At 63.8% G+C, this 113,942-nt stretch carries 106 protein-coding genes and 3 tRNA genes (2 of these 109 running past the window's edge); 37 read left to right on the top strand and 72 right to left on the bottom strand.

Annotated features, from left to right (window positions below; genetic code table 11):
- On the top strand, positions 1-433 hold the 3' portion of the coding sequence (locus tag LDJ84_RS12035) for an SDR family oxidoreductase (RefSeq protein ID WP_024763300.1). The gene continues 335 nt to the left of window position 1, outside the view; 433 of the gene's 768 nt are visible here — the last part of the coding sequence; its start codon lies off the left edge, out of view; the stop codon is at positions 431-433.
- Positions 434-522: 89 nt separating this feature from the next.
- On the opposite strand, the gene LDJ84_RS12030 is transcribed toward LDJ84_RS12035, so the two are convergent.
- Entirely contained in the window at positions 523-1,167 is a 645-nt protein-coding gene (locus tag LDJ84_RS12030) for a hypothetical protein (protein WP_024763299.1), read from the bottom strand.
- A 158-nt stretch (positions 1,168-1,325) separates the two neighbouring features.
- Here LDJ84_RS12030 and LDJ84_RS12025 point away from each other — a divergent pair, with 158 nt between their 5' ends.
- The gene (locus LDJ84_RS12025) at positions 1,326-2,108 is read left to right on the top strand and encodes a TSUP family transporter (protein WP_024763298.1); all 783 of its coding nucleotides are present in this window, start codon (positions 1,326-1,328) and stop codon (positions 2,106-2,108) included.
- A 24-nt stretch (positions 2,109-2,132) separates the two neighbouring features.
- Here LDJ84_RS12025 and nudC read toward each other — a convergent pair whose 3' ends face one another.
- From nudC to LDJ84_RS11980, 9 genes are all read right to left on the bottom strand, one after another.
- Positions 2,133-2,972, bottom strand: coding sequence for an NAD(+) diphosphatase (gene nudC, locus LDJ84_RS12020; protein WP_037011888.1), 840 nt, complete (start codon positions 2,970-2,972; stop codon positions 2,133-2,135).
- Positions 2,972-4,645 (bottom strand): hypothetical protein, encoded by a 1,674-nt coding sequence (locus LDJ84_RS12015; RefSeq protein WP_024763296.1) that lies wholly within the window; start codon positions 4,643-4,645, stop codon positions 2,972-2,974. The genes nudC and LDJ84_RS12015 overlap by 1 nt, the downstream gene beginning before the upstream one ends.
- A gap of 42 nt (positions 4,646-4,687) precedes the next feature.
- A complete protein-coding gene (locus LDJ84_RS12010) occupies positions 4,688-5,500 on the bottom strand; it encodes a crotonase/enoyl-CoA hydratase family protein (RefSeq protein ID WP_024763295.1) in 813 nt (270 codons plus the stop codon).
- Between the two features lie 238 nt (positions 5,501-5,738).
- Positions 5,739-7,082: an amino acid permease gene (locus tag LDJ84_RS12005; protein WP_024763294.1), complete on the bottom strand. Its 1,344-nt coding sequence runs from the start codon at positions 7,080-7,082 to the stop codon at positions 5,739-5,741.
- A 192-nt stretch (positions 7,083-7,274) separates the two neighbouring features.
- Positions 7,275-9,449, bottom strand: a complete 2,175-nt coding sequence (locus tag LDJ84_RS12000) for a putative bifunctional diguanylate cyclase/phosphodiesterase (RefSeq protein WP_226046380.1) — start codon at positions 9,447-9,449, stop codon at positions 7,275-7,277.
- A gap of 118 nt (positions 9,450-9,567) precedes the next feature.
- Positions 9,568-11,820, bottom strand: a complete 2,253-nt coding sequence (locus tag LDJ84_RS11995) for an Orn/Lys/Arg decarboxylase N-terminal domain-containing protein (protein WP_084359086.1) — start codon at positions 11,818-11,820, stop codon at positions 9,568-9,570.
- Between the two features lie 207 nt (positions 11,821-12,027).
- Positions 12,028-12,765, bottom strand: coding sequence for a DNA polymerase III subunit epsilon (gene dnaQ / locus LDJ84_RS11990; RefSeq protein ID WP_037011876.1), 738 nt, complete (start codon positions 12,763-12,765; stop codon positions 12,028-12,030).
- A 72-nt stretch (positions 12,766-12,837) separates the two neighbouring features.
- The gene (gene rnhA, locus LDJ84_RS11985; protein WP_024763291.1) at positions 12,838-13,281 is read right to left on the bottom strand and encodes a ribonuclease HI; all 444 of its coding nucleotides are present in this window, start codon (positions 13,279-13,281) and stop codon (positions 12,838-12,840) included.
- A gap of 11 nt (positions 13,282-13,292) precedes the next feature.
- Complete coding sequence (locus LDJ84_RS11980) at positions 13,293-14,048, bottom strand: class I SAM-dependent methyltransferase (RefSeq protein WP_024763290.1); 756 nt, start codon at positions 14,046-14,048, stop codon at positions 13,293-13,295.
- Between the two features lie 89 nt (positions 14,049-14,137).
- Between LDJ84_RS11980 and gloB the strand changes: the two genes are divergently transcribed.
- The 8 genes from gloB to fabI all read left to right on the top strand — a co-directional run bounded on the left by gloB (position 14,138) and on the right by fabI (position 24,988).
- On the top strand, positions 14,138-14,932 hold the full coding sequence (gene gloB / locus LDJ84_RS11975) for a hydroxyacylglutathione hydrolase (protein ID WP_084359088.1): 795 nt from the start codon (positions 14,138-14,140) through the stop codon (positions 14,930-14,932).
- 79 nt (positions 14,933-15,011) lie between these two features.
- The gene (locus LDJ84_RS11970; RefSeq protein WP_084359090.1) at positions 15,012-16,640 is read left to right on the top strand and encodes a LysM peptidoglycan-binding domain-containing protein; all 1,629 of its coding nucleotides are present in this window, start codon (positions 15,012-15,014) and stop codon (positions 16,638-16,640) included.
- A 117-nt stretch (positions 16,641-16,757) separates the two neighbouring features.
- Positions 16,758-18,587, top strand: coding sequence for an extracellular solute-binding protein (locus tag LDJ84_RS11965; RefSeq protein ID WP_084359092.1), 1,830 nt, complete (start codon positions 16,758-16,760; stop codon positions 18,585-18,587).
- Positions 18,584-20,449 (top strand): extracellular solute-binding protein, encoded by a 1,866-nt coding sequence (locus LDJ84_RS11960; protein WP_065084161.1) that lies wholly within the window; start codon positions 18,584-18,586, stop codon positions 20,447-20,449. The genes LDJ84_RS11965 and LDJ84_RS11960 overlap by 4 nt, the downstream gene beginning before the upstream one ends.
- Entirely contained in the window at positions 20,449-21,531 is a 1,083-nt protein-coding gene (locus LDJ84_RS11955) for a microcin C ABC transporter permease YejB (RefSeq protein ID WP_024763285.1), read from the top strand. Before LDJ84_RS11960 ends, LDJ84_RS11955 begins: the two co-directional genes overlap by 1 nt.
- A 4-nt stretch (positions 21,532-21,535) precedes the next feature.
- Positions 21,536-22,555: an ABC transporter permease gene (locus tag LDJ84_RS11950; RefSeq protein WP_038803141.1), complete on the top strand. Its 1,020-nt coding sequence runs from the start codon at positions 21,536-21,538 to the stop codon at positions 22,553-22,555.
- A gap of 1 nt (position 22,556) precedes the next feature.
- On the top strand, positions 22,557-24,167 hold the full coding sequence (locus LDJ84_RS11945; protein WP_024763284.1) for an ABC transporter ATP-binding protein: 1,611 nt from the start codon (positions 22,557-22,559) through the stop codon (positions 24,165-24,167).
- Between the two features lie 23 nt (positions 24,168-24,190).
- Positions 24,191-24,988, top strand: coding sequence for an enoyl-ACP reductase FabI (gene fabI, locus LDJ84_RS11940; protein ID WP_038803140.1), 798 nt, complete (start codon positions 24,191-24,193; stop codon positions 24,986-24,988).
- 89 nt (positions 24,989-25,077) lie between these two features.
- Here fabI and LDJ84_RS11935 read toward each other — a convergent pair whose 3' ends face one another.
- The 9 genes from LDJ84_RS11935 to LDJ84_RS11895 form a co-directional block, all read right to left on the bottom strand.
- A complete protein-coding gene (locus LDJ84_RS11935; protein ID WP_169887852.1) occupies positions 25,078-26,967 on the bottom strand; it encodes a SurA N-terminal domain-containing protein in 1,890 nt (629 codons plus the stop codon).
- Positions 26,968-27,195: 228 nt separating this feature from the next.
- Positions 27,196-27,468, bottom strand: a complete 273-nt coding sequence (gene hupB, locus LDJ84_RS11930; RefSeq protein WP_003087931.1) for a nucleoid-associated protein HU-beta — start codon at positions 27,466-27,468, stop codon at positions 27,196-27,198.
- Between the two features lie 136 nt (positions 27,469-27,604).
- A complete protein-coding gene (gene lon, locus LDJ84_RS11925; protein ID WP_024763282.1) occupies positions 27,605-30,001 on the bottom strand; it encodes an endopeptidase La in 2,397 nt (798 codons plus the stop codon).
- A 133-nt stretch (positions 30,002-30,134) separates the two neighbouring features.
- Positions 30,135-31,415: an ATP-dependent Clp protease ATP-binding subunit ClpX gene (clpX, locus tag LDJ84_RS11920; RefSeq protein ID WP_226046379.1), complete on the bottom strand. Its 1,281-nt coding sequence runs from the start codon at positions 31,413-31,415 to the stop codon at positions 30,135-30,137.
- Between the two features lie 107 nt (positions 31,416-31,522).
- On the bottom strand, positions 31,523-32,161 hold the full coding sequence (gene clpP / locus LDJ84_RS11915; RefSeq protein WP_024763281.1) for an ATP-dependent Clp endopeptidase proteolytic subunit ClpP: 639 nt from the start codon (positions 32,159-32,161) through the stop codon (positions 31,523-31,525).
- 93 nt (positions 32,162-32,254) lie between these two features.
- Complete coding sequence (gene tig / locus LDJ84_RS11910; RefSeq protein WP_037010414.1) at positions 32,255-33,565, bottom strand: trigger factor; 1,311 nt, start codon at positions 33,563-33,565, stop codon at positions 32,255-32,257.
- 142 nt (positions 33,566-33,707) lie between these two features.
- Positions 33,708-33,792, bottom strand: a tRNA-Leu gene (locus LDJ84_RS11905).
- A 52-nt stretch (positions 33,793-33,844) separates the two neighbouring features.
- Positions 33,845-33,920: transfer RNA gene (locus LDJ84_RS11900), tRNA-His, on the bottom strand.
- 31 nt (positions 33,921-33,951) lie between these two features.
- Positions 33,952-34,028 (bottom strand) — tRNA-Arg (locus tag LDJ84_RS11895).
- Between the two features lie 262 nt (positions 34,029-34,290).
- Between LDJ84_RS11895 and folD the strand changes: the two genes are divergently transcribed.
- On the top strand, positions 34,291-35,145 hold the full coding sequence (folD, locus tag LDJ84_RS11890; RefSeq protein WP_038803695.1) for a bifunctional methylenetetrahydrofolate dehydrogenase/methenyltetrahydrofolate cyclohydrolase FolD: 855 nt from the start codon (positions 34,291-34,293) through the stop codon (positions 35,143-35,145).
- A 64-nt stretch (positions 35,146-35,209) separates the two neighbouring features.
- Here folD and cysS read toward each other — a convergent pair whose 3' ends face one another.
- The gene (gene cysS, locus LDJ84_RS11885; RefSeq protein ID WP_024765729.1) at positions 35,210-36,598 is read right to left on the bottom strand and encodes a cysteine--tRNA ligase; all 1,389 of its coding nucleotides are present in this window, start codon (positions 36,596-36,598) and stop codon (positions 35,210-35,212) included.
- A gap of 3 nt (positions 36,599-36,601) precedes the next feature.
- A complete protein-coding gene (locus tag LDJ84_RS11880) occupies positions 36,602-38,284 on the bottom strand; it encodes a glutamine--tRNA ligase/YqeY domain fusion protein (RefSeq protein WP_196912470.1) in 1,683 nt (560 codons plus the stop codon).
- Positions 38,285-38,405: 121 nt separating this feature from the next.
- On the opposite strand from LDJ84_RS11880, the gene LDJ84_RS11875 reads away from it, so the two are divergent.
- From LDJ84_RS11875 to LDJ84_RS11865, 3 genes are all read left to right on the top strand, one after another.
- Positions 38,406-38,912, top strand: a complete 507-nt coding sequence (locus LDJ84_RS11875) for a peptidylprolyl isomerase (RefSeq protein ID WP_024765728.1) — start codon at positions 38,406-38,408, stop codon at positions 38,910-38,912.
- 4 nt (positions 38,913-38,916) lie between these two features.
- Positions 38,917-39,639 carry a UDP-2,3-diacylglucosamine diphosphatase gene (gene lpxH / locus LDJ84_RS11870; RefSeq protein ID WP_226046378.1) on the top strand — a complete coding sequence of 241 codons (723 nt, stop codon included), beginning with the start codon at positions 38,917-38,919 and terminating at the stop codon, positions 39,637-39,639.
- Positions 39,640-39,763: 124 nt separating this feature from the next.
- Positions 39,764-41,092 carry an SPFH domain-containing protein gene (locus LDJ84_RS11865; protein WP_024765726.1) on the top strand — a complete coding sequence of 443 codons (1,329 nt, stop codon included), beginning with the start codon at positions 39,764-39,766 and terminating at the stop codon, positions 41,090-41,092.
- 157 nt (positions 41,093-41,249) lie between these two features.
- Here LDJ84_RS11865 and LDJ84_RS11860 read toward each other — a convergent pair whose 3' ends face one another.
- On the bottom strand, positions 41,250-41,861 hold the full coding sequence (locus LDJ84_RS11860; RefSeq protein WP_226046377.1) for a tRNA-(ms[2]io[6]A)-hydroxylase: 612 nt from the start codon (positions 41,859-41,861) through the stop codon (positions 41,250-41,252).
- A gap of 180 nt (positions 41,862-42,041) precedes the next feature.
- On the opposite strand from LDJ84_RS11860, the gene LDJ84_RS11855 reads away from it, so the two are divergent.
- Positions 42,042-42,905: a universal stress protein gene (locus LDJ84_RS11855; RefSeq protein ID WP_226046376.1), complete on the top strand. Its 864-nt coding sequence runs from the start codon at positions 42,042-42,044 to the stop codon at positions 42,903-42,905.
- Positions 42,906-43,051: 146 nt separating this feature from the next.
- Here LDJ84_RS11855 and LDJ84_RS11850 read toward each other — a convergent pair whose 3' ends face one another.
- Positions 43,052-43,528, bottom strand: coding sequence for a DUF1289 domain-containing protein (locus LDJ84_RS11850; protein WP_065084156.1), 477 nt, complete (start codon positions 43,526-43,528; stop codon positions 43,052-43,054).
- Positions 43,529-43,910: 382 nt separating this feature from the next.
- Between LDJ84_RS11850 and acnB the strand changes: the two genes are divergently transcribed.
- From acnB to LDJ84_RS11835, 3 genes are all read left to right on the top strand, one after another.
- Positions 43,911-46,520 (top strand): bifunctional aconitate hydratase 2/2-methylisocitrate dehydratase, encoded by a 2,610-nt coding sequence (acnB, locus tag LDJ84_RS11845; protein ID WP_038803692.1) that lies wholly within the window; start codon positions 43,911-43,913, stop codon positions 46,518-46,520.
- A gap of 407 nt (positions 46,521-46,927) precedes the next feature.
- Positions 46,928-48,130, top strand: a complete 1,203-nt coding sequence (locus LDJ84_RS11840) for a CmpA/NrtA family ABC transporter substrate-binding protein (protein ID WP_226046580.1) — start codon at positions 46,928-46,930, stop codon at positions 48,128-48,130.
- Between the two features lie 2 nt (positions 48,131-48,132).
- Complete coding sequence (locus LDJ84_RS11835; RefSeq protein ID WP_226046375.1) at positions 48,133-48,711, top strand: ANTAR domain-containing response regulator; 579 nt, start codon at positions 48,133-48,135, stop codon at positions 48,709-48,711.
- 163 nt (positions 48,712-48,874) lie between these two features.
- Here LDJ84_RS11835 and LDJ84_RS11830 read toward each other — a convergent pair whose 3' ends face one another.
- Genes LDJ84_RS11830 through LDJ84_RS11795 form a run of 8 tightly spaced genes read right to left on the bottom strand, consistent with a single transcriptional unit; the run spans position 48,875 to position 55,002 of the window.
- Positions 48,875-49,384 carry a DUF2514 family protein gene (locus LDJ84_RS11830; protein WP_226046374.1) on the bottom strand — a complete coding sequence of 170 codons (510 nt, stop codon included), beginning with the start codon at positions 49,382-49,384 and terminating at the stop codon, positions 48,875-48,877.
- A complete protein-coding gene (locus LDJ84_RS11825; RefSeq protein WP_226046579.1) occupies positions 49,381-49,914 on the bottom strand; it encodes a glycoside hydrolase family 19 protein in 534 nt (177 codons plus the stop codon). Before LDJ84_RS11825 ends, LDJ84_RS11830 begins: the two co-directional genes overlap by 4 nt.
- Positions 49,914-50,078, bottom strand: a complete 165-nt coding sequence (locus LDJ84_RS11820; protein ID WP_226044995.1) for a hypothetical protein — start codon at positions 50,076-50,078, stop codon at positions 49,914-49,916. The genes LDJ84_RS11825 and LDJ84_RS11820 overlap by 1 nt, the downstream gene beginning before the upstream one ends.
- Complete coding sequence (locus LDJ84_RS11815; protein ID WP_226046373.1) at positions 50,075-50,983, bottom strand: hypothetical protein; 909 nt, start codon at positions 50,981-50,983, stop codon at positions 50,075-50,077. The genes LDJ84_RS11820 and LDJ84_RS11815 overlap by 4 nt, the downstream gene beginning before the upstream one ends.
- Positions 50,984-50,995: 12 nt before the next feature.
- Positions 50,996-52,807 (bottom strand): DUF2612 domain-containing protein, encoded by a 1,812-nt coding sequence (locus LDJ84_RS11810; RefSeq protein WP_226046372.1) that lies wholly within the window; start codon positions 52,805-52,807, stop codon positions 50,996-50,998.
- Between the two features lie 3 nt (positions 52,808-52,810).
- On the bottom strand, positions 52,811-53,989 hold the full coding sequence (locus LDJ84_RS11805; protein ID WP_226046371.1) for a baseplate J/gp47 family protein: 1,179 nt from the start codon (positions 53,987-53,989) through the stop codon (positions 52,811-52,813).
- Positions 53,990-54,343, bottom strand: a complete 354-nt coding sequence (locus LDJ84_RS11800) for a hypothetical protein (protein WP_226046370.1) — start codon at positions 54,341-54,343, stop codon at positions 53,990-53,992.
- On the bottom strand, positions 54,340-55,002 hold the full coding sequence (locus LDJ84_RS11795) for a Gp138 family membrane-puncturing spike protein (protein WP_226046369.1): 663 nt from the start codon (positions 55,000-55,002) through the stop codon (positions 54,340-54,342). Before LDJ84_RS11795 ends, LDJ84_RS11800 begins: the two co-directional genes overlap by 4 nt.
- 28 nt (positions 55,003-55,030) lie before the next feature.
- On the opposite strand from LDJ84_RS11795, the gene LDJ84_RS11790 reads away from it, so the two are divergent.
- The gene (locus LDJ84_RS11790; RefSeq protein WP_226046368.1) at positions 55,031-55,459 is read left to right on the top strand and encodes a hypothetical protein; all 429 of its coding nucleotides are present in this window, start codon (positions 55,031-55,033) and stop codon (positions 55,457-55,459) included.
- Here the strand turns inward: LDJ84_RS11790 and LDJ84_RS11785 are convergent.
- The 24 genes from LDJ84_RS11785 to LDJ84_RS11675 form a co-directional block, all read right to left on the bottom strand.
- Positions 55,456-56,430 (bottom strand): phage protein, encoded by a 975-nt coding sequence (locus LDJ84_RS11785; RefSeq protein WP_226046367.1) that lies wholly within the window; start codon positions 56,428-56,430, stop codon positions 55,456-55,458. The genes LDJ84_RS11790 and LDJ84_RS11785 overlap by 4 nt on opposite strands.
- On the bottom strand, positions 56,427-56,741 hold the full coding sequence (locus LDJ84_RS11780; protein WP_226046366.1) for a phage baseplate plug protein: 315 nt from the start codon (positions 56,739-56,741) through the stop codon (positions 56,427-56,429). The genes LDJ84_RS11785 and LDJ84_RS11780 overlap by 4 nt, the downstream gene beginning before the upstream one ends.
- A 3-nt stretch (positions 56,742-56,744) precedes the next feature.
- A complete protein-coding gene (locus tag LDJ84_RS11775) occupies positions 56,745-57,341 on the bottom strand; it encodes a phage baseplate protein (protein WP_226046365.1) in 597 nt (198 codons plus the stop codon).
- A gap of 1 nt (position 57,342) precedes the next feature.
- Positions 57,343-59,262, bottom strand: a complete 1,920-nt coding sequence (locus LDJ84_RS11770; RefSeq protein WP_226046364.1) for a phage tail tip lysozyme — start codon at positions 59,260-59,262, stop codon at positions 57,343-57,345.
- Positions 59,263-59,388, bottom strand: a complete 126-nt coding sequence (locus LDJ84_RS30700; protein ID WP_263987028.1) for a DUF6889 family protein — start codon at positions 59,386-59,388, stop codon at positions 59,263-59,265. It lies immediately after the preceding gene.
- A gap of 56 nt (positions 59,389-59,444) precedes the next feature.
- A complete protein-coding gene (locus LDJ84_RS11765; RefSeq protein WP_226046363.1) occupies positions 59,445-59,897 on the bottom strand; it encodes a phage tail assembly chaperone in 453 nt (150 codons plus the stop codon).
- Entirely contained in the window at positions 59,897-60,337 is a 441-nt protein-coding gene (locus tag LDJ84_RS11760; RefSeq protein WP_226046362.1) for a phage structural protein, read from the bottom strand. The genes LDJ84_RS11765 and LDJ84_RS11760 overlap by 1 nt, the downstream gene beginning before the upstream one ends.
- Before the next feature lie 14 nt (positions 60,338-60,351).
- On the bottom strand, positions 60,352-61,833 hold the full coding sequence (locus LDJ84_RS11755) for a DUF3383 domain-containing protein (protein ID WP_226046361.1): 1,482 nt from the start codon (positions 61,831-61,833) through the stop codon (positions 60,352-60,354).
- Positions 61,834-61,850: 17 nt separating this feature from the next.
- Positions 61,851-62,402: an LIC_12616 family protein gene (locus LDJ84_RS11750; RefSeq protein WP_226046360.1), complete on the bottom strand. Its 552-nt coding sequence runs from the start codon at positions 62,400-62,402 to the stop codon at positions 61,851-61,853.
- A gap of 3 nt (positions 62,403-62,405) precedes the next feature.
- Positions 62,406-62,780, bottom strand: coding sequence for a hypothetical protein (locus tag LDJ84_RS11745; RefSeq protein WP_226046359.1), 375 nt, complete (start codon positions 62,778-62,780; stop codon positions 62,406-62,408).
- A 4-nt stretch (positions 62,781-62,784) separates the two neighbouring features.
- On the bottom strand, positions 62,785-63,348 hold the full coding sequence (locus tag LDJ84_RS11740) for a hypothetical protein (RefSeq protein WP_226046358.1): 564 nt from the start codon (positions 63,346-63,348) through the stop codon (positions 62,785-62,787).
- Complete coding sequence (locus LDJ84_RS11735) at positions 63,348-63,731, bottom strand: DUF4054 domain-containing protein (RefSeq protein ID WP_057380682.1); 384 nt, start codon at positions 63,729-63,731, stop codon at positions 63,348-63,350. The genes LDJ84_RS11740 and LDJ84_RS11735 overlap by 1 nt, the downstream gene beginning before the upstream one ends.
- Before the next feature lie 3 nt (positions 63,732-63,734).
- Positions 63,735-63,911, bottom strand: a complete 177-nt coding sequence (locus LDJ84_RS11730; RefSeq protein WP_226046357.1) for an STY1053 family phage-associated protein — start codon at positions 63,909-63,911, stop codon at positions 63,735-63,737.
- A gap of 10 nt (positions 63,912-63,921) precedes the next feature.
- A complete protein-coding gene (locus LDJ84_RS11725) occupies positions 63,922-64,920 on the bottom strand; it encodes a DUF2184 domain-containing protein (protein ID WP_226046356.1) in 999 nt (332 codons plus the stop codon).
- Between the two features lie 13 nt (positions 64,921-64,933).
- The gene (locus LDJ84_RS11720; RefSeq protein WP_226046355.1) at positions 64,934-65,428 is read right to left on the bottom strand and encodes a hypothetical protein; all 495 of its coding nucleotides are present in this window, start codon (positions 65,426-65,428) and stop codon (positions 64,934-64,936) included.
- A gap of 10 nt (positions 65,429-65,438) precedes the next feature.
- Positions 65,439-66,740, bottom strand: coding sequence for a DUF2213 domain-containing protein (locus LDJ84_RS11715; protein ID WP_226046354.1), 1,302 nt, complete (start codon positions 66,738-66,740; stop codon positions 65,439-65,441).
- Positions 66,741-66,777: 37 nt separating this feature from the next.
- Positions 66,778-67,512, bottom strand: a complete 735-nt coding sequence (locus LDJ84_RS11710) for a phage minor head protein (protein WP_226046353.1) — start codon at positions 67,510-67,512, stop codon at positions 66,778-66,780.
- Positions 67,451-68,593, bottom strand: a complete 1,143-nt coding sequence (locus LDJ84_RS11705; protein WP_226046352.1) for a DUF1073 domain-containing protein — start codon at positions 68,591-68,593, stop codon at positions 67,451-67,453. Before LDJ84_RS11705 ends, LDJ84_RS11710 begins: the two co-directional genes overlap by 62 nt.
- Positions 68,594-68,705: 112 nt before the next feature.
- Complete coding sequence (locus LDJ84_RS11700; RefSeq protein ID WP_226046351.1) at positions 68,706-68,978, bottom strand: hypothetical protein; 273 nt, start codon at positions 68,976-68,978, stop codon at positions 68,706-68,708.
- Positions 68,971-70,626 carry a DUF4942 domain-containing protein gene (locus LDJ84_RS11695; RefSeq protein WP_226046350.1) on the bottom strand — a complete coding sequence of 552 codons (1,656 nt, stop codon included), beginning with the start codon at positions 70,624-70,626 and terminating at the stop codon, positions 68,971-68,973. Before LDJ84_RS11695 ends, LDJ84_RS11700 begins: the two co-directional genes overlap by 8 nt.
- Positions 70,619-70,954, bottom strand: a complete 336-nt coding sequence (locus LDJ84_RS11690) for a hypothetical protein (RefSeq protein ID WP_226046349.1) — start codon at positions 70,952-70,954, stop codon at positions 70,619-70,621. The genes LDJ84_RS11695 and LDJ84_RS11690 overlap by 8 nt, the downstream gene beginning before the upstream one ends.
- Positions 70,951-71,148 carry a TraR/DksA family transcriptional regulator gene (locus tag LDJ84_RS11685; protein WP_017521974.1) on the bottom strand — a complete coding sequence of 66 codons (198 nt, stop codon included), beginning with the start codon at positions 71,146-71,148 and terminating at the stop codon, positions 70,951-70,953. Before LDJ84_RS11685 ends, LDJ84_RS11690 begins: the two co-directional genes overlap by 4 nt.
- 119 nt (positions 71,149-71,267) lie before the next feature.
- A complete protein-coding gene (locus LDJ84_RS11680) occupies positions 71,268-71,684 on the bottom strand; it encodes a hypothetical protein (RefSeq protein WP_226046348.1) in 417 nt (138 codons plus the stop codon).
- 220 nt (positions 71,685-71,904) lie between these two features.
- The gene (locus tag LDJ84_RS11675) at positions 71,905-72,270 is read right to left on the bottom strand and encodes a DnaB-like helicase C-terminal domain-containing protein (protein WP_318784721.1); all 366 of its coding nucleotides are present in this window, start codon (positions 72,268-72,270) and stop codon (positions 71,905-71,907) included.
- Positions 72,271-72,582: 312 nt separating this feature from the next.
- On the opposite strand from LDJ84_RS11675, the gene LDJ84_RS11670 reads away from it, so the two are divergent.
- Both LDJ84_RS11670 and LDJ84_RS11665 read left to right on the top strand, forming a co-directional pair.
- Entirely contained in the window at positions 72,583-72,777 is a 195-nt protein-coding gene (locus LDJ84_RS11670) for a hypothetical protein (RefSeq protein ID WP_226046347.1), read from the top strand.
- Positions 72,774-72,983, top strand: a complete 210-nt coding sequence (locus LDJ84_RS11665; protein ID WP_226046346.1) for a hypothetical protein — start codon at positions 72,774-72,776, stop codon at positions 72,981-72,983. The genes LDJ84_RS11670 and LDJ84_RS11665 overlap by 4 nt, the downstream gene beginning before the upstream one ends.
- A 215-nt stretch (positions 72,984-73,198) precedes the next feature.
- Here LDJ84_RS11665 and LDJ84_RS11660 read toward each other — a convergent pair whose 3' ends face one another.
- Both LDJ84_RS11660 and LDJ84_RS11655 read right to left on the bottom strand, forming a co-directional pair.
- The gene (locus LDJ84_RS11660; RefSeq protein ID WP_226046345.1) at positions 73,199-73,369 is read right to left on the bottom strand and encodes a hypothetical protein; all 171 of its coding nucleotides are present in this window, start codon (positions 73,367-73,369) and stop codon (positions 73,199-73,201) included.
- 73 nt (positions 73,370-73,442) lie between these two features.
- Positions 73,443-74,033: a hypothetical protein gene (locus LDJ84_RS11655; RefSeq protein WP_226046344.1), complete on the bottom strand. Its 591-nt coding sequence runs from the start codon at positions 74,031-74,033 to the stop codon at positions 73,443-73,445.
- An 18-nt stretch (positions 74,034-74,051) separates the two neighbouring features.
- Between LDJ84_RS11655 and LDJ84_RS11650 the strand changes: the two genes are divergently transcribed.
- From LDJ84_RS11650 to cobA, 10 genes are all read left to right on the top strand, one after another.
- The gene (locus LDJ84_RS11650) at positions 74,052-74,990 is read left to right on the top strand and encodes a hypothetical protein (protein ID WP_226046343.1); all 939 of its coding nucleotides are present in this window, start codon (positions 74,052-74,054) and stop codon (positions 74,988-74,990) included.
- Positions 74,991-75,321: 331 nt separating this feature from the next.
- Entirely contained in the window at positions 75,322-76,476 is a 1,155-nt protein-coding gene (locus LDJ84_RS11640) for a tyrosine-type recombinase/integrase (protein WP_318784720.1), read from the top strand.
- Between the two features lie 361 nt (positions 76,477-76,837).
- The gene (locus LDJ84_RS11635) at positions 76,838-77,530 is read left to right on the top strand and encodes a polysaccharide lyase family 7 protein (protein WP_065084155.1); all 693 of its coding nucleotides are present in this window, start codon (positions 76,838-76,840) and stop codon (positions 77,528-77,530) included.
- A 98-nt stretch (positions 77,531-77,628) separates the two neighbouring features.
- Positions 77,629-78,057: a thioesterase family protein gene (locus LDJ84_RS11630; RefSeq protein ID WP_024765720.1), complete on the top strand. Its 429-nt coding sequence runs from the start codon at positions 77,629-77,631 to the stop codon at positions 78,055-78,057.
- A gap of 319 nt (positions 78,058-78,376) precedes the next feature.
- Positions 78,377-79,588 carry a nitrate/nitrite transporter gene (locus LDJ84_RS11625; RefSeq protein ID WP_038803691.1) on the top strand — a complete coding sequence of 404 codons (1,212 nt, stop codon included), beginning with the start codon at positions 78,377-78,379 and terminating at the stop codon, positions 79,586-79,588.
- Between the two features lie 3 nt (positions 79,589-79,591).
- Positions 79,592-81,400 (top strand): bifunctional protein-serine/threonine kinase/phosphatase, encoded by a 1,809-nt coding sequence (locus LDJ84_RS11620; RefSeq protein ID WP_226046342.1) that lies wholly within the window; start codon positions 79,592-79,594, stop codon positions 81,398-81,400.
- Between the two features lie 272 nt (positions 81,401-81,672).
- Positions 81,673-84,123, top strand: a complete 2,451-nt coding sequence (nirB, locus tag LDJ84_RS11615; RefSeq protein WP_226046341.1) for a nitrite reductase large subunit NirB — start codon at positions 81,673-81,675, stop codon at positions 84,121-84,123.
- 56 nt (positions 84,124-84,179) lie between these two features.
- Positions 84,180-84,509, top strand: a complete 330-nt coding sequence (nirD, locus tag LDJ84_RS11610) for a nitrite reductase small subunit NirD (protein WP_084359110.1) — start codon at positions 84,180-84,182, stop codon at positions 84,507-84,509.
- Positions 84,510-84,544: 35 nt separating this feature from the next.
- Complete coding sequence (locus LDJ84_RS11605) at positions 84,545-87,259, top strand: nitrate reductase (protein WP_226046340.1); 2,715 nt, start codon at positions 84,545-84,547, stop codon at positions 87,257-87,259.
- A 36-nt stretch (positions 87,260-87,295) separates the two neighbouring features.
- Positions 87,296-88,033, top strand: a complete 738-nt coding sequence (gene cobA, locus LDJ84_RS11600; RefSeq protein WP_024765717.1) for a uroporphyrinogen-III C-methyltransferase — start codon at positions 87,296-87,298, stop codon at positions 88,031-88,033.
- A gap of 67 nt (positions 88,034-88,100) precedes the next feature.
- On the opposite strand, the gene LDJ84_RS11595 is transcribed toward cobA, so the two are convergent.
- The 8 genes from LDJ84_RS11595 to ppsA form a co-directional block, all read right to left on the bottom strand.
- Entirely contained in the window at positions 88,101-89,162 is a 1,062-nt protein-coding gene (locus LDJ84_RS11595; RefSeq protein ID WP_024765716.1) for an OmpA family protein, read from the bottom strand.
- Positions 89,163-89,270: 108 nt separating this feature from the next.
- Entirely contained in the window at positions 89,271-89,861 is a 591-nt protein-coding gene (sigX, locus tag LDJ84_RS11590) for an RNA polymerase sigma factor SigX (RefSeq protein ID WP_037010424.1), read from the bottom strand.
- Positions 89,862-89,934: 73 nt separating this feature from the next.
- Positions 89,935-90,759, bottom strand: coding sequence for a mechanosensitive ion channel family protein (locus LDJ84_RS11585; protein WP_024765714.1), 825 nt, complete (start codon positions 90,757-90,759; stop codon positions 89,935-89,937).
- 2 nt (positions 90,760-90,761) lie between these two features.
- On the bottom strand, positions 90,762-91,010 hold the full coding sequence (locus LDJ84_RS11580) for a hypothetical protein (RefSeq protein WP_037010426.1): 249 nt from the start codon (positions 91,008-91,010) through the stop codon (positions 90,762-90,764).
- Between the two features lie 54 nt (positions 91,011-91,064).
- Positions 91,065-92,063 carry a zinc transporter ZntB gene (locus tag LDJ84_RS11575; RefSeq protein WP_024765712.1) on the bottom strand — a complete coding sequence of 333 codons (999 nt, stop codon included), beginning with the start codon at positions 92,061-92,063 and terminating at the stop codon, positions 91,065-91,067.
- 101 nt (positions 92,064-92,164) lie between these two features.
- A complete protein-coding gene (rraA, locus tag LDJ84_RS11570) occupies positions 92,165-92,653 on the bottom strand; it encodes a ribonuclease E activity regulator RraA (RefSeq protein WP_024765711.1) in 489 nt (162 codons plus the stop codon).
- A gap of 96 nt (positions 92,654-92,749) precedes the next feature.
- Positions 92,750-93,724 (bottom strand): alpha/beta fold hydrolase, encoded by a 975-nt coding sequence (locus LDJ84_RS11565; RefSeq protein ID WP_226046339.1) that lies wholly within the window; start codon positions 93,722-93,724, stop codon positions 92,750-92,752.
- A gap of 65 nt (positions 93,725-93,789) precedes the next feature.
- A complete protein-coding gene (gene ppsA, locus LDJ84_RS11560) occupies positions 93,790-96,159 on the bottom strand; it encodes a phosphoenolpyruvate synthase (protein WP_226046338.1) in 2,370 nt (789 codons plus the stop codon).
- A gap of 166 nt (positions 96,160-96,325) precedes the next feature.
- Here ppsA and LDJ84_RS11555 point away from each other — a divergent pair, with 166 nt between their 5' ends.
- The 6 genes from LDJ84_RS11555 (at position 96,326) to LDJ84_RS11530 (ending at position 103,147) form a co-directional block, all read left to right on the top strand.
- Positions 96,326-97,144, top strand: a complete 819-nt coding sequence (locus tag LDJ84_RS11555; RefSeq protein WP_017516884.1) for a pyruvate, water dikinase regulatory protein — start codon at positions 96,326-96,328, stop codon at positions 97,142-97,144.
- Positions 97,145-97,306: 162 nt separating this feature from the next.
- Complete coding sequence (locus tag LDJ84_RS11550; protein WP_065084148.1) at positions 97,307-98,887, top strand: DUF3300 domain-containing protein; 1,581 nt, start codon at positions 97,307-97,309, stop codon at positions 98,885-98,887.
- A gap of 10 nt (positions 98,888-98,897) precedes the next feature.
- The gene (locus tag LDJ84_RS11545; protein ID WP_196912467.1) at positions 98,898-99,791 is read left to right on the top strand and encodes a DUF2950 domain-containing protein; all 894 of its coding nucleotides are present in this window, start codon (positions 98,898-98,900) and stop codon (positions 99,789-99,791) included.
- 283 nt (positions 99,792-100,074) lie between these two features.
- On the top strand, positions 100,075-100,617 hold the full coding sequence (locus LDJ84_RS11540) for an ATP-dependent zinc protease (protein WP_024765709.1): 543 nt from the start codon (positions 100,075-100,077) through the stop codon (positions 100,615-100,617).
- 4 nt (positions 100,618-100,621) lie between these two features.
- On the top strand, positions 100,622-102,157 hold the full coding sequence (locus LDJ84_RS11535; RefSeq protein ID WP_038803686.1) for an inactive transglutaminase family protein: 1,536 nt from the start codon (positions 100,622-100,624) through the stop codon (positions 102,155-102,157).
- A 3-nt stretch (positions 102,158-102,160) separates the two neighbouring features.
- Positions 102,161-103,147, top strand: a complete 987-nt coding sequence (locus LDJ84_RS11530) for an alpha-L-glutamate ligase-like protein (RefSeq protein WP_226046337.1) — start codon at positions 102,161-102,163, stop codon at positions 103,145-103,147.
- Between the two features lie 175 nt (positions 103,148-103,322).
- Here the strand turns inward: LDJ84_RS11530 and LDJ84_RS11525 are convergent, their stop codons facing one another.
- The 7 genes from LDJ84_RS11525 to LDJ84_RS11495 all read right to left on the bottom strand — a co-directional run.
- Positions 103,323-104,504, bottom strand: coding sequence for a MalM family protein (locus LDJ84_RS11525; RefSeq protein WP_170859578.1), 1,182 nt, complete (start codon positions 104,502-104,504; stop codon positions 103,323-103,325).
- A gap of 10 nt (positions 104,505-104,514) precedes the next feature.
- On the bottom strand, positions 104,515-106,113 hold the full coding sequence (locus LDJ84_RS11520; protein ID WP_024765706.1) for an outer membrane protein transport protein: 1,599 nt from the start codon (positions 106,111-106,113) through the stop codon (positions 104,515-104,517).
- 18 nt (positions 106,114-106,131) lie between these two features.
- Positions 106,132-107,142, bottom strand: a complete 1,011-nt coding sequence (locus LDJ84_RS11515; protein WP_226046336.1) for a transporter — start codon at positions 107,140-107,142, stop codon at positions 106,132-106,134.
- A gap of 48 nt (positions 107,143-107,190) precedes the next feature.
- Positions 107,191-107,952, bottom strand: coding sequence for a C39 family peptidase (locus tag LDJ84_RS11510; RefSeq protein WP_024765704.1), 762 nt, complete (start codon positions 107,950-107,952; stop codon positions 107,191-107,193).
- Between the two features lie 78 nt (positions 107,953-108,030).
- A complete protein-coding gene (locus tag LDJ84_RS11505) occupies positions 108,031-108,486 on the bottom strand; it encodes a DUF6160 family protein (RefSeq protein ID WP_024765703.1) in 456 nt (151 codons plus the stop codon).
- A gap of 230 nt (positions 108,487-108,716) precedes the next feature.
- Positions 108,717-111,440 (bottom strand): helix-turn-helix transcriptional regulator, encoded by a 2,724-nt coding sequence (locus tag LDJ84_RS11500; RefSeq protein WP_038803685.1) that lies wholly within the window; start codon positions 111,438-111,440, stop codon positions 108,717-108,719.
- Position 111,441: 1 nt separating this feature from the next.
- Positions 111,442-113,942, bottom strand: partial view of a helix-turn-helix transcriptional regulator gene (locus LDJ84_RS11495; RefSeq protein WP_024765702.1) — the 3' portion only. Its footprint extends 208 nt past the window's final position; only the last 2,501 of its 2,709 coding nucleotides appear in the window; its start codon lies beyond the right edge, outside the window; the stop codon is at positions 111,442-111,444.

The raw sequence follows: 113,942 nt of genomic DNA, 5'->3' as shown, positions 1-113,942 counted from the left end.
CTTCCAGAAGACCGTCGACGTGAACATCCGCGGCTACTACTTCATGTCCATCGAAGGCGGCAAGCTGATGAAGGCCAACGGTGGCGGCAGCATCATCAACGTTGCCTCGGTCAACGGCGTTACCCCGGGCGAGTTCCAGGGCATCTATTCGGTGACCAAGGCCGCCGTGATCAGCATGACCAAGGTCTTCGCCAAGGAATGCGCGCAGTTCAATATCCGCTGCAACGCCCTGCTGCCGGGCCTGACCGACACCAAGTTCGCTTCGGCCCTGGTGAGCAACGACGCCATCCGCAACGTTGCCCTGCAGCGCATCCCGCTCAAGCGCGTAGCCGACCCGAGCGAAATGGCCGGCGCCGTGCTGTACCTCGCCAGCGACGCCTCCAGCTACACCACCGGCGTGACGCTGAACGTGGACGGCGGCTTCCTCGCCTGAGCGCTTTCGCGGAAACGAGAAAGGGAGCCATTCGGCTCCCTTTTCTGCTTTTTGCAGGAGCGAGCAGGCTCGCTCCTGCAGACGGCGAATTACTGCCACTCCTTGAGTGCCTGATTGGCCGCCGCATTCATCGGCTCGGCGGTCAACCCGCCCGCCCCATAACGCACGGCGAATACCGCCTGGTCGGCCATTGGCAGATAATTCACCCGCCCGGCTTTCGGCACGAAGGTCAGCAGATCGTGCTGGCCATCGCGCAACCAGCGCCAGAGATCGATCCCCGGCGCTTCGGAAACCAGCGACACCTTGCGCCCGAGGGACTGCTGCTCAACCGCCAGGAAGCGGCCGGACAGATCCTGCAGGCGATAACCGGGCGCCATGCCGATCAGCCGTGCCAGGCCTTTCCACTCCAGTACCCGCGCATCCAATTGCCAGAGGTCGCCGGCCAGCTCCACGCGACGCTCCTCGTCGCCCTGCAGCAGCGTCACGTCATAGCGTTGCTCGCCGACCTTGTGGAAGCTCAGGGTCGCCAGCGGCCGCTCTGCCGGCAGCGCGTCATAGCTGCGCAGGTCCCAGGCCACCAGCGCCACCAACGCGGCCAAGGCCACGAACAGCATTCCCGCCGTACCGCGCAACCAGCCGAGGAACCAGTGACGGTCGAACAGGATTCGGGCGGCTACCGCCAGGGCCAACAGCGCCAGGATGGCAACGACCCAGGCCAGACCGTCGTACTGCATCGAATGATTTCCTTCCTCGTAGAATTGCCGGCATTATGCGCACCGCGTACCTGCGCGGCCAGCCAGACCGTCGCAGCTTTCGGGTCCGTTAACGTTTCCTATGCCACCCGCTCTTTACAAAAGAGTGGCTGGACGGGCCCCTGATCAAGGCGAACCCAATGCCCTTCGAACTCGTCGTAGACCCGACCACCCTCGTCATCCTCGCCGGCGTCGCCTTCCTCGCCGGTTTCATCGACGCCATTGCCGGCGGCGGTGGCCTGCTGACCATCCCTGCCCTGCTCACCGCCGGCGTCCCGCCGCACCTGGCGCTGGGCACCAACAAGCTCAGCTCGACCTTTGGCGCCGCCGTGGCCAGCTACACCTTCTACCGCCGCAAACTGTTCCAGCCGCGCCAGTGGCGCAAAGGGCTGATCGCCACCGCCATCGGTGCAGCGCTCGGTGCCTGGGCCGCGCACCTGATGCCGGCGGAATGGCTGAACCGCATGCTGCCGGTGGTGGTGTTCGGCTGTGGCCTGTACCTGCTGTTCGGCAAGACGCCCGAAGCGCCGCTGGACGCCAACCCGCAGATCGCCCAGGGCCGGCAGTGGCCGCAGGGCCTGGGCCTGGGCTTCTACGACGGCGTGGCCGGGCCCGGCACCGGCGCCTTCTGGACCGTCAGCACGCTGCTGATGTACCCGCTGGACCTGGTACGCGCCAGCGGCGTGGCGCGCAGCATGAACTTCGTCAGTAACATCGTTGCGCTGGCGGTATTCATCGCCTCGGGCCAGGTGGTCTGGCTGCTGGGGCTGTGCATGGGCAGCTCACTGATGGTCGGCGCCTACTTCGGCGCGCGCACGGCGATTGGCGGCGGCGCCAAGTTCATCCGCCCGGTGTTCATCCTGGTGGTATTGGCGCTGACCGTGCGCCTGGCCTGGCAGCACTGGTTCACTGCCGCGGCCTGAAGTCGGCCGATACGGCGCCTGGAGTCAGGCGCCGCCGGGCAGGACGGGATCGGGACGACCGGCGCGGCGTGCCAGGTAGACCTCGATCAGGTAGCGGGCGATGGAGCGCTCGGCCGGCAGGCGCGGCAGCTCGTCGACGTGGAACCAGCGGGCATCCTCGATCTCATCCGGCTGCATGACGATCTCGCCGCTGACGTACTCGGCGTGGTAGCCGAACATCAGCGAATGCGGGAACGGCCAGGGTTGGCTGCCCATGTAGCGGATATTGCCGATCTCGACGCCGACCTCTTCGCGCACTTCGCGCGCGACGCAGTGCTCCACCGACTCGCCCGGCTCGACGAAACCCGCCAGGGTGCTGTACATCCCCGGCACGAAGCGCGGCGAACGGGCCAGCAACACCTCATCGCCACGGGTCACCAGCACGATCATGCTCGGCGACAGCAGCGGGTAACGCTGGATGCCGCAGCTTTCACACTGCATGGCGCGGTCGCGGGGCATGCGCTGATTGGGCTGCCCGCAGCTGCCGCAGAAGCGGTTCTGCCGCCACCAGATGCCGATCTGGCTGGCGAAGCCGAGCATGGCGAAGATGTCTTCCTCGGCCTGCATCATGAATTGGCGCAGGCCGATCCAGCTGGCACCCTCCAGCGGGTCGGTACGATCGACTTCCAGCAGGTACACCGGCTCGCCATCGAACTGCCCGACGGCGTGCTCGGAAAGCACGGAAAGGTCCTGGCGCTTGAGCCAGTCACGGGGGAACAGCACGCCGTTGCTGTCGGCAAGGAACTGCTGCTGGCAATGGGCGAGCGCCCAGCCACCGTTCGGAGCCACCTCGAACATCGAGGATTCCCAACGCCCGGTACGCATCAGGCAGCCACCGTCAGGCCCAGGGCCTTGACGCTCTCGCTGGCGACGTCCAGGACGTCGGGTTGGCCTTCAGGCCGCATCATGGCTCCACCCTCCAGGTAATACTCCAGGCCGGTCAGAGCATCGGCCAGGGTTTCCAGCATCTGCTCGGACGGCATCTGGGTCGTCTCGATCATCTGCCCCTGAATGTAATCGGCACAGGCACCCACGAGCAATGCCGCACGCTCCTGGCCGAGGAACCACAGGCCGCCGCGCACTGCCTGCAGGCTGATCGGCACGTTGGCCAGGTGCAGCTTGTCGCCGTTGGATTCCAGGTACGCGGTGATCGCGCGCTTGGCCAGCGCCAGGCCCGACTGGGCTTCGTCGATCACCACAATGCGCGCTTCGGCAAGCTGATGCACGGCGAAGGAATCGTCCTCCCCCATCGGCGCCGGGCGCGCGCTCATGCGCTCGCCACGCTCCAGGTTGCCGACCATGCTTTCGACGTACAGCAACGCGTCGGCCAGTGCGTTGAGCGCAGCCGGATCGTCCACCGCGCCCTTGGCGACCCAGCCGGCGACCACGCCATGCTGGTGCTGCAGCGAAGTGGCGGCAGAGTTCAGGCCCACCATGCCCAGGGTCTTGGCCAGCTTGCCCAACTGGGTGTGCAGGATGCCCAGCGCATCGGCCTGGGAAACGCCGCGCTCGATCAGGTCGAGCTGGTCCTTCACCGCCGTTAGCTCCTCGCGGATCGCCACCGACAGCGAGCGCATCACCGACTGGCCGGGGCCGGACAGGCGTTGCGACTCGTCTTCGAGCAGGTGATCGGTGAACGGCAGCGGTGCCAGGCCGAACACCTGGCGCAGCTCGGTGGCGCGCACGCCGCCGGTGTCCGCCAGTGTGGTGAGATAGAGCAGTTCCTTGAGCAACTGCCGCGGCGCTTCGTATTGCGGGTTGGCGATCAGTTGCTTGAGCTCGCGATCCAGGCGCGAGAACACCAGCTTGCGCGTCTTGCGCGGCAGCATCTGCGCGTCGACCAGCGCTTCCAGCGCGCCGGCGCCGACCCAGCACAGGCGGGTGCGCGCGGCACTGCCCAGCAGCACGTCGAGCTTGCCCAGCGCGCGGCCCATGAGCTTGAGGCTCGGATAGAGATTCTGTTCGCGGATCAGCCCTACCAGGCCGACCTGGTACATCTGCCGCAGGCGGCGGACTTCACGCGCTGGGTCGTCCACTTGCGGCGCGGTAACGGCACGCAGCGGGCGCGGCAGGTCCAGGCGCGCACTGAAGAAGAAGCTCTCCGGCAGCGCGGGCTGGCCAGCGGCCTGGCGCACGTCGTTGATCGCCGGCAGCAGCAGCTCGGGGATTTCCTGGCGGTGCGCCTCGAGGTTTTCCAGGTAGCGGCGCAGCACATAGAGCGCATTGCCGAGCGCAGCCAGTTGGCCGTCGCGGTCTTCGCTGACCCCGGTGGGAATGTCGGTGGCCAGATCCAGCGCTTCCTGCGCCAGCAGCTCGGCACCCGCCAGCTCGATCAGGTTCAGCGTGCCGCGAATCTGTGTCAGGCAATCGACGGAATGTTGCAGCAGGCTGCCGTTCTGACGCTCGGCAATGAAGTGCTCGAGGTTCTGCTCGGCCTCCTCCATCGTGGCGAACAGCTCGTCGCGGACCAGACTGAGGGACGTGGCTCCAGTAACCATCGGCCTAGTGCGCCTCCTGCGCGCAAGAAGAGTGGACGGACATCAATCGGCGAACTCGGCGGTCTTCTTGCTCATGTGCGCCATCATGGCGGCCTGCAGGTCAGCGGACTGCAGCATCGCGGCGTTCCAGGTGGCGATGTATTCCAGGCCGTCCTCGACGCGGTGGTCGCGGGCGTAGCCGATCATTTCCTTGGTGCCGCGGATGGCGATCGGCGACTTCGCGGCGATCTGCCGGGCCAGCTCCATCACGCCGTCGAACAGCGAGGCGTGGTCGGCGTAGACGCTGTTGACCAGGCCGATGCGCTGGGCTTCCTCGGCATTGACGTTGCGCCCGGTATAGGCCAGTTCGCGCATGATGCCGTCGCCGATCAGGCGCGGCAGGCGCTGCAGGGTGCCGACGTCGGCAGCCATGCCCATGTCGATTTCCTTGATGGAGAACTGCGCGTCCGCGCTGCAGTAGCGCATGTCGCAGGCGGAGATCAGGTCGATGCCGCCGCCGATGCAGTAGCCCTGGATCGCCGCGAGGACCGGCTTGCTGCAGTTGTCCACGGCGTTGAAGGAGCCCTGCAGCTGGAGGATGGTCTTGCGCAGGGCGCGGGCATTGCGGCCGACGTCCTTGCCCAGCTGGCTGGCAGCCTGGGCCAGCAGCGCCAGGTCGATACCGGCGGAGAAGTGCTTGCCGGCGCCGCTGAGGACGACTACCCGGACTTCATCCGTTTCATCGGCCCACTGGAAGATATCGATGATTTCCTTCCAGAAATCGGCATTCATCGCGTTGAGTTTTTCCGGACGGTTGATCTGCACATGGGCGATCTTGTCCGCCAGCTCGATGCGGAAGGCTTTGTATTCTTTCACGGGGATGTCCTCGGGTATGCCCTGCTTCTCGTCTGGGTGCGGCGCAGTGCCGCTGGAGCCCGGGCCAACAGTTCTTATTCGTGCTGGGAATCAGATTTTGGAAATCGCGTCACTATAACAAGGCGAAACTAAAAGTCGATGCCGTGGTCTGTGACGCAGCCCACGGCATCGGGCGGGAACTGGCTCGCAGATCGGCCAGCAAGTGCTTGATCTGGCAGCAAGGCCCGGTACGCGACAATCAGTCGCCAGCCGCCACCGGTAAACCCTGGGCGCGATTGCGGTACTGCCGCCAGGTGTACATCGGGATGCCCGCCATGAACACCAGGAAGCCCCAGAAGATCGCCTGTTCGCCGGTGCCATAGAGCGCCCACAGCGAATAGAGGAAGCCCAGGCAACCGATGGCCAGCACCTGCGGGCGCGAGCGTGGAGAGAAGGATTCCGGCTTGGTCGCCAGCAGCTGCAGCAGCGCCGCGGTGCAGAAGGCGTAGGGCACGACACCGGTCATGGTGCCGAGCAGGATGATGACGTTGAACACCTCCACCAGCTCGCCGTGACCATCGACCATCACCAGTGCCGTCACCAGCAGCCCGGAAGAAAGCAGCCCATTGGCCGGCGCGCCGTTCTTGTTGAGTTTGCCCAGGGACTCGGGGAACAGCCCGTCACGGGCCGGCGCCACCGGAATCTGGCCCTGCAGCAGCACCCAGCCATTGAGCGCGCCCAGGCAGGCGATCACCGCACCGCCCGCGACCAGGTAGTAACCCCAGTTGCCCAGCAGGATGCGCGCGGCATCGGCGAACGGCGACGTGGACTTGGCCAGTACCTCCGGCGGCATCAGGCCCTGCACGGCGGTGATCGAGAGGATGTACACCGAGGCGGCCGCCAGGGTGCCGAACAGTGTGGCGCGGGGGATGGTCTTCTTCGGGTCCCGCACATCGTCCGCCGGCACGGTTGCCGACTCCAGGCCGATGAACGACCAGAGCGTCAGCGCCGCCGTGGTGGCGATGGCCTGGGCATACCCCATGTTCGGCAGTTCGCTCGGCGCCGGGATAGTCAGGTAATCCGGATTGAAGTGGAACCAGCCAAGAATGCCGACCAGCAGCAGCGGAATCAGCTTGAGCGCGGTCAGGCAGTTCTGCACCACGGCGAAGGCGGTGATGCCGCGCAGGTTGATCAGGGTGCACAGCCAGATCGCTCCAATGGCCGTGGCGACCATCAGCAGCGGATCGGCCAGCGCCGGAATGAACACCCGCAGGTAGCCCACCAGCGTGACGGCAATGGCGGCGTTGCCGATCCATGCGGCTTTCCAGTAGGTCCAGGCACACAGGTAGCCGGCAAAGCTGCCGAAGCCGTCACGGGTGTAGGCATAGGGGCCGCCCGCACCGGGGTTGAGCCGGGCGAGCCGGGCAAAGGTAAACGCCAGGATCACCGCCCCGGTGCTCGATACCAGCCAGCCGAACAGACTGAGCCCGCCGAACGCCGCCAGGCTCGACGGCAGCAGGAATACCCCAGACCCGACCATGTTGCCGACCACCAGCGCAGTGCAGCTCCAGAACCCCATGCTGCCCTTTTTCGCTTCCGCCATCTGCGCTCCTTAGAAGCCCGCGACCCGTACTTTTCATTTTGTTGCCCTGCCCCTTGCGAAGACGCAGAGCGGCGATCTGTCCTACAGGGTAGACAGCGCCGGGCAAAGGAGGAAACCGATTTGCGAGGCGACACCGCCCGTTTCGAACGGTTTCGCCCCGTAAGGTCAATGTCGCTGCAGAAAATCCGTCGCTCAGGCCCGGCCGACCTGGCGCCCGCCAAGGCCGTACAGCTGCTCGAACTGCAGCGCTGGCATCGGCTTGGCGAACAGGTAGCCCTGCCCTTCATTGCAGCGCTCGGCACGCAGGCGGTCGCGCTGCGCGGTGGTCTCGATGCCTTCGGCGATGGTTTCCAGGTCGAAACTGCGCGCCATGTCGAGGATGGCACGGATCACCGAAAAGTCCTGCTGGGTTTCCAGCATGCCGTTGACGAAGCTGCGGTCGATCTTGATCCGCGAGAGCGGATAGGTCTTGAGCAGGCTGAGCGATGCGTAGCCGGTGCCGAAATCGTCGAAGGCGATGCCGACCCCATAGGAGCGCAGGCTCTGCAGGGTGCTGAGCACGCTGTCGTCGTGGTTGAGCACGATGTTCTCGGTAATTTCCAGCTCCAGCGCCTCGGCCGGCAGGCCATGACGCTCCAGCGCCTCCAGCACCTGGGTGACCAGGTTGCCCATGCGAAACTGTGCGCCGAACAGGTTGACGCCCATGCGCAGGTCCGGCGCACCGTTGCGCCGCCAGTAGGCCGCCTGGGCGCAGGCCTCGTCCAGGATCCAGGCGCCGACGATGGCCGCCAGCGGCCCGCCTTCCAGCGACGGCAGGAAAGCCGCCGGCGACAGCAGGCCGCGCTGCGGATGCTGCCAGCGGATCAGCGCTTCGGCGCCGCGCAGCGAGCCGTCGCGCAGACTGACCTGGGGCTGGTAGAACAGCAGGAACTCCCCATTGGCCACCGCGCGGTGCAGCTCCATGCCGTAAAGGTGCCGCGCCGCTGCCTCCATCTTCAGCGCCGGGACGAACACGAAGGCATGGCTGCGCCCGCTGATCTTGGCCTTGAACAAGGCCAGGTCGGCGTCACCGACCAGCTCCAGCGCTTCCTGGGCATGCAGCGGCGCCAGCGCCACGCCACAACTGGCGGCAACATGGATTTCATGGGCATCGATGAGGATCGGCTCGGCGATGCTGGCGATCACGGCCTGGGCGAAACGCATGGCGTGTTCCGGCGAAAGCAGGTTGGGCTCGAGGATGGCGAACTCGTCGCCACCGATTCGCGCGACCGTGGCGCCGTCGGTTGCCAGACGCTCCAGCCGTTCGGCCACTTGCCGCAGGATGCCGTCACCGACCGCATGGCCAAGGGAGTCGTTGACGTCCTTGAAACCATCCAGATCGATCATCAGCACCGTCGCCGGCCGCGACTGCACCAGCAGTTCCTCGGTTCGGCGATAGAACTGGCCACGGTTGGCCAATCCGGTGAGCACGTCGACGCTGGCCAGTTGGCGCAGCGCTTCTTCCTCCTGATGGCGGGCGGTGAGATCCTTGAGTACGGCCTCGAACTTGAGCTTGCCCTTCTCCGACCAACTGAACAGCGTCAGGCCCAGGGACAGCTCGGAACCGTCCTTGCGCACACCGGTGATTTCCCCCGGCACGGCCACGCCATCCAGCGAAGTGGCATCGCTGGCCCCGCTGATCAGCGCGCGGAATGACGGACGCTCACGCTCAGGTAACAGCAGCTCGAAAGCCTGCCCGCTGCCTTCGACCAGGTCGTAACCGAACAGGTTGGCCGCCGCCTCGTTCCAGGCGCCGATCTCACCCCAGCAGTCGAACCACACCACGGGCGTGGGTGAGGTACCGGCGTATTCCTCGAACAATGGCCGGGTGCGCGACGAGGCGACTTCGATGCGCCGCAACTCGAGCCGGTCCGACGCCATGCGCGCCAGCTCGACCAGGCGTTCGCGGTCCTCACCGGAAAAGTCCTCGTGGGGCCTGCTGTCGATGATGCAGAGAGCCCCCAGCGCCTGCCCTTCCACTGAAAGCAGCGGCACGCCGGCATAGAAGCGCACGCCATTGGGCGCGGTCACCAGCGGATTGTCGTGGAAGCGCTCGTCGCGGCTGGCGTCGCCCACCACCATCACCCCGTCCTGGGCGATGGCATGAGCGCAGAAGGATACGTCGCGCCCCATGTCCACCTCGCCGATGCCTGTGGCGGCGGCGAAGAACACATGGTCACTGCCGATCATGTTCACCGCCGCAACGGGCATGCCGAACATGCGGACCGCAATCTGCACCACCGGGTCCAGGCTGGGCAGCAGGCTTTCGTCGTCGAATCCATAGTCGGCGAGTGCGCTCAGGCGCTCACTCTCATTCGGCAACGTCATGGGACAGCGCATAGGGGAAACCTCCCTTTTTCCTCAAGTTCTCCCTTTACCGGTGCGCACAAGAATAGTTCCACTTTTCATACAGTGATGTATGTCACTTCTATCAGAAGCCGGACGGTCATTTGCAGCACTCCACGGTGTAACGCTTCTGCCCGTCTACCTCGCGGACCTGCAGGCCATGGACGTCCGAATCGAAGCCGGGGAAGTTGCGCTCGAAACTCTGGGCGAAGGCCAGGTAATCGAGTATGGAACGGGTGGATTCGGTGAACCGTTCGCCCGGCATGATCAGCGGGATTCCTGGCGGATAAGGCACCAGCATCACCGCGGCAACGCGCCCCTCCAACCGATCGATAGGTACCGCCTCGACCTCGCCGCGCACCAGTTGCGCGTATGCGTCGGCCGGGCGTATGGCGATCTCCGGGAGCACCGTGTACATGCGCTTCATCGCCTTCGCCGTGGCGTGGTCGCGATAACAGCGGTGCAGTTCATCGCACAGGTCGCGCAGGCCCATACCTGCATACCGCGCGCCGCCGGCCTGGGCGACGCTGGGCAGGGCATCCGCCAGCGGCTGGTTGGCATCGTAGCTGCGCTTGAACTCCAGCAGCTCGGTGACCAGGGTGCTCCATTTGCCCTTGGTCACGCCCATGGAGAAGAGTACGAGGAAGGAATACAGCCCGGTCTTCTCCACCACCAGCCCACGCTCCCAGAGGAAGCGGCTGACTACCGCGGCGGGAATTCCCCGCGAATCCAGCCGGCCGCCAGCGGTCAGGCCCGGTGTGGCCAGGGTCACCTTGATCGGGTCGAGCAGGACGTAGTCTTCCACCGCGTCGCCGAAACCGTGCCAGTCGGCATTGGGCTCCAGCACCCAGTCGCGGGTCTTCACCTCGTCGGTCCCCTCGACACCCGGCGGCTGCCAGACGCAGAACCACCAGTCGTCCTCGGCGAGGTTCTGCTGCACGTTGGCCAGCGCCCGGCGGAAGCTCAGGGCCTCGTCGAAAGTCTCCTGGATCAGCGAACGCCCCGCCGGGCCCTCCATCATTGCCGAGGCCACATCCAGCGAGGCGATGATGCCGTACTGCGGCGAGGTGGAGATGTGCATCATGAAGGCTTCGTTGAAGCGCGCCTGTTCGAAGCGCCGGGAGCCTGCGTCCTGCACGTGGATCATCGAGGCCTGGCTGAACGCCGCGAGCATCTTGTGCGTGGAGTGAGTGGTGAACACCAGCGGGCCGCTGTCATCGCGGCGGGTGCCCATGCCGTAGCGGCCGCCGTAGAACTCATGGAACGCCGCGTAGGCGTACCAGGCTTCGTCGAAATGCAGTACTTCGACGCTGTCGCCCAGGGCCTGCTTGATCATCTGCGCGTTGTAGCAGAGGCCGTCATAGGTGGAATTGGTGACCACCGCCAACCGCACTTTCGGCTCGCGGCCACGCGCCAGCGGGCTGGCCTCTATCTTCGCGGCGATGGATTCGCGGCTGAACTCGGACAACGGGATCGGCCCGATGATGCCCAGCTCGTTGCGCTCCGGCGTCAGGTACAGCGGGATGGCGCCGGTCATGATGATCGAGTGGAGAATCGACTTGTGGCAGTTGCGGTCGACCAGCACCAGGTCATCGCGACAGACCATGGAATGCCAGACGATCTTGTTCGCCGTGGAGGTGCCGTTGATCACGAAGAAAGTGTGGTCGGCGCCGAAATTGCGCGCGGCGCGGGCCTCCGCCTCGGCGAGCGGGCCGGTGTGATCGAGCAGCGAGCCCAGTTCGGGCACTGAGACCGAGAGGTCCGACCGCAGGGTGTTCTCGCCGAAGAACTGGTGAAAGGCCTGCCCCACCGGGCTCTTGCGATAGGCCACGCCACCGCCATGGCCGGGCGTGTGCCAGGAATAGTTGGACTGCGCGGTGTGCTCCACCAGCGCGCGGAAGAACGGCGGCAACAGGCCTTCCAGGTATTTGCGCGCCGCACGGCTGACCTGGCGCGCGAGGAACGGCACGGTGTCTTCGAACAGATAAAGGATGCCGCGCAACTGGTGCAGGTCGGCCATGGACTCGGCCGGCGCATTCTCGATGGTCATCTGCTCGCCCAGGGCGAAGATCGGCAGCTGCGGCGCGCGCACCCGCGCCATGCGGATCAGCTCCACCACGTCCTGCAGCAACCGCTGGTTCTCCCCCGCCCCCTCGGCGGCAACCAGGATGCAGGCGAGACCATGGTGGGTGGAGGCGACGATGCGCCCCTCCGCGGAGCTCGCAGTGGAGAGGATGCTGAAGCCGTCCTGCTCCAGCTCCCGCGCGATATCCCTCACCCGGTCGCCGGCCACGGTATCGGCCTTGATGTCGCGGTGAACGATGAGGATGGGGAACTTCAGGTCTTTGTACATTGTGAACCCCTGAAAAGACGTACGACTGGCGTCGATCCTCTTCAGAGTATGGACTCACGGAATGTAGGGGAATGCGCTGGACTGACGGCTGTACGAAAACGTCGCGTGGCTGACAGGAACGCTCACCTCGAGCGATTTGCTCTGGCTAGCGCCCACAGAAATGAAAAGGCCCCTGTTCAGGGGCCTTTTCTCGGTCAACGCGGAGGATCACTCCTTCGGTGCTTCCATCTGCGCCCACAGCGACGGGCCGCCAGCGGACTTCTCGATCACCGCCAGGCGCGCGACATGCGCCTCGATTTCGGCATCGGTGGCGCGGATCACCCGGGTCAACCCACGTTCGGCCGCCAGGCGGCGAATCGCCGTGGCCGTGGCGCGCCCGCTGCCGTCACCTTCGGCGCCATTGCCCGCCAGCGACAGGCTGGTCTGGCCACCGGTCATTGCCAGGTAGACGTCGGCCAGAATCTCGGCATCGAGCAGCGCGCCGTGCAAATCACGGCCGGAGTTGTCGACGCCATAGCGCTTGCACAGCGCATCGAGGTTGTTGCGCTGGCCCGGATGGCGCTCGCGGGCCATCAGCAAGGTGTCGAGGATAGAGCAGTAGTCGGCGACTTCGGCGCGCTCGCTCTGACCGATCAGGGCAAACTCGTTGTTGATGAAGCCAACGTCGAACGCCGCATTGTGGATGATCAGCTGCGCGCCATTGATGAACTCGAAGAAGTCATTGGCCACCTCGCGGAAGCGCGGCATGTCCTTGACGTACTCGTTGGTGATGCCGTGGACGGCGATGGCGCCCTCGTCGATCTCGCGGTCGGGCTGCAGGTAGACGTGGAAGTGCCGGCCAGTCAGGCGGCGGCCTTCGAGTTCGACGCAACCGATCTCGATGATCCGGTGGCCGTCGGTGACCGGCATACCGGTCGTTTCAGTATCGAGTACGACGCTGCGCATTCTGTGAGAAACCTTCTTGCGGTTGATTCGCCCGGGCTGATCCGGGCGAGCTTGATGCTGATAGCGGGACGCTTAGCGCGGCAGTTCGCTCACGCCGCGGTTGGCGAGCATGTCGGCACGCTCGTTGCCGGGATGGCCGGTGTGGCCGCGCACCCAGCGCCATTCGACAGTATGCCGGTTCACCTGCTCGTCCAGCGCCTGCCACAGGTCGGCATTCTTCACCGGCTGCTTGGCGGCAGTCTTCCAGCCACGCTTCTTCCAGTTGACCATCCACTCGGTGATGCCCTGCATGACGTACTGCGAATCGGTGACGATGCGCACGTCGCAATGCCGCTTGAGCGCGGCGAGGGCCATGATGGCGGCCATCAGTTCCATGCGGTTGTTGGTGGTTTCGGCCTCGCCGCCCCACAACTCGCGCTCGGCACCCTTGTAGAACAGCACGGCGCCCCAGCCACCCGGCCCCGGGTTGCCCTTGCAGGCGCCGTCGGTGTAGATCTCGACTTTCTCTTCGCTCATTTGGCTCGCTTTCAGGACTCGGAATCGCGACGACTGACCTTGGCCACCGGCAGCGGCACCAGTTGGCCGCGCGGTTCACGACGGGGCTGACGCAGGGGCCGCAGACCGACCACCAGCTTGCGCGCCACCAATAGATAGAAGCCGGCGCCGGAGCCCTGCAGCACGGGGCCCCAGGTTTCCATGCGGGCCAGACGGCCCTGCCATTTCGCCGATGCAAGCGGCGGACGATAACACCCGAAGCGGCGTTTCTCCAGCGCGAAGCCCAGCAGGTTGAGCCAGTCGCAGACCCGACCGGGCGAGATGCAGCGGGCGCGGCGCAAGGCATCACGAGCGAAGTAGTGGCGAATACCCCAGGCGCTCCGGGGATTCACCCCGACCACCAGCAGGTGCCCTCCGGGACGCACGCTGCGCGCCGCTTCACGCAATAAACGGTGCGGCGACAGGCAGAAATCCAGGCCATGCTGCAGCAGCACCACGTCCGCGGCGTGCTCGCCCAGCGGCCAGGCCGCTTCGTCGCAGGCGATCTCCACGCCGGGCAGCGGCGGCCCGAGGCGCACGCCGCGCTGGATGTTGCCGACGCTGGCCGGCAACTCCGCATGCGGCCCGTAATGGACCAGGTAACCGCCGAAATAGCGCTCCAGTTCGTCGATCAGCAACTGCTGCTCTTCGGCGAGCATCATTCCGCCAATCGGCCCGGACAGCCAATGGCGAGCCTGGTCGATCAGCTCCAGCCAGTCGGCATCGGCCTGGGCGAAGGGTTCTTCGATCATCACGTCCCCCTGTGGCACAGCGCGACACAAAAGTGCGTATCCGCACTACTATGCGCCAATGCCCACCACTTGGCGACTTTCGACCCATGATACAGATAGATGCCCTGCCCGCCTTTTCCGACAACTACCTCTGGCTGTTGCAGGATGTGACCCGCCGCGAATGCGCCGTGGTCGATCCGGGTGATGCCGCACCGGTCGAGCAATGGCTGCTGGCCCATCCTGGCTGGAAGCTGACCGACATCGTGATTACCCATCACCATGCCGATCATGTCGGTGGCGTTGCCCGCCTGAAGTCCGAGACCGGCGCCCGCGTGCTGGGGCCTGCAGGGGAGAAGATTCCAGGGCGCGACGTGGCGCTGGTGGACGGCGACCATGTGGAGGTGCTCGGACTGGATTTCGAGGTCATCCACGTACCCGGCCATACCCTGGGCCACATCGCCTTTTTCCATGCAGCAGACAGCATCGAGGAAGAAGAGCAGCCGCTGCTGTTCTGCGGCGACACCCTGTTCGCGGCGGGCTGCGGCCGCCTGTTCGAAGGCACGCCGGCCCAGATGCATGCCTCGCTGAGCCGGCTGGCCGCCCTGCCCGGCCACACTGCTGTGTACTGCGCCCACGAATACACCTTGAGTAACCTGCGCTTCGCCTGTGCGGTGGAGCCGGAAAACCCGGTCGTCCTGGCGCGCTTCGAAGAAGTCAGCCGCTGGCGCGAACAGGGGAAGATCAGCCTGCCTTCTTCCATTGACCTGGAGAGGGCGACGAATCCTTTCCTTCGCGTGTCAGAAACATCCGTTAAGAAAATGGCCGACGAGCGGAATGGCCAGCAAATCCGCACGCCGGAAGAGGTCTTTGCGACCATTCGCCGCTGGAAGGACCAGTTCTGAGGCCTGGCGAAATCTTGACCAGGGCAGGCTCGGTTTCTAGAATCGCCGAAATTTTTGCCCCGGACAAAGTCATCAACCAATGCCGCCCAAGACCAGAAATACCTCCGATCTAGACGCATTGGCACGAGCCATCCGAGTCTCTATTGTCCTTCTCGCCGCGGGCCTGGCTGGGTGCCAGTCGACCAGCCAAGTAGCCAGCAACGGCCCGATCCGCAACGCATCCCGCGCCGTCGATGTGCAGTTCAATCCTGCCTGGACGGCGTCCCAGAACGATATCTGGGAACGCATGCGTGGCGGTTTCCAGCTGCAGGACCAGCTCAACACCAACCCGCGTATCGAGCGTCAGCGCCTGTGGTTCATGAGCAACCAGTCGTTCCTGGAGAACGCCAGCGAGCGCGGCGCACCGTATATGCACTACGTCGTCGAGCGCCTGGAAGAGCGCGACATGCCACTGGAGCTCGCGCTGCTGCCGATGATCGAGAGCTCGTACAACCCGATGGCCGTGTCGCGCGCCCAGGCCGTGGGCCTGTGGCAGTTCATCCCCAGTACCGGCACGCACTTCAACCTGCGCCAGACCAACTTCTACGACGGCCGCCGCGATATCACCGCGTCGACCAACGCCGCGCTCACCTACCTGAACCGTCTGCATGACATGTTCAATGGCGACTGGCTGCTCGCCCTGGCCGCCTACAACGCCGGCGAAGGTACCGTCAGCCGGGCGATCGAGCGCAACGAGCGCCTCGGCCTGCCCACCGACTACTGGAACCTGCCGTTGCCGCAGGAAACCCAGGACTACGTGCCCAAGCTGCTGGCCCTGTCGCAACTGGTGAATGCCCCGACCATCTACGGCATCAACCTCAGCCCCATCGCCAACCAGCCCTACTTCACCTCGATCCGCGTCAAGCCGGGCCTGGATCTCTCCCAGGTCGCCGCCGTCGCCGACCTGGACCAGGACGAACTGCAGCAGCTCAACCCAGCCTTCAAGCGCGGTGTGACTCTCGACGGCCCGCACCACCTACTGGTGCCGCTGAACAAGGCCGACTCGCTCAAGGCTGGCGTCGCCAACTTGCAGCCTGTCGAACTCAAGCCGCTGGCGGCAACCGTGGCAACCAGCTCCGGTAGCCGCTACCGGGTACGCAAGGGCGACAGCCTGCACAGCATCGCCCAGCGCTACCGCCTGAGCGTCGCCGAACTCAAGGCAGCCAACCGCCTGAGCGCCAACCGCCTGCGCAACGGCCAGACCCTGGTGATCCCCGGCCAGCCGGGCCGCCCGGTCATCGAGCCGGAAAGCCCGCGCCAGTTGGCTCAGGTGGAAAGCTCGAAGACCACCGCCAGCGCGCGTGTCGCCACCCGCAGCTACACCGTGAAGAATGGCGACACACTCTGGCAGATCGCCAAGAAAAACGGCGTCGACGTGGCCGACCTCAAGCGCTGGAACGGACTGGACAGCCACGGCGTAAAACCCGGCCAGACCCTCAAGCTGCAGAGCCCCGCCGCCACCCAACTGGCGGCTAACAGCAAAGCCAAGGCCAAGGCCAAGCAGGACACCGCGACCTACTACAAGGTCAAGCAAGGCGACTCGATGTACCTGATCGCCAAGCGCTTCAACGTCGAGATGCAGCACATCAAGCGCTGGAACCCACGCAGTGGCAAGGCTCTTAAGCCTGGCCAGACCATCACGCTGTACCTCGACACCGCGAGCCGCTGATCCCACTTCTGCGCCGGGGCCTGCATGCCCCGGCTGCATGACTTCTGGCGACAGGGACAAGCTGCTACTGTACGACGCAATTACCCCTCAGCCAGCCAGGATCGGATCCTACGCCTGATGCGTCGCTTGTCTCTCCTGCTCCTGGGACTCTTCCTGGGCGTCCCCGCCTCCGCCCAGATCACCGAAAGCCACGGGTACGCGCAATTCGGCGACCTCAAATACCCGGCCAGTTTCGACCACTTCGCCTGGGTCAATCCCAACGCCCCCAAGGGCGGCCTGCTGCGGCTGATGGGCCTGGGCACCTTCGACACACTCAACCCCTATACCTTCAAGGGCAGCCCGCCGGTGAGCACCGCGGACTTCCTGCAGTACGGCGTCAGCGAGCTGAACGAGCCGCTGATGGTCGGTACCGGCCTGTATGACCCCTCCGGTGACGAGCCCGCCTCCAGCTACGGCCTGATCGCCCGCAGCGTGGAATACGCCGAGGACCGCAGCTGGGTGGTGTTCAACCTGCGCCCGGAAGCACGCTTCCACGACGGCAAGCCGATCACTGCCTACGACGTTGCATTTTCCTACCGCACCCTGCTCAAACACGGCCACCCGATGTACCGCACCAACCTGCAGGAAGTGCAGCGGGTCGACATCCTTTCTGCTCGGAGCATCCGCTTCGTCTTCAAGCGCCACAACAACCCGTTGCTGATCCTGCGCCTGGGCGAGATGCCGGTGCTGCCGCAACACTACTGGAAAGGTCGCGACTTCCAGGCCACCACCTTCGAGCCACCGCTGGGCAGCGGCCCGTATCGGATCACCGAGGTGGTGCCGGGACGTCGCCTGGTGTTCGAGCGGGTCAAGGATTGGTGGGGGGCGAACCTGCCGGTGAACCGTGGCAAGTACAATTTCGACCGCGTCGAGGTGGACTTCTACCGCGACGCCGGTATCGCCTTCGAAGCCTTCAAGGCCGGTGAGTTCGACATCTACATCGAGCACCAGGCGAAGAACTGGCGCAGCAACTACCGCTTCCCGGCGGTGCGCCGGGGCGAGGTCGTAAAGGTGGAAATCCCCCACCAGATCCCCACCCAGACCCAGGCTCTGTTCCTCAACACCCGCCGGGCGACCTTCGCCGACCGCCGCCTGCGCGAAGCGCTGGGGATGATGTTCGACTTCGAGTGGACCAACCGCGCCCTGTTCAACGACGCCTACGTACGCGCCAGCAGCTACTACCCCAACAGCACCTTCGCCGCCACCGGGGCGCCCCAAGGCAAGGAGTGGCTGCTGCTTTCTCCGTATCGCCAGCAACTGCCTGAAGCTCTATTCAAGCGCCCCTTCAGCGTGCCGGTGACCAAGGGCGCCGGCATCCCGCGGGAAACCCTGCGCCACGCATTGGGTCTATTGGGCGAAGCCGGCTGGAAGCTCTCCGGCGATCGCCTGCTGGACGCCAACGGCAAACAGCTGCGCTTCGAAATCCTGCTGGTCAATCCCAGCCTGGAGCGGATACTCCAGCCCTATCGCGAGAATCTAGCCAGCATCGGTATCGATGCGAGCTTGCGCACCGTGGACCGCGCCCAGTACAAACAGCGTCTGGACCAGTTCGACTACGACATGATTCTGATGACCCTGCCCCAGACCCTCAGCCCCGGCCTCGAACAATGGCAGTACTTCCACTCCAGCCAGGTGGCGGTCAAGGGCAGCAAGAACTATGCGGGCATCGCCGATCCCGTGGTGGACGCGATGCTCGAAAAACTGCTGGGCGCCCCTGACCGCGACCAGCAGGAGGCCGCCGCCCGCGCGCTGGACAGGGTACTGCTGTGGCAGCACTACAGCATTCCCAACTGGTACCTGAACAAGCATCGACTGGCGTACCGCAACCGCTTCGCCTTCGTCACCACGCCGTCCTACACCTTGGGCTTGCGCGCGTGGTGGCAAAAAGACCAGGAGAACACCCTATGAAAAGCCCCCGCCGCGCCGCGCTCTGCGCCGGCCTGTTGCTGGGACTGCTGGGCAGCGCGCAGGCAGCGCCGCAGCACGCCATCACCCTGTATGACGAGGCACCGAAATACCCGGCGAACTTCAAGCATTTCGACTTCGTCAATGCCGATGCGCCCAAGGGCGGCACGCTGCGTCTCTCCGACTTCGGCGGCTTCGACAGCCTCAACCCCTTCATCGCCAAGGGCAACTCGGCGCCGCAGATCAACCTGATCTACGACACCCTCACCTTCCACTCACTCGACGAGCCCTTCACCGAGTACGGCCTGCTCGCCGAGAAGATCGAGAAGGACCCGGAGCATCGCTTCGTACGCTTCTACCTGCGTCCCCAGGCGCGCTTCCAGGATGGCACGCCGGTCACCGCCGAAGACGTGGTGTTCACCTTCGAGACGCTGATGAAGGACGGCGACCCGATGTACCGCAACTACTACGCGGACGTCGACAAGGTGGTGGCCGAGGACAAGCTGCGCGTGCGCTTCGACTTCAAGCACGGCGACAACCGCGAACTGCCGCTGATCCTTGGCCAGCTGTCGATCCTGCCCAAGCACTGGTGGGCCAGCCGCGACTTCAACAAGACCAACATGGAACCGCCGCTGGGCAGCGGACCGTACCGCATCGCCAAGGTCGAGGCCGGCCGTTCGATCCGCTACGAGCGGGTCAAGGACTGGTGGGGCGACAAGCTGCCGGTGAACCGCGGCTTCAACAACTTCGACGCCGTGGTGGTGGAGTCCTACCGCGATCTGACCGTCGCCCTGGAAGCCTTCAAGGCCGGGCAATTCGACTTCAACGACGAGCGCATCGCGAAGAACTGGGCGACCGCCTACGATTCGCCCGCCGTGCGTGACGGCCGCATCGTCCGCGAGGAGCCGGTGAACGGAAATCCGTGGGGCATGCAGGCCTACGCCTTCAACATCCGCCGCCCGGTGTTCCAGGACCCGCGCGTGCGCGAAGCGATCACCAACCTGTTCGACTTCGAGTGGACCAACAAGCAGCTGTTCTTCGGCTCCTACCTGCGCGACGGCAGCTACTTCGAGAACTCCGAGATGGCCGCCAAGGAGTTGCCTGACGCGGAAGAGCTGAAAATCCTCGAACCGCTGCGCGACAAGCTGCCACCGCAGGTCTTCACCCAGGTCTACGTGCCGCCCACCAGCGACGGCAGCGGCATCATCCGCGAGCAGAAGCGCAAGGCCTACCAGTTGCTGCTGGAGGCTGGCTACAAGATCGAGAACGACAAGATGGTCGGCCCGGACGGCAAGCAGCTGAGCTTCGAATTCATGCTCGCCCAGGCCGACTTCGAGCGCGTACTGCTGCCTTTCAAGCGCAACCTCGCGGAGCTGGGCATCGACATGCAACTGCGCCGGGTCGACGTCTCGCAATACATCAACCGCCTGCGCTCGCGGGACTACGACATGATCGTCAGCAGTTGGCCGCAATCCAGCTCGCCGGGCAATGAGCAGCGGGAGTTCTGGCACTCCAGCAGCGCCGACAAGCCGGGCAGCCGCAACTTCATCGGCCTGCGCGATCCGGGCATCGACGCGCTGGTGGAAGGCCTGATCAACGCCGGCTCCCGCGAAAGCCTGGTGCGCCACGCCCGCGCCCTCGATCGCGCGCTGCTCTGGGGCCACTACGTGGTGCCCAACTGGTACCTGGGCAACTGGCGCATCGCCTACTGGAACCGCATCGCCCACCCGGAGAAGCTGCCGCCCTACAGCTATGCGCTGCAAACCTGGTGGCAGGCCCGCGAGAAGGCCGAGCCGACCAAGACCGCCGCCAAGGCTGCAGCCGAAGCGCCGGCTGACGGCGCCGTCGCCCAAGGGGCCAACTGATGCTGGCCTACATCCTGCGGCGCCTGCTGCTGATCATTCCCACCCTGTTCGGCATCCTGTTGATCAACTTCATCATCATCCAGGCCGCCCCCGGCGGCCCGGTGGAGCAGATGATCGCCAAGCTGGAAGGTTTCGATGCCGCCAGCGGCGGCGCCACCGGACGCATCTCCGGTGGCGGCGGGGAAGTTGCTGCGGCAGGCACGCACTATCGCGGCGCCCAGGGCCTGGACCCGGAGCTGGTGAAGGAAATCGAGAAGATGTACGGCTTCGACAAGCCGGCACCCGAACGCTTCTGGATCATGCTCAAGAACTACGTGCACCTGGACTTCGGCCAGAGTTTCTTCCGCGATGCCAAGGTCACCGACCTGATCGTCGAGAAGCTGCCCGTCTCCATCTCCCTGGGGCTTTGGAGCACACTGATCATGTACCTGGTGTCGATCCCGCTGGGCATCGCCAAGGCGGTGCGCCACGGCAGCCATTTCGACGTCTGGACCAGCTCGGCGATCATCGTCGGCTACGCGATCCCCGCCTTCCTCTTCGCCATCCTGCTGGTAGTGCTGTTCGCCGGCGGCAGCTACTGGGACTGGTTCCCCTTGCGAGGGCTGACCTCCAACAACTTCGACGAGCTGACCTGGGCCGGCAAGGTCCGCGACTACTTCTGGCACCTGGCGCTGCCCATCACCGCGCTGGTGATCGGCAACTTCGCCACCATCACCCTGCTGACCAAGAACAGCTTCCTCGACGAGATCGGCAAGCAGTACGTGGTCACCGCCCGCGCCAAGGGCCTGACCGAGCGCCGCGTGCTCTACGGCCACGTGTTCCGCAACGCCATGCTGCTGATCATCGCCGGCCTGCCCTCGGCCCTGCTGGGCATCTTCTTCACCGGCTCGCTGCTGATCGAGGTGATCTTCTCCCTCGACGGCCTGGGCCTGCTCAGCTTCGAGGCGGCGCTGAACCGCGACTACCCGGTGGTGTTCGGTACGCTGTTCATCTTCACCCTGTTCGGCCTGATCATGAAGCTGGTCAGCGACGTCCTCTACACGCTGGTCGATCCGCGCATCGACTTCGAGAACCGGGAGTAATCCGATGCGCCTGTCTCCCATCAATCTGCGCCGCTGGGCGCGCTTCAAGGCCAACAAGCGTGGCTGGTGGTCGCTCTGGCTATTCCTCACGCTGTTCATCCTCAGCCTGGGCGCCGAGCTGATCGCCAACGACAAGCCCCTGGCGATCCACTACGACGGCCAGTGGTACTTCCCGGTGGTCAAGCGCTACCCGGAAACCGCCTTCGGCGGCGAGTTCCCCATGGAAGCCAACTACAAGAGCCCGTACATGCGCGAGCAGATCGCGCAGAAGGACGGCTGGATACTCTGGCCGCCGATCGCCTACAGCTACGACACTATCAACTACGACCTGCGCGTGCCGGCGCCTTCGTCTCCCAGTGCGGAGAACTGGCTGGGCACCGACGACCAGGCCCGCGATGTCATGGCGCGGGTAATCTACGGCTTCCGCGTATCGGTGCTATTCGCCCTGATTCTCACCGTGCTCAGTTCCATCGTCGGCGTCGTCGTGGGTGCGCTGCAGGGCTTCTATGGCGGCTGGATCGACCTTCTCGGCCAGCGCTTCCTGGAAATCTGGTCGGGTCTGCCGGTGCTCTACCTGCTGATTATCCTCGCCAGCTTCGTGCAGCCTGGGTTCTGGTGGCTGCTGGGAATCATGCTGCTGTTTTCCTGGATGAGCCTGGTGGACGTGGTCCGCGCCGAGTTTCTCCGTGGCCGCAACCTCGAGTACGTGCGCGCCGCGCGCGCCCTGGGCATGCGCAACGGGGCGATCATGTTCCGCCACATCCTGCCCAACGCGATGATCTCCACCCTGACCTTCATGCCCTTCATCCTCACTGGCGCGATCGGCACCCTGACCTCCCTGGACTTCCTCGGCTTCGGCCTGCCCGCCGGCGCGCCGTCGCTGGGCGAGCTGGTCGCCCAGGGCAAGTCCAACCTGCAGGCGCCCTGGCTGGGCATCACCGCCTTCGTGGTGCTGGCCGTGATGCTGAGCCTGCTGGTGTTCATCGGCGAAGCCGCCCGCGATGCCTTCGACCCGAGGAAGTGAGATGAACCAGAACGAGAACCTCATCGAAGTCCGCGACCTGTCCGTCGATTTCCTCTGCGGCGACGAGCAGGTGCGCGCGGTGGAACACATCAGCTTCGACATCCGCAAGGGCGAGACCCTGGCACTGGTGGGCGAAAGCGGCTCCGGCAAATCGGTGACCGCGCACTCGATCCTGCGCCTGCTGCCCTACCCCACCGCCAGCCATCCTTCGGGCAGCATCCATTACGCCGGCAAGGACCTGCTCAAGCTGCCCGAGCGCAAACTTCGGGGTATCCGCGGCAACCGCATCGCCATGGTGTTCCAGGAACCCATGACCTCGCTGAACCCGCTGCACAGCATCGAGAAGCAGATCGGTGAAGTCTTGGCGCTGCACAAGGGCATGAACGGCGTCCAGGCACGCGCGCGCACGCTGGAGCTGCTGGAGCTGGTGGGCATCCCCAACCCGGCCAGCCGCCTCAAGGCCTATCCGCACGAACTCTCCGGCGGCCAGCGCCAGCGGGTGATGATCGCCATGGCCCTGGCCTGCGAGCCGGAACTGCTGATCGCCGACGAACCGACCACGGCACTGGACGTCACCGTGCAGCTGAAGATCCTCGACCTGCTGCGCAACCTGCAGAAACGGCTGGGCATGGCCATGCTGCTGATCACCCACGATCTCAACCTGGTGCGGCGCATCGCCCACCGCGTCTGCGTGATGCAGCGCGGCTGCATTGTCGAGCAAGCGGATTGCGAAGCCCTCTTCGAGGCCCCCCAGCACCCCTACACGCGCGAATTGCTCGGAGCCGAGCCCAGTGGTACCCCCGCACAGAACGAGCCAGGAGCGCCCTTGCTGGAGGTCGACGACCTGCGCGTGTGGTTCCCGATCAAGAAAGGCGTGTTCCGCAAGACCGTCGATCACGTCAAGGCCGTGGACGGCATCGACTTCAGCCTGCCGCGTGGTCAGACCCTGGGCATCGTCGGCGAGAGCGGCTCAGGCAAGTCGACCCTCGGCCTGGCCATCCTGCGGCTGATCAACAGCCAGGGCGGCATCCGCTTCGAGGGTCAGGCCATCGAAGGCATGAACCAGGCGGAAGTCAGGCCCCTGCGTCGCGAGATGCAGGTAGTCTTCCAGGATCCGTTCGGCAGCCTCAGCCCGCGCATGTCGGTGGGCCAGATCGTCGGCGAAGGCCTGGAGATCCATGGCATGGGCACGGCCGAGGAACGCGAGCAGGCGATCATCGAAGCGCTCAGGGAGGTCGGGCTCGACCCGGACACCCGGCACCGTTACCCCCACGAGTTCTCCGGAGGCCAGCGGCAGCGCATCGCCATTGCCCGAGCGCTGGTGCTCAAGCCAGCGCTGATCCTGCTGGACGAACCGACCTCGGCACTGGACCGCACCGTGCAGCGCCAGGTTGTCGAGCTGCTGCGCGGCCTGCAGGCCAAGTACAACCTGACCTACCTGTTCATCAGCCACGACCTGGCTGTAGTGAAAGCCCTCAGCCACCAGTTGATGGTGATCCGCCATGGCAAGGTGGTCGAACAGGGCATGGCCGAGGAGGTCTTCGCCGCGCCGCAGCATGCGTACACACAGCAACTGCTGGAAGCAGCCTTCATGGTCCCGGCACCGACCTGACCTCACATGATCAAGGAGTGAATATGGGATTTCTCGCAGGCAAGCGCGTACTGATCGTCGGAGTCGCCAGCAAACTGTCCATCGCCTCCGGCATCGCCGCGGCGATGCACCGGGAAGGCGCCGAACTCGCCTTTACCTACCAGAACGACAAGCTCAAGGGCCGCGTGGAAGAGTTCGCTGCTGGCTGGGGCTCCAGCGCGGAGCTGTGCTTCCCCTGTGACGTCGCCAACGACGCGGACATCGCAGCCGTGTTCGCCGAACTGGGGAAGCAGTGGGATGGGCTTGACTGTATTGTCCACTCGGTGGGCTTCGCACCAGGCGACCAACTCGACGGCGACTTCACCGAGGTCACCACCCGCGAAGGCTTCCGGATCGCCCACGACATCAGCGCCTATAGCTTCATCGCCCTGGCCAAGGCCGGCCGCGAGCTGATGCAGGGCCGCAACGGCAGCCTGCTCACCCTCTCCTACCTGGGCGCCGAGCGCACGATGCCCAACTACAACGTCATGGGCATGGCCAAGGCCAGCCTGGAAGCCGGCGTGCGCTACCTGGCCGGCAGCCTCGGCCCGGAGGGCATTCGCGTCAACGCCATCTCCGCAGGCCCCATTCGCACGCTCGCCGCCTCGGGCATCAAGAGCTTCCGCAAGATGCTCGCCGCCAACGAACGCCAGACACCGCTGCGGCGCAATGTGACCATCGAGGAAGTCGGCAACGCCGGTGCATTTCTGTGCTCGGACCTGGCCAGTGGCATCAGTGGCGAAATCCTCTATGTCGATGGCGGCTTCAACACCACGGCGATGGGGCCGCTCAGCGACGACTGAGGCTTTGCTCCAGGCAAAGAAAAAGGCCGCGAATGCGGCCTTTTTCCTTTACCGGATAAAACGAGGGCCGCTTGCGCGGCCCCAGTTTCTTACTTCTTGGCTTCGTCGAATTTCTCGACTTTCGCCTGATCCTGCAGGTAACGGCGGAAGGCGGAGAAATCATCCTGGCCGCTGCGCGAGGCGAGGAAGCGCCGGTACATCGCCTTTTCCTCCTCGGTCGGCTTGGCCTCCGGCTCGCTCACACCGCTGAGCTTGACCAGCACGAAGTCGCCGTTCTGCAACGCGACACCGCCCAGGCTGGGCTTGTCGGCACCTTCCGGGCGAACCATGCGGAACACGCTCTGCAGCACGACCGGATCGACGCCTTCCTGACCACGGGCGGCCGCTTCCACGACCTTCCACTGCTGGCCTTCCTGGGCCTGGGTCAGCGGGATCTTGCCGTCGCGCAGGCCAGCCAGCAGTGTTTCACCGCGGGACTTGGCATCGACTGCAGCGTGCTCGACCTGCAGGCGCTTGAGGATATCGGCACTGACCTGCTCCAGGGTTTCCTGCTCAGGCTTGTGGTGCGCCTTCACGCGCAGCACGACCACGGTGTCCGGATCCAGTTCGATGGCGCCGCTGTTGGCCCCCTCTTCCAGCACTTCGGGGCTGAAAGCGGACTGGATGACCTGGCGGTTAGCCGTGACACCTTCGCCGCCTTCCTTGCCGAACGGCTTGCTGGTCTGCACCTTCAAGCCCATGTCCTGGGCCGGCTGGGCCAGATCTGAAGCCTCGTAGGCAGAGCTTTCCAGCTGCTTGGTGGCATCGACGAAACGCTGCTCGACCAGCTGGGTCTTGGCTTCGTGCTCCAGCTTGGCCTTCAGGCTGTCGAAGGTCGGAACCTCCGGCGCTTCGACGCCCAGCAGCTTGATCAGGTGCCAGCCGTAGGAAGTCTTCACCGGAGCGGAAACTTCGCCCTTCTTCAGCGAGTACAGCGACTCTTCGAAGGCCGGGTCATACACGCCACGGCCGGCGAAGCCGAGGTCACCGCCATTGGCGGCGGAGCCGGTGTCGTTGGACAGCTCCTTGGCCAGCTTGGCGAAGTCCTCGCCCTTGTCCAGGCGCGCCTTGATCTCGTCGATCTTGGCCTTGGCCTGCTGGTCGTTCTGCTTGTCGTTCACCTCGATCAGGATGTGCGCGGCGTCGCGCTGCTCGGCCAGGCCGGCGATCTCCTTCTGATAGAGGGCATCGAGGTCTTCCTTCTTCACCTCGACCTGGTCGAAGAAGGCGGACTTCTTCAGCTCGACATAGTCGATGGTGACCTGTTCAGGCGTCATGAACTCGGTGCTGTGGGCGTCGTAGTACGCCTTGATCTCGCTGTCCTCGACCTTGCTCTTGGCCGGGTCGGCCTTGAGGGTCAGGGTAGCGAAGTCACGGGTCTGCTTCTCCAGGCGAGCGAAGGCGTTCAGTTCGTCATCGGTGACGAAGCCGGTACCGGCGATGCCGGCGCGCAGCTGGCCGATCAGCATTTCCTCACCGAACATGCGACGGAACTGCATGCGGTCATAGCCCATCTGGCGGATGACCTGGTCGAAACGGTCGGCGTTGAACTTGCCGTCCACCTGGAACTCGGGAGTCGACAGGATCAGTTGGTCCAGCGCCTGCTGGGAAAACGCGAACTTGTCATTCTGGGCGGCCTGCAGGACCAGCTTGCGCTCGATGAGCGACTTCAGCGCGGAATCCTTGAGCAGCTTGTCGTCGAGCATGGACGAATCGAAGTCCTTGCCCAGGCGCTGCATCAGCTGGCGACGCTGCATGTCCGCAGCCTGCTGCAGTTCCGGCAGACTGATGTCCTCACCGTTGACCTGAGCAGCGACGTTCTCGTGGTGGGTTGCGCGAATGATCTGATCGAACCCGGTCAAAGCCATGAGGACAACGATCACGCCCAGGATGGTCTTGGTGATCCAGCCTTGGGAATTGTCCCTGATGTTTTGCAGCATGCGGCCCCCGACGCGGCCACGGCCCACCGTCAATGGCGGCGCGGCGTGGAAAAAAAAGCGGATATAAGAAAGGCGCATCCGAGGATGCGCCTTCTCGTAACTGGTGGAGCTTGCGGGCGTTGAGCCCGTGACCCCTGATGATTCCAACCGACCTACGCCAGCCGGGTCATCGCTCCGTGACCGGCCCAACCGAAGTTGAACCGGTCCAGGTCAAGTCCAAAAAGACGCTTAGTTGACAGCGTCCTTGAGGGCTTTACCGGCCTTGAAGCCCGGGATCTTAGCAGCAGCGATCTTGATCGGCTTGCCGGTTTGCGGGTTGCGACCGGTGCGAGCAGCACGCTCTTTGACAGCGAAGGTGCCGAAGCCGACCAGTACGACGGAGTCACCAGCCTTCAGGGCGCCAGTTACGGACTCGATCACCGCGTCCAGAGCGCGACCGGCAACAGCTTTCGGGATATCAGCAGATGCGGCGATAGCATCGATCAGTTCCGACTTGTTCACTCTAAGTCCCCTTATTTCTGTTGAGTATGTTTCTATGTGTTAGGTGTAAGCAAAAGCAGGTGCTGGTTTGCCAACTGACAAAGCAAGTGCCGCTTTATAACAAGGGCTCAAAAACAGTGTCAAGAAAGCCCCCCAACTAATGCGTGCTGATTCGCTCCTTGGAATCAGACTCGCGCTTCTCATCCTTTGCAACCATCTCGGGAGCCGCATCGGGCAAGGGCTCCGGGGCGTATTGCAGCGCAATTTGCAGGACCTCGTCAATCCATTTAACCGGTTTAATAACGAGATCGGCCTTAATATTATCCGGAATTTCCCTAAGGTCTCGCACGTTTTCCTCGGGAATGATCACAGTCTTGATTCCACCCCGGTGCGCAGCCAGAAGTTTTTCCTTCAGGCCACCAATGGCCAGCACCTGACCCCGCAGGGTGATTTCGCCGGTCATGGCAACGTCGGCGCGAACGGGAATCTGGGTGATCGCCGACACCAATGCAGTGCACATGCCGATGCCCGCGCTAGGGCCGTCCTTGGGCGTCGCGCCTTCGGGCACGTGGATGTGGATGTCGTGCTTCTCGTGGAAGTCCGGAGCGATGCCCAGGCTCTTCGAGCGACTGCGAACCACGGTTAGCGCGGCGGTAATGGACTCCGCCATGACGTCGCCCAGCGAGCCGGTCTTGGTCAATGCGCCCTTACCCGGAACCATGGCCGATTCGATGGTCAACAGTTCGCCGCCCACCTGAGTCCAGGCGAGGCCGGTCACCTGGCCGATCTGGTCCTGCTGCTCGGCCAGGCCGTAGCGGAACTTGCGCACACCCAGGTAGTTCTCCAGCGAGTCCGGCGTCACCACGGCGTCGATACGCTTGGCCTTGCCACCATCCTTGACCGCCTTGCGGCAGACCTTGGCAATCTGGCGCTCCAGGCTCCGCACACCGGCTTCGCGGGTGTAATAGCGGATGATGTCACGGGTAGCCGCCTCCTCGAAGACCAGCTCGCCCTTCTTGAGACCATTGGCCGCAGTCTGTTTCGGTACAAGATATTTCGAGGCGATGTTGATCTTCTCGTCCTCGGTGTAACCCGGCAGGCGGATGACCTCCATGCGGTCCAGCAGCGGCGCCGGAATATTCATGGAGTTCGCCGTGCAGAGGAACATCACGTCGGAAAGGTCGTAGTCGACTTCGAGGTAGTGGTCGTTGAAATTGTGGTTCTGCTCCGGATCGAGCACTTCCAGCAGCGCAGACGCGGGGTCGCCACGCATGTCGCTGCCCATCTTGTCGATCTCGTCCAGCAGGAACAGCGGGTTGCGCACGCCGACCTTGGTCATTTTCTGAATCAGACGACCGGGCATGGAACCGATGTAGGTACGGCGGTGACCGCGAATCTCGGCCTCGTCACGCACGCCCCCCAGCGCCATGCGCACGAACTTGCGATTGGTCGCACGGGCGATGGACTCGGCCAGCGAAGTCTTGCCGACGCCGGGTGGGCCGACCAGGCAGAGTACCGGGCCTTTCAGCTTCTTCACGCGCTTCTGCACGGCGAGGTACTCAAGGATGCGCTCCTTGACCTCTTCGAGGCCGTAGTGGTCCGCATCGAGGATATCCTCGGCCTTGTCCAGGTCGTGGCGCACCTTGCTCTCGGCCTTCCAAGGCACATTCACCAGCCAGTCGATGTAGGAACGCACCACGGTCGCTTCGGCGGACATCGGCGACATCTGCTTGAGCTTGTTCAGCTCGGCAGTGGCCTTGGCCAGGGCTTCCTTGGTCAGACCAGCGGCATCGATGCGCTTCTTCAGCTCCTCGACTTCGTTGTGGCCCTCGTCGATGTCACCCAGTTCTTTCTGGATGGCCTTCATCTGCTCGTTGAGGTAGTACTCGCGCTGGCTCCGCTCCATCTGCTTCTTCACGCGCCCACGGATGCGCTTCTCGACCTGCAGCAGGTCGATCTCGGCGTCCAGCATGGCCAGCACGTGTTCGACGCGGGCGGACAGCTCGGTGATCTCGAGGATTTCCTGCTTCTGCTCGATCTTCAGGGCCATATGTGCGGCCATGGTGTCCACCAGGCGGCCGGGCTCGTCGATGCTGTTGAGCGAGGACAGGACCTCGGCGGGCACTTTCTTGCCCAGCTGCACGTACTGTTCGAACTGACTGAGCAGGCTGCGGGTGAAGACTTCGGACTCACGCTCGCCGACGGAAACCTCGTCAATGATGGAAACTTCGGCGCGGCAGTAGGCGTCCTCATCGATGAAGCGCTCTACCTGGCCGCGCTGCTCGCCTTCGACCAGCACCTTGACGGTGCCATCGGGCAGCTTCAGCAGCTGCAGGACGGTGGCCACGGTGCCCATGCGGTACAGGCCGTCTGCACCCGGATCATCGTCAGCCGGGTTCTTCTGTGCCAGCAACAGGATCTGTTTGTCGCCGGTCATGGCGGCCTCGAGGGCCTCGATGGATTTCTCACGCCCGACGAACAGCGGGATGACCATGTGCGGATACACCACTACGTCACGCAGGGGCAGCAGGGGCAACTCGACGAGTGTTTTCATGATATTCGGCTCTACAACGGCACTTGGCCAAAACGATGGGATTGGACCCTTCGGCCTAAGATGGGGTTAGGACTAGGAAAAAACAAGCGCGGTAGATGGGAAGAAAAAAGGGGCCCTAGGGCCCCTTCTGGTTTCAGGCGTCAGGTGCAGCCTTGGCCGGCTGCTCGCTGTTCTCGTAGATCAGCAGCGGCTGGGAGGAGCCCTCGATGACGCTTTCGTCGATCACCACCTTGCTGACGTCGCTCTGCGAGGGGATCTCGTACATGGTGTCGAGCAGGATGCCTTCGAGGATCGAACGCAGGCCACGGGCACCGGTCTTGCGCTCCAGCGCGCGACGGGCGACAGCCTTGAGCGCGTCCGGACGGAACTCGAGGTCCACGCCTTCCATTTCGAAGAGCTTGGCGTACTGCTTGGTCAGCGCGTTCTTCGGCTCGGTCAGAATCTGCATCAGCGCAGGTTCGTCCAGCTCGTCGAGGGTCGCGATGATCGGCAGGCGGCCGACGAATTCGGGGATCAGACCGAATTTCACCAGATCTTCCGGCTCGACTTCGCGCAGCGCTTCGCCGACCTTCTTGCCCGCTTCCTGACTGCGAACCTCGGCATTGAAGCCGATGCCGCCCTTGGTGGAACGGTTCTGGATGACCTTTTCCAGGCCAGCGAACGCGCCACCGCAGATGAACAGGATGTTGCGGGTGTCGACCTGCAGGAACTCCTGCTGCGGGTGCTTGCGGCCGCCCTGGGGCGGTACGGAAGCCACGGTGCCTTCGATCAGCTTCAGCAGGGCCTGCTGAACGCCTTCGCCGGACACGTCGCGGGTGATCGACGGGTTGTCGGATTTGCGCGAGATCTTGTCGATTTCGTCGATGTAGACGATACCCATCTGGGCCTTCTCGACATCGTAATCGCACTTCTGCAGCAGCTTCTGGATGATGTTCTCGACATCTTCGCCCACATAGCCCGCCTCGGTGAGGGTGGTGGCATCGGCGATGGTGAAGGGAACATTGAGCAGACGCGCCAGGGTCTCGGCGAGCAGGGTCTTGCCCGAGCCCGTCGGACCGATGAGCAGGATGTTGCTCTTGCCCAGTTCGACGTCGTCCTTGCGCTCGCGCTGATTCAGGCGCTTGTAGTGGTTGTACACCGCTACTGCCAGGGTTTTCTTGGCACGTTCCTGGCCGATCACGTACTGATCGAGGATGGTGCGGATCTCTTTCGGCGCCGGAAGCTTGTGCGCACTGCTCTCTGCCTGTGCTTCCTGCACCTCCTCGCGGATGATGTCATTGCACAGGTCGACGCACTCGTCGCAGATAAAGACCGAGGGGCCGGCAATCAACTTGCGCACTTCGTGCTGGCTCTTGCCGCAGAAGGAGCAATACAGCAGCTTGCCGTTGTCCTCGCCGTTGCGGGTGTCAGTCATTCGATCGTTCCAATCGGGGATATACGTGAAGGACAAGATGAAGGCATTCGCAGGCATTTTCAAGCCCGCGAGCGGCCGGATTACCGGCCGCAGTACAGCGGAGAGACTCAGGCGGCAGAAGGACGCTGAGTGAAGACCTGATCGATCAGACCGTACTTGACAGCATCGTCACCACTCATGAAGCGGTCACGGTCGGTGTCGCGGGCGATGACATCCAGCGGCTGGCCGGTGTGATGCGCCAGCACTTGGTTCAGGCGCTCCTTGATGAAGAGGATTTCCTTGGCATGGATCTCGATGTCCGAGGCCTGGCCCTGGAAGCCGCCCAGCGGCTGGTGGATCATCATCCGCGAATGCGGCAGGCAGTAGCGCTTGCCAGCGGCGCCGCCAGCCAGCAACAGGGCGCCCATGCTGCACGCCTGGCCCACGCAGATGGTGGACACGTCGGGCTTGATGAACTGCATGGTGTCGTAGATCGACATGCCAGCAGTCACGGAGCCGCCCGGAGAGTTGATGTAGAGGTGGATGTCCTTGTCCGGGTTCTCGGCCTCGAGGAACAGCAACTGGGCCACCACGAGGTTGGCCATGTAGTCCTCGACCTGGCCGACCAGGAAGATGATCCGCTCCTTCAGCAGGCGCGAATAGATGTCGTAGGAACGCTCACCGCGGGCGGACTGCTCCACCACCATCGGCACCAGACCACCAGCGGCCTGAATGTTCGGAACTTGCGGCATATAAGGATTATGCATGTCCGACGATCACTCCCTAATAAAAAGTCATGTCTCTATAGACGCACAAGCCAGCCCGAAGGCTGGCTTGTGACAATCGAACGAAGCGCTGGATCAGGCCGCTTGCGGAGCTTCTGCAGGCTTGACCGCGTCTTCGTAGGATACCTGCTTGTCGGTCACATTGGCCTTCTGCAGGACAGTATCTACAACTTGTTCTTCCAGTACAACCGAACGGACTTCGTTCAGTTGTTGGTCGTTCTTGTAGTACCAGGCAACAACTTGTTCCGGCTCCTGGTAAGCCGAAGCCATTTCTTCGATCATTTCGCGAACGCGGGCTTCATCGGCCTTCAGCTCGTGCTGCTTGACCAGCTCGGCGACGATCAGGCCCAGCACGACGCGGCGCTTGGCTTGCTCTTCGAACAGCTCAGCCGGCAGTTGGTCAGGCTTGATGTTGCCACCGAACTGCTGGACAGCCTGCACGCGCAGACGGTTGACTTCGTTGCCGATCAGGGCCTTCGGAACTTCGATCGGGTTGGTCTCGACCAGACCTTCCATCACCTGGTTCTTCACCTTGGACTTGATGGCCTGACGCAGCTCACGCTCCATGTTCTTGCGAACTTCGGTGCGGAAGCCTTCCAGAGTGCTTTCCTTCACGCCGAACAGAGCGAAGAACTCTTCGTTCAGTTCCGGCAGTTTCGGCTCGGCAACGCTGTTGACGGTAGCGGTGAACTCGGCGGCTTTGCCGGCCAGGTCCAGGTTCTGGTAGTCCTCGGGGAAGGTCACGTTCAGCACGCGCTCTTCACCGGCCTTGGCGCCGACCAGGCCTTCTTCGAAGCCCGGGATCATGCGGCCGGAGCCCAGCACCAGCAGGGTGCCCTTGGCGGAACCGCCAGCGAAGGCTTCACCGTCAATCTTGCCGACGAAATCGATGTTCACCTGGTCGTCGTTCTGAGCGGCGCGATCAACGGCTTCGAAGCGGGTGTTCTGCTTGCGCAGGATTTCCAGCATGTTGTCGAGATCGGCATCAGCCACATCGGCCTGCAGACGCTCAACCTTGATGCCGTCGAAACCGGCAACCTGGAATTCGGGGAAGACTTCGAAGGTAGCGATGTACTCGAGGCCCTTCTCCTTCTCGAACACTTTCGGCTCGACGGACGGAGCGCCAGCCGGGTTCAGCTTCTGCTCGACCACGGCTTCGTAGAAGGTTTCCTGGATCAGGTCACCGAGGGCTTCCTGACGAGCGGCGGCTTCGTAGCGCTGACGGATCACGCTCATCGGCACCTTGCCGGGACGGAAGCCAGGAACCTTGGCGCGACGAGCGGTCTGCTGCAGACGCTTGTTGACTTCGGTCTCGATACGCTCGGCCGGCACGCCAACGGTCATGCGGCGCTCAAGAGCGGAGGTGCTTTCAACGGAAACTTGCATGGATATTCCTCGTGGCACAGACGTAAGCCGGTCCTTCCGGCTCCCAGAATCAAGGGCAAGCATTCTAGTAGCTAGAAATGCAGAAGTCACCCTGAGTGGAAGCTGCGGAAATTCACGGATGCGAGAGCTTATGGAAAGAAGATGGTGCGGACGGAGAGACTCGAACTCTCACAGCTTGCGCCACTGGAACCTAAATCCAGCGTGTCTACCAATTTCACCACGTCCGCAGGGTACCGCAGAAACGAAAACGCCAGGCTCTTGGCCTGGCGCTTCGGAATATGGGGTGGACGATGGGAATCGAACCCACGACACCAGGAGCCACAATCCTGTGCTCTACCAACTGAGCTACGCCCACCATATTACACTTGCTTGTACCGAACGCCACATGGCGCACCCGGCAGGACTCGAACCTGCGACCATCCGCTTAGAAGGCGGATGCTCTATCCAGCTGAGCTACGGGCGCTTGAAGTGGCGGCAACCCTTGCTAAGCAGACTCAGTGAAACCACTGAATCGGTTGGCACCGCCTCTTTCGTGTTTCAGGCTGTGCTCGGCAAGCGGGGCGCATGTTATCGATGAGCCCCTACCCCGTCAACAACTTTTTTAAAAAAAATTCAAAGAGATAAAGGAGTTACGGCAAATCAGGGGCATCCGCCTTTGCCTTATGGAGGCAGCGTGCGAAAATGCGCGCCTTCTTTTCACCCGCCTTAATGGTTATCCCCCCGACATGACTGCAAAACTGATCGACGGCAAAGCGATCGCCGCCAGCCTCCGCCAGCAGATTGCCCAACGCGTCAACGAACGCCGCCAGCAAGGACTGCGCATCCCCGGCCTGGCAGTGATCCTGGTCGGCAGCGACCCCGCCTCTCAGGTCTATGTCGCGCACAAGCGCAAGGACTGTGAAGAGGTCGGCTTCCTCTCCCAGGCGTACGACCTCCCCGCCAGCACCACCCAGGAAGAGCTGCTCGCGCTGATCGACCGCCTGAACGCCGACCCGGCCATCGACGGCATTCTGGTACAACTGCCCCTCCCCGCCCACCTCGATGCATCCCAGTTGCTGGAGCGCATCAACCCGGACAAGGACGTGGACGGCTTCCATCCCTTCAACGTTGGCCGACTGGCCCAGCGCATCCCACTGCTGCGCCCCTGCACGCCGAAGGGCATCATGACGCTGCTGCAGAGCACCGGTGTCGACCTGTACGGCCTGGACGCCGTCGTCGTGGGCGCTTCCAACATCGTCGGCCGCCCCATGGCGCTGGAACTGCTGCTGGCCGGCTGCACCGTCACCGTCACCCACCGCTTCACCCGCGACCTGGCCGACCACGTTGGCCGTGCCGATCTGGTCGTGGTTGCCGCCGGAAAACCCGGCCTGGTGAAGGGCGAATGGATCAAGGAAGGCGCCATCGTCATCGACGTGGGCATCAACCGCCAGGAAGACGGCAAGCTGGTGGGCGACGTGGAATACGATGTGGCTGCCGAGCGCGCCAGCTGGATCACCCCGGTTCCGGGCGGCGTCGGCCCGATGACCCGCGCCTGCCTGCTGGAAAACACCCTGTACGCCGCCGAACACCTGCACACCTGACAGGTTTTCGACGAACAAGAAAAAGGCCGCTGATCAGCGGCCTTTTTCATTTCCAGGGAAGCTACTACTCGGCAAGACGCCAGGTAGTGCCGCCCTTGCCGTCTTCCAGCACCACGCCCAGAGCGGTCAGCTCGTCGCGAATGCGGTCGGATTCGGCCCAGTTCTTCGCCGCGCGGGCATCCAGGCGCGCCTGGATCAGCGCCTCGACCTGTACCGCATCGACCTTGCCGGCCGCGCCAGCCTGGAGGAACTCGTCGGCATCCATCTGCAGCACGCCCAGCAGAGCGCCCAGTTCACGAACGCGCGCCGCCAGCGCAGCGGCCGCTGCCGGATCGCTGTCGCGCAGACGATTGACCTCGCGGACCATCTCGAACAGCACGGCCACCGCTTCCGGCGTACCGAAGTCGTCATCCATCGCCGCGCCGAAACGCTCGACGAATTCTTCGCCACCTGCGGCAGCCACCTGCGGCAAGCCACGCAGCGCAGTGTAGAAACGCTCCAGCGCGCCTTTGGCTTCCTTCAGGTTGTCTTCGGAATAGTTGATCGGGCTGCGGTAGTGGCTGGACACCAACAGGAAACGCACGACTTCCGGGTGATATTTCTCCAGCACTTCGCGGATGGTGAAGAAGTTGCCCAGGGACTTGGACATCTTCTCGCCGTCCACGCGCACCGCGCCGGCATGCATCCAGCTAGCGGCATAGAGCTTGCCGGTGGCTGCCTCGCTCTGGGCGATTTCGTTCTCGTGGTGCGGGAACACCAGGTCCGGGCCGCCGCCGTGGATGTCGAAGGTCTCGCCCAGGCAGCAGGTGGACATCACCGAGCACTCGATGTGCCAGCCCGGACGACCGGCACCCCAGGGCGACTCCCAGCTCGGCTCGCCCGGCTTGGCGCCTTTCCAGAGCACGAAGTCCAGCGGGTCTTCCTTGGATTCGTCGACCTCGATGCGCGCACCGATGCGCAGGTCTTCGATCTTCTTGCGCGACAGCTTGCCGTAGCCGGCGAACTTGCCGACCCGGTAGTAGACGTCGCCATTACCGGGCGCGTAGGCGTAGCCCTTGTCGATCAGGGTCTGGATCATCTCGTGCATGCCGGCGATGTGACCGGTGGCGCGCGGCTCGATGTCCGGACGCAGGACCGACAGGCGCGCCTCGTCCTCGTGCATCGCGGCGATCATGCGGGCGGTCAGTTCTTCGAACGATTCACCGTTCTCCTGGGCGCGACGGATGATCTTGTCGTCGATGTCGGTGATGTTGCGCACATAGGTCAGGTCATAGCCGCGATGGCGTAACCAACGGGCGATGACATCGAACGCCACCATCACGCGGGCATGGCCGATGTGGCAGAAGTCGTACACGGTCATGCCGCACACGTACATGCGCACCTGGTTGCCCACCAGTGGCTTGAAGCTGTCCTTGGTCTTGGACAGCGTGCTGTAGATCTGCAAGTCAGCCATCCCTTACTGCCCCCAGGAGTCGCGCAGGGTCACGGTGCGGTTGAAGACCAGAGCGCCAGCCTTGGAATCCTTGGCGTCGGCGCAGAAGTAGCCTTCGCGCTCGAACTGGAAGCGGTCCTCGGCGGTGGCGCTGGCCAGCGACGGCTCGGCGCGGCAACCCTTGAGCACCACCAGGGATTCGGGGTTGATGTTGTCGAGGAAGCTGCCGCCCTCTTCCGACTTCTCCGGGTTGGCGGAGCGGAACAGGCGGTCGTACAGGCGCACTTCGCACTCGACGCTCTCGGCGGCCGGCACCCAGTGGATCACGCCCTTGACCTTGCGGCCCTCGGGGTTCTTGCCCAGGGTGTTCTCGTCGTAGCTGCAGCGCAGTTCGACGATATTGCCGGCGGCATCCTTGATGGCTTCGTCGGCGCGAATCACATAGCTGCCGCGCAGGCGCACTTCGCCACCCGGGATCAGGCGCTTGTAGCCGGCCGGCGGCACTTCTTCGAAGTCGCTGGCGTCGATGTAGATCTCGCGGCTGAACGGCAGCACGCGCACGCCCATGTCCTGCTTCGGATGGCGCGGCAGTTCGAGGTTCTCGACCTGGCCTTGCGGGTAGTTGGTGATGACCACCTTCAGCGGCTTGAGCACACACATGGCGCGACCGGCATTGGCATCCAGGTCGTCACGGATGGCGAATTCCAGCATGCCGATGTCCACCAGGCCGCCGGCGCGGTTCACGCCGATCATGTCGCAGAAGGCACGGATCGACGCCGGGGTATAGCCGCGGCGACGGTAGCCGGACAGGGTCGACATACGCGGGTCGTCCCAGCCGTTCACATGCCCCTCGTCAACAAGCTGCTTGAGCTTGCGCTTGCTGGTGATGGTGTAGTTCAGGTTCAGGCGCGCGAATTCGTACTGGCGCGGCTGGGCCGGGACCGGCAGGTTGGCCAGGAACCACTCGTACAGCGGGCGGTGATCCTCGAACTCCAGGGTGCAGATGGAGTGGGTGATGCCCTCGATGGCGTCCGACTGACCATGGGTGAAGTCGTAGCTGGGATAGATGCACCACTTGTCGCCCGTCTGGTGGTGATGCGCATGACGGATGCGATAGAGGATCGGGTCGCGCAGGTTGATGTTCGGCGAGGCCATGTCGATCTTCGCGCGCAGCGAACGGGCGCCGTCCGGGAATTCGCCGGCCTTCATGCGGGCGAACAGGTCCAGGTTCTCCTCCACGGAGCGATCACGGAACGGGCTGTTCTTGCCCGGCTCGGTCAGCGAACCGCGATAGGCGCGCATTTCCTCGGCGTTGAGGTCGCAGACGAAGGCCTTGCCGGCCTTGATCAGGTCTACCGCCCAGTCGTGCAGCTGGTCGAAATAGTTGGACGCGTAGCGCACCTGCCCGGCCCACTCGAAGCCCAGCCACTTCACATCGGCCTCGATGGCGTCGATGTATTCCTGGTCTTCCTTCGCCGGGTTGGTGTCGTCGAAGCGCAGGTGGCAGTCACCGCCGAACTCCTTGGCCAGGCCGAAGTTCAGACAGATGGACTTGGCATGACCGATATGCAGGTAGCCATTGGGCTCCGGCGGGAAGCGGGTGACGATCTTCTGGTGCTTGCCACTGTCCAGGTCGGCCTGGACGATGGGGCGCAGGAAGTTGGCGGCAACAGTGGCTTCTTTCGTATCGGCGGTAGGCTTGCTCATGGTGTCCTTGATCATTCCGTCGTTCAGCCAGGGTAGGCCGGCCAAACCAAAGCGCTTATCATAGCCGAAGCTGTCAACCCCCTGACAGGCCTTCGATTTTTCCAAAGAGCGGAATTCCCTGATGACTACCACCGTCAAATTGCAGACCAACTTCGGCGACATCACCCTTGAACTGTTCGACGACAAGGCGCCGGAAACCGTGGCCAACTTCAAGGAGTACGTTAAGGCCGGCCACTACGACAACACCGTGTTCCACCGCGTGATCAACAACTTCATGATCCAGGGCGGCGGTTTCGAGCCGGGCATGAAACAGAAGAGCACCCGCAAGTCTATCAAGAACGAAGCCAACAACGGCGTCGGCAACAAGATCGGCACCGTCGCCATGGCCCGCACCATGGAGCCCCATTCGGCCAGCGCGCAGTTCTTCATCAACGTCGCCGACAACGACTTCCTCAACCACAGCGCGCCGACCGTGCAGGGCTGGGGCTACTGCGTGTTCGGTGAAGTGAAGGACGGCATGGACGTGGTCAACAAGATCAAGACCGTCGCCACCACCATGCGCTCCGGCCACCAGGACGTACCGGCCGACGACGTGATCATCGAGAAAGCCGAAATCATCGGCGAGTGAGTCGATGAGCGTCCTGTTCATCTCGGACCTGCATCTCGAAGCGGAACGCCCGGATATCACCCGGGCGTTCTTGCATTTCCTCTCCACCCGCGCCCGCGCAGCCGAAGCGCTATACATCCTCGGCGACTTCTTCGAAGCCTGGATCGGCGACGATGGCATGGACGAGTTCCAGCACGCCATCGCCCGTGCCCTGCGCGAACTGTCCGACAGCGGTACGCGCATCTACCTGATGCACGGCAACCGCGACTTCCTGATCGGCAAGACCTTCTGCCGCGAAGCCGGGTGCACCCTGCTGCGCGACCCGAGCCTGATCGACCTGGGCGGCGAGAAGATCCTGCTGATGCACGGCGACAGCCTGTGCACCCTCGACGTGGCCTACATGAAGCTGCGTCGCTGGCTGCGCAACCCGCTGACGCTGTTCATCCTGCGCAACCTGCCGCTGACCACCCGCCACAAGCTGGCGCGCAAGTTGCGCAAGGAAAGTCGCGCGCAGACGCGCATGAAGGCCAGCGAGATCGTCGACGTCACGCCGGCGGAAGTGGAGAAGATCATGCGCGACAAAGGCGTGCGCATCCTGATCCACGGGCACACCCACCGCCCCGCCGTCCACGAACTGGAGATCGACGGCCGCCCCGCACGGCGCATCGTCCTCGGCGACTGGGATCGCCAGGGGTGGGCGCTGGAGGCCGATGACCGCGGCATGCAACAGGCCCCCTTCCCCCTTTGACACGGCAAGGCCACTGCCGAAGTGGCCTTTTGATGCCAACCCGCCGACACTCTCAGACGTTTCCACTTGACCGGTAACTGCAACCTTACGCAGCATTCGCGGTTTGCTCACTCAAGGAAGAGACATGTTCAGCAAGGGAAACCTCATCAAGTTCGGCGCCCTGCCGTTGGCCCTGGTCGCCGCCGCCTTCATCCTGTTCAACGGCATCTTCTTCTATAACGAAGCCGGCTACATGACCCACGTGCGGACCATCTTCGGCGACGAGAAGATCGTCGACGACGTCGGTTACGCCACCAAGTGGTTCGGCCGTGCCACCACCTGGAAAAAAGCCATCAGCGTGCAGTCCGTGCTGGTCATGGACGAGAACGACAACAACCCGGACAACGACGCCCTGGGCGCCACCATCGAAGCCTTCCCCATCGTCTTCCTCGGCAACGTCGACGCCAAGGTCGAGTCCTCGGCACGCTTCCGCCTGCCTGGCGGCGATCAGTTCCTGAAAATGGCCCAGGAATACCGCAATCCGGACAACTTCATCCGCACCGCGCTGGTCCCGGCAATCAAGGAAACCCTGCAGGCCACCGCCTCACTGATGACCGCCGATGACTACTACGCCGGCGCCCGCAGCGAGTTCGCCGCGGAGTTCGAGAACCAGCTCAACGACGGCCTGTACCTGATCAAGCGCAAGGAAGTGCGCGGCCCGCGTGGCGCCGTGCCACACCAGACTGCGATCCTGCAGGCCGGTACCGAACAAGGCAGCTTCGGCGACAACAACGCCAGCCAGTTCGTCACCGAGAAAGTCACCGACGCCAAGGGCATCCCGGTGCGCAAGCAGCAGCAGTTCCGCAAGTTCGGCGTGGAAGTGGTTGAGGCACGCATCACTAACGTCGACCCGAACCCGCAGTACAAGCAGCGCATGGTCAAGGTGCAGCAGGCGCTGGCAGAGTTGGCCGTGGCCCGCCAGAACCGCCTGAAGGAAGAGGAAGAGAAACTGCTGGTCACCGCCCGCGGCGAGAAGGAAGTGGAAGCCAAGCGCCAGGAGACCCTGCGCGACCAGATCGAGCGCACTACCCAGGCGGAAACCGAGAAACAGCTGGCAGTCATCAACGCCGAGCGCGAGAAGCAGCGCGCTGAGATCGAGAAGCAGACTGCTGAATTGCTGCGCGACAAAGCTGCCGTGACGGCGCAGGCCACCAAGATCACCGCTGACGCCGATGCCTATGCCCGCGAAGCTGTGATCAAGGCGGACGGCGCACTGCAACCCAAGCTGGATGCGCTGATCGCCATCAACAAGGTCTGGGCTGAAGCCGCCGCCCAGGCGCCGGTGCCTAGCGTCATGATGGCGGGCGGACAGAACAGCGCCAGCAGCCGCCAGGACGAGATCGGCCAACTGATGGGCGTGCTCGCCACCAAAGCGGCGCGCGACCTGGCGCTGGACCTGAAGGTAAAAGACTGAGCCTGAACTTGTAGTAGCGAGCTTGCTCGCGAACGGATATCCCGGCAGCCCTGCTGCCGGACTGGTTCGCAAACAAGAACTGCGCGCACTCCTCGCTCCTATGAAGAGCCAGGAAAAAAGCGCCCGTCTGGGCGCTTTTTTTGTTGCGGGGCGCGAGTCAGGCCGCCAGCTCCACCGGCACGCCGCTGTGAAAACGGAATTCGCTGTCCGGCGACTGGATCAGGCCAGCCTCTACCTCGCGAATCTCCGCCACGCGGCGGTCGATATCGGCGTCATCGCCATAACGGCGCGCCAGGCTCAGATAGCCCTGGAAATGCCGCGCCTCGGATTTCAGCAGCGAGCCGTAGAACTTCGCCAGGTCGGCATCCAGGTGATCCACCAGCGCAGCGAAACGCTCGCAGCTACGGCATTCGATGAAAGCGCCAACGATCAGGGTGTCCACCAGCTTCTGCGGCTCGTGGTTGCGCACTACCGCGCGCAGGCCTGAGGCGTAGCGGCCGGCGGAAATCGGCCGCAGCGGGATGCCGCGCTTCTTCAGGATCGCCAGCACCTGCTCGTGGTGGCGCAGTTCCTCGCGGGCCAGGCGCGACATGAAGTTCACCAGCTCCTCGTGCGCGCTGTACTTGGCGATCAGGGCCAGGGCCGTGCTGGCGGCCTTGAATTCGTTGTTCTTGTGGTCGATCAGCATGACCGCCTGATCCCGCAGCGCGGCTTCCACCCACGCATCCGGCGTGGCACAACCGAGGAATTCCCTGATTTCGGACAGCATCTTCTTGCTCCAGACGACTCAGCGCACCGGCGCCTGGCTGGCCGGTGCAATAAAGGCGGAGCATTATACGGGGGCCGCCGCGCGGAACCAGCTTCCGGCGTTGATATGCCTCAACGTCATGAACGGGATATCCCGACTACAGTGGTTCTACATAAACAACGCGCACGAAGGGAGACGATCATGCAAGCCATCCGTAGCATCCTCGTAGTCGTGGACCCGGACCAGCCGGAAGGTCTCGCGCTGAAACGGGCCCGCCTGATCGCCAGCGTGACCCAGTCGCACCTGCACCTGCTGGCCTGCGAGCGGCGCGCCGACTACAGCGCCAAACTCGAAGAAGTGGCCGAGGTGCTGCGCCAGGAAGGTTTCAGCGCTTCCAGCCGCCAGGCCTGGAAGGACAATCTGCACCAGACCGTCATCGCCGAGCAGCAGGCCGAAGGGTGCGGGCTGGTGATCAAGCAGCACAGCCCGGACAACCCGCTGAAAAAGGCCCTGCTCACCCCGGACGACTGGAAGCTGCTGCGCTTCTGCCCTGCCCCCGTACTCCTGGTGAAGACCAGCCTGCCCTGGGCCGGCCGCAACATCCTCGCCGCCGTGGACGTAGGCAACAACGATATCGAGCACCGCACGTTGCATGCCGGGATCGTCAGCCACGCCTACGACATCGCCGGGCTCGCTCACGGCCAGTTGCACGTGATCAGCGCCCACCCGTCACCCATGCTCTCGGCCGCCGACCCGACCTTCCAGCTCAGCGAGACCATCGAGGCCAAGTACCGCGAGGCGTGCAAGGCGTTCCAGGCCGAATACGGCGTAGACGACCAGCACCTGCACATCGAGGAGGGCCCGGCGGACGTGCTGATTCCCCGCGCGTCCCACAACCTCGATGCGGCGGTGACGGTGATCGGCAGCGTGGCGCGCACCGGGTTGTCCGGCGCACTGATCGGCAACACCGCCGAAGTGGTGCTCGACTCCCTGGAAAGCGACATCCTGGTGCTCAAGCCGGACGACATCATCGCCAACCTGGAAGAAATCGCCGCCAAGCCTTGACCGACGTGAGGAGCAGGTTCATGTAGGAGCGAGCTTGCTCGCGAACCGCCCAACATCGCGGCTGGCGGGAAATGCTTCGCGAGCAAGCTCGCTCCTACAGAAATCAAAAGCGCCCATCCGGGCGCTTTCTTATTAGCCAGAAGAGATCAGACGCGCGACTCCAGCCCATCGGCGAGGAAGCTCGGCGCGATGTAGCGCTCGTAATGCGCCTCGGAGAGAATGAAGAACTCCTTGTCGATGGCGTCGCGCAGGTCCGGCAGTGTCCAGCCGCGGAACTCCGGCAGCAGCACCAGGCCGTAGGCTTCCACCTGGTTGATCATCCGTGAACCGCGGGCGATCAGTTGGTAGGCCCAGCAATACGGCGACTGCTCGGGCACGAAGCGTATCTGCCGCTGCTCCAACTGGCTGCGCAGGAGCGGCGCGTCGAAGACTTCCAGCTTGGCCATCATTACCTGCGCCAGCAGAATCTCCAGACGGCTCCAGACCGCCCGCTTTTCCTCGTCGCTGTAGCGGTTCCAGTTCACCACTTCATGGTGGAAACGCTTGCAGCCACGGCAGACCAGGTCGCCATAGACCGTCGAGCAGAGCCCGACACAGGGGGTTTTGATGCGCTGAGATGACATGGGGAAACGGGTAGCCGGCAAAGCGGGCATGTTAGCCCTTTGTCTAGGCAAGATCACCCTTCGAGCTGCCGCAAATCGGCTTACCAAGGCCCATTAATTCCATTAGAATGGCTGCGCCTTTTTGGCGTCATTGTCCGAAAGAAGCTGTTTTCAAAGCGTCACGAAGCACAGATTCCGGCAGCCGCGCGGTCTGGGCGCCTCCCTCAAGCGCCCAGCCCCATCAGTCCCTGGCCACCCCGGCGTAAAACTTTGAAAACAGCTTCTGCCCGGAGATCGCCGGTGCCGTCGTAGGTCAGTGGATTACCGTCCACCATGCCTGACGAATGGATCGGAGAGGTCTCCTGGATACGCGTCCTCCGGGACCACTGATGAGGGAAATACTGTGCTTGAAGCCTATCGCAAACACGTAGAAGAGCGTGCCGCCCAGGGCGTCGTGCCCCAGCCGCTGAACGCCGAACAGACCGCTGGTCTGGTCGAACTCCTGAAGAACCCGCCGGCCGGCGAAGAAGAATTTCTCCTCGACCTGATCACCAACCGCGTACCGCCGGGCGTGGACGAAGCTGCCTACGTCAAGGCCGGCTTCCTGTCCGCCGTTGCCAAGGGTGAAGCCACTTCCCCGCTGATCTCCAAGACCCGCGCCCTCGAGCTGCTGGGTACCATGCAGGGCGGCTACAACATCGCCACCATGGTGGAGCTGCTGGACAACGCCGAGCTGGCCGAAGTCGCCGCCGCGCAACTGAAGCACACCCTGCTGATGTTCGACGCCTTCCACGACGTCGCCGAGCGTGCCAAGAAAGGCAACGCTGCCGCCAAGGCCGTGCTGCAGTCCTGGGCCGATGGCGAGTGGTTCAAGGCCCGTCCGGCCGTCGCCGAGAAGCTGACCCTGACCGTGTTCAAGGTCCCCGGCGAAACCAACACCGACGACCTGTCCCCCGCTCCGGACGCCTGGTCGCGCCCCGATATCCCGCTTCACGCCCTGGCCATGCTGAAGATGGCCCGCGACGGCATCGAGCCGGTCCAGCCGGGCTCCGTCGGCCCGCTGAAGCAGATCGAAGCCGTGAAGGCCAAAGGCTTCCCGGTCGCCTACGTCGGTGACGTGGTCGGCACCGGTTCGTCCCGTAAATCCGCCACCAACTCGGTGCTGTGGTTCTTCGGCGACGACATCCCCTACGTTCCGAACAAGCGCGCAGGCGGCTTCTGCTTCGGCACCAAGATCGCCCCGATCTTCTACAACACCATGGAAGACGCCGGCGCCCTGCCGATCGAGTTCGACTGCACCAACCTGGCCATGGGCGACGTCATCGATGTGTACCCGTACGAAGGCAAGGTCGTGCGTCATGACAGCGGCGAAGTGGTCACCACCTTCGAGCTGAAGACCCCGGTTCTGCTCGACGAAGTCCGCGCCGGCGGCCGTATCCCGCTGATCGTTGGCCGTGGCCTGACCGAGAAGGCCCGTGCCGAGCTGGGCCTGGCTCCGTCCGACCTGTTCAAGAAGCCGGAAGCCCCGGCCGACAGCGGCAAGGGCTTCACCCTCGCCCAGAAGATGGTTGGCCGCGCCTGCGGTCTGGCCGAAGGCCAGGGCGTACGTCCGGGCACCTACTGCGAACCGAAGATGACCACCGTCGGTTCCCAGGACACCACCGGCCCGATGACCCGCGACGAGCTGAAAGACCTGGCTTGCCTGGGCTTCTCCGCCGACCTGGTGATGCAGTCCTTCTGCCACACCGCTGCCTATCCGAAGCCGATCGACGTCAAGACCCACCACACCCTGCCGGACTTCATCATGACCCGCGGCGGTGTCTCCCTGCGTCCGGGCGACGGCATCATCCACAGCTGGCTGAACCGCATGCTGCTGCCTGACACCGTCGGCACCGGCGGCGACTCGCACACCCGCTTCCCGATCGGCATCAGCTTCCCGGCCGGCTCCGGCCTGGTGGCCTTCGCCGCTGCCACCGGCGTCATGCCGCTGGACATGCCCGAATCGGTTCTGGTGCGCTTCAAGGGCAAGCTGCAACCGGGCATCACCCTGCGTGACCTGGTCCATGCGATCCCCTACTACGCGATCCAGGCTGGCCTGCTGACCGTCGAGAAGAAAGGCAAGAAGAACATCTTCTCCGGCCGCATCCTCGAAATCGAAGGTCTGAACGACCTGACCGTCGAACAAGCCTTCGAGCTGTCCGACGCCTCCGCCGAGCGTTCGGCTGCCGGTTGCACCATCAAGCTGCCGGAAGAAGCCATCGCCGAGTACCTGAAGTCCAACATCACCCTGCTGCGCTGGATGATCGGCGAAGGCTACGGCGACGCCCGCACCCTGGAGCGCCGCGCACAAGCGATGGAAGCCTGGCTGGCCAACCCGCAACTGCTGGAAGCCGACAAGGACGCCGAGTACGCCGCGGTCATCGAGATCGACCTGGCCGACGTCAAGGAGCCGGTACTCTGCGCTCCGAACGACCCGGACGACGCCCGCCTGCTGTCCAGCGTGCAAGGCCGCAAGATCGATGAAGTCTTCATCGGCTCCTGCATGACCAACATTGGTCACTTCCGTGCTGCCGGCAAACTGCTGGACAAGGTCAAGGGTGGCATTCCGACCCGTCTGTGGCTGGCTCCGCCGACCAAGATGGACGCCCATCAGCTGACCGAAGAAGGCTACTACGGCATCTACGGCAAGGCTGGCGCGCGCATGGAAATGCCGGGCTGCTCGCTGTGCATGGGTAACCAGGCTCGCGTACAGACCGGTTCGACCGTGGTCTCCACTTCGACCCGTAACTTCCCGAACCGCCTGGGCGACGCCACCGACGTGTTCCTGGCATCCGCCGAGCTGGCCGCCGTTTCCTCGATCATCGGCAAGCTGCCGACCGTCGAGGAGTACATGGCCTACGCGAAGGACATCGACAGCATGTCTGCCGATATCTACCGCTACCTGAGCTTCGACCAGATCGCCGAGTTCCGTGAAGCGGCAGCCAACGCGAAGATCCCGGCCCTTCAGGTCTGAGTGATCCCAGCGTGACGAAAAGCCCCGCCTGAGTGCGGGGCTTTTCTTTTGCAGATCCCGAAATAGACGCCTGCCGCCCGCCCCTAACGATGGGCCTAATACTTATTGACCGCTTGCGCCCCGGGCCTCGAGGTCTAAGGTGGACAACAGGCTCCTGCCGATTTCCGTGCCCAGGTGCCCTTGTGGAACCCTCCAGAGGTGCGCTCCCTTCCTCTGCGCCCCGCTCTCCATGGCGGGGCTTCTTTTTTCCGCCGCTTCCCTGGCACAGCCCTTGCTCCGCTTTCATAAACGGTGATCCAACGGCGGGTCGCCCTCTGACAATGGCGTCGCTGCCACCGCCCCTCGAAGGCCGGTGGAGCGGCGCCTTTTTGTATTGAGCGTGCATGAGCGCGCGTTCAGAGGTGGAGATGATCGACAGTACCAGCGCACTGCCGGGCAACCTGGCCTGGGTAGCCGGCTCCGATGCCCCGGAGAAGGCCGCGCTCAACCTGGGCTTCATGGCCCTCACCGATTCCGCCTCCCTGGTGGTGGCCGCAACCCAGGGCTTCGGCCAGCCCTACGGCCTGACCTTGAACCTGCAACGCCAAAGCTCCTGGGCCGGCCTGCGCGACCGCCTGCTGAACGGCGCGCTCGATGCGGCGCAAAGCCTCTACGGCCTGATCTACGACCTGCAACTGGGCCTGGGCGGCGCCCCCGCCACGGACATGGCCGTGCTCATGGGCCTGTGCCAGAACGGCCAGTCGATCAACCTTTCCGCCCCCTTGATGCGCGACGGCGTGACCTCTGCTGAAGCACTGCAAAGCCATGTGCGCCAGAACGGTGCGCAACTCACCCTCGCCCACACCTTCCCCACCGGCACGCACGCGATGTGGCTCTACTACTGGCTGGCCGCCCACGGCATTCATCCGCTGCAGGACGTGCGCAGCCTGGTGGTGCCGCCAGCGCAGATGGTCGAGCACCTCAGGGCCGGACGCATCGACGGCTTCTGCGCCGGTGGCCCCTGGGGCGCGCTGGCCGTGGACGAAGGCATGGGTTTCACCCTCGCCACCAGCCAGCAGATCTGGCCCGACCACCCGGAAAAGGTCCTGGGCACCACCCGCGCCTTCGTCGAGCAATACCCCAACACGGCTCGCGCGCTGGTGATGAGCCTTCTCGATGCCAGCCGCTTCATCGAAGCCAGCCAGGACAACCTGCGCAGCGCCGCCCGGCTGATCAGCAGCGAGGACTATGTCGACGCCCCGCTCGCCAGCATCGAACCGCGCCTGCTCGGCCGCTACCAGGACGGCCTCGGCCACGCCTGGCAGGACGCGCACCCGCTGCGCTTCTTCAACGACGGGCAGGCGAACGTCCCCTGGCTCTCCGACGGATTGTGGTTCATGACCCAGTTCCGCCGCTGGGGCCTGTTGCGCGAGGACGTCGACTACCTCGGCATCGCTCGTCAGGTCCAGCAGTTCGCGCTGTACCGCGAAGCCGCCAGCGCCCTGGGTGTCAGCGTGCCGGACAGCGAAATGCGCACCTCCACCCTGATCGACGGTCGCCTCTGGGACGGTAACGATCCGGCCGGCTATGCCCGCAGCTTCGAGCTGAATGCCCTGGCGGAACGAGGTTGAGCATGCTGCGCGTTCTGCTGATCAACGACACCCCGAAGAAGGTCGGGCGCCTCAGGGCTGCCCTGGTGGAGTGCGGCTTCGAAGTGATCGACGAATCCGGCCTCACGGTCGATCTCGCGCAGCGGGTGGAAGCCCTGCGCCCCGATGTGATCCTCATCGACACCGAATCCCCCGGCCGCGACGTGATGGAGCAGGTGGTGCTGGTCAGCCGCGACCAGCCACGCCCCATCGTCATGTTCACCGACGAGCACGACCCGCAGGTGATGCGCCAGGCCATCCGCTCCGGGGTCAGCGCCTACATAGTCGAGGGCATCCAGACCGAGCGCCTGCAACCAATCCTCGACGTCGCCATGGCCCGCTTCGAGAGCGACCAGGCCCTGCGCGCCCAACTACAGGCCCGCGAGCAGCAACTGGCGGAGCGCAAGCGCATCGAGCTGGCCAAGGGACTGCTGATGAAAATGAAGGGCTGCGCCGAGGCGGAGGCCTACACCCTGATGCGCCGTCAGGCCATGGGCCGACAGCAGAAGCTGTCGCAGGTGGCGGAACAGATCATCGCGATGCATGAAATGCTCGGAAAGTAGGCTGAACGGCCCGAAATACAAGGTCTAGAATGGGCGCTCGCTGCGCATGAATGCCCATCAGTGCCTATAGATGCGTGAGAGAGTCACGCAAAAGTCACGCAAGCGCGAGGATGAATCGCGCCCCTCTATGCCCGGTTCTGGGCAAATCCATTCCTTTATATAGCTACCCTCCCCTCAGGACATCATAAGCCGCCTCGCAGGCCAAACCCCTCACTCGGGATTCGTCAGCAGCTTCCGCGTAGATACCCGCCAGGCGGTCAATCTCTCCAAGCATGTCGGCAAGCACTCTGGCGTGCTGGACTGCTGCCTTGCTTGCGGCGGCAGTGCAGGAATCGCGGCCGGCTTCAGCTGCAGCAACTCGGCCGGCGTACTTGGCGGCTGCGTCCCGCACGCGCTGATCAGCAGCGGCAGAAGCGCTAGCGCGCACCTGGTCAATGTTCCTCTGGCCATCCTCGATCACCTTGTTGATGGATTGTTGGCGACGCTGCTCCTCGGCGCGCTCCCTGGCTTCGAAGGCAGTGGCGGCCTGCTGGTCCTGTTTCTCGTGTTGATCCCAGCGGGCCTTCCACTTCGCCTCCATGCGAACGCTGCCCTCATGCCAGCCACCTGCAGCGGCCAGGAACAGCATCAGAGCGCACAGCAGCGGCCGCCAGTTGCTGAGCAGCCAGGTCACGCCAGCACTTCCTTGGCGCGCGCCCAGAGCTCAAGGCGTTCCTCCTGCCCGTTCAGGCCGCCATTGATGCGGCGGGTGATCTGCTCGAACTCACCAAGGTCGGCCAGTTCGTTAAGGCCATGGTTCGCCCACCACCAGGCGGCAGAAGCCGAAGCCCACTCCGGCAGCTCCAGTAGCTCTGGTTTGTCCAGCAGCGGGATACCAAGAGCGGCGCCAGTCTTCCGGTAATTCTCCCGGCCAGTTACCTGCAACAAGCCCCTGCCCAAGAATCGACGGCCATCTCCAGGCTCCGAGTTTCCAAGCGCCTTGCGACCCTCGTACTTCTGCTGCGCCGGCGTCGGGCCCCAGATCTCCCGGACCCACTTCAACTGGCCTGACTCATGCCCAATCTGGGCGAGGAACGCCGCCGCGCGTACCGGGGAGTCGATCTTGTACCGCTGCATTGCCCGGTTGAGAGCAGGAACAAAAACGCCAGCTCTCTGGCTGGCGTTGGGGTAGATGCGCAGGAGCTGCGCTTCGGTGAGAGGCATCATGTCTCGCCACCCTCGACTGGCGGAACATAAGGAACCAGTTGCTCCACGAAGTCAGGGCGATAACGCTCTTCAATGGGAACTTCTCGCCCATCCACTTCAATGATGTCGTCGATGATCTCGTAAAGAACACCGTCCACGATGTAGGCCCACTGCTTCATCATGCGTACTCCCAGATAGTGACTTGCCCGCTTCCGCCGTTGCCGCCGAAGAACGCTGGCTGGACACCGCCTGCACAGGCACCGCCACCCCCAGCTCCACTCAATCCTGGACCGCCGTTGCCGCTGGTTGAGAAGGATTGGCCTCCTCGGCCGAACACGCTGGGCGCCCCTTCGCTGCCGACCAGGACGTTAGCGAGAAGCGCAATCGGCTGCACAGCGCTAGAGCCTGCCTTATTTACGATCCCGCCAGTCGGAGCCCCGGTACCTACGCCACCAGCGCTTGCGAACGGGAAGGAACTGCTAGCCCCACCACCAGCCCCGCCGCCACCACCAAGCGCAGTAAGCAACGAGCCAAATGAGGATGTAGCCCCTGCGTTTCCGTTGTTGTTGCCGGCTGCTGTTTGAGCACCGCCTATCCCGACAGTTATGGTCACACCCGCGAACCCAGACGTGAACCGCCCCTTGGTATAGGCGCCAGCAGCCCCGCCGCCCCCGACAGCCGCTTGCCCGGCAGAAGTTGCAGCAGTCCCGCCACCACTACCGCCAGCACCCTGGACTTCCACAACAACCGACTTGGTTCCAGCAGTTGGGGTGTAGGTATACGTCCCCGAAGACGCGAAGTTTTGAACCCCGATCAAACGTCCTGCCGTGGCATTCTTGAGGTTTGCCAGGATCGTGCTCGTTGTTCCGTCGTCCAGGACGTCCTGCCCGGTATTATCGGAAATCAACTGAGCGAGCACGGCGGACATGATCGACGCCTGGCGCCAGACCTTGTTCAGCTGTGCAGATTGAGCAGTACCAGCGGAGAAGCCATTGGACCTTAGAGCGGATTGCGCGATGTACGCAGCCTGCGTCAGGACGTTCGCGCCCGCCCCGCCGGCGAACGGCAGGAAATCGTTTGTTGCCATGGGATACCCCTATCAGGTGGTGAGGGCGATGAGATCTGCATTTTCCAGCCGCGATGGCTGGTAGGTGAGCTGTTTCAGCCAGCCGTTGAGGAATTGGCTTTGGCCGTCGAGCGAGCCGAGGTAGAGACCTTTCGGGAAGGCAGGAAGTGATGGCGGAGCGCCGGTGGCAGTGATTGCCCCCGAAACAGCTGCAGCTGCATCGCCGGCCTGGAAGGCAACAGCAGCATTTCCGCCGGCAGCTGGCGGGCTGATGAACGTCCCATCCACCTCGCACTGGCCATTGCTGTCGATGGTAATCATCTGGCCAGCGCTGCTGAACAGTGAAGCGACCCGGTGGCCCTGGGCTGGGTTACGGTCCTGGAACTTCGCTTGCAACGTCCCCTCAAGGTTGTTGAACCAGGTGGAGATTGGGACCAGGGCGGAGTCCGCGGGTCTTGTTGCCGCACTCGCGCCAGTCGCGATGTAGGAGGACGGCTGGTCGCCAAGCTCAAGCTGGCGGCCCCACACATAGAAACCGCTGGTTCCGTCCCCCAGATAGCTCGTGGCAACTCCATTCGCAATCTGAACCCGGCATACAGTGCTAGCGGCTGCAGCAGCACTCCAAACGAGGCTCACCCGGAACCACCCACCGGGTAGCTGCTGGAAGGAAGCAGCTACAAACTGTCTGCCCGTTGTAATCATCGCCTGCGAGGCAAAGTTGAAGTTCACGCTTGCGACGTTTCCACCTGCAATTCGAAGATGGAGATTCCGCGTTCCCACTGCCTGCCGGACGAAAACCGACCACACGTAAAGCTGCCCTACTGCTGGGGTTAAGGTGAAATCGGTACCGTAGTGCTCGCTGTTGACGGCTGTCTCAAAAAGCAGGTCAGCAGTAGTCGCGCCATCGGGTGCTACTGCTGAGTTGGCAGAAACAGATGTCCCCGTTCCCGCACCAATGACCTCTGAGTTGATACAGAGATTGGTTCGCGCATCCTCCAGCAGCAGGCCAAGCGGCTGCATAGTGGCTGGGTCATAGTCGAAGCGTGGCTGGTTGGCTGCCACCGACTCCATGATGCCGGCGGCGTTGTATCGCGTGCCTGGGCCGGGCCGGGTGAAGCTGATCAGCGAGTCCAGCGGGCCAGAGGTGAAGTCGAACGCGAGTGGCTGCGGATACACCACATTGTCCGGATTGCCACCCCAGGCGCCGACGTCAAACCCCGCGACATACTCGTTACTCATGTCGAAACCAAAGATCGGTGACCCGCTCACGGACGTCACCACATAGACGGTCATCCTCACGCCCTCAGGCTTGATCGGGATGTATCCGCCAGTTAGCAAGGCCAGGAACACCGCCGAGGGAATCTCGCCGGAGATTCCAAGCAAGATCGACATGTCCTGGCGGTCTTCGATGAAGACGTGGGTGTCACCGGAGAAAATCAGGTCGAGAATTTCTTTCGATTGGCCAAGAGTCCCATCCCAGCGATTCGCTCCGATCTTCGCGCGAATCAGCGTGCGGTAGGTGTCGTCGTCAAGAGAGATGATCCCCGTATCGGGGTCATACGGGCCCTTCCACGCCCCTTGGTCGAAACCCAAGCCGACCACGTCGAGCGAGAAATACACGCCAGACAGCGGCGCATTCACGTTGCGCGAGATTCCAACCCACAGCCCAACCACATCCAACTGGGCACCCATCGCCTGGTCCAGGTCGAAATCCGCGGGCAGTCCTTGCGATGCGTTCAGGGCATCGATCATCGGCTGCACCACCGCCTCGACCATGGCCATAAACTTCGGCTTGTCCGAGTGCTCGGTGGTTATCAGCCCGATGTAGTCGGAGATGTCTGCCATGGGTCAGGTCACCGTGATGGTTACGGAAGCTGGCGCGCACTGGGCGGCCTGATTGAAAGCCAGCGTTACGTCAGGAGTACCAGCGCCACCTGGCCCCGTCAGCGTCAAGCCGGTGATCTTGAAGGTGGTGTTGTTCGGCACACCGTTGGCAGCAGTGATAGCGTCTGCCCATTCCACCGAACCACTCAGGCCGCCACCGATCTCGACGCCGTTGATGTAGTCCGCGACGGCCTGTTGCACGGCGGCGCCAGTCACCGAGCTGTAGCCGGCCAGCGCTTTCAGTGTGATTGCGACCGTCATGGCCTGGTACGTTGGCCGGCAGAAGCGGATCGTCAGCGGACGCCCGTAGACGTCGGTGACCGTTTGCGATGTGGTTCCATAGGTTCCGGTGCCTGGCGTCTTCTTGTCCGCGATTGCTTGTGCGATCGCGGCAGCGTCACCGCCCTCCACCACCAGAGAGATGGAATGCGCCGGGATGCCAATGGCATCGGTGGCGTTCGTGTCGTTCTCGTAGGTGGCAAGCCGTGTCACGCCAGAAATGTTCGCTACCGCCCCCGTGGTTCCCTCCAGCACCGTCCGAGAAGGAAGCGCAACCGAAACCTGCTGCCGCTGGCGGAGCGCAGAGTCCGTTTCCACTGGAGCGCCAGGGTCTGCTGCGGACAGGTTCGTGACCGACTGCCAGCCTCTGGTCGGCGTTGCGATTACATTCACCTGGCCGATACCGGCGGAGATCGCGCCCATCTCGGTGCAGGTGGCAGTGACGGTGATCTCGCCCGCGGGCGGGATGATCACGGTAGCGGGGAGCGCCCAGTTGAAGCCTGACGCGTCGCGGGCAATTCCCTGAGTGATGACCGTGCCGGCCTGGCCGACGACTTTCAGGTCCACCTGCGAGTTGGTGGCGACCGCGCGGGAGATGCCGTTGATCTTCACGTTGCTGGAAAGGCCATTCCCCTGGCCGGTCAGCGGAGAGAACGAGTTGTAGGCGGCGATGGTCGCGGCGTTGGCGTCGCTGATGGCCAGCGCAAGCACCCCCAGGAACTGGCCGTCCTGGCTGTCGTTGCCCAGGTATACGTCCGCCCCGTAGATCGAGCGGTACTGCTGCTGCAGGTAGGCGAGCACCTCGGCATAGCTGGGCGCCGAGATGCCACTGGCGTCGATGATGGGGGCGGTCGAAGAGGCCATTCAGAGCGTCTCGCTGATAGTGGTCTGGCCGTAGGCCGTGGTGATGGTGCAGGTGATCGTCAGCTTTCTGCCGTTCGGCTCGAACTGGCTTTCGTAGCTGTCGATCTGCACCACGCCCTGGGTTCCCAGGATGCGGTTACGGATGGCCATGTCGTAGGTCGCCCTGGTGTGCTCGCCAAGGACCTCGGTCTGCCAGGGGGTGCCGTCAGAGGTGTCGACGAACCACTCGCCCTTGAAGAGCTGCAGGCGGGTCAGGACGGCCTGACCAACTGCCTCCGGCGAGTTCACGAGGAAGTCGGCGCGGCTGCCGCCGAAGGTGTAGTCGCCGTTGGCATCGAGTTTCCGGTACCTCATGGCGTCGGGCCTCCGCTGGTGCCGCTGCCTGTCGTGACGCCGGTGTGCCTGTGGGTCTGCAGGCTGATCGTCCCGGCCTTCACGTCGCCAGTGGTGTCGACGCGACCGTTCACCTTCACGTCCCCGTTGATGGTCACGAGTGGCGCTGACAGCGCCATCGGACCGGTCGTTGTGGCGTTGACTGCATGCGTTGCCGGGTTGATCTCGACAAAGGCGACACCGTCGTCGCTCCGCAGCTGTGCCGCGCTGGTGCTGACTGCGCCTATCACCCTCGGTTGTGACCGGAAGCCCAGCAGCGCGAAGCCGTCGGACAGGTCGTGCATCCGGAGTTCGGCCTGCGCCTGGATGCCGCCCGACTGCCACCAGGAGTCGATGCAGCGCGACGCGAACACCACCAGGCACTCGTCGTTCGGCTTCACCGGGAAGGTCAGCGTGCAACCGCCGCCGGCAGGGAACTGCACCGGGCAGTCCAGCAGGAGCGGCAGATTCACGGATGCCAGGGCCCCGGACTCATCCCGAACCAGCGCCTGGATGGCAGGCTGCACCGTGCAAGTCATAGCCGCCGCGTCGAAGCTCTGGATAATCCCTGGCAGTGCGGTCCACAATTTGGACTGCAGTCCGCCCAGGGCAATGGAAACCCACTCGATCGGATCAAGCATCCGCTCGCGTCTGTCCAAGGAGATCACCATGAAGAAGATGTTGTTGATCGGCGCGATGCTGCTTTCGGGAGCAGCGGCAGCTGGCGAGAAGGTTTTTCTGATGGATCAGCTCCCGCGCTTTGCGGGTGACACTGTGCAGCTCAAGGACATGAGTTATGTCCTCTATGCGGCACGCCCATGCGTCCTCCCTATTGTTCACGCGAAGGACATGCGGGGAGGAACCGTTCGCTACGGCGACGGAGTCCATAAGCTCTGTTGGGGCCTGACGCTGCGCAATGACGTCGTAATCGTGGATGATCTTGGTGAATCAGCAGCACCAACCCCCTTGTCGATCTATCGCGCCGCAGAGCTCTCCGGAAACGGAAGCGCGGTCATTACGAAGTCAATGGACAACAAGAAGAACTACGAGCCATGTCCACAGCTCGGTCCTGATCGCTGGTGCCCCAAGACCTACTAACCGTATGGCTTGACTGGGCCAACCGGGCCGACGCTCCCTGGTGTCTCTGGCCGATCAATCAGGCTCAGGGGGATCGTGGCGTCGATCGCCAGGCAGATCACATCTGTGTACCACTCGTTTCCTCGGCTATCACCGCTGTGATTCACCACGATAGAGCGATAGAAGCCATCGGCATCCAGGTGCACCGATACCTGCGCCATGGCGTTCTCTCTCTGATCACCGATTGCCAGGCCATATCGCATCCGCTGAATGCTGGCGTTGTTGATCTGCAGCCGGCGCCCGACCTTCACGCTGGGGTTCAGCAGCATCTTCACAGTGATGCCGTTCTGGGTTTGCTCCGGGAGTCCCACCATCCCGGTTGCCGAGTTCACCACGACCGCTTCGCCGGGCAGGTAGGCGGTGTTCGGAATCAGCGTCAGCTTGCCGTCCTGGAAGCTCCAGCTCAGGTCCTGCGTCTTGCCCAGGGTGTCCAGGTAGTCGCGGGCCATGCCGAACATGACTTTCCCGCGAGGGAGCTTGCTCGCCGATAGTGCACTGCCCTCGCCCATCGTGATCCCGCGCGATTCCATCGACTTCAGCGCGGCCTGCAGGTGGTCGTCCGGCGTAGAGCCGGCAGCCAGCGAGGTGTTCATCACCGCGAAGTTGTAGGCGCTATCGCCGTCGGCCGCAGTGATGTCGATGTAGGTGTCGGTCTGGCTTTCGCGCCCGCGCCGCACCTGCTTGATGGTGCCGTCGAAGATCACCCCGAAGTTTCCGGCGTAGCCGGCCTGCAGCACGATCCGCTCGAACTCTTTCTGCGCGCGCTGGGCAGTCTGGTCGCTGACGTTGTAGACCCGGATGTCCGCCGAGTTCGGCGTCTTCAGGTCTCCACGGCGCACCGAGAAACGGATGCGCAGGTTAGACAGGTCCAGAGCGGCCTGGTCGTTGCCGATCTTCAGGCTGATCTGCCGCAGGTATTGCGGAACGCTCATTCGTCGGTCCACCAGTAGAGATGGGAGCCTATGCCCAGGTTGTCGAACGTGGGCACGGCATCAGGCTCGGCAGTCGTCTGCACCCAGAGAGCAGCGGTGAAACCGAGGTGCGCATAGGCCGCCAGCAGGTTGCAGCCGGCCACCAGCGGGATTCCGTTGATGATGGGCGTGCCGCCGGAATCAGCGATGTCCAGCACCCACCCACCTTCTACGGCATTCCGCCACTGCACGCGCAGCTGATACTCGACACCGCTGAGGGTGATGCTGAACCGCTGGCCTTCTGGGCTCAGGGGAATTTCGAAGTTGGCCATCGGTCACCCGGTCCCATTAGGAGGCTGCCAGCCGCCTGGCGCTGGGAAGGCCTGGGCTGTTTGCTTGGACCCCATGTTCGCCACCTCGCCCGTAGCTTGCGGGTTCGCCTGGCTGTCGCGCGGCGGAAGCGTGGTCGCCTGGGTCTGCACGATGATCACCTGCCGGCAGACCACCGTGCACATCAGTGCATACTCGGTGGTCGGGTCCGTCGTCAGCGCCAGGCTTCGCATCAGCATGTTCTGGTAGGTCCGCTTCCCGGTCGACACATCGAACGGGATTCGCGATTCCTGCAGCGCCAGCAACTGGTTGTACACGCCCGAGACGTAGTCCGATCCGAAGGCGGACCCGCCGAAGATGGACGAGACAGCCTGGCGCAAACCCGAGAACAGGTTGCTCAGGCTGGAATTGCTCCACCCACAGCGGATCACCACCTCGGAAGGCTGCTTGAAGGCGTGGTCGTTGATGTTGGCGCCGAGCTCCACCGGATGCTCGGTGATCTGCAGGTTGTCGGTCCCGAGTTCCTCCAGGGTGACCATCGCGGTGATGGGCCCGATGGAGCGCTTCGGGTCGATCGAGATCAGGCCTGCGAAGTTGGGCATGTCAATTCACCGCTGAGGTCATGTTGCGGACCAGTTCCTCGTTCACGCGGCCTTGGGCGCCAGCGACTGCCTGCCCAGTGGCAGCAGGATCCGCGCTACCGCTCACGTTCACGTCCGTCTTCTGGTGGATCACAACCTGACTCCCTTGCGCCTGCTGGGTCATGGCGGCCTGGACGGCGTACCGATCGGGTGCGCGTGTTTCGAACTGGGATGCGGCATTAGCACGAATCAGCGCCTGGGCAGCGTCGTCGGCCTGAGCTGCCAGCCTGGCGCGCTCGAAGTCAGCCTGCTCGGCAGAGTTCATCTGCACGATGACCGGCCCGCGGCCGTTTGCCTGCTCCGCCAAGAGCGCACGCTCAAGATCAGCCCTATCCGCAATCTGCTGGGTAGCCAACAGGATCTTCTCGGCACTGGCAGAGCGCTTCGCCGCCTCCCCGTCCTTATCTGCCGGGCGTTCATAGTGACGGGAAACAACACTTCCAGCCTGGCCAGCGGACTTCGCCAGCCTGAGCAGGTCGCCCGCGCGCTTCTCAGCACCCTGGGTCATCTCGTAGTGCACGAAGCGCAGCTGATCCTCGAGGGAGGACTGGCGTATGTCCATCCCGGCCCACTGGCGGAAGGCTTCCTGCCTGTCCGGGTGCCACTGGCCCACGCCGTAGGCCTGGCCGCCATCCCCGACCGCCGTCGGGTCAAAACTGGATTCCGCAGACAGGTTGGCTGAGATGCCGGCCGCCTGCTCCTTGCTCCATCCCAGGCCCTCGAAGAAGTTGGCGACGCGGGCTGCCATGTCGTGACCGCCGGGCAGGTCTCCCGCCGCAGCATAATCAGCCCGTTTCCGGGCTCGCACCTCATCATCCTCCCCGACATTCAGCGATGACGAGTAGAGCATTGCTCCGGCCCCCACGGCGGCGGTACCAAGCAGCGATGTCAACGCGGGTGCGGCAGCTGCAGCCGCGGCAGAGCCGATACCAGTGCCGAGTCTGAAGAACGCCGCCGCCAGGTTCAGAATGCCCGTGACAACGGACGTCAGGCCCAGCGCCTTCATCAGGCCGAGCAGAACGATGATCTTGGTGCTCCAGCCATCGGTGGCTTCGTCCAGTTTCACGAAGAACTCATAGATGCTCTGGAGGTATGGCCCTGAGTCCTGGGCGAGCTGCAACAGTTTTTCGATGACGTCGACGATGCGCGCCGCGATCATCGGGCTGTTCTTCTCGAACCAGGTGGCGAACTTCTCCAGTTCAGGCCCCAGCCGGTGCATCAGTTGCGCCTGCACCTGGATCGACATGTTCTCGAACTGCAGGCCGATATCCCGCAGCTGCTGCATGAACGCGTGTGCGTCCTTGGTTGCCTGATCCAGGCCGCTGCCGGCGAGCGTCTTCCGGTTCTGCTCCACCTTCCTGGCGAAGTCGCCGTTGATGATTGCCCGGAGCGTGTTTTCGTCGATGCCCAGAACGGAGGCGTACTGGCGCGCCTGGTACCACGGCATGCTCCGCAACTGCTGGCCGAGACCGGTCAGCAGATCCGTCGTGTCCTTGATGTTCCCGTTGATGTCACGGGTTTCGACGCCAAGGCTCTGCAGGAAGCCCTCACCGCCCGGGTTGTCTCGCAGGAACCTGGCGACGCCCTCCAGCGACCCGCGTAGCTCGCCGGCCGTTGCCCCGAAATCGCGGGCCGCATACTCCGCGGCCTTGATGCTATCCGCCGAGGAGCCGATGCGCTGCGACGCGAAATAGAGCTCCTCGAGGTTCGAGGCGAAGGCGGACACCCCTGCGGCAACAGTCAGCGATGCGCCCGCCAGAGTGGTGACCAGACGGGTTACCGCAGTGGTGGCACCGTCGATCGATTTGGTGAAGGTCTTCAGCCCCTTCTCGTCGACCTTGAACCCGAGACCGACCAGGAATTCCTTGATCACGTCGGACATCTACTGGTTCTCCATCGCCTTGCGCATGCGCGCGTTGTTCTGTGCACGCATGAGCAGGTAATCGTTCATCAGGGCGATGTCATGCAGACCCAGGGTCCCATCAAGCAAGGACTCGTACTTGCACATCCCCTCGCCCACCGGCGACAGCAGCCAGTCCTCGCCATCAGGAAGCCTGGATAGCTCTACCGCTGGCCCGTCTGGAGCATCGACGTCGAGAGGAGCCCGGAGATAAAAGGGCCGAGGGATTCCCGGATCACCTGGAACCCGATCTGGATCATCGCCCCGGCATCGATGTCGTCGAACATGCAGACCTTCTGCCCGCTGTTCCAGACAGACATCCAGGCCGCCCCCTGCTGACGCTGCACGACAGACATGCAGGTGCCGAGGATGTACTCGGCGTGCTCATCGGACATGCTGGCGATGCCCTCGGCGAAGGGCTCCAGCAGGCCAGAGAGCGATGACATGTCGTCGCTATTCAGCGGCTTGCCGGATGCCTTCGTGGTCTCGGCAAGCTGCAGGAAGACCGGAATCAGGGTCGGGATGATCGGCGCAAGCTTGCGGGAAAGGTGGAACTGCCGCATGGCGTCGATCTTGGCACTGCGGTAGTTCTGGCCGTTTACGCTGAACTCAGCCATCAGTAGGTCCCCAGCAGTCCGTCGATTTTCGTCGAGTCGAACACCCACTCAACGATGTCGCCGTCCTTCCGGTAGTTCAGGTCCGGCCGCTTCTTGAAGGCGCAGGAGCGAGCCACGGTCGTATCGCCGTTGGCTGAGTTGGTGATGGTGATGACGTTGTTGCCCCAGGCCGACGAACTCAGCGACTGGGCATCGTACAGCGCCATCAACTGGGCGTTCTTCGGCGAGGTCTTCAGCAGACGCACGGTGACCTGGCCGGACTTGTCAGCGTGCAGCGAGTGCATGCCCTCGCCGTCGGAGCCGATCATCATGGTGTTCTTGTCACCGGCCGCGACGATGGAGATGCCCTCTTCTGCCGTCGCAGCGCCGGCGCCCAGGTCGATCACGGCCCCGGCGCCAACCAGGGTCGCGTTGACATCGATAAAGCTGTAGGTGCTCATTCAGTGCGCTCCGATCAGCGGTTGACGTTGACGATGACGTCGACGAAGTGGACGGCGCCGGCCAGCTTGACCGCCACCTGGATGACAGGGGCTTTTCGCGCTTCGCGATCGGCCTGCGACTGGGTAGCCACCGGCGGCGCGTAGACGTAGTAGCCGGTGCTCAGGAACTGGCCGGTCTTCAGCGCGCCGAACTCCGGGCCGTTCCACTGGCCTGGCGCCACCAGGCCATTCGCAACAGCCTGGTCCAGGCGCTGGCAGATGGTGGTGACGATGCGGTTGATGCCCTGGTCGGTCTGCGGAATCTTCGTGGTACTGGTGTACAGCAGGTTGTAGACCGCGGTCTGCAGATCGTTCTGCAGCCAATCCAGGCCGTGCACCTCATCGAAGAAGTACCCGTTGGCCATCACGCCTTCCTGGATGATGGCGGTGTCGTTGCTGTAGTTGACGAAGACGTTGCAGTTCTTCGCCTTCAGCGCTGCAGCCTGGGTCTCGTTGAGGCCCTCGGCAGTGACGCCCGGCTCCTGCTTGAACTTCAGGGTGATGGTCGTGTTGTTGCCCTGGAAGTTCACGGTGAAGGCCCTGCCGAAGATCGAGGCCGCGGCATACGGACTGCTGCTGGAGAACTGGTCGAAGGTGCGCTTGTAGTTGGCCGCCTTCAGCTTCGCCACGATGTCGGTGGTGCTGGTGCCGTCCAGGGCCAGAGCGTTCTGGGTGGTGTAACCGAAGATGCGCGACTGCCCGGTTCCCTCGATGAAGGCGGCCACGGCCAGCACGTCGCTCTCGCTCAGGCTGGCGTCAGCGACCAGCAGGCCATACCAGGCATTGGACATGCCGGCGATGTCAGCAACGGCATCCACCAGCGACTCGGAAGCCACACCGTTGACCGGGGCCGAAGCCACACCAGTTACCAGGCCAAGCAGCGCGGAGATATCCGTGCCAGTGGTCGGCGCAGAGGCATAGGTGATGGTCGAGGTCGCACCGGTGGTGCTGCTGGTGATCTCGAAACGATCGAAGTCCGCATTCCAGACGCAGGTGCCCGACGCGCCAAGCTTCGCGGTCACGGCCGAGGCCACGCCGTTCAGGTTGGTGACGGCAGACAGGTCGACCGCGCTCAGGGTCTTCAGGGTGCCGTCGATGGTGATCTTCATGCCGCCGGCGGTGACCGCGGTGAAGTTCGCCAGGGCCTGCTGGGCTTCGGACAGCGCGCCGCCCTTCAGCAGTGCAGAGGTCGCGGTCTTGGCCCAGCGGCCGACAAACAGCGTCTCCGGCTGCGGCGACTGGCTGTAGTAGAGGTTCGCGGCCAGGTACTCGGGGGCGCTGGTACCGAAGTCAGCCACCACGCCATCCAGGCTGGAGTACTGGCGGATGCGCTCGTTGACGTCGACCACCGGCGAGGAGCCGAGGATCAGCAGCGCACCGAAGTCTCTGGTGGCTGCCGCCTTGGGAGACATGACGACCTGGACGCTCACCACGTCCGAAACGGCGAGAGTTTGCATTGAGTTCTCCGATGGAGTCAGCCGGTGATGACGGTGGTATCAGCGGACAGGATGTTGAGCACCGGGTAGGTGCGTTCGATCTTCCGGCGCAGCCGGATGCGCAGGTCGTAGCGACGGACCCACTGTTGGTTGAGCAGGTCGGGCGCGGCGATCAGGTCGCCTGCCTCAACGAATGCCAGGTTCTGCGCGCGCAGAGCCTCGCTGTTCTGCGGGACGTACATGCCGTCGCTCAACAGCTGGCCGTAGGCCTGGGCATTGGGCCCATAGAAGGTGGCCAGCAGGATCACGTCCTGGTGGCGCTGGTACTGATCGGCACCGTCTCCGGCGCTGTCGTGCTCGATCGCAGGGTTGGCGTCCTGCTTTGTGTGCATCACACCGATGGCGCACCAGTCGACGCTGGGCTCTGGCTGCTTCGGGTTTCCCGGCTGCCAGCGCGGCCGGACCATCTTGCCCGGGAGCCCTGTGATGCCGGCGACCATCGGTTGCAGGATGTCCTCCAGGGCATCGTCTGCGGGCGTAGGAGTGCCCGCCGGCGTCAGGTATCCGCCGGATGCTGAAGTGTTCGCCATGGGTTATCCCGCCAGGGGTAGAAGGTCGCAGGAGGCAGCCACGAAGCCACGGCCGAAGTGGCTGTAGTCGTTGACGTTGGCCACGGTGTAGTCGCGGCCCTGCCAGGTGACGACGTCGGCGATGCTTTCCTCGCCGCTGCCAGCTGTGAGACGGAACATCGTGTGGATGGTGATAGAGCCTTTCTTGCGTTCGCCGCCGGCTATCCGCTCCAGGATGTCGCCCTTGTCGCTGGTGACCACGGCCGCGAAGGGTGTCGAGGTCACGACGTTGGTCGCGCGACCGTTGTCGCCGATGGCCTGGACGGAGCGTTTGCAGACCAGCCCCGTGTCCATGAAATCCGGATCGAGGAGGATTTCAGTGACATCGAGCTGGGCCACAGGACTATTCCTTCTTGCGGATGACGTAGGTGAGCGAGTTGCGGAGCTGGCCGGTATTGATCAGCGGACGAATTCCCGCTTCGTCCTGGGCCTGCTCCGGCGTGGCGCCGTTGGCGATCAGTTCCAGGTACTTCTTCTCGGCCGCGCGCATCGACTTGGTGCTGCGGCTCTTCCGCCGGTTGCGGACGGTTGCAGGCGACAACGGCTCGAAGTCGCCGGAGGTGATCTTGTGTCGCGCGCCAGACGAGGCAGCCAGGCCAGCTGCATTCAGCTCCGTCTGCACCTTGGTGCTGTCGCCATTCATGGCCGCGCTGGCCGCCTTCTGCAGGTGGCTCGTGATGCTCTCCTGGGTGTCTTCCACGCCAGGAATGAGAAATGGCCGCGCCGGGATGTTCTGTGCCGGCGAGCCATTCTCGTGGACGTAACCCAGCTGGGCGTTGTTCATTGGCTGCGGGTCTTCGTCATTACGCTCCGCCTGGCTGGCAGGGATGCCGACGAGGACTTCCTGCCCGACGAGGCGCCGGATCGACGCCAGGACCTGGCCGACGTTGTCCTTCGTCACCTTCATCACAGCTGGATGCCCCCGGTGCCGACCATGCGGGCCAGTTGCAGGAACTGGATGCCGTAGGTTGTCAGGTTGAAGAAGCCGCCATCTTCGAGGGTCGCTGCGCCGCTGTCGTAGCCGGCGCTGACCTTGTCGACCGCCTTGCTGGTAAGCGGCCCCTTCACTTGCCCGGGCGCACCGCCAACCGCAGCCGTAGCCTGGTTGCCGGCGGCCAGCGCCAGGTTGTGGGCCGCGAACAGCTCCATGCCGATGTCCAGATAGTCGCACCAGCGGTCAGCTGGCAGCGTCTTGCTGGCCAAGTCCAGCCAGAGGTTCACCGCCGAATCCGGGTATTTCACCGGGTCGTTGAACTCGGGGAAGTCCTGGCGGAACTTGGTGGCATCCATCGGTCAGTCCTTCTTGCCTTCGGCGTCTGCCTTGGCTTTGGGTTTCGGCTGTTCGAGATGCGCCTGCACGAACCAGTGGTCGAGGTGTTTGTCCTCGATGTCCTGGGTGCCGGCGGCAAACTCGACGATGCCATCCGGAGTGTTCAGCTTGAATGGCTTGAGCACGTTGCGAGTAGCCATGATGCTCTCCTCAGATGCCGTCGCGGTAGCCGATGGTTTCCGGGTAGACCACTTCCACCACGCCCAGGCGGCCGTAGTAGGTGGTGATCTGGCGGATGCCACGGTATTCCAGCGGAGTGCGCTGCAGCGGCACCATCGGGAAGCGGACGCGGTCCTGCTCGTTGGTGTACGCCATCATGCGGTTCTTGTTGCTGACGCCGCGGCCGGTCAGCCACTTCAGCGGCTGGATGTTCAGCGGCGAGCCATTGATGGAGTTGGACAGGCTGTTGACGCGCAGGAACTCTAGGATGGAGATGTTGCCGGCGTCGGACACGATGCGGCTCACCAGGGAGCTGTAGGACACCGGGTCCAGGCGCAGTTCGCGCGGGCAGATGGCGAAGCCCGAGGCAGCCCACACGCTGTTCAGCAGGTCGTTCACATCGGCCAGGATCTGCGCCGGAGTGGCGGTACCCCAGGTGCCGGTGACGGCGTTGCTGACGTTGGTGACGGTGGCAGCGTTGACCAGGCCGGTCACACCGAGGTCGGCGTCACCGATGTACACCTGCTCATCGGTGTCCATGTTGTGCTTGAGCTGCATGCCGGTGAACTTCTGGGAGTCGACCGGGCGGCCCAGCTGCTGAGCGGAAGCCAGTTCCGGCAGGGTCCAGGACAGCTCCATGCCCCACAGGGTCAGCGGGCTGGCGGTCTTGCCGATGTCCAGCGCCAGCGAGGCGATGGAGCTGGAGTCCTTGCCGATCCAGGCCTTGCCGTTCGGGCTGGTGCCGCCCACGGCGGCGAAGGTGCTGTTGGTGAAGCTGGACATCTCGTCCGCGATCGACACGTCCTCGCGAAGCTGGATGTCGCGTGACCAGGTCACGGACGCCAGCGGGCCGTGCAGGTTCTGGTCCAGGCGTTCCAGCTCACCGATGAGGAACACGCCGGTGGAGTCGATGGTTGCCGCGTCGAAGGTCATCATCGAGTCGCGGGTGTGCGCACGTTTGATAGCGCGCGGCAGGATCAGGTTGCTCATCGAGCTATCTCCGTCAGATGTTGTAGGCGATTTCGACGTTGCCGGAGGCATCCGCCGGGCCCATGAAGGTGGCAGTGGTGATCGCCACGGTGTTGGTCGAGTCGGCCGCGGCCTCGATGCCGCCGATGGGTTTGCCGGCGGCAGCGGCAGCCACGCGGACGTACACCTGGCCGTCCTTCGCGGCGGTGCCGGCGTTCAGCTTCACGGTCATGTAGCCGCGTCGCAGAACATCGGCGACGCCTTTGGTGGGCGGGGTCGAGGTGCCGAGCGGGTCGGAACCGGAGCCGCCGGTGATCGGGTACGGGCGAACCAGCAGGCCGTACTCGGTGCCAGCAGTGTCGCCCGCGCCGAACGGCACGAACTTCTCGCTGGCGATCTTCCCGAACAGGCCGAAGCCGGCGAACGGCAGCGACGGGTTCAGGAATACCGGCTCGATGGTGGATTGGCTGGCACGGGTGACATCACCCGGAATGCCCGCCGGCATGCGGTACAGGAATGCGTTGTTCATCGGGTGGTCCTCAGTTGTTGCCCTGGCCTTGCCAGTGCTTGCGGTTTGCGGCGTTGATCTCGGCGATCGACTTGGTCTTGCCGAAATCACGGGTGACGGAGGCGGTGCGCGCGGCCTTGTCGTTGTTGCGGACCTTGGCCAGCTCGCTCGCGCCGTTGAAGGCAGCGGCCACCTGGTCGGCGGTCAGCTTGTCCAGGGCGCGGCCGAACAGGAACGGCTCGACCACGGCCTTGCCGGAGTCGGTGGCCATGGCCTTGGTCAGCGCCTGGCGCTGGCAGCTGCAGATGTGGTCGGCAACCTTCACCTTGCCGTCACGGGTGCCGAAAGTGATGCCCGGCACCAGAATCTCGGCGCGGGAGCGCAGATCGGTCAGCGCGGCGCTGTCGCCGGTGTAGGTCTCGCCGCCGGCGTCGGGATTGTTTTTGGCCTTCTCGGCTTCGAGGACGTCGTCATTGGTCTCTTCGGACTCTTCTTCGTCCTCGTCCTCAGTTTCTTTCTTCTCGGCTTCCATATCACCGACGCGCTTGGTCAGCGCCTTGATATCGGCCGAAAGCGCGCGAATGGCGTCGAGGGTCGCGGAGTCGCCGGTCTTGGCCTTCTCTTTGCTTTCTTCTTCCTCTTCCTCGTCGGCGGTTTCGGCTTCCTTGGCCAGGGCCTCGGCTGCCTCGGCGTCCTTGGACATGAAGGCCGCGCGCAGGCGATCGGCGAAGCTGCGTTTCTTGGTCTTGCTCATGGTGTCGGAGTCTCCGATTGCGCAGCGCGGGCCACAGCGGCCACGCTCTACCAGTGCTACGTGGTTGCCCACGATGGTGGTCTGACGCCCTCGGCCGGGAGCCAGTTGTTCATAGTCCGCGTCGTAGCCGCAGGAGACCTGCCGCAAACGTTCGCTGTTGGGGTCGTTGTCTCTGCGTACCAGCTCGATGGCTTCGGCATCGGTAATGAGCAGGTCAGCCAGCATCAAGTCCTGCTCGACGTCGGTACCGCGCCGAACGTTCTGGACGATGCCGACACTCAGCTGTCGCCAGTTCGCCGGGGTCACGAACTCGTCGGGGTGCGAGAGCGTCACCGGCTTTCCTTCGAAACTGGCCATCGTCTCGGCGCGGAATACCTCGTCCGCGTTGCGCTCAATGGTCACCAGACCGCCAGGGCCGCCCTCGACCGGGATTTCGCTCTCGTCGTAGATCAGCGTGCCGGTGCGAGCGATGGGGACCGCTTCGCAGAGCAGAAAGCCTTCCGGCGTCATGCGCTGGCGGGCGCTCAAGGTCTCGGGCGTGAACCAGCGGCCGGCGTCGTCTTGCGTCCTTACCTGCATGGTGTGCACTCACAAAAAACCCGCCATGCGGCGGGTGTCATTCGGGGATTACGGGCTCTGGCCAGCACCTGCAGTTCGGCAGGCAGCCGGCGTGGCCGGTGAGCTTGTCCAGGGTGGGAGGGTCGGACCAGGGAATGAACTTCCCTTCCATGTCCTTGTGCGAGCTGCGCACCGTGCCGTCGTGGGCAGTCCGCCAGATGTAGCCCTCGCTTCCGGTGGCCTTGGCCCGAGCCTCGGTAAGCGTCGCAGCGGTACGCGACACCTCGGTGCGGGCGATCAGCTGCGCGCGACTGGTAGCCACCTCGCCGGAGCGCTGAATCTCCTTCGCGATCTCGTTCGCCCTGGTGGCGTCCTCGATCCCCTGCACCGTCAGGTCGTGCACTCGCTTGGCGGCGTCGAGCGGGATGCTCTTGATCAGCGTGACCTGTTCGGCGAGGAGCCCACGCATCGTCGCGCCGGTGTCGGCGTGCAGGATTTCGTCCCGCAGCGCCTTGGCCATCTCCTCGGTGCGTGCCGCCCAGGCCTTCCGGTCCTGCTGGTTCACGTCGGCAATCATTCGTCCGCCAGTGGCGATGGCCCAGTCGTTCAGCGCATCAGCGTACCGGCGCAGGATTTGGCTGATGGTCGGGTCGGCGGCGGGATCACCTGGCGGGAAGCCGTTGATGATCGATCCGACCTGTCGGGCCACCTGGGTCAGGCTGCGCTGGTACTCACGCTCCGCCCGGCTGGTCTTGACCGGATTCCGGTTTTTCTTCCGGTCGATCGTTCGCATCGGGCAGTTCCAGAGTCTCGGCACCAGGCGGCGGGTCGTTCTCCGCCTCCGTGATGTCCTCGTCGGTGATGTTCGACCAGAGGCCGGTGGTCTGGCTGGACTGGCGCATTTCCTTCAGTGCCGTCGCCCGGCTGATGATCCCGGCGTCGTAGGCCTCGACGATCGACGAGGTGTCCTTGCTACCGATGTCCGCCTTCTCGGTGTCAGTGAGCTGCCAGAGCGGTCGGAACTGGAAGTCCCAGCCTTCGGGCATTTCCTTACCCAGCACCGAGCGCGAGACAACCTCCAACAGCGTGGTGACGCCTGGACGCAGGTCTCTGTCCTGCCAGGCTGCCACGTTGTCGTAGTAGGTGCGCAGGTCGCTGTCTCCGGCGCTGTTCAGACCTCCAGGTGATTGGCCGAACAGGCGAACCAGCGGAATCTGCAGTGCGCCGGAGATCTGCTCGCCGAAGCTGAGCAACAGCTCGGCCAAGCCGGAGAAGCTGTACTGATGCGCCTCGAACTCGTCCGACGAGTCCATGAGGGTGAGCCCCTCGTTGGATTGATACAGCCGGATCATCTCCATCTGCTTGACGAAGGCCTCGAAGGCCTTGCCACCCATGGCGATCAGCTCGCGGAGCTTCTCGACCTTGTAGGTCCGCAGGTGCGCCTTGTAGACAAGCTGCGCGGCGCCTGAGCTGGTGCTGTCGAAAGCGATCAGGCGATCCCACAGCCGCTCCAGCACCGACTGGCCCCAACCGTTCTCGGCGATGCGCTGCCAGTACGGGAGCTGGACGCCTTCCAGGCGGATCACGCGGGTGTAGTGGATCTTCTGGTTGATCAGTGCCTGAGCATCCGCCACCACGGTGTAGAACTTCGGCTTGCCGAGGTTCGGACCAAACTCGGTGACAAGGTTTTCCAGCGATGGCTGCACCAGCCAGCGGTCCAGCACCAGCAGGCCCTTGAACTGGCCTTTGACCGCGTGCTCATGGAACCAGGCTGCGCTGGTGTAGGCGCGGACAATGGCGATGCCGTTGCCGTGGGCCAGGAACTTCTCCAGCCATGGCACATGCCCATTCCGTCCGCCAAAGGGTGGATTCATGAACACGAACCCATCCCAAGGCTGCGCCAGGCCGTCATCGCTGATTGTGAACACCCGGTCAGCAGGAACCCAGTGTGAAGCGCCTGGACTGCAGGGGTCGAGGTCGAAGCGTTCACCAATCGCCTGCAGCATGTCCGGTGAACTGCTCGTGCCAGACCTGATCGTCGAATTGGCGGCTGTCGACCCAAGCAACTGCGGCCAGCTCGCGCAGGAGTGACCAGTAGCGCTTGTTCTGCTCAATGGATCGTTTGGACTTGAGCGGGCGAAGGACGAGCTCATACCCACCCTGCGCGTCGCGCATGAGGCCCTGAACGAGATTCCAGGCGGCAACGAAGGCCGGTCGAATTCCTGCGGCGCCCTGGATGCGGAAGGTGCGGTCAGCCATGGCGCACCTCCGCAGCAAGGATCACTACGCTGACCGAGGTTCCGGAAAACTCGTTCTCGAAGACTTGCGAATACTCGTGGTCGAAGCCTTCTAGCAGCTGCTTACCCTTGGTCGTAGCCGGCAGGATAGCGATGAGTCTACCGCTCACCGGGTTCAGCATGCTGGCAGCGTGCTGCAGGTGCGCCTGCCACCGGCCCTCACTGAAGGGAGGGTTCATCACGATGCGATCGAACGGCTTCTCGCTAACGAACTGCAGGAAGTCCGCCTGCATGGTGACGTGCCCCTTAGCCTTCAGTATCTGACAGTGCAGATCGCTGATCTCAACGCAGATGGTACGTGAGGACGGCATTAGGTCAGCCAGACCGCCTTGTCCGGCGCTCGGCTCAAGGCAGGTATGGTCCTGACCAATTTTCGCAAACTCGATTGCCTTCTCAGCAACGCCCGCAGGAGTTGGATAGAACTGATGCGACTTGTGGTCGGGGATGCAGCCTGAGCAAACTACCTGGTCCAGCACCTCGCGCGGGTGATAGTCGAACTGCCAGTAGCCTTTTTCCTTCACGCCACCGAGGGCGACCAACACATTTTCGGCCTCGGCCATCGCGGCCTTGTCGTATTGGCCGTAGTCGAAGCGCAGGGCGTTGGGGATGTCGCGGTAGCGCTCCGGCCAGTCGGGCTTGATGCGCTCGCTTGCCTGGCGCATGCCCGCCAGTATGCCGACCACAGCGAACGGAAGCGGCCGGTCGAATAGCTCGAAGTCCTTGATCTTCTTCGCGCGCTTCGGCTTCGTCCGGAACTCGGCCGGGATTGCCGCCGGGTACATGCTGGCCAAGATGCCATTGAGGCGCCAGGCCATGTCCGGGTGGACTTCCAGGTGGGCCGTGCCGACCCCGCCGTAGACGCGAATGCGCAGCGCCCCGCCGTCGACCGTCATCCACTGGCCATTCTGGCGGCTCGCCGCCTTAGTCACAGGGTCCGTCGCGCCGTACTTCGGCTCGTCGCGGCCCATGAACTTCGCGATCACACAGCGCAGGTCGTTGATGTGGCCGTGGGTCTGATAGCTGAACACATTCTGGATGATCATTCGCTTGCCGAAGCCCTGCGGCTGGTTCGTCACGTGCTGGCGGCTCAGGGCGCGGAAGATGCCGTCGACGCGCTCAGCGAGGAACTGCGCGCGGTTGGCCAGCAGGCCGCCCAGGGTGGCCCGCACGGTCTGTTCCTCGAACTCCGGCAGTGCAGGCATATCCTTCTCGCCGGTATGGCGGTTCGCCTTGCGCCCTTCCGGGTTGCGGATCTGCTCGAACCACTCTTCGCGGCGCGCCTGCGGCATGTAGTCGAGCACGTCCGTCAGTCGAAGCGCGCGGTTCCAGAAGTCGGCATTTAGCTGGGCGATCGCGCCTTCCACCCGGAACAGCTGGTCCACGGCCTTCGGCAGCGTGTGGCGCTGCTCAGAGACGTTGCCCTCGACGAAGTAGTGCAGCACGCCGTGGCACTGCTCAGAGCGAACGGCTTGGGCCATGGCGCTGATTCTGGCGCGGGTCGTGTTGTACTGGCCGATCAGGCCGTCCACGAGGTCGGCAGACATCGGCGCGAAGAACTGATTAGCGTCGTCAATTACGTCGCCGGCGAAAATTTTCTCGACACTACCCATGGCGACGTTCCTCCAGCTCAGACCCCCGCATGAATGGCATGAACGACAGGTCGAGGCGGCACTCACCGAACGAGAAACTGATCGTGGTGGCGATGCGTCCGTGCTCTTTCTGTTCGTACCCAGTCACTTGCTCGATGGCAAACTCGCGAGTGATCTGGTCGACGACGGTCTGGGGTTCGCTAACTTCCTTTGCCCATGGGATGCACACCAGATCGAAGTCAGCAGCGAGGCTACCGTGGATCGAAAGCGCATAGCCGTGCTGGCGTGCTACCTCGGCAAGTTGTGCGTAGACACAGGCGTAGACTGGCGCGAAATTGGCTGGCTTCATTTCCGCACCTCACTGATCTCTTGGCAGTCAACGCAGCGGCGCACACCCGGCACAGCCTCACGCCGCAGCAGGTGAATCTCCTCACCGCAGTCCTCGCAGTGAGTAGCGCTCTGCCCTACGTACTGCACGCGGCCAAAGAGACGGTCTGCTAGTTCCTGCTCGGCGTAGTCGTTGGCAAGATCTACGATGTCCATTCAGGCAACTCCTATGACTGCAGCCAGAGCGATGCAGATGCATGCGCCGATGAGATCCCCACGCTCAAGCGAGAGGAAGCCGAAGAAGGCGGGGATTACGAGAAGGGAGAGGTCAGCCATTACTCACCCTCCCCTTGCAGGCTCTTCAGCAGAGCCTTGAGTTGGCGGTAGCTCTCCATGGACTTGGCATTGGCTTCGCGCTCCTGCTCGACTGCCAGTGCCACATCCTCGACCCTGGCCGCCAGGCGCTTGATGTGCTCCCCGACCCCGACGATCTCAGTGGCCAGCTCGCCCAGCATCTCCAGCGGCGAAACCACACGCTTCTGCTCAACCATGGCGACTTTCTGCACTTCGACTTTCTTGGCGGGCTCGGCCATCTTCAGCTCCTGGGTTTTGGTCTTCGGTTCGACGGGAATACGCTGGAAGGAATCGCGGCCGGTCTTCTTGATCAGGCCAGAATCCACCAGGGACGACAGGCAGCCGGAGACGATCCTGGAATCGGGAGTGCTACCGGTCATGTTCCGCATAGCAGTCATCACTTGGAACGAAGTCCAGGGTTCAGCGATGGGAACGCAGTCGTAGACCTTCCTGGCGATTCCGGTCTGGCCTTGCATGAGGATTTCTTGTTTTGCGGGAGTCATTGCACAGTCGCCTCCGGCCAGATGCTCTGCACGACCTGCAGCGGGTCGCAGTCTTCCATCAGGATCATCGTGAATGCCGGGCACCCCGGCAGGATTACCTTCCAGCAGCGCTTCATCACTGGACACCTCGCGGCTTGAAGTCAGCGATCATGGATTTCGCGGATGGTCGGGCCTGGGCAACTGCTTGCTGTTGCTCGCGCTGGCCGGCGAAGTTCACAAAACGGGCGAACTGACCCTGGTGCTGGAGCAGACACATGCCGGTTGGGGCATGGCGATGCTTGGGGACGTGAATCTCGGTAACTCCAGCGCGGCCCATGTCGGACTCAGGGTCACGGTGGGCGATCATGATCACGTCGGCGTCCTGCTCGATCTCGCCGGAGTCACGCAGGTCGCTCATCTGAGGGCACTTGTTCGAGCGGGTCTCGATGCTGCGGTTGAGCTGGGCCAGCACCACGATGGGCAAGTTCAGCTCCTTGGCCATCGCCTTGATGCCTCGACTGATGGCGCCGAGCTCCAGGTTCCGGTTCTGCTGTCGGACATTGGGTTCCGGAGCGATCAGGCCTACCGGAGAGTTCTCAACCCAACAACCAGAGGAGGAACCAGCCAATGCAGCAGTAACCATCACCGCAGAGATAGACGCCGCGCGAGACGCCAGATTGCTGAGCGCGGCGGGAAAGCATCACTGAAGCGCCTGAGTGATCGGGCGCTTTGGGATGACAACCAGGAGAACCACCATGGCAAGGGAGATCGCAGCACCTGGGACAGCGACTGGGACTACTACGGTTACCGCGAGATGGAGTTTGAGGTTGTTTCTGGCCTTATCTACGACGAGGACAACAACACTGAGGATCTGGGCGCCAATGGCTGCGCAGCACTTGCCGAGAAGTACGCAGAGTTCATTGAGGAAGAGCTTTGGCTTCAGGTGGATGACGAGCGAGATGACAGTGACTTCGACCGCGGCGACGACTACGGATGGGAGGCAGCATGACCCGGTACGAGTTCATCAAGCGCGAGATAGAGCTGAGCGCCACGTCGCCATATCCACCAACCCAGATCGCATACACCCGCGGCCTTCTGGCCATGGCTGAGATGGACTGCACCGTAACCCCTGGTGAATCCATTCGGCTGATGGCCGACATCATGGACCAAGACAAGGCCTGCACGGCTAGAGTGCTCGGGAGGAATGCCGCATGACGTACATCGCGCCCAACTTCCCCGCCCTAATCCAAGCCCTGAGAAATCAGGGCTTTTCGTATCTGGAGTTCAGGAGATCGCCGTTTAAGTGCAAGGGCATGTGGCGGTGTGAGATGGAGGTTAGGCCATGAAGCTCAAGACCCTCGACCTCGGCTGGCTCGGCGCCCTGATCCTGATGCTGGCCATGTTCAAGTGCATCGATCTGGCGAATGGCTTCACGGCCGAACAACCTGCATACCAGCCATGTACAGGCATTGCTCCTCGATACCCTCGCGACGCTGGGTATCGGGGCTGACAATGGTAAGTACGCCACCGAATCCCTGGAAAATCAGCGCGTGCTCCGCGGCGATCTTGGCCACTGCGTTGTATGCTTCTTCGCGAGTCATGGTTTCTCCAGACAAAGCTCCGCCTAAGCGCTGTAGCACTGCTTATGGCGTGTAAGGGATGGGGTGGGGTGGCTTAAACAGCTTTGATTTGGCGCTGTTTCTCGCGGAATTCCGCGTTGGCGGCCTTGTCGCACTCGCGGCAACTGCTCGAAATTCCGGATGATCGAGCGTTATCGGCGTAGTACTCGTCGACGGTCTTGTCGGTTTTGCATCTGCAGCATCGCTTGAACTTTACGCCGCGGACTTCTGCGATCCGTCCGTGAGAAAGTAGCCATTCGGCATCATGGATCGTCTTGACCTTGTTCGATCCGAATCCGCGCTCGATCTTACGGAGGTGATTCACACGCTCATCCCTGCCGAAGTAGTTCGCCAGGATGCGCTGCATGGTGTGATCGCTGATCTGCAGCGCCTTGGCCATCTCGTTGCGCTTGAGCATGGTCGGCAGCATGGCCTGTAGCCGTGAGACGATCTGAGCGTCGTGCTCGGCGTGGCGGCTGCGGTTGAGTGCTGCCTTGGCTTTTTGGTTCTCTGCTGCGGTAAGGCCGGAAACGCTGGTGGATACGATGCGACCGTTGTATTCAGAGGTCGTAGCATTCTGTGCGCCGGTTGCAACCTGCGTGATCTGGTTGCCCGCGCCGAGGAACTGTGCAACCAGGTCATCCAAGTCGTCGTGAGTGATCCTGTGATCGACGTATACCGCCTCTCGCCAGGCATCAGCCGCGAACCGTTCTTCAATCTCGGGGAAGTCTGTTTCCATGGCACACCTCAAAAAGAAGGCGCCGTGGAGGCGCCTATAGGACGTGATGCAAGGGATTCATCCGTAGGAACGGCTGTTGATGTCGATGTGGTGTTCCTCGGCGATGTGCCGCAGAACCCATCTTGTGATGCCGAGCGCCTCGCAAATCTGTGCTTGGCTGAGGCGCTGGCGGGCGAGCTTCAGAACTGCCGGGGCAAGCGCTGCGCGTTCCTTCCGGCGCCGCTCAAGCTGTCGTTCGGTATCGGTCTTGAACTCAACGCCAAATTGCTTGGCGAGGCGGCCTATGGTCCGCGTGCTGCGGTGAAACGCTCGTGCTGCTGCAACTACTCCGGCGCGCTCGAAGCAGGCTGCGACGTATTCGACATTGATCGGGACGCGAGGACGTTCGTCGGTGGGATTCCGGTGGTGGCGCACCCACCTTGCCGAACCTGGGGCCGACTTCGCCAGTTCGCCAAAGGGCGTCCTGACGAGAAAGCTCTTGGGCCTTTGGCGGTAGATCAGGTCAGAACATGGGGGGGCGTGCTTGAGCATCCCGCGGAAAGCACGCTCTTCAACCACTGCCATATGCCCCACCCCGGAGAGTTCCCCGACGAGTTCGGCGGCTGGACGCTGGAGATAGAGCAGTTCCACTGGGGGCACCGCGCCGAGAAGGCGACTTGGCTGTACATCGTCGGCTGCTCGCCGTCAGACATCCCAGCAATTCCGCGCCGCACGGGCAAGCCAACTCACTGCGTCAGACCTACCCGGAGCTATCCCAGGCTTCCGTCGATCACCAAGGCCGAACGGGAACACACGCCGCCGGCCCTGGCTGAGTGGCTCGTTGAACTGGCGCGCCGCACCGTAAAGCACAGGCTCAGCGCCTGACCTACCCCACTCCCTGCCATTGCGCCACTACGGCGCGAGGTGAACCTATGTCCGCTCTTCTAGCGCCGGAACTACGTCGGCGACAGTCTCCTTTTGTCCCGAGGTTCATCCGCGCCAAAGACGCGCCGGCCTATCTCGGCATGTGCCGTGACGAGTTCAACAAAACAGTACGCCCGCACGTACACGAGTTCCCTATCGGCTCCCGCGGTGTCGGCTTCGACCGTGAAGAGCTTGATGCGTGGGCTGACAGATACATCGAGCAGCAGGCGATTGCCAAGGCTGCGAATTCGGCCAAGAATCAGGGCGCAGCGAGCGCCAAGGAGTCAACGCAATGGCGCGAAAAGGAATCACGGGCCTCTCGCAGAGGAACGGGATCTGGCATATCGACAAGAAAATCAACGGAGAACGACTTTACGAGAGCACTGGCACTGGTGACAGGGCCGAAGCGGAAAGGTACCTGATACGTCGCCTGGAACTGATTCGTCAGGAAAAGGTGTACGGAGTGCGTAGGGTGAGAATCTGGCGGGAGGCAGCTACACGCTACCTGCTGGAGAAAAAGGATCAGCCGTCGATCAAGCTGACTGCGCGCTGCCTGAAGCAACTCGATCCTTTCATCGGTGATGTTCCGCTGACACACGTAGACGACGAAGCATTGGCACCATTCGTCAAACAGCGGCTAGAAGAAGGCGTGTCGCACAGAACCATCAACATCGCCCTGGAGCGGGTGATGCGGATTCTGAATGTGTCAGCACGGAAGTGGCGGGACGAGGATAAGCGACCATGGCTGGACACGGTACCGCTGATCACGCGCCTGGACCTGCGACTGAATAGCCGGAAGCCATACCCGTTGTCATGGGGGGAGCAAAGCCTGCTATTCGCCGAGTTGCCCGACCATGTACGCCGCATGGCGCTGTACAAGGTCAACGTCGGATGCCGTGAGCAGGAGGTATGCAAGCTGAAGTGGGAGTGGGAGATCAAGGTTCCGGAGCTGAATGCCAGTGTCTTCTTGATACCAGCCGACTTCGGAGGGCGCGGATCGAAGGCCGGAGTGAAGAATCGCGACGATCGCCTGGTGATCCTCAATGAGGTAGCCGCAAAAGTCGTCGATGGGCAGCGCGGCCTAGATCCGGTGTACGTCTTCCCATATGGCAGATTTGGAGGGCCGATGGTCAGGCTGTACACCCCGGCATGGATAGCGGCTCGGAAGCGGGCGGCGGCCAAGTGGGAGAAACTCCACGGGACCGCCGCACACTCCGGCTTCGCCACGGTCCGCGTGCATGACCTCAAGCATTCGTTTGGCCGACGACTGAGGGCAGCAGGCGTATCTCTAGAGGACCGCAAGGTGCTATTGGGACACAAGAACGGCAGCGTGACCAGCCACTATTCGGGCGCAGAACTCGGATTGCTGATCGAGGCTGCGAACAAGGTGTCGGCGACCGATTCGCGCGGGCCGGTGCTGACGATTCTGAGGAGGGCGAAGGGGTAGAAATCACGCGAAGTCACGCAAAAGTCACGCACTGCTTTCGGCGGGAAATCCGCATCAATGGCTGCAGTGCTTGATACAACTGGGCTGTAGAGATGCACGCCTTCCGACATACCCATGCATGAAATGCTCGGGCACTGAGACCGGCCATCTGCCAGCGACGGCACGGCGCGATCATTTCGCCAGCCGCCAAGCTGGCCCCTGCCCTCCCGGCAACATCCTATGCTGCGCCCGCCCGGCTCCAGGCCGGGCCCCCGGAGCGTCATCGGCAGGGTTCGATGGCGCATCGCAGTGGCCGCCGCCGGCTAGGCACCTCGGCGCCCACCCGACCTCGCCGCACACGCGGCTCAGCAAGGGCAAGCCCATGATCGACCTCAGCACCTGGAACCTCAGCGTTCCCACCGACCCACGCCCCACCGAAGTCACCACCGAGCAGATCGCCAGGGGCTACCAGAGCCGCTACTTCAAGAGAGACGGCAACCAGCTGGTGTTCTGGGTGCCCGTCACCGGCTCGCACACCTCCGACAGCGTCTATCCCCGCAGTGAACTGCGCGAGACAACCACCGCCGGCGAAGTCGCCAACTGGTACTACAACCAGGGCGACAACGAGCTGCGCGTGACCATGAGCGTCCAGCAGGTGCCATCGAAGAACAAGATCATCATCGGCCAGATCCACAGCCGCTCGCCCTATACCGGTGATGGCGAGCCACTGGTCAAGCTGCAGTACCACTATCTGCCAACCTTGGCGAGCGGCCGACTCGAAGCCCTGGTACGCAACCACCCCGACGACAGGGCCAGCATCAATGTGCCGCTGATCGACAACATCGCGCTGGATCAGGCCTTCAACTACAGCCTGCGCGTCACCTCGGTGGGCAACCTGGCCATTCGCGTGGAAACCTCCGACGGCCGCGCCAACTACTACCGCAAGATCCTCAGCACCACCTGGTCCAAGCAACTGCTCTACTTCAAGGCCGGGGCCTATATCAACGACAACTACGGCAACAGCGGCGAGGGTGCGCGGGTGACCGTCTTCCACCTGAACATGGCGCATCGCTGACCCGCCATTCAGTGGCCTGATGAGGCGCGGGAGCAGCGGACTGCGCGTAGAATGCGCGGCACATCCGCACTACCCGCCGCCTTGTCACCGAGATCGCCATGGCCCGCCTGAAACTGGAATTCCCCGAAGAACTGTTCATCTACAGCACCAAGCTCACCGTCCGCGTCACCGACATCAACGGCGCCAACCACCTGGGCAACGACTCGATGATCTCGATGATCTCCGAGGCCCGCGCGCGCTTCCTGTTCGACTACGGCATCCGCGAGACCGGCATCATCGTCACCGACCTCGCCACCACCTACCGCGCCGAAGCCCACGCCCGCGACCAGTTGCTGTTCGAGGTCGGCGTCATGGATTTCAACAAGTACGGCGGCGACATCATCTTCCGCATCACCCGCCCGGCCGACGGAACCCTGGTGGCGATGGCCAAGTCCGGCTTCGTGTTCTTCGACTACAAGATCGGCAAGGTCGTGGAGATACCGACGGCATTCCGCGACACCTTCCCCAACGTCAACTGGATCGCCTGACGCTCCAGCAGGGCGCGCGCCATCCATCGGAGCGCCCCACGTTGGATCATTGCTGATCCCACCTCGTCCGGCATCGCCCTGATCCGTCGGGGTTCTGTCACCTTGGCCCGCACCTTGCTCAGTAAAGGGCGGCGGTAGTCAACGGCGATTACCCAACCTACGACAAAGGCGTCGCATCCACACCCGCAGCTTGCGGTGGGTGGAGCGACGCCTTTTTCGTTTGCCCCGGCGCAGGGGCTCAGCAGGACCTTTCCCGAGCCCGGCGGCTGCCACGTGAGCGCCTGACCGGAGCCCTCAACCGTTGCTGATGAGGTGTTCGATGAACACGAGTTTCTGGAAAGCCGGCCATGCGCCGACCCTCTTCGCCGCCTTCCTGTATTTCGACCTGAGCTTCATGGTCTGGTACGTCCTCGGCCCGCTGGCCGTGCAGATCGCCACCGACCTGCAACTGACCACCCAACAGCGTGCGCTGATGGTCGCCACGCCAATCCTCTCCGGCGCCATCCTGCGCTTCCTGATGGGCCTGCTGGCCGATCGCTGGTCACCCAAGGCCGCGGGCATCCTCGGTCAGATCATCGTCATCTGCGCGCTGTTCGGCGCCTGGCAGCTGGGCATCCACAGCCTGGAGCAGGCGATGATCCTCGGTGTGCTGCTGGGCATGGCCGGCGCCTCGTTCGCCGTGGCGCTGCCACTGGCCTCGCAGTGGTACCCGCCACAGCACCAGGGCAAGGCCATGGGCATCGCCGGCGCGGGCAACTCCGGCACGGTGCTGACGGCCCTGTTCGCCCCGGCCATCGCTGCCGCCTTCGGCTGGCAGAACGTTTTCGGCTTCGCGCTGATCCCGCTACTGGCCACCCTGCTGGTGTTCGCCCTGCTCGCCCGCAACGCCCCGGAGCGGCCGCCGGTCAAGTCTCTGGCGGATTACCTGAAGGCCCTGGGCGACCGTGACAGCTGGTGGTTCATGTTCTTCTACAGTGTGACCTTCGGCGGCTTCCTCGGCCTGGCCAGCACCCTGCCCGGTTACTTCCACGACCAGTACGGCCTCGACCCGGTGAAAGCCGGCTACTACACCGCCGCCTGCGTCTTCGCCGGCAGCCTGATGCGCCCGCTGGGCGGTGCCCTGGCCGATCGCATCGGCGGCATCCGCAGCCTGCTGGTGATGTACACCGTCGCCGCTATCTGCATCGCCGCCGTGGGCTTCCACCTGCCCAGCGCAGTGGCCGCGCTCAGCCTCTTCGTGGTGGCCATGCTCAGCCTGGGCGCGGGCAACGGAGCGGTATTCCAGCTGGTGCCGCAACGCTTCCGCCAGACCATCGGCGTGATGACCGGTCTGATCGGCATGGCCGGCGGCATCGGCGGCTTCTGCCTGACGGCCGGCCTGGGTGCGATCAAGCAGGCTACCGGTGACTACCAGATCGGCCTCTGGCTGTTCGCCAGCCTCGGCGTACTGGCCTGGTTCGGCCTGCACGCGGTGAAGGCTCGCTGGCGCACCACCTGGGGCAGCGCGGCCGTTACCGCGGCGCGGGTCTGAACGATGCGCCCTTGTAGGAGCGAGCTAGCTCGCGAACCGCTTGCTGCGGAGGTCACCGAGGAAGGCGTTCGCGAGGCCGACTCTGTTCCCGACAATATTCGGCATTCCCCACTTCCCTGTGGGTCACAAGCTCGCTCCTGCAATGAGCTGCGCCTGAGCTTCGCCCAGGCCAGCGCCACCGGCCCGCGCGCCGAGAACCAGGACGCCCTGCGGGTGGTCACCCCGCCCGCCGGACTGGCCGCCAGCAAGGGGCACCTGTTCGCCATCGCCGACGGCGTCAGCCAGTGCGCCGACGGCGGCCTGGCCGCGCGCCTGACCCTGCAGGCGCTGGCCGCCGACTACTACGCCACTCCCGAGACCTGGGCCGTCGCCCAGGCCCTCGACCGCCTGCTGATCTCGCAGAACCGCTGGCTGCAGGCCAACGGCGGCGGCCAGCCGCTGCTCACCACCCTCACCGCGCTGGTCCTGCGGGGCCGGCGATTCACCCTTGCCCACGTCGGCGATTGCCGCCTGTACCGCTGGCACGCAGGAACACTGGAATGCCTGACCCAGGATCACGTCTGGGAACAACCCGGCATGCAACACGTGCTCAAGCGCGCACTGGGCCTGGACCAACACCTGGTGGTGGACTACCGCGACGGAGAACTGGAAGCCGGGCAACGCTTCCTGCTGGTCAGCGACGGCATCTGGGCCGCCCTGGGCGACAGTGCCATCCAGCGCCTGCTGGAGGACGCACAGAGCCTGCAAGCCTGCGTCGACGCACTGGTCAGCGCCGCCCACCTGGCCGGCAGCCAGGACAACGCCAGCGCCCTGCTGCTGCAGGTGGACGAACTGCCGCCCGCGAGCCTCGGCGACGCCCTTGCCCAACTCGTCCACTGGCCAGCGTCGCCCTCGCTCAGAGACGGCCATGAATTCGAGGGCTGGCAGGTCGAAGGCAAGCTGGCCCAGTCCCGCCAGTCGCTGATCTACCGCGTGCGCGACCGGCAGAATCGTCCCTGGCTGCTCAAGACCTTGCCGCCAGCGCTGCGCGATTCTCCGGAAGCCGCCCAGTCGCTGCTGCTGGAGGAATGGTTTCTGCGTCGCGTGCAAGGCCGCTGCTTCCCCGAACTGCACAGCCTGCCGCAGCGCCAGCACCTCTATTACGTGATGCGTGAGTATCCGGGACAGACGCTGGACGAGCACCTGAAACGCAACGGCCTGCTGAACCTGCCCGACTGGCTCGACCTCGCCCAGCGCCTGCTACGTGGCCTGGGCCAACTGCACAGGCGCAACATCCTGCACCGCGACATCAAGCCGGAAAACCTGCATTGGGCCGACGACGGCGAACTGCGCCTGCTGGACTTCGGCCTCGCCTACTGCCCCGGATTGTCGCAGGAAGACCCGCACGACCTGCCCGGCACCCCGAGCTACCTGGCGCCGGAATCCTTCCAGGGCGCGCCGCCGGATGCGCGCCAGGACCTCTACGCCGCCGGTGTCACGCTGTATCGACTGCTCTGCGGCCAATACCCCTATGGCGAGATCGAAGCCTTCCAGCATCCGCGTTTCGGCACGCCCACACCGGCCAGCCGCTATCGCCCGGATATACCGGCCTGGCTCGACGACTGGCTGGCAAAACTGACCGCCGCCCCGCCGCAGCAGCGCTTCGAGACCGCCGAGGAATGCCTGCTCGCCCTGGAACAAGGCGAACGGCAGGCACCAGCGCGTCCGCGCCCCCTGCTGGAGCGCGAGCCGCTGAGAGTCTGGCGCGGCGTTGCCCTCGCCTCCCTGGCGATCAACCTGGGGTTGCTGCTCTGGTTGTTGCACCAGGGCTAAGGGCGCACCAGTTCGGCCCAGAACGCATCACCGCAGTGCAGCAAAAACGACGATTCTCCGGGCGATCTACCTGAAAGCCCCGGAAACCGGAGATCGAGCAAGTTGGCACAGCCCCTGCAATAACCGTTTCAACAATCTACAAAAGCGCGTCCCTCAACGAAGAGGCTCGCACTTCCCGATCGAACGGGACTTGGACAAAGGCGTCCTCGCTGGGTAACCGGCGGGACGCCTTTTTTGTTTTCCGTGATTTTTCCGTGACGCGGAGCCCTGACATGAAAAAGCTCAAGCTCGTACTGATCGGCAACGGCATGGCCGGCGTACGCACCCTCGAAGAACTGCTGAAGATCGCGCCCGACCTCTACGACATCACCGTGTTCGGCGCCGAGCCCCACCCCAACTACAACCGCATCCTGCTCTCCCCCGTGCTGGCCGGCGAGCAGGCCTTCGAGGACATCGTCCTCAACGACCTCAACTGGTACAGCGAGAACGGCATCCGCCTGCTGCTCAACCGCAAGGTCACCCGCATCGACCGCCATCGTCGCAAGGTGTACGCCGAAGATGGCACCGAGGCCGAGTACGACCGCCTGCTGATCGCCACCGGCTCCAACCCCTTCATCCTGCCGGTGCCGGGCAGCCGCCTGCAGGGCGTGACCGGCTACCGCGACATCGCCGACACCCAGACCATGATCGACACCGCCGGCACCCGTAGCCACGCAGTGGTCATCGGCGGCGGCCTGCTCGGCCTGGAGGCGGCCAACGGCCTCAAGCAACGCGGCATGGACGTCACCGTGGTGCACCTCTCCGACTGGCTGCTGGAGCGCCAGCTGGACCGCACCGCCGGCAAGCTGCTGCAGGAAGCGCTGGAATCGCGCGGCATCCACTTCCGCCTGAACACCCACACCGAAGAGCTGATCGACGACGGCAGCGGCCGCGTCTGCGCCATCCGCTTCAAGGACGGCGAAGTGATCGCCGCTGACCTGGTGGTGATGGCCGCCGGCATCCGCCCCAACACCGAACTGGCGGAAAAGACCGGCCTGCCCTGCAACCGCGGCATCCTGGTGAACGACACCCTGCAGACCTACGACCCGCGCATCTACGCCCTGGGCGAATGCGCCAGCCACCGCGGCATCGCCTACGGCCTGGTGGCGCCGTTGTTCGAGCAGGCCAAGGTCTGCGCCAACCACCTGGCCATGCTCGGTTTCGCCCGCTACCAGGGCTCGGTGACCTCCACCAAGCTCAAGGTCACCGGCATCGACCTGTTCTCCGCCGGTGAATTCATGGGCGGCGAAGGCACCGAGACCATCACCCTCTCCGACCCCATCGGCGGCATGTACAAGAAACTGGTGATCAAGGACGACGTGCTGGTCGGCGCCTGCCTCTACGGCGATACCGCCGACGGCGGCTGGTATTTCCGGCAGATCCGCGAGAACCACAACGTCGCGCAGATCCGCGACCACCTGATGTTCGGCGAAAGCAGTCTGGGCGACGTCGGCCACCAGGGCCAAAGCAGCGCGGCGAGCATGCCCGACAGCGCCGAAGTCTGCGGCTGCAACGGCGTGTGCAAAGGCACCATCGTCAAGGCGATCCAGGAGAACGGCCTGTTCAGCGTCGACGAGGTGAAGAAGCACACCAAGGCCGCCAGTTCCTGCGGCTCCTGCGCAGGGCTGGTCGAACAGATCCTCATCAGTACCGTGGGCGGCGCGGCGGACGTGAAGCCCAAGAGCGAGAAAGCCATTTGCGGCTGCAGCGACCTCAACCACGGCCAGGTACGCCAGGCGATCCGCGACCATCACCTGATCAGCCTGAGCGCCGCCATGCGCTTCATGGAGTGGCGCACTCCGGACGGCTGCGCCACCTGCCGCCCGGCACTCAACTACTACCTGATCTCCACCTGGCCGGGAGAGGCGAAGGATGACCCGCAGTCGCGCCTGATCAACGAACGCGCCCACGCCAACATCCAGAAGGACGGCACCTACTCGGTGGTCCCGCGCATGTGGGGCGGCGTGACCAACGCCGCCGAACTGCGGCGCATCGCCGACGTCGCCGACAAGTACCAGGTGCCCATGGTCAAGGTTACTGGCGGCCAGCGCATCGACCTGCTGGGCATCAAAAAGGATGACCTGCCGGCAATCTGGAAGGAGTTGGACATGCCCTCCGGCCATGCCTACGGCAAATCCATCCGCACCGTGAAGACCTGCGTGGGCAGCGAGTTCTGCCGCTTCGGCACGCAGAATTCGACCCAGTTGGGCATCGACCTGGAGCACGACCTGTTCAACATGTGGTCGCCGCACAAGGTCAAGCTGGCGGTCTCCGGCTGCCCGCGCAACTGTGCCGAGGCCGGCATCAAGGACATCGGCATCATCGGCGTGGATTCGGGCTGGGAGCTGTACATCGGCGGCAACGGCGGAATCAAGACCGAGGTGGCGGAGTTCTTCGTCAAGCTCAAGACCGCCGACGAGGTGCGCGAGTACAGCGGCGCCTTCCTCCAACTCTACCGCGAGGAAGCCTTCTACCTGGAGCGCACCGTGCACTACCTGCAACGGGTCGGCATGCAGCACATCAGGAAGGCCGTGCTCGACGACGCGGAGAACCGCCAGGCGCTCAATGCACGCCTGCAATTCTCCCTGTCGCTGGAGCAGGACCCGTGGCAGGAGCGCATCGCCCAGCAACCGCTGAAGAAGGAATTCGAACGGATTCCGCTAAAGCAGCTGGAGCCCGCCTGAGTGCCCGCCGGGCCCCACCATCGGGGCCCTTACTACCCGATTGCCGGAGACACCCCATGAACTGGTTCGACATCTGCGCCCTGGACGACATCAACCCGCTGGGCTCGCGCGTCATCGCCGGCCCCCAGGGCGACATCGCGATCTTCCGCACCTCTGACGACGAAGTCTTCGCCCTCGATGACCGCTGCCCGCACAAGGGCGGCCCTTTGTCCCAGGGACTGATCTACGGCAAGCGCGTGGCCTGCCCCCTGCACAACTGGCAGATAGAGCTGGCCAGCGGTGAAGCCGTGGCTCCCGACCAGGGCTGCGCCCATCGCCACGAGGCGAAGGTCGAGGATGGCCGCGTGCTGCTGGCCCTGCGCGGCAACCTCGCCCACTGCGCGTGATTTCCCGTGCTTCTGATTCAGAGCGAGGCTGCGCCATGACCAACAACCGTCGCACCACCGCATCTACCTGCTGTTACTGCGGCGTAGGTTGCGGCGTACTGATCGAACACGACGACGAGCGCATCCTGGGCGTACAGGGCGACCCGCAGCATCCAGCCAACTTCGGCCGCCTGTGCAGCAAAGGCTCGACCCTGCACCTCACCGGCGATGAAGATGCCCGCGCGCAGTTCCCCGAGCTGCGCCTGGGCAAGGGCCTGGCTCGTAGCCGTACAGACTGGGATACGGCGCTGGAACACGCCGCTGGCGTTTTCGCCGAAACCATCCGCGAGTACGGGCCGGATAGCGTGGCCTTCTATGTGTCCGGCCAGTTGCTCACCGAGGACTACTACGCCTTCAACAAGCTGGCCCGCGCCCTGATCGGCACCAACAATATCGATAGTAACTCGCGCCTGTGCATGTCCTCGGCGGTGGTCGGCTACAAGCGCAGCCTCGGCGCAGACGCCCCGCCCTGTAGCTACGAGGACATCGAACTGGCCGACTGCGTGATGATCGCCGGCAGCAACATGGCCTACGCCCACCCGGTGCTGTTCCGCCGCCTGGAAGAAGCCCGCGCGCGACGCCCGGAAATGAAGCTGATCGTCATCGACCCGCGCATCACCGACACCACGGAGTCGGCCGATCTGCACCTGGCGATCCTGCCCGGCACCGACGTCGCGCTGTTCCACGGCATTCTGCACATCCTGCTCTGGGAAGGCTGGATCGACCGCGCCTTCATCGACACCCACACCGAGGGCCTGGATGAGCTGAAAGCACTGGTGCGCGACTACGGCCCGCTGGCCGTGGCGGAAATCTGCGGCATCGCCGTGGGCGACCTGCAACGTGCCGCGCAGTGGATCGGCCAGGCGCCCGCCTTCCTCTCGCTCTGGTGCATGGGGCTCAACCAGTCCAGCGCCGGCAGCGCCAAGAACAGCGCGCTGATCAATCTGCACCTGGCTACCGGGCAAATCGGCCGCCCCGGCGCCGGCCCCTTCTCCCTCACCGGCCAGCCCAACGCCATGGGCGGCCGCGAAACCGGCAGCCTGTCCAACCTGTTGCCCGGACACCGCGAAGCCTCGAACGCCGAACACCGCGCGGAAGTCGCCGCTTACTGGGGAGTCGAAAAGCTCCCGGAAAATCCCGGCCTGAGCGCCATCGAACTCTTCGATGCGGTCCGCGACGGCCGCATCAAGGCCCTGTGGATCGCCTGCACCAATCCGGCCCAATCACTGCCGGACCAGACTCGCGTGCGCGAAGCCCTGGCCGCCTGCCCCTTCATCATCGTCCAGGAAGCCTTCACCAGCAGCGAGACCTGCCAGTACGCCGACCTGCTGCTGCCGGCCGCCAGTTGGGGCGAGAAGGAAGGCACGGTGACCAACTCCGAACGCCGCATCAGCCACGTGCGCCCGGCCGTTCCCGCCATCGGTGAGGCCCGGGCGGACTGGAGCATCGTCTGCGATTTCGCCCACCGCCTGGAGCAACACCTGCGTCCCGGCGAGCCCAGCCTGTTCGATTTCACATCGCCGTCCGCGCTATTCGACGAATACAAGCTGCTGACCGGTAAGCGCGACCTAGACCTCTCCGGCATCGACTACGCGCTGCTGGACACCCATGGTCCGCAGCAGTGGCCCTTCCGCCCCGGCGCGCTGCTCGGCACCGAGCGCCTGTATGGCGACGGACAGTTCCCCACCATCCATGGGCGCGCCCGGCTGATTGCCGAACCCTATCGCGCACCGAAGGAGAAGCGCGATGCGCGCTATCCGCTGATCCTCAACACTGGCCGCTTGCGCGATCAGTGGCACGGCATGACCCGCACCGGCACCGCGCCGCAACTGTTCGGCCACGTCGAAGAAGCCGTGCTCGGGCTGCACCCGGACGAACTGCGCCGCCGGCGCATCAGCGACGGCCAACTGGTCCGTCTGCACAGCCGCCGCGGTGAACTGGTGCTGCCGGTGCAGGCCGACGAGCGTTTGCGCCCCGGCCAGGCCTTCCTGCCCATGCACTGGGGCGACCGCTATCTCAAGGGGCTCGGCATCAACGTCCTGACCCTGCCTGCCGTGGACCCGCTATCACGCCAACCCGAACTGAAGCACGCCACAGTCGAGGTCAGTCGAATCGAATTGCCCTGGCAGTTCTTCGCCCTGGTGGAAGGCGAGGTGCAGAAGCGCTTCGATGCCTTGCGCCCGCTGTTCGAAGACCTGCGCTACGCCAGCTTCAGCCCCACCGGCCGCGAGCGACCGGCACTGGTGATCCGCGCTGCGCACGTCGAGGCACCCAGCGCGGAGTGGCTGGCCCGCATCGATACTCTGCTCGGCCTGTCCGATGGCCCGGTCATGGCCTACGACGACCCGCGCCGCACCGTCGGCAAACGCGTGCGTATCGAACAATCGCGAATTGTCTCGCTGCGCCTGGCCGGCGAAACCGCCGCCCGCGCCTGGCTGCGCGAATTGTGGAAAGAAGGCCGCGCCGACCAGGAGCTGCGCCGCTGGCTGCTCGCCCCGCTCAGCGCCGCCCCTGGCAATGCTGGGGCGGCCGCGGATAAGACATTGTGCAACTGCCTGAACGTCAGCCAACGCCGCATACAAGCCGGCATTGACCAGGGCCTGGACCTGGAAGGCCTCAAATGCGAACTCAAGTGCGGGACCGCCTGCGGCTCCTGCGTACCGGAAATCAAGCGCCTGCTGGCCCGCAAGCCGCTGGCGGCGACCGCCTGAAGCGAGCCGCGAAGAAGGCAGCCTGAGGGAAACGACATGAGTGGAAAAGTCTGGCTGATCGGCGCCGGTCCCGGCGACCCGGATCTGCTGACCCTGAAGGCCGTCCGCGCCATGGCCCAGGCCGAGGTGGTGCTGATCGACGACCTGGTGAATCCCGCCGTGCTGGAGCACTGCTCGTCCGCGCGGGTAATTTCCGTCGGCAAGCGCGGCGGCTGCCGCTCCACACCACAGGACTTCATCCACCGCCTGATGCTGCGCTACGCAAGGCAGGGTCGCCGCGTGGCGCGCCTGAAAGGCGGCGACCCGTGCATCTTTGGCCGTGGCGGCGAAGAGGCAGACTGGCTCAAGGCAAGGGGAATCGAATGCGAACTGATCAATGGCATCACCGCCGGACTGGCAGCCGCTACCCAATGCGGCATTTCCGTGACGCTACGCGGCGTCAGCCGTGGAGTGACCCTGGTGACCGCCCACACCCAGGACGATAGTCCGCTGAATTGGCGAGCCCTGGCCGAAGGCGGGACGACCCTGGTGGTGTACATGGGTGTGGCGAAACTGGCGGAAATCCGCGACGGGCTGATCGAAGGCGGCATGGCTGCCTGCACACCAGTGGCGATGATCGAGAACGCATCCCTGCCCGCCCAACGCGAATACCGCAGCCAGTTGGGCGACATGCTGGAAGACGCCCAGCACTTCGCCCTGAAGAGCCCGGCAATCCTGGTGGTCGGCGAAGTCGCAGCCGCTGCGCAGCAGGCAACACTAGCCCGTAGCGCCTGAGCCTCACTTTCCTGCAGGCAAAGAAAAACCCGGCCTAGGCCGGGTTTTTCTCAGGAGCTCGGACCGATTACTGCTTGGCCTGAGCTTCTACTTCGGCTTCTACGCGGCGGTTAACAGCGCGGCCTTCGGCAGTTGCGTTGTCAGCAACCGGACGGGACTCACCGTAACCAACAGCGTTTACGCGGCCGCCTTCAACACCGTACTCGTTGACCAGTACGTCACGAACGGCGTTGGCACGACGCTCGGACAGTTTCTGGTTGTAGGCGTCGGTGCCGACGGAGTCGGTGTGGCCTTCAACGGTGGTGGAGGTGGACGGGTACTGCTTCATGAAGTCAGCCAGGTTTTTGATGTCAGCGTAGCTGTTCTCTTTAACCTTGGACTTGTCGAAGTCGAACTTCACGTCCAGCTGAACGCGAACGACTTCAGCCACAGCCGGGCAGCCGTTGGCGTCAACGGTGACGTTGGCCGGGGTGTTCGGGCACTTGTCGACGTTGTCGCAGACGCCGTCGTTGTCGGAGTCGGAGCAGACTTCAGCAACCGGCTCGGGAGCCGGGGCCGGCTTGGCGCCGCCACCGAAGTTCATACCAACGCCCAGGCCTGCCATCCACTCGCCCTGGTGACCGTTGTCACGCTTCTCCAGGCCGTACTGACCGTCGAGGCTGGCTTTGGCGTAGAAGTTTTCGGTGAAGTAGTACTTCAGACCGGTGCCGATCATGGCCATGGTCAGGTTCTGACGGCCACCGTTGTCGGAGTTGATGTTGGTCAGGCTCTGGTGGCCAACGCCGGCGGAAACGTACGGACGCAGGTTGCCAGCACCCGGAGTGCCGAAGTGGTAGATGGCGTCCAGAGTGCTCAGGTTGCCATGGACCTTCTTGTTGCCGGTCTCGTAGGTGCCACGTACGTCGTGGTACTCACCGTAGGACAGAGCCAGCTCGACGTCGTCGGTCAGGAAGTAGCCGACCGAGCCGCCGTACAGGTCGGCGTTCTTCATGTTGCGGGTGCTGTCGGTGAAGTAGCGCTTGCCGAAAGCTTCGACTTCGACGGCGCCCTGGCCTTGAGCGAACGCGTTGACAGCGGCGGTGGCGATCAGCGAGCCAACTACGACGCCTAAGGTGTTCTTCAGTTTCATCCGTTAAATCCCCATCTTGGTGGTCAATAAGTTGTCCAACCATAGGCCGTACAACTTGGGTGGCAAGTTTATCAGAACTTCCCAAACAGAGAGACAATATTTCCCCGACTAAGATTCCGTCACATTGGAAAACTTTTCTCTCATTCGATCGAGTGCACGCTTGTAGCGCATTTTCGTGGCGCTAAGCCCCATGTGCATGATATCGGCGATCTCCTGGAACTCCAGTTCAGCTACAAATCGAAGGACTAGGATTTCCCGATCAATGGGATTGACATGAACTAGCCAGCGGTCTAGCCCACCCCGTTCTTCGACTTTCGGAGACTTCTCTTCAGATGCCTCCTCGACTGGATCCAGACTCAGCGCATCGAGCAATCTGCGTTTGCGCCGCTCCTTCCGATACTGGGTTATGCACTCGTTGTAAGTGATGCTGTACAGCCAGGTCTTGAACTTCGATTTGCCCTCGAAGTTCTTCAGACCATACAACACCTTGAGCATGACCTCTTGACACACATCATCGGCGTCCCGGTCGTTGCCCAGGTAGCGCGCACAGACGTTGAACAGCGTGCGCTGGTAGCGGCGCATCAGTTCTTCGTAGGCCCGCGTCACGTGGTAAAGCTCCTCGTGAGAACGCGCCACCAGCTCCTCATCGGTGAGCTGGCGCGGGTCATAGCGCACGGACAATGGTTGCGGCTTGTTCAAGTCGGGTCGGGCCAGGTCAAGTCAGCGTCCGGCGCGGCTTTCGGGAAGCCGGACCGGCAATCGGTCATCATCTTCAGCGACTGGTCACACGCTGATCGAGCAGGATGCGGTTGGCGATCGACACCAGCTCACCCTCGTCTGTCAGCAGAATAGTCTTGATGGTACCAATTTCCTCGATGATGCCTTCGACATCCGCCACTTTCACCTGTTGTCCGACCTGATACAGCTCACGCACGTAGATCCCCGCGATAATCTGCCCCGCCACTTCGCGACTGCCCAGGCCCAGCGCCAGCGCAGCGGCCAGACCGATGGTGATCAGCACGATGGCGATGATGTAGTTCAACAGGTCGGTCTTCACCTCGAGCTGGCCGATGGCGACCGAGATGCTGATGATGATGACCAGCCACTGAGCGACACGACCCAGGCCGTTGGAGTATTCGAGGCCGACGCCATCGGCAGCGCCACGCACCAGGCTGTTGGCCAGTTGGGCGAGCAGGATGCCGACGATCAGCACCAGTGCTGCGCCGAACACCTTGGGCAGGTACAGCGCGAGCATGTCCAGGGTCGCCGAGACACGCTGAAGGCCCAGGGACTCCGCGGCAGAGACGAGGAACACCAGCAGCACGAACCAGTAGATGATCTTGCCGATCAGGGTCGAAACCGGCACCTGAATCCCGGCGCGCGACAGCAGCTTGGTCAGGCCGGTACCTGCCATCAGGCGGTCGAGGCCGAGCTTGGCGAGCAACTTGGAAAGCAGCGCGTCCAGCAGCTTGGCGACGACGAAGCCGAGCAGCACGATCACCAGTGCGGCGAGTAGGTTCGGGATGAACCCGGCCAGCTTGCCCCACAGGGTGTTCATCGCGGTGAGCAGGCTTTGCGTCCAGATGTCGAATTGCATGTTCAGTCGGCCTTGTCAGCGGAAGGGGCGGAATTCTGCGCGTGGCGCGAGACGGGTGCAAGGTGTGCGGCGCCACGGCTCACGCCGATGGACAGGGCCTGGAACCAGTGCCCAATCAGGCTGAACAGATCGCCCGCGCCCACCTGGCGGTTGGCGGTCTTGAGCACGCGGTCCAGGCGCGAATCGTCGCCCGGCTGTTCCGGGGGCATTCGCAGCAGATCGCGCAAGGATTCTTCAAATGGGTCGTGCATACGCACCTCGCCTGTGTGAGGTGCTTGACGCCCCCACCACCTCGAAAGTCACACCTAGAGCCAACGCAGGCGGCGGAAGATCCACCATTGGAATGTCGCCAGACCACCGATCAACAGGCAGGCGGCGACGAACCCATACGGCGCATCCGCACCCGGAATGCCACCGACGTTGATGCCCAGAAGCCCGGTCACGAAGCTCATGGGCAGGAAAAAGCCGGTGATGATACCAAGCAGGTACATGGTGCGGTTCATTCGCTCGGTAATTCGACGATGTTCGGCTTCCTGGATCAGGCTGATGCGCTCTCGGACAAGCTCCAGCTCTTCCAGGTTGCGGGTCAGGCGGTTGTACAACTCGTTCCAGTAATCGGCGTCGTCGGCGACCGTCCAGGACAGCTTGAACTTGACCATCTGCGAGTAGATCTCCCGCTGGGGCGCGAGATATCGCCGCAGGCCTGCGGCACGTCGACGCAGGGTGCGTAACTGATGCTGATCGGGAATGCTGCGCTCGTCCTCCTCGATGGCTTCTTCCATGGCGTCAAGCTGGTCGGCCAGGCCGCCGATCAGGGTATCCACGCGATCGGTGAGGTAATGGGCCAGGTAGAGGACGACTTCCGACGCGGTCTTGGGGCCGCGCCCCGCATCCAGGTCGGCGCGCAGGTCAGCCACGGCCTTGAGCGGACGCAAGCGCAGGGAAATCACGCGTTGCGACTCGGCATAGACCCGCAGCGAGACCATGTCCTCCGGGACCGCACCGGGATTCAGGTTCACCCCGCGCAGGAACAGCAGCAGGCGCTCGCCGCCCAGGTCCACCAGGCGCGGTCGTGTCGCCTCCTCCAGCAGCAGGTCGCAGGCGAACTCGTTCAGCCCGCTGGACTCGCGTAACCAGGCCTGGGCTTCGGGCACACCGCGATCCCAGTGCACCCAGAGGCTTTCCTCGGGCTTGAGGTCCAGCAGCGGCAATTCGCTACGGGTGATCCGCCGACCGCCACCATGGCCATCCAGCACGAAGCCGTCGATCAACCCGCGCTCCGTGCCGCTTTCGTACTGCTGCATGCCCTCTCCCCTCGCTCCAGATCGTGTGAACGCAGCCCCATGAAAAATGCCGGAAGCTTCCGCTCCCGGCATTGACTCGAAACCTTGTGGGAAGGTTCGAATTATTCCGGCATTTTCAACGCCTTAGGCGAAACGATGATGCCGTTGTTGTCGGCATAGACGAACTCGCCAGGGCGGAAGGTGATGCCGCCGAAGGTCACGGCGACGTTCAGGTCGCCGATGCCGCGCTTGTCGGTCTTCATCGGGTGGCTGGCCAGTGCCTGCACGCCCAGATCGGTCTGCGCGATCACGTCGACGTCACGGATGCAGCCGTACACCACGATGCCTTCCCAGCCGCTCTTGGCGGCTTTCTCGGCGAGCATGTCGCCCAGCAGCGCGCGACGCAGCGAGCCGCCGCCATCCACCACGAGCACCTTGCCCTTGCCATCCTTCTCGACCTGCTCCTTGACCAGCGAGTTGTCCTCGAAGCACTTGATGGTGACAATCTCGCCACCGAAGGAGTCCCGCCCGCCGAAGTTGCTGAACATCGGCTCGACGACCTGGACCAGCTCCGGGTAGGCATCGCACAGATCGGGGGTGACGTAATGCATGGAGACGCTCCTCTTGATGAAATCCGCCAGGGTTTCAGGCCTGGATGTGACCGAAAGCCGCAATGGCGTCACAGTCTACTCCCTGCCACGCCAAGCTCAAGCCTGCGCCAGAGCGCCCTGCCCCGCTGGCAGGCAACCGTGCTCCAGCCAATGCTGCAGCTGTGGCCAGACTTCGCGCTGGGCGCCCTTGCTGATCAGCATGTCAACGTGGCCGAAATCCTCGGAGAAGCCTTGACGACGCCCCAGGTGCAGATATTCACGCACCTCGGAGCCAAACTGCTCCAGTAGCTTGCGGCAGGCCCAGGCCGGGTCCTGGATGTCGCCATCGGAGCCGACCGCCAGAACCGGCACGGAGACTTTCTGCAGCCCGGCCCACCAGTCATTGCCCTTCTCGCCGAAACGGCCGAACAGGCTGTACCAGTGCAGGGCCTCCAGCGCCAGGCCCAGCGGCTCGTCCTCCGGCCCACGCTTGAGTCGGGCCCCGGACAGGCCGCCCATGCGCTTGAGCAGGAACCGCCCGCCCCATGCCACTGGCGGCAACTTCAGCGGCCAGTAGGTGCGGCTGACCTGGCTGCCGCAAAGCGCCGCACTGGCCGCTTGCTGATCACCCAGGTAACCACCACCCAGGGCGGCGGCGAGGGTCACGCCGCCCAGGGAGTGGCCGAGCCAATGCGGCACCTGGCCACTCTGCTCGACCACGAAATTGGCGATGGCCGGCAGGTCGAAGCGCGCGTAGTCGGCGACCCGGTTACGGTCGTAGTCCTCGTTGCGCGGCGACAGGCCGTGGCCACGCATTTCCGCGATCCACACGTCGAAGCCGGCACGCGCCAGGTGGGCACCCAGCCCGATGCCCTTGGGCGAGAACCAGAAGCGCCGATTGGAGAAACTGCCATGCAGCAGAATCACCGGTACGCCTCGACGCCCGTCTGGAAGGCCGAGACGGGTGACCGCCAGCTCGACGCTGGAGTCAGGGCTGTTATTGGGCTTGAGGCGGTAGACGTCCTCGGTGAGGTCGCCACGCAGTTCGGCGCTCACGAGCGCGACGGGAAAGAGTTGACTGCTGCTTTGCATGGAATCTATTGCACAAAAAAGGGCGGGTGAAATCACCCGCCCTTCTCAGGATGGTAAGGGAAACGTCAAGCCTGGCCTTCGGCGAGGAAGAACCAGGTATCGAGGACCGAGTCGGGGTTCAGCGACACGCTCTCGATGCCCTGCTCCATCAGCCACTTGGCGAGGTCCGGATGGTCCGACGGGCCCTGGCCGCAGATGCCGATGTACTTGCCGGCGCGGTTGCACGCCTGGATGGCGTTGGACAGCAGCTTCTTCACCGCCGGGTTACGCTCGTCGAACAGGTGCGCAACGATGCCCGAGTCACGGTCCAGGCCCAGGGTCAGCTGGGTCAGGTCGTTGGAGCCGATGGAGAAGCCGTCGAAGAACTCGAGGAACTCGTCGGCCAGCAGGGCGTTGGACGGCAGTTCGCACATCATGATGACGCGCAGGCCGTTCTCACCACGCTTGAGACCGTTGGTGGCCAGCAGATCGACGACCTGGGAGGCTTCGCCCAGGGTGCGCACGAACGGCACCATCAGCTCGACGTTGGTCAGGCCCATTTCGTTGCGGACCTTCTTCATCGCACGGCATTCGAGCTCGAAGCAGTCACGGAAGGATTCGCTGATGTAGCGCGAGGCGCCACGGAAGCCGAGCATCGGGTTCTCTTCTTCCGGCTCGTAGAGCTTGCCGCCGATCAGGTTGGCGTATTCGTTGGACTTGAAGTCCGACAGACGCACGATGACTTTCTTCGGCCAGAAGGCAGCGGCCAGGGTGCTGACACCCTCGACCAGCTTCTCGACGTAGAAGCCGACCGGATCGTCGTAACCGGCGATGCGCTTCTCGACGCTTTCCTTGATGGCCGCAGGCAGGCTGGCGAAGTTCAGCAGCGCCTTGGGGTGCACGCCGATCATGCGGTTGATGATGAATTCCAGACGAGCCAGGCCCACGCCTTCGTTCGGCAGCTGGGCGAAGTCGAAGGCGCGATCGGGGTTGCCGACGTTCATCATGATCTTGAACGGCAGGTCGGGCATGGCATCGACCGAGTTCTGACGAACGTCAAAGCCCAGCTCGCCCTCGTAGATCAGGCCGGTATCGCCTTCCGCGCAGGACACGGTCACACGCTGGCCATCCTTCAGCGCCTGGGTGGCGTTACCGCAGCCGACGACAGCCGGGATACCCAGTTCACGGGCGATGATCGCAGCGTGGCAGGTACGGCCGCCACGGTTGGTGACAATGGCGCTGGCGCGCTTCATCACGGGTTCCCAGTCCGGGTCGGTCATGTCGGAGACCAGCACGTCGCCCGGCTGGACCTTGTCCATCTCCGAGACGTCGTGGATCACCTTCACCGGACCGGCGCCGATGCGCTGGCCGATGGCGCGGCCTTCGACCAGGACCTTGCCTTTTTCCTTGAGCAGGTAGCGCTCCATCACGTTGGCGCTGGAACGGCTCTTCACGGTTTCCGGACGGGCCTGCACGATGTACAGCTTGCCGTCGTCTCCGTCCTTGGCCCACTCGATGTCCATCGGACGCTCGTAGTGCTTCTCGATGATCAGGGCCTGCTTGGCCAGTTCGGTCACTTCGGCGTCGGACAGGGCGAAGCGGGCGCGATCGGCCTTCTCCACATCGACCACCTTGACCGATTTACCGGCCTTGGCTTCGTCGCCGTAGATCATCTTGATGGCCTTGCTGCCCAGGTTGCGGCGCAGGATGGCCGGGCGGCCGGCTTCCAGGGTCGGCTTGTGGACGTAGAACTCGTCGGGGTTCACCGCGCCTTGCACCACGGTCTCGCCGAGGCCGTAGGCACCAGTGATGAACACCACGTCACGGAAACCGGATTCGGTATCCAGGGTGAACATCACCCCGGCGGTGCCGGTTTCCGAACGAACCATGCGCTGCACGCCGGCGGACAGGGCGACCAGCTTGTGGTCGAAGCCCTGGTGGACACGGTAGGCGATGGCACGGTCGTTGAAGAGGGAGGCAAAGACTTCCTTGGCCGCGCGGATCACGTTGTCCACGCCGCGGATGTTCAGGAAGGTTTCCTGCTGGCCGGCGAAGGATGCATCCGGCAGGTCTTCGGCGGTGGCGGAGGAACGCACGGCAACGGCCATGTTGTCATTGCTGCCGGCCATCTCGGCAAAGGCCTTGCGGATCTCAGTATCGAGGCGCTCGGGGAACTCGGCGTCCATCACCCACTGGCGGATCTGCGCGCCGGTCTTGGCCAGGGCGTTGACGTCATCCACGTCCAGGGCATCGAGCGCCGCGTGGATGCGATCGTTCAGGCCACTCTGCTCGAGGAAGTCACGGTAGGCCTGGGCGGTAGTGGCAAAGCCACCCGGTACGGAAACGCCGGCACCGGCGAGGTTGCTGATCATTTCGCCCAGGGATGCGTTCTTGCCCCCCACATGTTCGACATCGTGGACGCCGAGCTTATCGAGGGAAACTACGTACTCTACCAAGGTGATCTCTCCACTAAGTGTTGGAAAAGGTCATACGAGTCGGAGCGGCCCCACCCTTCTGGCCGGAGCCGGAAAAATGGGTGAGAATGCCCCGGCAAAGGGCCTTGCAAACGTGGGGCCTATCATAACCAGGATTCGATCCTACCTAATAAGGCCCGCAGCGCACATGAAACGAACTGCATTCTTCATTTCCGACGGCACCGGCATCACTGCCGAAACCCTCGGCCAGAGCCTTCTGGCGCAGTTCGAGAACATCAACTTCACCAAACTGACGCGACCTTACATCGATACCGAAGAAAAAGCGCGCGTCATGGTACAGCAAATCAATCGGGCTGCGGAGGCAGACGGGGCAAGACCGATCATCTTCGATACCATCGTCAATCGTGAGATCCGTTCGGTCTTGGCGCAATCCAACGGTTTCATGATTGACATCTTCTCGACCTTTTTGTCCCCGCTCGAGCAAGAATTATCCTCAGACTCGTCGTATTCCGTCGGAAAATCCCACAGCATCGGCCATAACCCGCATTACATGGAGCGGATCGATGCGGTGAACTTCGCCCTCGACAACGACGACGGCGCCCGCACCCACTACTACGACAAGGCCGACCTGATCCTGGTCGGCGTCTCGCGTTGCGGCAAGACGCCCACCTGCCTCTATATGGCCCTGCAATACGGCATCCGTGCGGCCAACTACCCGCTGACCGAAGAGGACATGGAGCGCCTGCAGCTGCCCAATGCGCTCAAGCCCTACAAGCACAAGCTGTTCGGCCTGACCATCGACCCGGACCGACTCACCGCCATCCGCCACGAACGCAAGCCCAACAGCCGCTACGCCAGCTTCGCCCAGTGCGAGTTCGAAGTTCGCGAGGTGGAGAACCTGTTCCGCCGCGAGAACATCGCCTACATCAATTCCACACATTTCTCGGTGGAGGAAATCTCCGCGAAGATCCTGGTGGAAAAAGGTGTCGAGCGCCGCCTGAAGTAATCCCTCCGAGACTCATCGCCTCTCCGCTCGACGGCCGGTCATACCGGCCGTTGATCTTTCGGCAGCTTCTCGCCGCTGCGCCTATCATTCTCCAGACCCACGAATTACCCGTGACCTATGTCATGGGGCGGGCATTCCACTGCAACGGCACAGGAGAGCGCCATGCGAGAATGTCAGTACCTGGTTCTGGTCGTTTTGCTGGCGCTGTCGGGTTGCGATTCGGATAAACCACCCAAAGCCAAGGCGGCCAACCCGAGCCCACCAGCCAACACTCAGCCCACCGCCGTGCCAGCGCCGCCCCCGGCCCAGGCTGCTGCGCCCGCGCCACCAGCCACCGCCCCTGCCCCTGCAGAGCAACAGTCCCAGGCCGTATTCACCCCTGAGCAACTGGACCAGATGCTCGCGCCCCTCGCGCTGTATCCCGACTCTCTGCTGGCGCAGGTGCTGATGGCGACCACCTATCCTGGCAATGTGGCCGACGCGGCAGCATGGTCGAAGGCGAACCCCAAAGTCAGTGGCGACGACGCCGTAAAGCAGGTGGCAAATCAGCCATGGGACCCCAGCGTCCAGTCGCTGGTTGCCTTCCCGCTGGTACTGGCGACGCTGGGACAGGACCCGGTCTGGGTACAGCGGGTCGGCGATGCCTTCCTGGCCCAGCCTGATGCGGTGATGGACGCCATCCAGCGCCTGCGTCGCCAGGCCCAGGCCGCCGGCAACCTGCAGTCGAATGAGCAGCAGACCGTCACCGTTAAACCGGCGTCGCCGGCTCCCGCTCAGCCCGCGCCCAGCGGTGGTACCGCGGTTGTGCAGCAATCGGCGCCGGCGCAAACCATCATCATCGAGCCGGCCGATCCGCAGGTGGTCTACGTCCCCAGCTACAACCCGACGCAGGTCTACGGCACCTGGGCCTATCCGTCGAGCCCACCGGTCTACTACCCGCCTCCGCCCGAATACCCGGTAGCCACTGCACTGGCGACCGGCCTGGCATTTGGCGCTGGCGTCGCCATCGTCGGCTCGCTCTGGGGCGACTGCGACTGGGACGACCACGAGATCGACGTCGACGTGGAGCATTACAACAACTTCAACAGCAACCGGAACGTCAACGTCAACCGCGACTTCAACAGCAACCGCACCGTCAACGGCAATCGCACCGCCTGGCGCCATGACCCGACCTACCGCAACGGCGTGCCCTATCGCGATACCCGCAGCCGCGAGCAGTACAACCGCCGGCTTGCCGGTGGCGAGCAGCGCGAGGCCATGCGTGGCTTCGACTCGGCCAAGGCGCAGGAGCGCTCTCGCGCGCGGGAAAGCCTGGCCCAGCGGGGAGTCGCACCGCCTGCGAACAATCAGCAGGCACGTGAGCGCGCCCAGGCTGCGACCCGCGATCTGCGCGACAACCCGCAGGCCCTCCAGCGTGCCCAGCAGGCCAACCGCGAACCGCGTGACGTCAACCAGGCCCGCCAGCGCGCGGAGAACGTGGCACAGAGCCGCAACGCACAATCCCAGCAGCGACCGAGGGCGCAGAACAACCAGAAAATTCGTGAACAGGCCCGTCAGCAGCACGCCCGTACCCAGGCTCCCCGCAACAACGCCTTCGCCGGCGCCAACAATCCGCGGCAGACCCGCGAGCTCGCCAACCGCGGGCAAGTCAGCCGCGCCGCTGCCAGCCGCCCGCAGGCGGCGCGCGCCGGGCATGCCGTACAACGACCTGCCCGCGCGCCTCGTGGCGGCGGACGCCGATAGGAGACGAGTCATGCATATCGCATCGCGCCTGCTGGCGCTCGCCCTCCTGGGTGCGTTGCCCGGCCTCCTGCTGGCGCAGGAGTCCTTCCCCACCCCGGAAGCCGCCGCCGACGCTTTCATCGCTGCACTCGGCACCGAAAAAGCCGATCCGGAGCGCCTCGCTGCCCTGCTCGGCAATGACTGGCACAACTACATCCCCACCGAAGGTATCGACCGCGACGAGGTGGACGCCTTCCTCGCGCACTATCGGGACAAGCACGAAATCCACAAGGACAACGCGAGGCGCGCGCATCTGGTGGTGGGCAACGATCCCTGGACGCTGCCCCTGCCCATCGAGCAGGAGAAAAAAGGCTGGGCATTCAACGCCAAGGCCGGCGGCGAGGAAATCCGCATCCGCCGCATCGGTCGCAACGAGGAGTCGACCCTGGAAGCCGTGCAGGCCTACCACGATGCGCAGATGGACTTCGCCGAGGTCGACCGCAACGGTGACGGCATCCTGGAATACGCACAGAAATTCGTCAGCAGCGACGGACACCACGATGGCCTGTACTGGCCCGAGGAAGAAGGCGGCGAGGAGAGCCCGCTCGGCCCGCTGTTCGGCGACGAACTGCCCGGTGACGGCTGGCACGGCTACCACTACCGCATCCTCACCGCCCAGGGGCCATCGGCACCGGGTGGCGCCTACGACTATAAGATCGGCGGCAGGATGACTCGCGGCTTTGCCCTGATCGCCTGGCCGGTGAAGTACGGCGACAGCGGTGTCATGAGCTTCATGATCAGCCACGACGGCGAGATTTTCTCGAAGAACCTCGGCCCGGAGAGCGGCAAGATCGCCATGAAGATGAGCCGCTTCGACCCGGACAGCAGTTGGACCGAAGTCACTGCGCAAGAAGAAAAACCCTGACGCCCTGAACCCGTCCGGCCTTCCTGCGGTCGGACGGGACGGGGAAAGTCTGCCACTCGCCTCGCTGTTCGGCAGGTACGCGCCGGCCTGTCATTAGCCTGAAACAAATACCCTGCCAAGGCGCCAACCGACTGTCGCCAGCGAAAAACCACATGATAGAATTCGCCGCGCTATTGCCTGGCGTCACCAGGTCCCGCCGGCCGGCATGCCGGCCACAGCCATATGGGGTGACGACCGGGGCGTTTCTTTTCAAGGCTTTGCGGCCACTCACTCATCAAGGCCCATGAGACTCAAGCCCACTGCCCTGCTCCTCTTCCTGAGCATCTTTCTGCTTCCCGGCATCAGCGCCGCTGCCGGCAAGACCGTCTATGGCCTGAACGAATACGCACGGATCAACGACCTGGACATCGAACTGGCCGCCAAGCTCGATACCGGCGCCAAGACCGCCTCCCTCAGCGCCCGCGATATCAAGCGCTTCAAGCGCGACGGCGAGACCTGGGTGCGCTTCTACCTGGCCACCGACACCGCCGACAGCCAGCCCATCGAGAAACCCCTGGCGCGCATCAGCAAGATCAAGCGCCGCCACGGCGACTACGACCCTGACGAAGGCAAGGCCTATACCGCGCGCCCGGTGATCGAACTGGAGCTGTGCATGGGCAAGGCCCTGCGCACCATCGAAGTGAACCTTACCGACCGCAGCGCCTTCCAATACCCGCTTCTGATCGGCTCCGACGCGCTAAAGCGTTTCGGCGCCCTGGTCGACCCGAGCCTGAAATACGCTGCCGGCAAGCCCGGCTGCCAACCCGTAGCGAAACCTGCCGAGTAATCCCATGCGCTCTCTTACCCTGCATCTGAAGGTCCTGATCGCCATCCTGCTGACGCTGGGCGTCGCGATCACTGCCTACCAGATCTTCGTCCTCGGCATTCCCATGACCGAGGCCGAGACCGACGACCTGTGGAACATCGACGCCAAAGTCGAGTTCGTCGCCACGCCGAAGACCCCGGTGAAGGTGCAGATGTTCGTGCCGCCGCTGACTCAGGATTACGTCAGCCTCAACGAGAGCTTCGTCTCCAACAACTACGGCGTGGGCATCAACCGCTCGGACGGCAACCGCAAGGTGACCTGGTCCTCGCGCCGCGCCAGCGGCCAGCAGACTCTCTACTACCGCCTGGTGCTGACCAAGCGCTATGCCGGCGCCAGCGGCGAAAAAGCCAAGGAGAAAGGCCCGATCTTCCGCGACAGCCTGCCGCTCGAAGGCCCGGACAAGATCGCCGCCGAAGCGCTGATCGCGCCCATCCGCCAGCACTCGGCGGATGTCGAGACCTTCGTCAGCGAAGCCATCAAGCGCGCCAACAACCTCAATGACGACAACGTGAAGCTGCTGCTGGCCGGCGATACCAGCCTGGACAAGCGCTCCCACGTGGTCGAGACCCTGCTCGCCGTGGCCCACGTGCCGCTGGAGCGTGTGCACACCATCCGCCTGGTCGCCAACCAGCCGCAACAACCCGAACTCTGGCTGCGCAGCTACAACGGCAAGGAGTGGCTGTACTTCAACCCGGAAACCGGCGAACGCGGCCTGCCCAACGACCGCCTGATATGGTGGCTGGGTGACGAGAGCCTGCTGTCCATCGAAGGCGGCAAGAAAGCGACGGTCAATTTCAGCCTGAACAGCAGCGAGATGAACGCCATCCGCCTGGCCAAGCTGTCGGACGAGAACACCGACGCGGCCTTCCTCGAATACTCGCTGTACGGCCTGCCGCTGTCTACCCAGCAGACCTTCCAGATCATGATCATGATCCCGTTCGGCGTGCTGGTGATCCTGGTGCTGCGCAACCTGATCGGCCTGCAGACCCTGGGTACCTTCACCCCGGTGCTGATCGCCCTGGCCTTCCGCGAGACCGGCCTGCAGTGGGGCATCGGCCTGTTCACGGTGATCACCGCCCTGGGCCTGTCGCTACGCTCGTACCTGGAACACCTGAAGTTGCAGATGCTGCCGCGCCTGTCGGTGGTGCTGACCTTTGTGGTGGTGATGATCGCCGCTATCAGCCTGCTCAGCCACAAGCTCGGCTTCGAGAGCGGCCTGTCGGTCGCCCTGTTCCCGATGGTGATCCTGACCATGAGCATCGAACGCCTGTCGATCACCTGGGAAGAGCGCGGCGCCGCCCACGCCATGAAGGCTGCCATCGGCACCCTGTTCGCCGCCGCCCTGGCGCACATCCTGATGCGCGTACCGGAACTGGTGTACTTCGTGTTCACCTTCCCGGCCGTGCTGCTGATCCTGGTGTCGTTCATGCTGGCGATGGGTCGCTACCGCGGTTACCGCCTGACCGAACTGTTCCGCTTCAAAGCCTTCCTCAAGGACTAAGCCATGTTCGGCCTGATCAAGCGATGGAAAGCCCTGGAAGCCAAAGGCATCATGGGCATCAACCGACGCAACGCGGACTACGTGCTCAAGTACAACCAGCGGCACCTGTACCCGATCGTCGACGACAAGATCATCACCAAGCAGCGCGCCATCGAAGCGGGCATCCACGTACCGGAAATGTACGGGATCATCTCCACCGAGAAGGAGATCGAACGCCTGCCGGAAATCATCGGCGAGCGCAGCGACTTCGTGATCAAGCCGGCGCAGGGCGCCGGCGGCGACGGCATCCTGGTGATCGCCGACCGCTTCGAGGAACGCTACAAGACGGTCTCCGGGCGGATCATCAGCCACGAGGAAATCGAGCACCAGCTGTCGAGCATCCTCACCGGCCTGTACTCCCTGGGCGGCCACCGCGACCGCGCGCTGATCGAGTACCGGGTGACCCCGGACCAGATCTTCAAGAGCATCAGCTACGAAGGCGTGCCGGACATCCGCATCATCGTCCTGATGGGCTACCCGGTGATGGCGATGCTGCGCCTGCCGACCCGCCAGTCCAACGGCAAGGCCAACCTGCACCAGGGCGCCATCGGCGTGGGTGTGGACCTGGCCACCGGCCTGACCCTGCGCGGCACCTGGCTGAACAACAAGATCAGCAAGCATCCGGACACCACCAATGCGGTGGACGGCGTGCAGTTGCCGAACTGGGACGGCTTCATGAAGCTCGCCGCCGGCTGCTACGAGCTGTGCGGCCTGGGCTACATCGGCGTGGACATGGTGCTGGACCAGGACAAGGGCCCGCTGATCCTCGAGCTCAACGCCCGCCCCGGCCTGAACATCCAGATCGCCAACGACTGCGGCCTGACCCTGCGCACCCATGCCGTGGAGGCGCATATCGCCGAGCTGGAAGCCAAGGACGTGAAGGAGACCGTGGAGGAGCGCGTGCGCTTCTCCCAGCAGCTGTTCGGCCATGTTCATCCGAAGGAAGTCTGAGTGCCCTACCCCATGAAAAAGCCCGGCAAATGCCGGGCTTTTTCATGGGGTAGCCGCTCCGCAATCTACCTGTAGGAGCGAGCTTGCTCGCGAACGGATCCCCCGGCAACTCCGCAGTCGGGCGGTTCGCGAGCAATAACTAGGCGTCCCCCTCGGTCCTACAAAGAGCTTCAGCTCAGCGCACCACCGCCAGCTCGAAGCCCCCTTGGTCGCCGTGATCGCGCACCTTCATCCCCGCCTCGTTCACCGCCAGGTTCTCCAGCGGGCGCTTGTACGGTTTGTTATCCAGAGTCTGCAGGCTGCGGTCCTCATCGGTGGTCAGCAACAGCACGTAGCGCTCGCCCTGGTTCGCACGCACCGGGATGGTCCCCTCGATGAACGCGTAGCGATACCAGGTTTCCGGATTGAGCTTGTACACCGCGTCGCTCACCAGCCGGGTCGGGCGTTTCTGCTCGTCGAGGAACAGCAGCGACGGGTAGACCACCTGGTGATTGGCGAAGCTGCGCACGCGCAGGCCGTAGACGCGCTGGGAGCTGGGCAGCTTCATCGCCACGTAGTAGCTCTTGCCCATGGGGAAGTCGAAGCTCGGCGAGAACTTGTTCAGCTCCTCATAACGCGGTTCCTCGGCCGACAGTTCGGTGAAGTCGCCCTCGCCCATCTGGTCGCAGCAGCGCCGCTGCAGGTCGACGTAGAGATCGTCCAGGGTCTTGCCGCTGCCCTTGAGCAGTGCCTTCATGGCGTCGGTCTGCTCGCCTGCACCATCGAGCCCCGGCAAGTTGCTCGGGCGTGTTTTCAGGTCGATCTGACGGCCTTCGGTGAAGGCGATCTGGCTGCCACCCTGTTCGCCACGACGGAAGGTTTCGCCGCGCTGCTGCGCAGTGATCGGCGAGTTGCGTACCTGGCCCTTGTCGTCGACCCAGGTGAAGTAAGGGCTGCCGTTCTCGCTGCGCACGAAGCCGCGGTCCTCATAGGACTCGGCATCGATATACTCGGAAGAATGATCACCGTTGGGTAGCACATAGTCGGCACGCCCAGGCGCGACCTGGCCGGCGGCGTAGAAGCTGTTCTGCAGGTTGCCCTGGGCATCGACCCAGGTGAAATAACGACGCTTGCTCTCCCCCGCCGGCCGACTTCCCGGCCACTGGGTAGCGCTGACGTCGATCAACCGCGCTCGGTCGCTCTGGTCGATGCGCTTGTCCGCCTGGCGTTGCTGTTTGGCATAGCTGTCGTCGACGAAGGTGTTGTGCACCTGGCCGCTGTCGTCGACCCACGACAGGTAGCGGCCGCTGGCGGCCTGCGCCGAGGCACTCAGGCCGGCGGCGGCGATGCAGGAGATCAGGAGGGTCAGCCTGCCCATGTTCATGCCCTCAGAAGGTGGTGCGGTAAGTCATGGCGAAGACGTAGGCCTTCACCGTGGTGCTGACATCGAGTCCGGCATAAGGGTTGTAGACCAGGTTGTCGATGCCGGTGCAGTTCAGGTTGCAGCTGGTGCCCGCCTTGATGCTCTGCTTGGAGACGAAGTAGTTGAAGCCCAGGTCGATCACCGTGTCCTTGTCCCACTGATAGCCCAGACCCAGGCCGTAGAGGTTGGCATCGCCAATGGGCACCAGGGCATCCGCCTTGTCCTTGGGAATCGCCGAGGGCCGGTACTCGTAACCGGCGCGCAGTTGCAGGCGGTCGTTGACGTCGTACTGCATGCCCATGGCGTAGCTCCAGGTGTCCTGGTAGCCGCGGTCGAGGATGATGCTGTGGTCGGTGGCGCCGTTGGGCGCGAAGTTCTTGGCGATACGCAGCAGGTCGAGCTCCTTGTCGAACTCGATTTCCAGCTTGTTCCAGTCGCTGTAGTCGGTCCACTTTAGGTCGAAGTTGAATTGCCACTTGTCGAACGGACGTACCTTGATGCCGGTGGAGAAGCTGTCCGGGTTGACCATGTTCAGCGTCGCCACGCCGTGCTCTTCCTCGGCATTGCCATAGGGGAACAGCGGGCTGAGGAAGGCGCCGAACACCGAGCTCTGCATGCCGGACCAGAAGCCCTGCCAGTCCTTGGTGTAGTCGACGCGGTACTTACCCTTGAGGTGCATGCGCGACTCGCTCTGGTAAGTCGCGCCCCAGGCGAACCAGTCGTAGGGCTCCCAGAGCACGCCGAGGTTGAAGCTCGGCGACAGGGTCTGCTGCATGTCCAGCTTGAGGTTGGCCAGCGAATCGTAGGGGCCGATGCGGCCACCGCAGACGTTGAACACCAACTCGACGATCTCCTGCGCGCCCGGCACACAGGTGGTGTCGTGCAGGGTCTGCAGCAGGCCGGTGAGCAGGCCGGGGTTGCGGAAGTCGGTGTCCAGGGCCATGGCCTGGTGCGAGAAGCCGATCGACAGGCCCGCCGACAGCGTGTCGTTGACCTCATAGCCCACCGAGGGCGAGAAGTAGGTGATGCGTTGCAGCGAGACGCGACGGCCTTCGTAGCGCGCCGGGTCGCTGTCGGAGTCGCGCGAATAGCCCAGCGCCTGGGGCGCGTAGACGTTGGTGGCGAAGGTGAACTTGGAGCCGGGCGGGTTGATCGACAGCCCCGCCAGTGGCGCCACCAGCAGCGGCATGTCGGTCATGCCGCCGAGGCCCGGCAGGTACATGGTCGGGGTCAGGGTACGGCTGTTCTGGCCGGCCACCGGGTCGTCGTCCAGGCCGAATGCGGCGGAGCCATAGTCCGGCGGTGCCTTGAAACCAGCGCGGATGTCCATGACCCCGGTGATCAGCTTGATCTGGGTCTGGCGACCCTTGAGCTTGGTCAGGGCGGCGGGGTTGTAGTGCACCGCGTCGATGCCGGTGGAGTCGGCCGTGACCGCGTTGGCCATGGCCATGGCCTTGGGGTTGCCGATGGTCAGGTCGTTGGCCAACTGGGCGTTGGCGAGCGTCGCCCAGCCAAACCCCACCCCTGCCATCGCCACCGCGAGGGGCGAAATGCGCATAGTCATGTGGTAGTCGCTCGTCGGTTACTGGGCTTTGAGGCCTTGGATATCCAGGGGTAGGGAAACCCCCAGCAGTACATCCGGCGAGTCTTCGGTCAGACCGAAACCGGCGTTCACGTTGACGATGTAGTCCGGCGATGTTCGCAGGCCGAGCGAGAAGTTCATGATCGCGCTGGTCTGCTCGGGTGCCTCGACCGTACGGTCGTTGAAGTAGTACTTGTTCTTGAACGAGTAGGCCATCTGGTAGGAGGTGGCCAGGGAAACGTCGTAGGACAGTGCGTAGGCCATGCCCATGGCGAAGTTCAGGGTATCGCCCGGCACCACCTTCTCCAGTTCTTCGCCGTACTGGTTCTGGTGGATGTCGTCGACCTTCATGTTGTAGGTGTAACCGAGGGAGCCGTAGAGCACGACCGGGTCGATCACGTAGGACATGTTGGCACCGGCGCCCAGGCTGTAGAAACCGTTGCCGGTGGAAACGTCGTCCTGCACGTTACCCTTGTACGGGCTGTCGCCGGTGGGCAGGCCGAGGGTTGCGTAGAGCGTGGTGACCGGCCGGCCGCGACGCGCCGCCCAGGGCTGCCAGCGCAGGGTCGCGGAAACGTCGCCCAGACTGTAGGCATGGATGTCACGCTCGGTGTCGTACTTGGCAACGAAGGGCAGACGCATGCTGAAGGTCAGGTTGTCCCAGATGCCGTAGTCGAAGGTGAAGGAATTGGTGAAGGTGTGCTGCGCCTCGCTCTGGGCCAGTACGCTGTAGACGTTCTCGCCACTGCGCACGGCCTGCAGGCGCGTGTCGCGCATCAGGGTGTAGTCGAAGCCGTAGGTCAGCTGGCGCTCACCCTTCTTGAGCAGGGTGTAGCTTTTCTCGGCGGCCTGGAACACCTGCTCCAGCGCCTTGGCGCTGTCGGCATCGGTGTCCTTCTTGGCCAGCGCGTCACGCGCGTCTTCGGTTGTCGCTTCTTCGGCGATGGTGCTGGTGCTGGTGCTTACCAGCAAGGCCAGAGCGGCAACGCACGCAAACCCCTTGAAATCCATGTTGCTATCCCCTGGTCTTGTTCTTATTCGTCTGGGCCGATCGGGCGATCACTTGCGCCGGATGTACTGAACATCCCCCTTCGTGGCGGCTTCGCCAATCTGGTTCTGGGTGAGCTTGCTCATCTCCGGGAATTCGCGGAATGCCAGCAGGCTGACGGTCCGGTCATCCACCAGACGCAGGTCGGCCTCGCGCAGCTCCAGGGCGTTCTTGGGCTCCTGGCCGCTGGGGTAGATGACGAAGAGCACGTTCTGGTCCCAGATTTCTTCGAAACGGGCGCGGGTGAAACTGATGTTGCCCAAGGCAGGATCGGCAACGAAGACGTGGTCGTTGTAGACATCGCGGACCACGACGAAATGCTTGAAGCCGGCATAGTGGATCGGCACCAGCGCCGGGTGTTCGAGCGAGTCCAGGTCGGAGAACTCGGCACGGAAGCCGCCACTCTTGTAGCCGAGTGCAGCGGCATAACGCTTCATGTCCAGAAGCGAGAAACCACGGCGCTGGACGATCTTGTCGGCCTCGCCGTACTTGATCAGGCCTTCCATGACCTGACGCTCTTCCAGATTGCGGCCCAGGTAGTAATCCAGCAGCGTGGTCAGTGCCGCCGAGCCACAGCTGTAGTCATAGGCCTGGCGGATAACGTTGCGGAACTGCACCTGGCTCATCGGTTCAAGTTGCACCGACTCGCGAAACGGTCCGTTGGGCGTGAGCGGCTGCGAGATATTCACTGTGCCCTGCTGCTGCGGCTTGGTATCCACCGCCTGGGTAAAACCGAACAGACCCAGCAGGCTTCCCAGCAGAATCTCGAACATCCAGCCCCCTTCGCTTCAATCCTGGAAAAACCTTGCCGGCAGGCGCCGGCAAGGGTTACCGCGCGTACAACCTCGGGATCAGTGACCCCAGACCTTCACGGTCGAACCAGCCAGGTTCAGGTTGGAAACGGTCAGCGAGCCAATGCTGGCTCCAGTGGTGCCAACCTTGACGGCGTCGATGGTAACGTCGCCGGTCACGGTGGGCAGACCGATGGCGAGCTGCTGGGTTGCAACAGCGGTGCCGCCACCGGACGGGGTGATGTTGGTGGTCACCACGTCGACAGTCATCGGGGCGTTGTCGGCAATGGTCACGCTCGGCAGATGGATACCCTGCAGGACCAGGGAACCGCCGCCGGCATCGGCGTCCTTGTAGGTGATGGCGCCGATGGAGGCGTTGAAGGTACCGGAAATGCTGATGCCATCCTGGCCGGTGATACCGGACAGTGCAGCGTCATCCATGGATTTCATGTCGGCATGTGCCAGGAACGGAGCGGCCAGAACTGCGCTTGCAAGAACCAGTTGCTTGATTTTCATTGTTATAAATCTCCAGTGTTCAGGTGGGGTTGCCCCAGGCACTGCAAGGGGCGTCCTACCCCGCTGCAGGTTGACCGGCTGCTGCCGATCTTCCAGACCCACGACTTCTTCCTTAGGCGCCGCAGGTATGGATTCGTGAAGCACGAAGCTTCGCGTCCTGATCTCCAAGCTACTGACCCGCCGTGAACCTGCCAGCCCATCCAAGGGATGGCGCAAACGAACCGTCTGACTCAAGCTTCGCTCAGCAATCCCAGACTCTTTCCCTTGAGAACCGCCTGAGTCCGACTGCGCACGCCGAGCTTGGCGAACAGGTTGTGCAGATGCCACTTGATGGTGGCCTCCGACAAATGCACCGCCTGGGCGATGTCGCGGTTCGACAAACCCGCCGCCACGAGCCGCAGAATCTCCCGCTCTCGATGGCTAACATCCTGATTCTCTTCGAAACTTTCCGGATCGACAGACAGCCTTCGGCACTGCTCGCGAAGCATTTCCGCAACCCCCTGCCAGGCCGAGGCACGTTTGGGTTCAGCTACCTTCCAGGCATCCCAGAGCGGTAGCAGCCACAGCGCGTCGTCCTGGAACAGCCGCCGGTAGCCCAGGTTCCAGGCTTCTTCCAGGGTGGGAGCGAACAAAGCGAAGGCTTTTTCGCTGTTACCTTTCTGCCAATACGCCACAGAAAGTAACAGCGAAAGACGCAGCCGCCGGTCGCGCTGATAAAGTGAGGTAAAGCCCGCCAGGCACGATTCCAGACGCTGCTGGGCACGCTCGGCATGGCGCTCTGACAGAGCCAGGCGCGCCTCGGCCATCACCAGTGCGGAGTGAGCGTCGGCATAGCGCTCGGCGTTGAGCCCGGAGAGATGCCCCGCCAGTTGCAGGCACACACGCTCGGCCTCGTTCGGCCGGCGCATCCACAGCAGCAATTGCACCTTGCAGCTCATGGCCAACGCATGCACACGCTCATAGCCCGGCGACTGCAGGCCAACCAACCATTCGTCGAGCTGGGCCAACCCTTGTTCGGCTTCACCGGCAAAGAAACGCGCCCTGGCCATCACCAGTTGACCACGACTGATCAGCTCCACCGGCGTGGCGACATCGCGCCAGGTGGTGGCCAAGGGCAATTCGGCGAGAATCGCCGCGTGGCGATCCTGCTCATACAGCAAATCGGCATAGGCCAGGGACAGCGGTCCGCCGACCCGACTGCGCCGACCGAAAACCCGTTCCACTCGGCTGCGCGCGCTTTCGGCAATGGTCCGGCCGCGCTCCAGTTCGCCGCGTTCCTTGCAGATCAGCGCTTCGATCATGCTGACCACGACCTGCAGGTATTCGCTATCGGCCATGCGCAGGCAATCACGGGCAACACCGATGGCGTTGGCCGCCTCGGCATAGTCACCCAGCAGCGCATACGCAGCCGCCTGGATGCACGACAGGCTGGCGCGAAACACCGGCTGGCTGCCCGGCACCAGCGCCAGCCACTGGCGCGCCACCTTCAGGCAAGCCTCCAGTTTGTCCTGGTAGAGCAGCACGAGCGCCTTCAGCACCTGGGCCACGGCGAGCAACTCGGCCATGCCGAAGTGGCGCACCTTGCCCTGGCCCTGCAGCAGCCGGACGCTGAGCTCTTCGATCAGCGCCTCGGCCTCGGCGAACTTCTGCTCGAAGGCCAGCTGCCAAGCGTAGAAGATCTGAAACACCGGATGTTCGCGGATCACCTCGGCAGGAATGCTGCTGAGCATGCCGAGAATGCCGTAGACGCGGTTGCCGGCGATCAGCTTGGCGCCCTGGCGCTCCAGCAGGTCGGCGGCAAACGCATAGTCACGGGCGCGCAGGGCGTACTTGATCGCGCGGTCAGCCATGTCGCGACTCTCGCACCAGCGAGCCGCGGCGTGCAGCAGCGGTGTCGGGTCGGAGTTGCGCGCCAGGCGGCCCTGGAGGAACTCGGCGAACAGGTGGTGATAACGAAACCACTCGCGCTGGTCGTCCAGCGGGATGATGAACAGTTGCTCATTCTGCAACCGCATCAGCATGTCCAGGCCATCCCGGCGCCCGGTCAGCGCATTGCACAGCTCGGCGCAGAACTCGTCGAGCACCGAGGTCTGGTCGAGGAACTGCTGCAGCGGTTCGGGCAGGCTGCGCAGCACGTCCTCGGCGAGGTAATCGGCGAGGTCGCGCTCGGTACCGGAGAGCCCCTTGAGCAGCGCCGCGCGATCCGGATTGCGCGCCAGAGCCAGCGCCGCGAGATGCAGCGCAGTGATCCAGCCTTCCGTGCGCTTGTGCAGCAGTTTGAGCTCGCTGTCGCTCAGCGCCAGGCCCTTGAGTTCGGTAAGGAAGGTGTCGGTTTCCTCGCGGGTCAGGCGCAGGTCGTCACCGCTCAGGCAGAAGGCCCACGGCGCCAGGCCCGGCTCGTCCACCAGGAAGCGCGGGCGATAACGGGTGCTGGTGACCAGGCGAATGTTGTCCGGCAGGTGCTCGATCAGGTAGCGCGCGCCGTGGGCCAGGGCCGGGTGGCGAATCTGGTGGAAGTCGTCGAGGAACAGGTACAGCGGCCCGTCGAGGCGGCTGAGATCCGAGAGGAAGGCGTCGATGATGCCTTCCAGCGGCAGGGTCATGTCCGACTGCAGCAGGTTCGAGGTGTTGGTGCCGAAGTCCGCCTCGACACTGCGAATGCTCGCCACCAGGTACTGCACCAGTCGCTGCGGCTCGCTGTCACCCTCGTCGCAGGACATCCAGGCGACCCGTGCCCCGCTCTGCATCAGGCGCTGGCGGAACAGGCTGAGAATGGTGCTCTTGCCGAAGCCGGCCGGTGCACTGAGGATCAGCACGCGCTGCTGGCGATTGGCGTACAGGCGATCGATCAGGGCGCGGCGCGGAAGCAGCGAATCGCTGTCGGTGCGCGGCGGGAACAGCTTGGTGCGCAGCAGCGGCATGGGCTGCTGCGGCAGTGTGGTCAGGGTCGTCATGTCAGAGCAGACTCAGCTCGCGGGCACGGCGTATCGCTTGGGTCCGATTGCGCACCTTGAGCTTCTCGTAGATGTTGTGCAGGTGCCATTTGACGGTGCCCAGGGCCAGCGACAGCTGCTGGCCGATCTCCTCGTTGGAGAGTCCCTGGGCCGCCAGGCATACCACCTCGCGCTCGCGGTCGGTCAGACCTTCCTCGAGCACCTCGGGTGACCTGCGTGCTTCCTGCCCCGGCCAGACGGTCAACATTCCGCGAATGAAGACCTGCAGTGCCGGTTGTCGCTCGGTGGATTCCAGCTGCTGCAGCAACTGGCGAATCCCCTCGCCTTCCTCGATGAAAATGCTCCGCACCCCCTCCCGCTCGGCGCCGACCAGGCATTGGCCGAGCAGGCTGTGGGAGCGCTCCTGATAGCCCAGGCGCTGGTAGCTCAAGGCCGCCAGCAGGTCCAGGCGCAGCCGTTGCAGGCCGTGCCAGCCCGGCTGCAGCATGCCGCGCAGTTGGGTGATTTCGTGCAGCGCCTCGCTGAAGTGCCCGCGCGCCTGGAGCAGGCGAACCCGGCTGATGCCCTGTACCCAGAGCACCGGGTTGAACGGCATCTGCTTGTAGTGGCTGGCGAGCTTGGCCCAGTCGATGGTCTTGAGGCGCTGCTCGGCGCGCTTGCAGCGATCAGTGGCGGTTTCCTGGAGGATCAGGTTGATCTCCTCGCCCACTGCCATGGCAAAGAAGCGCCAGGACTGGTTGCGCGAGGCCAGGGTCTGCATCAGACCCAGCGTGGCCAGCGCCTCCTTGCCGCGCCCCTGCAGGCGCTGGATGCGCGCCAGGCACTGCATGCCCTGAGCGTAGAGGTCGATGGGATTGACCACATCGACCCGACCCAGAGCCCAGCGCAGCCGCTCTTCCAGGCCGTCCAGCTCGGTACGGTAGTAAGCGGTCAGCGCTTCGGCGATGGCCGGCAGGGCGAGCGCCTGGGAGCGCTTGTCGAACAGCGGCATGGCCTGCTCGCGCACGCGCTCGATGAGCATCTGCGCCTGTTTGACCTGGCCCTGCTCCAGCGCCAGCACCACTTCGATGGTGCACTGCTGCATGTGCAGGTAGCGGCCGTCGAGGAAGTGGTTGCGCTGTTGCGCCAACCCCATCAATCGACGTGCCTGCTCCGCCTGGCCACGCACGACCTGGGCGAAGGCCGCGATCAGCAGGATGGCTCCCTCGAGAAACGCCGAGTTCTGACCCAGCTGGCTCTCCACCTTGCGCGCCAGGGTGATGCACTGCTCTAGGTCATCCTTCTGCAGCGCCAGCACGGCCTTCACTGCCAGTGCCGAAAGGTACTGGTTGCCCATCGGGCCGCTGCCGCGCGAGTCGCCCCAGCGCGCCAGCAGCTCGTCGATCATGCGGTTGGCCTCGGGCAGGCTGAGCTCCGTGGCGCGGGTCCAGACGTCGCTGAGCACAAGGATCGGGTAGCGCTCGGCGATCTCGTTGGGCACATGTTTGCGCCAGCGCGAAATCAGGTACAGCTGGCCACGGTTGATCAGCTCCAGGCCGCAGCCGTCCACCAGCGCAGCGAGCATCTCCGGGTCCTCGGCGAGGCAGGCGTGCTCGATGGCCAGGGTCGGCATGTGGTGGTTGGTGAACCACAGGCTGGCGTTGAAGTGCAGTTGCTTGAAGCGTTCCGGGTCGCGCTCGCGCAGGCGGGCCCGGAGAAAGTCGGCGAACAACTGGTGGAAGCGGTACCACTGGCGATCCCGGTCCAGCGGCAGGAGGAACAGCTGCATGCTGTCCAGGTGCTCCAGCAGCGCCTGGCCATCCTGGCGACCGGTCAGGGTATTGGCCAGGTCGCCGTTCAGGCGATTGGCAATCCCCAGCGAGAGCAGTGCGTCCTGCACATCGGCGGGCAGGCGCTCGAACACCGCGCGCAGCAGGTAATCGCCCACCGCCGCCTTGTCGCTGCTGAGCAGCTTGAGGTCCTCCGGCGCGCCAGACTGCTGGCGCAACCACAGGCTGACCAGGTGCACCCCCGCCATCCAACCTTCGGTCTGGTTGTGCAGCGACTGCAGGCAGCTATCTTCGAGTTGCAGGCCATCGCGGGCCAGGTATTCGCGGGTTTCGTCGCGGGACAGGCGCAATTCGTCCTGGCCGATTTCCAGCAGCAGGCCCTTGGCGCGCCAGGTGGCGAGGTTCAGCGGCGGCTGGGAACGGCTGCCGATGGCCAGGGTGAGGCCGGGCGGCGCGTATTGCACCAGGCGATTGAGGCCGGCGAAGACGTCGGAATGGGTGATCTCATGCAGGTCGTCGAGTACCAGCAGGACCTTGCGCTCGTCGCGGGAGAGGTCCATCAGCAGGCTTTCCATGACCGCGACTACGGGCACGCGCATGGTGTTGCGCACGTAGCCCAGCGCATCCTCGCCGATGCCCGGCACGGCAGTGGCCAGCGCCTGGATGAGCTTCAGGCAAAAGCGGCCGGGATCGTCGTCGTCACTCTCCAGGGAGAGCCAGGCGACCTGGTGGC

This window comes from Pseudomonas sp. HS-18 (assembly GCF_020401845.1).
Classification (GTDB): domain Bacteria; phylum Pseudomonadota; class Gammaproteobacteria; order Pseudomonadales; family Pseudomonadaceae; genus Pseudomonas; species Pseudomonas nitroreducens.
This window is presented reverse-complemented; position numbering and strand designations above follow the sequence as displayed.

Excerpts from the sequence above, each read along its gene's own strand:
- LDJ84_RS12030 (WP_024763299.1), bottom strand. The coding sequence starts at position 1,167 with ATGCAGTACGACGGTCTGGCCTGGGTCGTTGCCATCCTGGCGCTGTTG.
- LDJ84_RS12025 (WP_024763298.1), top strand. The coding sequence starts at position 1,326 with ATGCCCTTCGAACTCGTCGTAGACCCGACCACCCTCGTCATCCTCGCC.
- nudC (WP_037011888.1), bottom strand. The coding sequence starts at position 2,972 with ATGCGTACCGGGCGTTGGGAATCCTCGATGTTCGAGGTGGCTCCGAAC.
- LDJ84_RS12015 (WP_024763296.1), bottom strand. The coding sequence starts at position 4,645 with ATGGTTACTGGAGCCACGTCCCTCAGTCTGGTCCGCGACGAGCTGTTC.
- LDJ84_RS12005 (WP_024763294.1), bottom strand. The coding sequence starts at position 7,082 with ATGGCGGAAGCGAAAAAGGGCAGCATGGGGTTCTGGAGCTGCACTGCG.
- LDJ84_RS12000 (WP_226046380.1), bottom strand. The coding sequence starts at position 9,449 with ATGACGTTGCCGAATGAGAGTGAGCGCCTGAGCGCACTCGCCGACTAT.
- LDJ84_RS11995 (WP_084359086.1), bottom strand. The coding sequence starts at position 11,820 with ATGTACAAAGACCTGAAGTTCCCCATCCTCATCGTTCACCGCGACATC.
- dnaQ (WP_037011876.1), bottom strand. The coding sequence starts at position 12,765 with ATGCGCAGCGTCGTACTCGATACTGAAACGACCGGTATGCCGGTCACC.
- rnhA (WP_024763291.1), bottom strand. The coding sequence starts at position 13,281 with ATGAGCGAAGAGAAAGTCGAGATCTACACCGACGGCGCCTGCAAGGGC.
- gloB (WP_084359088.1), top strand. The coding sequence starts at position 14,138 with ATGATACAGATAGATGCCCTGCCCGCCTTTTCCGACAACTACCTCTGG.
- LDJ84_RS11970 (WP_084359090.1), top strand. The coding sequence starts at position 15,012 with ATGCCGCCCAAGACCAGAAATACCTCCGATCTAGACGCATTGGCACGA.
- LDJ84_RS11965 (WP_084359092.1), top strand. The coding sequence starts at position 16,758 with ATGCGTCGCTTGTCTCTCCTGCTCCTGGGACTCTTCCTGGGCGTCCCC.
- LDJ84_RS11960 (WP_065084161.1), top strand. The coding sequence starts at position 18,584 with ATGAAAAGCCCCCGCCGCGCCGCGCTCTGCGCCGGCCTGTTGCTGGGA.
- LDJ84_RS11955 (WP_024763285.1), top strand. The coding sequence starts at position 20,449 with ATGCTGGCCTACATCCTGCGGCGCCTGCTGCTGATCATTCCCACCCTG.
- LDJ84_RS11950 (WP_038803141.1), top strand. The coding sequence starts at position 21,536 with ATGCGCCTGTCTCCCATCAATCTGCGCCGCTGGGCGCGCTTCAAGGCC.
- LDJ84_RS11945 (WP_024763284.1), top strand. The coding sequence starts at position 22,557 with ATGAACCAGAACGAGAACCTCATCGAAGTCCGCGACCTGTCCGTCGAT.
- fabI (WP_038803140.1), top strand. The coding sequence starts at position 24,191 with ATGGGATTTCTCGCAGGCAAGCGCGTACTGATCGTCGGAGTCGCCAGC.
- LDJ84_RS11935 (WP_169887852.1), bottom strand. The coding sequence starts at position 26,967 with ATGCTGCAAAACATCAGGGACAATTCCCAAGGCTGGATCACCAAGACC.
- lon (WP_024763282.1), bottom strand. The coding sequence starts at position 30,001 with ATGAAAACACTCGTCGAGTTGCCCCTGCTGCCCCTGCGTGACGTAGTG.
- clpX (WP_226046379.1), bottom strand. The coding sequence starts at position 31,415 with ATGACTGACACCCGCAACGGCGAGGACAACGGCAAGCTGCTGTATTGC.
- clpP (WP_024763281.1), bottom strand. The coding sequence starts at position 32,161 with ATGCATAATCCTTATATGCCGCAAGTTCCGAACATTCAGGCCGCTGGT.
- tig (WP_037010414.1), bottom strand. The coding sequence starts at position 33,565 with ATGCAAGTTTCCGTTGAAAGCACCTCCGCTCTTGAGCGCCGCATGACC.
- folD (WP_038803695.1), top strand. The coding sequence starts at position 34,291 with ATGACTGCAAAACTGATCGACGGCAAAGCGATCGCCGCCAGCCTCCGC.
- cysS (WP_024765729.1), bottom strand. The coding sequence starts at position 36,598 with ATGGCTGACTTGCAGATCTACAGCACGCTGTCCAAGACCAAGGACAGC.
- LDJ84_RS11880 (WP_196912470.1), bottom strand. The coding sequence starts at position 38,284 with ATGAGCAAGCCTACCGCCGATACGAAAGAAGCCACTGTTGCCGCCAAC.
- LDJ84_RS11875 (WP_024765728.1), top strand. The coding sequence starts at position 38,406 with ATGACTACCACCGTCAAATTGCAGACCAACTTCGGCGACATCACCCTT.
- lpxH (WP_226046378.1), top strand. The coding sequence starts at position 38,917 with ATGAGCGTCCTGTTCATCTCGGACCTGCATCTCGAAGCGGAACGCCCG.
- LDJ84_RS11865 (WP_024765726.1), top strand. The coding sequence starts at position 39,764 with ATGTTCAGCAAGGGAAACCTCATCAAGTTCGGCGCCCTGCCGTTGGCC.
- LDJ84_RS11860 (WP_226046377.1), bottom strand. The coding sequence starts at position 41,861 with ATGCTGTCCGAAATCAGGGAATTCCTCGGTTGTGCCACGCCGGATGCG.
- LDJ84_RS11855 (WP_226046376.1), top strand. The coding sequence starts at position 42,042 with ATGCAAGCCATCCGTAGCATCCTCGTAGTCGTGGACCCGGACCAGCCG.
- LDJ84_RS11850 (WP_065084156.1), bottom strand. The coding sequence starts at position 43,528 with ATGTCATCTCAGCGCATCAAAACCCCCTGTGTCGGGCTCTGCTCGACG.
- LDJ84_RS11840 (WP_226046580.1), top strand. The coding sequence starts at position 46,928 with ATGATCGACAGTACCAGCGCACTGCCGGGCAACCTGGCCTGGGTAGCC.
- LDJ84_RS11835 (WP_226046375.1), top strand. The coding sequence starts at position 48,133 with ATGCTGCGCGTTCTGCTGATCAACGACACCCCGAAGAAGGTCGGGCGC.
- LDJ84_RS11825 (WP_226046579.1), bottom strand. The coding sequence starts at position 49,914 with ATGCCTCTCACCGAAGCGCAGCTCCTGCGCATCTACCCCAACGCCAGC.
- LDJ84_RS11820 (WP_226044995.1), bottom strand. The coding sequence starts at position 50,078 with ATGATGAAGCAGTGGGCCTACATCGTGGACGGTGTTCTTTACGAGATC.
- LDJ84_RS11815 (WP_226046373.1), bottom strand. The coding sequence starts at position 50,983 with ATGGCAACAAACGATTTCCTGCCGTTCGCCGGCGGGGCGGGCGCGAAC.
- LDJ84_RS11810 (WP_226046372.1), bottom strand. The coding sequence starts at position 52,807 with ATGGCAGACATCTCCGACTACATCGGGCTGATAACCACCGAGCACTCG.
- LDJ84_RS11805 (WP_226046371.1), bottom strand. The coding sequence starts at position 53,989 with ATGGCCTCTTCGACCGCCCCCATCATCGACGCCAGTGGCATCTCGGCG.
- LDJ84_RS11800 (WP_226046370.1), bottom strand. The coding sequence starts at position 54,343 with ATGAGGTACCGGAAACTCGATGCCAACGGCGACTACACCTTCGGCGGC.
- LDJ84_RS11795 (WP_226046369.1), bottom strand. The coding sequence starts at position 55,002 with ATGCTTGATCCGATCGAGTGGGTTTCCATTGCCCTGGGCGGACTGCAG.
- LDJ84_RS11790 (WP_226046368.1), top strand. The coding sequence starts at position 55,031 with ATGAAGAAGATGTTGTTGATCGGCGCGATGCTGCTTTCGGGAGCAGCG.
- LDJ84_RS11785 (WP_226046367.1), bottom strand. The coding sequence starts at position 56,430 with ATGAGCGTTCCGCAATACCTGCGGCAGATCAGCCTGAAGATCGGCAAC.
- LDJ84_RS11780 (WP_226046366.1), bottom strand. The coding sequence starts at position 56,741 with ATGGCCAACTTCGAAATTCCCCTGAGCCCAGAAGGCCAGCGGTTCAGC.
- LDJ84_RS11775 (WP_226046365.1), bottom strand. The coding sequence starts at position 57,341 with ATGCCCAACTTCGCAGGCCTGATCTCGATCGACCCGAAGCGCTCCATC.
- LDJ84_RS11770 (WP_226046364.1), bottom strand. The coding sequence starts at position 59,262 with ATGTCCGACGTGATCAAGGAATTCCTGGTCGGTCTCGGGTTCAAGGTC.
- LDJ84_RS30700 (WP_263987028.1), bottom strand. The coding sequence starts at position 59,388 with ATGTGCAAGTACGAGTCCTTGCTTGATGGGACCCTGGGTCTGCATGAC.
- LDJ84_RS11765 (WP_226046363.1), bottom strand. The coding sequence starts at position 59,897 with ATGGCTGAGTTCAGCGTAAACGGCCAGAACTACCGCAGTGCCAAGATC.
- LDJ84_RS11760 (WP_226046362.1), bottom strand. The coding sequence starts at position 60,337 with ATGAGCACCTACAGCTTTATCGATGTCAACGCGACCCTGGTTGGCGCC.
- LDJ84_RS11755 (WP_226046361.1), bottom strand. The coding sequence starts at position 61,833 with ATGCAAACTCTCGCCGTTTCGGACGTGGTGAGCGTCCAGGTCGTCATG.
- LDJ84_RS11750 (WP_226046360.1), bottom strand. The coding sequence starts at position 62,402 with ATGGCGAACACTTCAGCATCCGGCGGATACCTGACGCCGGCGGGCACT.
- LDJ84_RS11740 (WP_226046358.1), bottom strand. The coding sequence starts at position 63,348 with ATGAAGGTGACGAAGGACAACGTCGGCCAGGTCCTGGCGTCGATCCGG.
- LDJ84_RS11735 (WP_057380682.1), bottom strand. The coding sequence starts at position 63,731 with ATGGATGCCACCAAGTTCCGCCAGGACTTCCCCGAGTTCAACGACCCG.
- LDJ84_RS11730 (WP_226046357.1), bottom strand. The coding sequence starts at position 63,911 with ATGGCTACTCGCAACGTGCTCAAGCCATTCAAGCTGAACACTCCGGAT.
- LDJ84_RS11725 (WP_226046356.1), bottom strand. The coding sequence starts at position 64,920 with ATGAGCAACCTGATCCTGCCGCGCGCTATCAAACGTGCGCACACCCGC.
- LDJ84_RS11720 (WP_226046355.1), bottom strand. The coding sequence starts at position 65,428 with ATGAACAACGCATTCCTGTACCGCATGCCGGCGGGCATTCCGGGTGAT.
- LDJ84_RS11715 (WP_226046354.1), bottom strand. The coding sequence starts at position 66,740 with ATGCAGGTAAGGACGCAAGACGACGCCGGCCGCTGGTTCACGCCCGAG.
- LDJ84_RS11710 (WP_226046353.1), bottom strand. The coding sequence starts at position 67,512 with ATGCGAACGATCGACCGGAAGAAAAACCGGAATCCGGTCAAGACCAGC.
- LDJ84_RS11705 (WP_226046352.1), bottom strand. The coding sequence starts at position 68,593 with ATGAATCCACCCTTTGGCGGACGGAATGGGCATGTGCCATGGCTGGAG.
- LDJ84_RS11700 (WP_226046351.1), bottom strand. The coding sequence starts at position 68,978 with ATGGCTGACCGCACCTTCCGCATCCAGGGCGCCGCAGGAATTCGACCG.
- LDJ84_RS11695 (WP_226046350.1), bottom strand. The coding sequence starts at position 70,626 with ATGGGTAGTGTCGAGAAAATTTTCGCCGGCGACGTAATTGACGACGCT.
- LDJ84_RS11690 (WP_226046349.1), bottom strand. The coding sequence starts at position 70,954 with ATGAAGCCAGCCAATTTCGCGCCAGTCTACGCCTGTGTCTACGCACAA.
- LDJ84_RS11685 (WP_017521974.1), bottom strand. The coding sequence starts at position 71,148 with ATGGACATCGTAGATCTTGCCAACGACTACGCCGAGCAGGAACTAGCA.
- LDJ84_RS11680 (WP_226046348.1), bottom strand. The coding sequence starts at position 71,684 with ATGACTGCTATGCGGAACATGACCGGTAGCACTCCCGATTCCAGGATC.
- LDJ84_RS11675 (WP_318784721.1), bottom strand. The coding sequence starts at position 72,270 with ATGGCCAAGGAGCTGAACTTGCCCATCGTGGTGCTGGCCCAGCTCAAC.
- LDJ84_RS11670 (WP_226046347.1), top strand. The coding sequence starts at position 72,583 with ATGGAGTTTGAGGTTGTTTCTGGCCTTATCTACGACGAGGACAACAAC.
- LDJ84_RS11665 (WP_226046346.1), top strand. The coding sequence starts at position 72,774 with ATGACCCGGTACGAGTTCATCAAGCGCGAGATAGAGCTGAGCGCCACG.
- LDJ84_RS11660 (WP_226046345.1), bottom strand. The coding sequence starts at position 73,369 with ATGACTCGCGAAGAAGCATACAACGCAGTGGCCAAGATCGCCGCGGAG.
- LDJ84_RS11640 (WP_318784720.1), top strand. The coding sequence starts at position 75,322 with ATGGCGCGAAAAGGAATCACGGGCCTCTCGCAGAGGAACGGGATCTGG.
- LDJ84_RS11635 (WP_065084155.1), top strand. The coding sequence starts at position 76,838 with ATGATCGACCTCAGCACCTGGAACCTCAGCGTTCCCACCGACCCACGC.
- LDJ84_RS11630 (WP_024765720.1), top strand. The coding sequence starts at position 77,629 with ATGGCCCGCCTGAAACTGGAATTCCCCGAAGAACTGTTCATCTACAGC.
- LDJ84_RS11625 (WP_038803691.1), top strand. The coding sequence starts at position 78,377 with ATGAACACGAGTTTCTGGAAAGCCGGCCATGCGCCGACCCTCTTCGCC.
- LDJ84_RS11620 (WP_226046342.1), top strand. The coding sequence starts at position 79,592 with ATGCGCCCTTGTAGGAGCGAGCTAGCTCGCGAACCGCTTGCTGCGGAG.
- nirB (WP_226046341.1), top strand. The coding sequence starts at position 81,673 with ATGAAAAAGCTCAAGCTCGTACTGATCGGCAACGGCATGGCCGGCGTA.
- nirD (WP_084359110.1), top strand. The coding sequence starts at position 84,180 with ATGAACTGGTTCGACATCTGCGCCCTGGACGACATCAACCCGCTGGGC.
- LDJ84_RS11605 (WP_226046340.1), top strand. The coding sequence starts at position 84,545 with ATGACCAACAACCGTCGCACCACCGCATCTACCTGCTGTTACTGCGGC.
- cobA (WP_024765717.1), top strand. The coding sequence starts at position 87,296 with ATGAGTGGAAAAGTCTGGCTGATCGGCGCCGGTCCCGGCGACCCGGAT.
- LDJ84_RS11595 (WP_024765716.1), bottom strand. The coding sequence starts at position 89,162 with ATGAAACTGAAGAACACCTTAGGCGTCGTAGTTGGCTCGCTGATCGCC.
- LDJ84_RS11585 (WP_024765714.1), bottom strand. The coding sequence starts at position 90,759 with ATGCAATTCGACATCTGGACGCAAAGCCTGCTCACCGCGATGAACACC.
- LDJ84_RS11580 (WP_037010426.1), bottom strand. The coding sequence starts at position 91,010 with ATGCACGACCCATTTGAAGAATCCTTGCGCGATCTGCTGCGAATGCCC.
- LDJ84_RS11575 (WP_024765712.1), bottom strand. The coding sequence starts at position 92,063 with ATGCAGCAGTACGAAAGCGGCACGGAGCGCGGGTTGATCGACGGCTTC.
- rraA (WP_024765711.1), bottom strand. The coding sequence starts at position 92,653 with ATGCATTACGTCACCCCCGATCTGTGCGATGCCTACCCGGAGCTGGTC.
- LDJ84_RS11565 (WP_226046339.1), bottom strand. The coding sequence starts at position 93,724 with ATGCAAAGCAGCAGTCAACTCTTTCCCGTCGCGCTCGTGAGCGCCGAA.
- LDJ84_RS11555 (WP_017516884.1), top strand. The coding sequence starts at position 96,326 with ATGAAACGAACTGCATTCTTCATTTCCGACGGCACCGGCATCACTGCC.
- LDJ84_RS11550 (WP_065084148.1), top strand. The coding sequence starts at position 97,307 with ATGCGAGAATGTCAGTACCTGGTTCTGGTCGTTTTGCTGGCGCTGTCG.
- LDJ84_RS11545 (WP_196912467.1), top strand. The coding sequence starts at position 98,898 with ATGCATATCGCATCGCGCCTGCTGGCGCTCGCCCTCCTGGGTGCGTTG.
- LDJ84_RS11540 (WP_024765709.1), top strand. The coding sequence starts at position 100,075 with ATGAGACTCAAGCCCACTGCCCTGCTCCTCTTCCTGAGCATCTTTCTG.
- LDJ84_RS11535 (WP_038803686.1), top strand. The coding sequence starts at position 100,622 with ATGCGCTCTCTTACCCTGCATCTGAAGGTCCTGATCGCCATCCTGCTG.
- LDJ84_RS11530 (WP_226046337.1), top strand. The coding sequence starts at position 102,161 with ATGTTCGGCCTGATCAAGCGATGGAAAGCCCTGGAAGCCAAAGGCATC.
- LDJ84_RS11525 (WP_170859578.1), bottom strand. The coding sequence starts at position 104,504 with ATGGGCAGGCTGACCCTCCTGATCTCCTGCATCGCCGCCGCCGGCCTG.
- LDJ84_RS11520 (WP_024765706.1), bottom strand. The coding sequence starts at position 106,113 with ATGACTATGCGCATTTCGCCCCTCGCGGTGGCGATGGCAGGGGTGGGG.
- LDJ84_RS11515 (WP_226046336.1), bottom strand. The coding sequence starts at position 107,142 with ATGGATTTCAAGGGGTTTGCGTGCGTTGCCGCTCTGGCCTTGCTGGTA.
- LDJ84_RS11510 (WP_024765704.1), bottom strand. The coding sequence starts at position 107,952 with ATGTTCGAGATTCTGCTGGGAAGCCTGCTGGGTCTGTTCGGTTTTACC.
- LDJ84_RS11505 (WP_024765703.1), bottom strand. The coding sequence starts at position 108,486 with ATGAAAATCAAGCAACTGGTTCTTGCAAGCGCAGTTCTGGCCGCTCCG.
- LDJ84_RS11500 (WP_038803685.1), bottom strand. The coding sequence starts at position 111,440 with ATGACGACCCTGACCACACTGCCGCAGCAGCCCATGCCGCTGCTGCGC.